Here is a 114,969-nt window from a genome sequence, read left to right on the forward strand (position 1 = left end):
ACGAGGCCACCGTTCGCCGTATCGTCGCCGACCTCGACTCTCGCGTCCGCGCCCTGCTTGTGGAGCTCGTCCCCGACATCGAACTGCCGCCGTCGGTACTCAAGACCAGCTGACAGGTCGGCGGAATGGGCCGGCCGATCGCCGGGCCCAGGCCCCCACCGCCAAACCCGATGGTGTGGGTGTGCCGGTTCGCGATGGATCTGTTCTGGTCAGAGGCTGCCGGCGGCAGCAGCGCCCTGGACGTGCGCAGCCAGTGGGGCCATCACGTAGTCGGCGTCTCGGCTCGCCCCTCGCAGCGTGTTGGACGAGAAGGACCTCTGGAACTCCAACCCCACATAGACCAGCCCGGGGTGCGTGAGGGAGATTCCGCCGCTGTGCACAGGCATACCGTTCGGGTCGAACGCGCCGAGCCCTCTCAGGTACTCAAGGCTCGGCCGGTACCCGGTCGCGAACAGCACCACGTCGACCCGTTCCCGTGTTCCGTCGGCCCACACGATGCGGTCGCCGTCGAGGGTGGCGAACATGGGGCGCCGATCGAGCCGGCCGGAGTCGAAGGCGGCTTGGTAGCGGCCGGTGTCCAGCACCAGAGGTCCGGTGACGATGCGGGCCAACCATGCCGGTGGAAGGTCGTCGAACCCCAGGGTCCGCAGCCAGTAGTGCAGGTCCTTGCCCCGTGTGCGTTGCGGGAGGAACGTCAACGGAGCACGCGTGGCGAGGGTGACGGTCGCGACCTCGGACAGCTCGTAACCGACCTGGACGCCGGAGTTGCCGCCGCCCACGACAACCACCCGCCGGCCGGCGTACGGCTTGGGATTGCGGTAGTCGGCCACGTGCAGAACTTCTCCGCCGAAGCCCTCCAGCCCCGGGAGTTCGGGGACGTACGGGCGGGAGAAGGAACCACTCGCCGCGACCACGCCGGCCGCGTCGATGCGCCGGCCGTCCGCGGTCTGGACGGTGAAGCCATGCTCGCCGGCTTCCACGCTCTGAACGGTTGTGTTGGTTCGGATCTCCACGTCGAGGCCGGCCGCGTAGCGCTCCAGGTAGGCCACGGTCTCGTCGCGGGTCGGATACCTGTCCGGATCGCCCCCGAAGGGCATACCGGGCATCGAGCTGTAACCGGCCGGAGAGAAGACCGTGAGGCTGTCGTAGTAGTGAGGCCAGGACCCCGCCGGCCGGTCGCCGGCCTCCAGGACCAGAGGACGCAGGCCGCAGTCGCGGGCCGCACGGGCCGCGGCGAGGCCGGACTGGCCGCCGCCGACGATGACAACAGGTTCTGTGGTGTTCGACATGAAGGCAACGTATCATCAGTTCGAGATATGACAATACGTCGATAGGTGCTAGGTTGAGGCCGGAACGGGAGGAGGAGCATGGCCAAGCAGGCGACCGTCCCCGACGACGACCTCCCCGGTGCCCGGACGACATGTGCGGCGAGCGAGGTCGAGATCGCGGCGGCCACACATGAGTTCCTGAAGGCACTCGCCAGCCCGACGCGTCAGCGAATCATGCTGCTCTTCGCCCGGGGGGCGGAACTGTCGGTGAACGAGATCGCCGAACGTGCCGGCGTCGGCCAATCGACCGCTTCCCAACAGCTCACTCTCCTACGGCGCGGAGGGATCGTGACCTCCCGACGTGAAGGGAAGGTTGTGCTCTACCGCGCCGACCGCGAAGGGACCCTCGCGGCCCTGGCCGACCTGCAGGCATACCTCGAGAACTGCTGTTGACCGGCGACGCCGTAGCGCGACCAGCTGCAGGCACCTTCCCGGAACCGGGTCGGCGCCACCAGAGTTCGCGACGACGGCTCAGACCGCAGCGGCGCGATGTACCGCTAGAGGCCAGCCAGGAAGAGGGCACCGGCTGCGAGTAGGCCGAATTCGACAAGGACGATGAAAGCACGGTCACTGATCCGGCCAACAATCTTCTTGCCCACCCATGCGCCCGCCAGAGTGGCTGGGGTCAGCGCGGCTCCATAGAGCAGTACGCGGGGCGTGAGAAGGTCGCCGGCACCGTAGGCGGCGATCTTGGTCAGATGCATGGTGAGGGCGCTGGCAGCCTCGGTGCCGATGTAGGCGGAGCGCGTCAGGCCGTAGGCGAGGAAGAACGGTGCGGTCAACGGGCCGACTGACCCGAGCAGCGCCGACCCCAGGCCGGAGGCCGCGCCGACGCCGGCGAACGCGGGGTCGCTGGGTTTGAACGGGTGCGGGTTGGCTCGCCGCCACACCACCACGCCGATGAGGAAGACACCGAGCAGGCGCTGGAGTGGCCCGAGAGGAGCCCGCGCCAACATCAGCCCCCCGGCGAACGCCAACGGCACCGCTCCGGCGGCGAACCAGCCGATCAGTGGCCATCGCAGATCCACGCGGTTCAACCACACGCGTGCGGCGTTGCTCGACAGTTGGGTCAGCGTAAGCATCGGAATGGCCACGCGTAGCCCGAACAGGAGCGTGAACACCGGCAACAACAAGACCCCACCGCCGAACCCCGCCACAGCCGACAGCAGAGCCAGAGCAAACGCCGCAGCCGAGGCCACCGCCAGCGTGCCCAACAAACCAGAAGTCACCCGTCCAGCCTGACGTAGACAATCCATCACCCCCGCTCAGGGGCTTACTGCGAGACCAAACCCAAGATCCCCGGGAGGAGAGCGACCACTAGATGGGCGCCCGTCCTCGGGCTTGCCGGGCGGGTTGGCTGTTGCCCGCGCGAGGCGGAATCTGCCCCTGTGCGGCAGGGCCCGAGGACCCTGCTCCCGCTGATACGGGCTGCCTAGCGTCGACAGCGGAAAGGTGTGACAGAAACACCCGAAGCAACGTCCGAAGGACCTGTTATGTGCGGATGGGGTGGCTGCGGATGGGGCGGCATGGGCGGGAGCGGCTGGCTCGTAATGTCGCTCTTCTGGCTGGTACTCATCGTTGTGATCGTGTGGGCTGTGACCCGGCTCGTCCATCCCGCAGGGGGACGGGGTGAGGTCGGGCCCGCGCGCCGGGAGGAATCTCCGCAGGAGATCCTCGACCGCCGGCTCGCCAGCGGGGAGATCGACACCGCCACCTACGACGAGTTGAAAGCACGTCTACCCGGACGGCGGCAGGAACCCCAATGAGCAGCTGGGTTCGGGATCGGCGGCTTCCCCTGGTCGTGCTCGTGGCCGCGGTGGTCGCGCTCCTGGCATCGATCCTGTGGGTAGGCGTTGGCGCTTACGGTCACGCCGGCGCGTCGGGTCCCGGCGCCCCTGGCTACGGCCGGATGCATGACCACGGCTGGATGCACGGCGACGACCACGGCTGGATGCACGGCGACGACCACGGCTGGATGCACCGGATGCACGGACCGGGCTACGGGATGATGTATCTGACGCCCGGGACCGGCCCGGTGGCTGACATGGCCGCCGCCCGACGAGCCGCGCAACGGGCCGCCGGTCCGTTGGGGCTTCGGGTCGGGGAGATCATGCAGTTCAGCAACGGCTACTACGCCGAGTTCCTCACCTCGACTGGCCGGCGGGCGACCGAGGTACTCATCGACCCCAGCGGCGCGGTCCACATCGAGTACGGCCCGGCCATGATGTGGAACACCACGTACGGCATGAACATGATGATGCGCCCCGGCGGCATGCCCGGGGATATGCCGCCAGGCCCGCCGGGCACCGGGTCGACCACGGCCTCGGTCAGTCCGAGCCAAGCGCGGCGTCTGGCTGACCTGTGGCTCCAGCAACACCAGACGGGCCTGCGGGCCGGTGATCCCGAAGCGTTCCCCGGCTACTACACCCTCCACACCCAGCGCGGCGACCGCATCGTGGGGATGCTGTCGGTCAACGCGCAGTCAGGCGCGGTCTGGTACCACACCTGGCACGGCCAGTTTCTGCGCACGCAAGAACCAGCCAGAACCTCCGCCAAGGGACGTTGAGGAGTCTGCGCCAGCTACGCCAACCAGCCAGCCAGCCAACCACGGCACCGAAGCAGTGCATCGATCAAGCAGGGCTCTGGGTCAAAAGCGCCGGCTTGGGCCGACGAGAGGATCTCCGCTCGCTTAAGTCCGAAGGTCCACACTTCGTCCGCGGGCCGGGTGGCCAGCCGGACCTCCCACAGGCTCGTCCGGGGTGCGGGATGGGGTGCGAAATGCCGTCTGCCGCTGTTCGCCATGGGGCTGGAGGGGGTGATCTTGGTGGTAAAGCTGCTGGTGAGGGCGTTGTAGACGCTGCGTGTGATTCTTCTAATCCGGGTTGTCGGAGGTTCGAATCCTCCCGGGCGCACCCGCTCTGACCTGCGGAAGCGCCGTCTGCCGACCCGTGAGGGATCTGCGAGCGGAGCCGCGAACCTGTGGGCGTGCCCGGCTAGCCGCCGACCGAAGGCCTTCGCCGCCAGCAATTCGTTCACTGCACGCCATGCCATCGCCCAATCCGTCCACCGAACGCGGCGAGGGCCGCCGACGTGCCGCGCATGTCTTCGACGAACGCGTCGATGACATCGCGAGGTCGGTGTTGCGGCCGGACTGGCTGGCCGCGAACCAACAGACCTCGTGGGCAGGCCACCGGTACTGGCCGTCGCCGATGGACAGCCGCGACTGCTCATTCGTCGCCGCTCAGCCGACGTGGACGTGCGGGCGGCGGGAGGGGTCGGGTTCGGCGCCGCGGAGGACTTCGCGGGTGACGGGGGCCACCTCGCCGACGCCGAAGAGGAAGAAGCGCAGGAAGTGCGTGACCGGATTGCCTTCGGTCCACTCGAAGTGGATGTGGGCCCTGACGGCAGGATCAGGGGTACAGGAAGCTGCTGACCACCGCGGCGCTGATCATGAGCGCCTTCCTCGTCACCAGCAGTGTCGTCACCACACTGCTGATTCCCGCCAAGGACTTCCAGCCCGGCGGGCCGGCCAACGGCCGGGCGCTTGCCTACCTCGCCCACGAACACCACGGCAGCGCGTTCGGCTCCGCCTACGACTGTCGACGGTCGCGATCTTGTGGTTCGCGGGTGCGTCGGCGATGGCCGGGCTGCTGAACCTGCTGCCGCGCTACCTGCCGCGGTACGGCATGGCGCCGCACTGGGCACGTGCCACGCGTCCGATGGTGCTGGTCCTCACGGCGGTGGCGTTCCTGGCGGTGATGATCGCCGCGCGCCGGGCACGGGAGCATCGCTGGACGATCGCAATCGGGGTCATCGCTGCCGTGTTCGTCTACACCACCTTGGCTAACGTCGTCGAACGCCCCGACGGGGTGAAGATCGGGGCGTGTTTCATCGCGGCGATCATCGTCGTGTCGTTCCTGTCCCGGTTCGCGCGGGCCTTCGAGCTGCGGGTGACCGACGTCGTTTTGGACGAGACGGCGCAGCGGTTCGTCCGTGACCGCGCTCGCCGCCGGGTGCGCCTGATCGCCAACGAGCCCGATGCGCGTGACCCGGCGGAGTACCGCGACAAGATCCGCCAGATGCGCGAGGACCACGATCTCCCCGACACCGACGACCTCATCTTCGCCGAGGTCGTCGTCGGTGACCCGTCACAGTTCGAGTCCGAACTGCGCGTACACGGCGAGGTGCTGCACAACCGTTACCGCGTCCTGAGGATGGAAAGCTCCACCGTCCCCAACGCGCTGGCCGCCCTCGTTCTCCACATCCGCGACCAGACCGGAACCCGACCGGTTGAGCACAGTCATAGTTCCTCACCGACCGGCTTGGTGAAACGTTACTTGCCGTAATGGTCGTGCCAGGACTGCGAGTACAAGAAGACCAGCCTGCGGACACCGGCCGAACGCGCCGCCTGTCCTGCCGGTCTTCGATGGCGAATCGTCGAGGACATCCAAAACAGGCTGTACCGGGTCCGGCGCACGTCACCGCCCGCACGGTCACCCGGACGTGGATCGCGGACGTGCTCTACGCGGCTATCGGCACGGGCCGGTATGAGATCGTGCAACGGGGCGTATGGAGTACACCGTTGACCTGGTGCTCGCGCGGATCGAGGACGGCACGTTGAGTCGTGGGCGGCTGGTGAACCAGTGTGAGGGGTTACGGAGTTCTTCGGCCTCTCCTGATATGCATCCCGCGCATACGCGGGTGTCTCCGGGGACCTAGATGTTTCTGGATCACATCTAGCTCTGAAGGCCCGCGGTGCGCACCGGTGTGCGAGTGGGGCACCGAACCTGTCGGCACCGCAGTCAACGTGGCGGCGCCAAGCGAAGGGATCGGGACGACGTCCGCACGAGATTCGCGCCGATGGTGATGGTGTGGCTCGGTGAGCGTGAGGTCGCGGTCGACCCTGACATCGAGACGGGCACCGGGGGTCTTGGCAGCGGCCGCAGAAGCAGGCACCGACGCGGCGTTGATGCGGTCGCTGATGACGCATGGTGACACCCCCGCCGAGATCAGCGGCGCATTGTGCGAGTTGTACCAGGAATACTGACCGGCAGCGGGGGGTAGGTATGCGCGCATGGTCATTTTCGTCGTGGTGGTCGTGGTCGCTTTGGTGGCTGGGGTGGCCGCCTACATCTGACCGTAGATCTTTCGTTTCCGCCCGTGTACGCGGCGCCTCGGTCTGCTAGGCGCCCAGACCTTCGGACACGGCGGCTTGGGAGGGGCTCCATCGGATTCGCCGACGCTTGACCGCCACGATCGCTTTGGTCGAGCACGTCCCAGTAGAAGTCAGCCACGGTGGTTGTCACATAGGACAAGACAATGTTCTCCTCCACTCGCTGTGAAGGTCGTCGTTGCCGGCGTCACTGTTCGCCCGGGCTCCCGCAGGCGCGAGCTGAGACCGGTCGTTCCTGCGTGAACGGCGGGCGCGAAACGGACGAATGAGACGGATGCCTGCCAGCCGACTCGTTGTCCCTCGACTGCATCACGGTGCGAGTATGGAAGAAGCGAGGCTGGCTCATGCAAGTCTCGCCCTCGCGTACCCCGGTGGCGGGACCTCACAAAGCGACCAGTTCGGCGGCGTGGCCGCAGGGAAGGCAATGTCAGGATGGCGCTCTTGTACAAGTTCGAACTGTCCATCCAGAGTGCCGAGACCTACGACCACCTCCTCCTAATGCTGGAGGAGGCCGGCGCGGGCTCTCCCCCGGGCCGCCTCTACCACGTCGCCTACGGGCCTAAGGACCGGCTGAAGGTTGTCGACATCTGGGATACACCGCCCGCCATCGACCGGGGGCAATTCCAGGAATTCGCCGAAACACTCGTTCCCGCTCTCAAGGAACTCGGAATCGTGCTGTACGAACCCGACGTCCACCAAGTACACACCATCATCAAATCTAAACGGACAGCCACTGAGCCGCGGCGACGTCTCTTGGTCAAGTTCGATCCGCCCGGGATGACCGCTGCACAGTGCTACCAGATCGCCGAGTCCCTCGATGAAGCAGGCCTGGGGGCACCGGCCGAGCGGCTCTACCACGTCTGCTACCGCGAGGGCGACGAACTCCGCATCATCTCCGTCTGGGAAGCCGAAGAAGCGCTCCGAGCCTACTTCGACCAACTTGTCCGTACCGCGGTCGATCTCGGGCTCACTGAGGTTGCGCAAACGGAGCCCGTGATCGAAGAGGTCTACCACATCATCGACGGGTCACACTGACCGCTCCTGTTTACATCCGCCTCCCAACCAGCCGGATTGAAAGCCCGAGCGGAGCGGTCATGGGTCACGCGGAGCGACGCCGCCGGCGCCACGTCACTGCTCGTCGGCCTCTCGCCTCGAGGTTCCGCGCAGCCGGGCAGGCAGCTGGGACCCATTGCGACCACTCCACTCTGGTGGCGGGTCGCCATCCCCACCACGACGCAGCCTGTCTCACGGAGTCCGAGTGTCGCCTTCCGGGTGAAGGTGGTGCATGTAGGCGTTGGTCAGCCCGTCGGAGGCGAGCAGGGTGACAACCAAAGCTGGCGTGAGGCTTGGGGTCCGTGCTCAGTCTCCGGCCGGCGAAGTGTCGTCGAGTGGGTTGCCCGCCATCCTCCCGTCGAGGTCGGCCCGGATCGAGGCTGCGGGCGGGCCGTCAGGTTTGCGCTCAGCCTGGTCGTGATAGAGCGTCAGGAACTCCTCGACGAAGCCGAGCCGGGGGTGACGCTGGAGCACGTCGGCCCTGAAACCGGACGGGATCTCCTCCGCGTGCCGGCCGGTGATCTCCACCCCGGCCGCCCGCGCTAGGAGGAAGCCCTGGGGATCCCCGGACTCCTCCACCCGGTCCCCACAGATGTGCCGGAAGATCAGCTGCGACAGGTGTTCCCGGCGGTCCACGGGCCAGCCCGCGCCGGCCGCGAACACACCGGCCACATGGCCGCCCGCCTTCTCGAACGAGATGGTGTGGCTGTCGAACTCCGGCACCAGGCCGAAGTCGTGGAACATCGACGCCACGTACAGCAGTTCGGGGTCGAAACGGATGTCCCGCGCCGCGCCGAGGGCCGATGCCCACAGGTAGACCCGTACCGAATGGTTGAGCAGTGCGGGCGAGAAGTAGGCGGACGCCATCTCCAGTGCGGCGTCCGACGTCTCGGTGTTCGACGGCACCGCGAGGCCGTCGAAGGTCACATCAGCCATACTCGTCTACCCCCTGTGTCCTGATCGGCGTTCGTCCTGCACGGCATCAGTGCTGCGTCGTGGTCCACACAGCCGATGTGTCAGCAACCTGCATCGATGGAACCGGCCGAGCAGCACCGCGGCCACGACCGCGCCGACCATCGGCGCGATCAGGTAGGTGGCAAGGAAGTCCGACTGGCCCGCGAGGACGGCGGGCCCGAACTGACGGGCTGGGTTGACGCACGGCCCGGTGACAGTCCCGAGGCCGACAATGCCTACGCCTATGAGGCCGCCGACCAGCCACGGCACGCGCGGAGCCAACCGAGGTGCGGAAAGGAAGGCTCCCACCAGCACGACGATCACGGCCATGCTCGCGGTCTCCGCCGCGAACAGCGACGCGTTGGACCAGCCAGGTGCGGGCCTGAGGGCGGAGTATGCGACAGGCGGTCTCGCGACCGGAGCGCCCCACACCAGACGGGCCAGCACTACACCCAGAACGGAACCCGCCAGCTGAGCCGCCCAGTAGGGCAGAACGCCCCGGCCCGGGAAGACTCCGAAGGGCCACATGGCCAGCGATATCGCAGGGTTCATGTGCCCGCCGGAGGCCCTCCCCAGCGGGCTGAGAATCAGCCCGGACAGCAGGAGACCCACCGCGACGCCGACCACGACCAGTTTGAGGTGAATATCGGGAACCGCCCGGGACACCGGTGACTCGCCGATGACCCAGCGCACGACGGTCGCCACACCGAACATCAGGACCATGGTCAGCCCCGCTTCGTAGGTGCTGTACTGCCACAGGTGACCCACCGGCGAGTCCTGAGGATCCGGCCGCGTCCGGTCAGCCGCGGAGGTCATCGGCGGGGCTATCGCTGCTTCGAGAGCCACTCATCGAAGGTGGTCGGCGTGATGCGGGCGTCCTCACCGGGCAGGAGTACGTCTCCGGCCATCTCCGGGCCGAGCAGCGACGACCAGGTGGGCTCGAGCCTGACCGGGTGGCCGCGCGCTTCGTTGGTACGCCTGGCCATGTCCACCAGGTCCTGTGGCTCCGGCCCGGCGATCTCGCGGTAGCGTCCCTGCGGCGCGCCCGTGGCTATCTCGGCGAGGACCTCGGCCACTTCCTCGGGGGCGATCGGCTGTACGAGCAGCGGTGGGATCGCGGCGACGCCGTCCTGCTCGGTCCAGCTCCTCATCGTCGCGGCGAAGTCGTAGAACTGGGTGGCCGGCACGATGGTCCACGGCACCGGCCCCTCGGTCACGATGCACTCCTGCTCACGCTTGCCGGCGTAGTGCGCGTTGCCGTCCACCCGATCCACCCCAGCGATCGAGAGCAGTACGTGGTGGCGGACACCGGCGCGTTCCTCAGCGGCGAGCAGGTTCCGGGTGGCCGTGCCGAAGAACGCCACTGTCTCCTCCCGGCCCGGCGCCATGTAGTTCGTCACGTCCACAACGGCATCCACCCCGGTCAGGGCGGCGTCGAGGCCCCCAGCCGTCGCCAGGTCCACCCCGAGCGAACGGCTGATACGGACGACGTCATGTCCACGTCGTGCCAGGGCCGCAACGGTCAGCGCGCCGATGTTCCCGGTCGCTCCCGCGACAGCGATTCGCATGGTGCCCACGGTGATCCTTCCTCCTCAGTCGTACTGGCCGTCCGCTGGCTCGCCCAACTCAGGCACCCCCTGCTGGGCACCTACGACCCCGGGTCGTCGACCTTGAGTTTGTCCCCGGTGTTCGAGACGAAGACGACCAGGAGCTTGGCCGGTTCAGTCCGGCTGGTGTTCTCGGTGAGGACGTGGTGGCTGCCCGGCGGCTCGACCCAGTTCTCGCCCTCGCGGTAGGTCTTCGCGGGCTTGCCGGCGAGTTCGCTGCGAACGACGCCTTCGAGCACGTACGCGTACACGAACGCCTCGCCGTGCCGGTGCGGCTTCGCACGCGCATCTGGCGGGAAGGAAACGATCACCGAGGTGAACGCCTTACCTTTGACATTCGGGAGGCGCTGCTCGAGCAGTGGCTTGAGACTTTCCGTCGGCCGCTTCGATGCCACGACGGCAGTCGACATCTTCGCGTTGGCGGGCTCGTCCGTGGGGCAGGCCGCGACTCCGGTCAGCGTGACAACGGCCAGCACGCCGGCGGCGACCCTCGTCCCAATCATGACTGGTCTCCTGTTCGCTCTGCCGTCGCGCGGAGGTTCTTTTGCTGGTGACGCTGCGGGGCCGGCCGTAGCCGTACGACTCCCCTACCCGCGCTCCTAGCTCGGCCCGCAGACGACATCAGCGGCCATACGAGCGCCTGCCCGACACCGACATGGCTCACTACCCACCACGCTGGCTGCGAAGCGACGAAGGCAGGAGGGGATCATGGCAGCCGGTACTGGGGCCCAAACGTCCATCCAGGGACCGGGCACGTCACCTGGCGGTTGGCGCGGTTCGGGTGGCTGGCGGGGTGCGTCGGTGAGGGAGGTGGCGGCCCAGGTCGGGGTCTCTGGCCAGTCGGTGCATACGCGGGTGGGCCGGTATCTGAGTGAGGGCGTCGCCGGGTTGGCTGGTCGGTCGTCTCGGCCGGCTTCGTGTCCGCATCGGGCGCCGGAGCGGGTGGAGCGAGATAGTTCGCGCAACGGAACGCCGTCGGCGTCAGGGGGCTCCGGTGGCCTGTACCCAGGGGTTCGACGCGTCTCGACGAGTTCTATCGCCACATCTCGCAGCTTGACGTTGGCCTGGGACGACACACGGACGAGCACGTTGAAGGCCTGATCCGCCGTGAACCGATATCTCTCCATCAATATGCCCTGCGCCTGCGCGATCACCGTTCTGGTATCCAAGGCGACGCTCAGTTGATCGATCCTCTGCGCACCGACGACCGCCACCGCAGCATGCGCTGCCAGCGCCTGACCCTGCTCTACGTCATCCCTGCCGAACGCATTGCGGGAGCGGGCGTAGAGGTTCAAAGCTCCGACGGTATGGGCGTAGGTGAACAGGCGAAGACACATCATGCTGCGGATTCCGGTTTCCTAGGCGACACGGCTGCCCCACTGAGACCAGCGGGTGTCCGTCGCGAGATCTGGTGCGAGCACGAGCTCTTCCTTGCGGATCGCGTCAAGACACGGCCCCTGGTCCAGCTCCTACTGCAGTTTGTCGACCCTGCGCTCCACGTCGCTGGTGGCGGCCGGGGTATATATTCGGCCGCCACGGTGCACCAGCGAGATCGCTGCCTCTTCGGCGGCGCCTACCAGGCGCACCGCCAGTCCGACAGCTTTGTCCAAGGTGGCCTGCGCGTCGGTCTCATCCTGCAGCTCTCGGGCTGCGTCCGCGATGTGGCGGGAGAGCGGACCGGTTTCCATCGTTGCCCCACAAAGGCTTAACCGGCGCCCCCCGCCATGCCGGTCCTCCCCCTGGCGCACCCGGATCGGAGGACCCCCATCTTGGAAGTCGTCGGGTGCGCACTTCACATCCCGCCCTCGTTGGGCAGGAGGTGGGCGGTGTGTGGGAGTGGGTCGCCGATCCGCATCCCTTGTCCGGCTTCCATGGTGACCTGGCGTACGGCGGAGTCGTGGCCGGATCCACGGGTTTGCAGGATGGCGATGGCGCGCTGGATGTTGCCGGCGTGTTCGACGTAGCGGATGTTGATTCCTACGTCGGCCAGGCTTGTGCTTTCCAGCGCGATGGCGGGGGTGATGGTGGAGGTGAAGCGGCCAGATGGTGCGGATGTCAGCAACGTGGTGATCTCGCGCTCCCGTAGCACCGCGCCCAGTGCTATCACGAAGTCCAGGAGTCCTCGGGGAGTGACGATGCGCTCCAGCGCCGACAGGGTGTCGATGACCAGCCGGTTCGGCGAGAATTCTTCGACGTTCCTACGCAGGCTGAGGAAGTGGTCCTCCAGCGAGGCTGCCTCAGGGTAGACCGAGACCACTCGCAGCAGGCCGGACTCCTCCATAGTCGTCAGGTCGAGGCCCCACCCTGCCGCACTTCGTACCAGCCGGTCACGTGGCTCGTCGTAGGTGTAGAACAAGCACCGCTCTCCGCTTGCGTAGGCGGCCCGGGCGAACATGAGTCCGGTGAGTGTCTTGCCGGCGCCGGTGGGACCGGTGAGCAAGATCACGGCATCTTTGAAGACGCCTCCCTCGCACATCTGGTCCAAGTCGGGTGTCCCTGTCGAAACCCGGACTGCGGACGCCTCCTCGCGGGGCGCCAGGAAAGCGAGCGGGATGATCACCAGACCTTCGCCCGGGTCGATGGTGAACAGCCACTCCCCCGTCCGGTGCCGGGCACCGCGGAACTTCACGATCTCGATCGTGCGGCGACGCCGCTCGGCATGCAGCAGGTTTCGCAGAACGATCACGTTGTCCACGACGTACTCCTCGGTGCCGAGAAGAGAAACCCCGTCGTGTTCCTCCCGCCGCTCGGCTGTAAGGACCGACGTGACATCGAGTTCCTTCAAGCTGGACACGAACCGCAGAAGTTCTCCCCGTACGGTCGCCACATCCGGATACCTGGCCAGGATCGCCCCGATGGAGTCCAGCGAAACGCGGGCGGCGCTGATCCGTCGAATGGCGCTGGACACGCGGCTGACCAGGGCGGCGTAGTTGTAGGTGCCGGACGTGACTGTTTCGGTCGCGAGATGATCGGAGCCGTCGACGAAGGCCCACAAGCCCTCCCGCTCCCACTCATCGATCGGGAAGCCGAACCTCCTGGCGTTCCGGCGGATGTCCTCGGCCTTCTCCTCGAACGTCACGTACACACCTGGCTGGGAGTAGTCGGCCACGCCGCGGGCCAGGAACTCGATCGCGAACAACGTCTTCCCGGTACCTGTCGTGCCGGTGACCAGGGTGGAACTGCCGCGCGGCAGACCTCCAAGGGCGATCGGATCCAGACCGCTGATCCCCGTAGGGACTTTCTCGGCGGGTTCACTGTCAATTGTCACCGGACCGCCTCCTTTCCAGCGGGTCAAGCGGTGCGGGGAACCCGAGCGCCGCGGCCGTCCGCGCGTCGTCCGACAGGTCGCCGATCACCCGGAACTGAGGCAGTGGCTGGGTGCGCACAACGGTCGGCGTCACGAAGATCCCGAACTCCTCAGCAAGCTCAGGGTCTTCTCCCACGTCCACGACCTCAAGGCGGTACTGGCCGCCGACAAGTTCATCGCACAGCCTGCGCAGATGGGTCGCAGCCCGCCTGGAGGACTCGTCCGGACCAAAGACGAACAACGTCAGTACGTACGGTGTCCAGGGAGGGAGCGCGTCCTTGGTGTCCTCATTCACAGGCTTTGTCCCATCGGTGCCTGCCCGCGGATTCTGGCCTCCTCCGACGAGTGAGGGGACTCCCACAAATCTATTCCGAGGGCTGGCAGATGGGGACAGCTTCCGCTCACGCTGAAGGCTCCGACGGCGCGGTTGAGCCAGCCGCGTATTGGGAACGGGGCAGACAGGTTGGCCAGCTCCCCAACGTCCCTGTCCGGCGGAGGGTCCTCCGACGCGAAGGCCCTCCGCCACGCTAAGCCGGGCGCAAATTGCCCGGAGAGATCTGAGCAAAAGTCCTGCGGCCAGGCCGGTTTGGCCGTACGGTTGCCCCCTTTGGCACCTCGAACCACCGGGATGCAGTCCGAGAGCAGAGCCGGAACCTTCGCTCAGGGCCTGGACCTCGACCCGTCATGGACTTCTGATGTCCGTCCACATTGCCTTCCCCCGTGTGCATCTCCAGCCGCCGGGCGACTACCTCAGTAGCTGTACCGGTGAGGAGAAATGGGCGTGCGCCCCGTCCGCCATGGCGTCGCCCAGCTGTTGCAGGGCGACGCCATACCCGTCGACGTCCGCCAGGAGCCCGCCGATTACAGCAGGGCTGCCGAGTTGTCGCGACAGGCCGACGAGGCCATCAAAGGTCTTGACTACGTCGGAGCACTGCGGCCTGCCGGTTGCGCGCGGCCGCACTGCTCGGCATGTGCAGGATCGTCGGCCGAACCATCGGAATCGACACCCCCCGGTGGCAGCAGGCCGGTGATCTGCCACGTCTGTGACTGGACGCCGTAGTAGCGTGGGACGGCCGCCGCGGACTGCAGGGTGTGTGATGCCGGTCAGGATCGAGTCCGTGGCCGGCATCGCAAGGTGTGCGTCATGCCATCTCGGGTCGGCAGGGGCAGACGACAGTTGCTGGCGTTTTTGTACTTCGCTGCTGTCGGACCTATTCATCGGTGAGTGGTGAGCTGTGCCACTTCCAGGTGGGCCCTACAGGTGTTAGCCCTGGCAGCGGGGTGCGACCGGTGGCCCATCTCAGAGCTGACCAGGGATCGACGTTCGTAACGTCGGCTGCCTCGAGTTCAGCATGGCGGTCGGGGAACATCCTGGCGAGGACCCAAGCACAGGTGTCTGCGGGGGGTTGGAACGGCAGATTGAGCCCTGTCGCGATGTCTCCGGTGTGGACGAGCAACTCGATGCATCCCATACCCGCCGTCCCCTCAGCGTCTGCCGCGCCGAAGGGATGAAAGCCGCGATCGGTTGGCTCCGCGCCTCGAACCACAGCGGATAGAAGATGACCGCTCACCTCGAGCAGTTCGAGCACGTCCGACGGCGTTGCGTCCTCCAGGGCTCGGGAGAAGAAGCTCACGTAGTGCGTCTGCGTCATACTCGCGAGCTGGAGCGCGTACAGCTGCATGCAGTGTGCGGTGTGATCGGCGGTGAACCGGCAGGTCCAATCCAGGGGCCCGGCCGTTCTCTGCCAGTCTTCGATCGTTCCCTGTTGTAGGGCGGCGACGGCGCTGCCGATTGCCCGGTCGAGATGATCGGTTGCCTCCACAGTGACTCTCCGAATCGATACGCTCGGCCCATCCCTCTGACCTTTGCCCCTCTTCATGACACTTACGCGGCGTCAACAGGCTGGTCAGATGGTGGGAAGCAAGCCGCCAAGTCTCTATCTGTGGGGATGGCCACCGTGACCACGAGCTGCTTGGCTGGCGGCCGGTCGGCGACGAGCGGCCCGCCGGCCCGCCGGCCCGCCGGCCCGCCGGCCCGCCGGCCCGCCGGCCCGCCGGCCAACAGCATGGTCAGTGTCCGGCTCTCCAAGGAGATGGCCGCTCTGTTCGTGTGTCCTGTGCGCGTTCTGCCCAATGCCCGAGGATGTTTGTTCTGTCGGCCGCATCGCTTGATCAAGGTGGTTGATGACCTCTCCGAGTCGGCTGCACGTCCGTTCGAGTTCTGCGCGCGATCGCTGGCGCTCGACGAGAGCTACGGAGAGGAGCAGTGCGACCAGCGCAACCGAGCCGTTGAACATTTGGAGGATCACCATTCTCTCGGCCAGGCTGTGCCCGGCGAAGACCCCTGTCCCGCGCAGGGCAGCGGTGATGGCCACGGTCGAGGCGAGTAGTCCGACGGGTGCGGCCCCGGGAAGGTGGAACCGCCACGCCACCCAGACGATCAGCGGGAAAGTGAGGAACAGGATCCCGAACACCGCTTCGGTGATGATGACGAGCACGAAGGTGACCGCGAGCAAGGCAATAATCTCGGTCGATTTCAACGTATCGACGTCGCGTGTCCATGGGAGCTTCACGAGGGTAAGCAGCAGGGGCGTAACCAGCAGGACACCCATCGCGTCACCGGTCCACCAGGTCAACCACGTCGCGAGGAAGTCGCTAGCCCGTATGTCACCCCCGAGCATGAGCAGCGTGGTTCCGATGGTGGAACTGATGAGCATCGCACCGAAAGCGGCGAGGAACACCAGCGCAAGCGCGTCTTTCAGCCGGTCGAGTTCGGTCCGGAAGTGGATCTTGCGCAGTGCCCAGTACGCGCACGGGCAGGCGAGGGTGGTTCCGATCGCGGTGGGAATGTTCGCAGCTGGAGGGCTTGTGAACCCGTTGGCCGCCATCGAGCCCAGCATGATCCCGGGCCACATCCAAAACCCGAGGAGCAGGAGGGCAGCCAACCCGAGGCCGGTGGGCGGCCAGATGGGGCTGGCCTCCCCTGGCTCCACCCCCACCAGGAGCCCGAGTCGTGCCGTCAGCAACGAGGTGACGGCGAGCCCAAGGTTCAGCGCACCGACCACCAGGGAGCGTCGGAGCCTGCGGGAATCCCCAATACGACTTGACGCTAGCTCGGACACCCAGTCACGCTGCCGATGCCAGGCAGGGTGACAATAAGGTTCAGACCGGAACGGTGCGACAAGGAGCAGATGGGCGGCGTCTAGTTGTTGTGGCTCATGAGGTTGTTGACGGTAGCCAGGGTGTGAACGAGGGGTAGATCGCCCGACGGCAGGATGGAAGTGCGACCAACCGTCCTGCTCACCGAAAGGGATCTACCCCTCGTGTCCCACGCTAGCGCCCCGTTGACTCCTGCCGGCCGGCTGCGTCTTGTTACCCGGTGCCAGACCCGTCCGATCGCACACGTGGCTGCGGAGGCCGGTGTGTCACGTCAGTGCCTGTCGAGATGGGTGAACCGCTACCGGTCCAGCGGCGACGCCGGCCTGCTCGACCGCTCCTCGGCCCCGCATTCCTCCCCGTCACAGACACCGGATGAGGTGGTGGAGCTGATCGAGAGCTGGCGGCGAGAGCACAAGTGGTCCGCCCGCACGATCGCCGCCGAGCTCACCCACCGCGGCCACCGGGTCTCGGTCGCCACCGTAGGCCGGTGGCTGGTCCGCCTGGGCATCAACCGGCGCCGTGACCTGGACCCGTCCGGTGCGTCGAACCGGCGGCCGGAGCGGATCACTGCCCGCTATCCGGGGCACATGGTGCACCTGGATGTGAAGAAGGTCGGCCGGATCCCCGATGGTGGCGGCTGGCGGGCCCACGGGCGCGGCAGTGACGCCGACCGGGCCGCCCAACGCGCCAAAGCCAAGAAGAAGGGTGGTGCCAAGGCGGGCTACGTCTACCTGCACTCAGCCGTCGACGGGTTCTCCCGGCTGGCCTACACCGAGCACCTAACCGATGAGACCGCCAAGACGACCATCGGCTTCTTCCACCGGGCACGAGCGTTCTTCGCAGCCCACGGCATCGTCCGGATCACTCGCCTGGTCACCGACAATGGTGCGAACTACCGGGCCGGGGCGTTCGTGCGCACAGCGACAGCCTTCGCCTCGCGCCACCAGCGCACCCGTCCCTACACACCCCGCCACAACGGCAAGGCCGAGCGCTACCAGCGCACCCTGGCTGAGGAACTCCTCTACGCCCGCGTGTGGACCAGCGAAGGCCAACGCGCACGAGCGATCCAGGTGTGGAACATCCACTACAACTACCATCGAGCCCACACCGCCGCCGGCGACCAACCACCCGCCTCACGCCTCCACCAGACCGTCACCAACGTCACGACCCGCAACATCTAGTGCCTTCCGAACCTTTCCGGTAGGGCTCTGTGTATCGCCACAGCTGGGTCACGACGAGCCCGGTGCCGATCGCCTTGAGTTGTCGATGGCCTGCCCCGTTACCCGTGTTCTTTGCGAGCATCATGTCCGTGTCTGGTAGGCGCTCGAAGGTCACGGGCATCTGGACAATCGCAAAGTCCGTCGGGAGCGGGTCAGTCGGCGGTCTGGTCACGCAGGTCGGCGATCCGTTCGCGTTCGTCGGCGATCCGTTCGCGTTCGTCGGCGATCCGTTCACGTTCGTCGGCTCGGTCCGCCCGCTGGTCGGCGGCGCGTTCTCGTTGGTCGATAAGCCGTTCTCGCTTGTCTGGGCCTAGCCGCCACTGATACGACGCTTCGTCGCGCATCCTTGCGCTCTTCGCGCGAAGTTCCGCCTCGGCCATCCGAACTTCTTTGGCATCGCGGCGGGCCTCGGCGGCTCGCTCCCGCTGAATGGCGGCAAGTTCGCGTAGATCTTGAGCCTCTTCAAGCCGTCGAGCCGAGCCTCTGCATGCCGGCTCATCGGTTGCGTCGTCCGAGCCCATATCGTCCATGGTAGGCATCATGCCGCCTACCAGGGGGAACGCATTGGCCAACCGCACCTTATTGACGCACTTTGGCTACAGGGTCCGGAACCTGCGCCAATCACCTGCTTTGTCACAGTCGAGTTCCCTTCAGGCCAGGAGTCGGTGACATGCTTGCCCGTCTCCCCTGGCAGCATCAGTGGCTGTGGCCTCACGGCGCCGAGTGCCATCGCCCAGTTTCCGGGGGCCAATCGGGCCGACGAGACACTCGGTAGAAATGTCCAGTCGTGCAAGAGGGCAATGCCGTCACGCGTTCGCGTCCAGGCCGGCCCGCATTCGTCGGGACTCCTGCCCCGGAGGAACGTCGGTAGGCGGAGACGCTGGCGGATTATGGCTAACCCTGGCGAGGATCTCCTGGGCAGGTACGGCGCATGCCTGGCCCGCTGCCATGACCATCGCTGCCTCGGCCCGTACGGGATCGGTGTCAAAGGGGATGATCAGGAGATGGACGTTGGGAAGCTCGGGGAAGGTCGCCGTGAGCATGGCGCCCGGCTGAGTGGTGTACCAGCCGACCCTGACCACCCGACCGCGCACCCGGATGCGCACTGACCGGTCCTCCCAGCCGTGCGGGGCGAGCATGAGGCAGATGGCTGCGTCACCGCACCATTCGTCCACATTGACGATCAGCCCCGGCAGTTCGATGAGAGGGTCGTTCGACCGCGGCCACCAAGCGCCATGAACCAGCGCGCGGCGCGAGAGGGACGGCCCCCATCTCAGGCGTGGACTGACGATCGACGGCTCCGCTTCGAAGGAGCGGGAACTACTGGTCATCCAAGCCACGAGGGCTCCTTTCGCTGCCGGCGGGTGACATCGCCATCAGGTCGAGCCACTTCCGGCAGCGACCATGCCCGGAGGCATCCAGCAGATCGCTGGCCAACGCCGAGATCCGACGTCTGGATCGATGAGGAGGAGCTAGGGCGGCAGACATGTGGACTCCAAGTCGACTTTCGCCGCCCGGAATACAGCGACCCTACGCTGACCCGTCCCCCGATGGCCAGGCTCGTCTGGGCAGACTCCGCCAAGGACGCTCGCAGGCCGGACGGACCGGCTGATTGCGCAGCACTCCGTCAGTTTCAGACCTAGCTCTACCTTGCGCTTACACTCAGGCCATGGACTCAGGCCAGTACGGCGACGATTTCATCGACATCGACATGGCCGTCCTCAGTCGACAGCAGGACGCCGAACGGCGTCGCCAGGCCACCACGGAGCGAGAGACCGCGGCACAGGAGCGCGCCGAATACGAACGCACCCGCAAGCTCGCGGCGATCGTACGAAGGCACTCGGCCGAGCGACGTCTCCGCCTCGCCGACCCGCAGCGTTCCCGCCTCGGTGGTCAAGTTCACGCCGTGAGTTGTCCGGCGCCGGACGCAGCCCGCGACGCCTACGAGCGGCGTCAGATGGCCGATGCCCGCGACGCGGCAGCCGACGAACGTGAACGTCGCGCAGACAAACGCGAGGCCGCCGCAGACGAGCGGGACCGCCTCGGGGACCTTCGCGAGGCCTGGCTGGATGAGCGTGAACGCGGCCTTGACATGGCCGCAGGGACGTAGCACGTCCGGGGCCCGGCCGCGGTCATGCTGCCCTGCGCCAGTGCGCTGCGCGAGCGTACTGACCCCGGAGCGCGGGCGCGCGTGTTTGGTGGACCCCAGGTCGAGGTTGATAGGCGTACACGACGGGCCCGGGCGGCCCCGCGAGAGCAAGCGACCATCAGAACCAAAGGCGATGATCACCTTCAGCCCCTAGCTGACCTGCGGCGATGCTGGCCGAAACGCTGTCTGAAGTGTCATCCGGGGCCGCGTACACCTGTTGTTCATTGACAGAGCCATTGACAGCCGGCGGGCGCGTCCAGCGGGCCTCGCGGAGTGTTGTCCCCTCGCTGAGCGACGCGCTACGAGTGGGTTCTCGTGTGCAGGTCGTCGTCCGACCGGGGATCCGCTGAGCGTGGTTCGGTGATGGTAGGTGCTGGGCATTGACGGCTGGCGAAGGCCCTTCGGAGGCATATGAGGGGCATCGCCCGCCCAGCTAGGGTCGTCGCATGAGCGTGCCCGAGATTGGCGAGCCGGTGAGTTTTCGGATGCGCAAGTGGGACGGGTCACCGCACCGGCAGATGATGATGGTGTATCTGGGGTTGGATGCGTACGGGCGCTGGGCCTCTATCCCGACCGGTGTCAGGGTGTTCGGGTCCCCGGGCCGGGAAGCGCGGAGAGGAAACAAGTGGGATGGAGAGCGGAGGTCAACGGGGTCTGCTGAGCATCCTGGCAGGCCTATTGGGTGCCGCAGTCCTCACCTTGCTTGCCATCGGACTCGCCTATGACAGTCATGTCCTGGCTACGCGGGGACAGGTCGCGGATGCAGTCGTCCTCGACAAAACCCTGCCCAAGACCTCGAAGGAGGCCGCGAGGATCACGGTGCGCTTCACCACCAAGGACGGCCACCAGGTCGAGGACTGGACCGAATCGTTCGTCGACCACGACCCGTCAGTGCACAAGGGCGACACGATCCAGGTGATTTACGACCCCGACGACCTGAAGCGCCCCGGGTCTCGTGGAGGCTCTGCCCTGAGACCCAGGGCGATTCAGGGTCACGGGGTTGCCACGTCCCCGATCTGGTTGTGGACCGGCCCCGTCCTCGCCGTCCTCATCCCAGAGCTGACGGACCAGCGCCAGCTCCCGGCAGTCTCCTACCGCCGCTTGGCCCGCACCCGTGCCCGCACATCCGGCGATGACCCTCCCGACCACCAAAGGGTTCGCCGAATCCGAAGGACACCGCCGCCGACTCAGCCGCGGAAAGTCCGGACGTCCGGAGTCCGGCGTCCGAGTGGTGAATCGCCTTATTTTTCAGGGGATTACCCTGCCTTCGCCGCAGCGTGCGGGCCGCGGCGATGGACCGTTCGATGACCGCGGACCGCTTGGACGTTGAGATTTCCAACCGCCGACACCCCGGCGAACGCGTCGACGACGAAGGCCGTGTAGACGAAGCCGCTGATCAGGAGGACGTAGGTGAAATCCGCCACGAACAACGTGTTCGGAGCCTGGGCGCCGAACTGCCGGTTGACCAGGTTCCGGTGCCTGGGGGCCGCCACATAAGCCGCGAGCCGCTGCGCGAAACCGGGTGGACATGGCCGGGACTGCGCAGATTTCGCAACAAATCGGGGTTACAAGTTGTCGCCATACGGTTCCGCTCGGCCCCGGTGAAGGTATACGTTCCCGATCATCAAACGTTCCCGGTGCGAATCCGTACGGGGAGCACGTCGGCGAACCCGCATCTCTGTATGGATAAGTGACGGCTCTGCTGCGCAGTGTGCGCGTGTGTCGTCGGGTCCTCGTTCTAGTACCTCTGAAGAATCGCTAGGCAGAACCCTCCTAGCGCGGCATTGATCACTTGATTGATGGGAGGAACTGATGAACGCAACACCAGGCCCGTTCGGCCCCGAGCTCTCCCGGCGACGGGTGCTCGAGATCTTCGGCCTCGGCGCCGCGGGGGCCGCCGTGCTGGCAGCCTGTGGCGAGCACAGCGGCAACGGCGGTGGCGGCGGAGGGGGCGGTGGCGGCGGAGAGGCCGTCTTCAACGGCGCCTGGCCCTACCAGGTGCCGCCGAAGGGCCACTTCAACCTGATGGCGGGCGTCACCGACTCGATCAACCCCGGCGCCTACTTCGACCTCATCTTCCTGCCCGGTGGCATGTACTACTGGGACGCGAAGAAGTGGGAGCCGATGCTCGCCGAGAAGTGGGGCTTCGACGAGGTGGCCAAGACCTTCACCTACACCCTGCGCAAGGGCGTCAAGTGGAGCGACGGCAAGGATGTCACCAGCCAGGACGTGATCAGTACGTTCTTGTGCCGGCGGGTGATGCGCCAGACCGAGTGGCAGTTCCTCTCCAAGGTCGAGGCGAAGGACGACCAGACGGTCGTCTTCACGATGAACAACCCCTCGAGCGTAGTCGAGCGTTACATCGTCCGCGCGAACATCCTGAGCTCCGCGACCTACGGCGACTTCGGCAAGCGGGCCGAGCAACTGTTCACCTCCGGCAAGGACCTCGACAGCGCCGAAGGCAAGAAGCTCAACGAGGAACTCCAGGCCTGGCGGCCCAAGAACGCGCAGAACGAGGTCGTCACCAACGGTCCGTTCACCTACGACTACAACAGCATCACCAACGCGCAGCTCACCCTGGTCAAGAACAAGAAGGGCTGGGCCGCGGACAAGGTCAAGTTCGACAAGATCACCCTCTACAACGGCGAGACTCCGACCATCACACCTCTGGTCCTGGCCAAGAAAGTCGAGTACGCCACGCACGGCTTCCCGGTGGCCACCGAGAAGCAGTTCATCGCGAAGGGCATCCGGATCCTGCGGCCCCCGGTCTATTCCGGTCCGGCGATCTTCTTCAACATGGGCAAGCAGCCCGAGTTCAAGGACGTCCGGGTCCGCCGGGCGTTCGCCCACGCGATCAAGCGGGACGAGGTGGGCAAGGTTTCCCTCTCCGACTCCGGCGTCGCGGTGAAGTTCATGGCGGGCTTCTCCGACATCCAGGTACCGGACTGGCTGAGCTCGGAGGACCAGGGCAAGCTCAACCACTACGAATACGACGAGAAGAAGGCCACCGACCTGCTCACCCAGGCCGGCTGGAAGAAGCAGGGCAAGTCGTGGATGAAGCCCGACGGGACTCCGGCCAAGTACGAACTCACCTTCCCCTCGGAGTACGCCGACTGGTCCGCCACAGGCGCCAACGTGGCCCAGCAGTTGTCGGACTTCGGGCTCGGCGTCACCGGCAGAGGGGTGACGTTCACCCAGCAGCCGATCGACGTCGACAAGGGGAACTTCCAGCTGGCGATCCAGGGCTGGGGATCCTCGAGCAGTCCGCACCCCCACTTCGCCTTCGTCGCGGACCTGTTCACCCACAACATCCCGGTCGCGGCGAACCAGGGCGGCAAGGGGATGGACTTCCCGCTCAAGCAGGACACCGACACGCTCGGGAAGGTCGACCTGGAGAAGGCTGTCACGAACGCCGGTGAAGGTCTCGACCAGGAAGCTCAGAAAAAGAACGTGGCGACTGCCGCCGTGGCGTTCAACGAGCTGTTGCCGATCGTGCCTTTGTACGAGCGGTACGGCAACAACGCGGCGCTCGAGGACCACATCGAAGGCTTCCCGGCCGACGATGACCCGATCCTCAAGAACTCACCGTACGCGGACAACTTCGTGATCATGCTGATGTTCCAGGGGAAGATCCGCCCGAAGAACTCATGAGGGCCGAGTTGCCCGGTCCGAAGAGCCGGACAGTACGTGAATGGGGGCCCCGCGACAGTCGCGGGGCCCCAGCGTTTCACGCCCTGCCCCGCCACCTCCGCGCGTCTCTCCTCCGAGCGCAGGTCGAGCACCGCCGGGGTGCGGTCCCCGCCGGCAGCGCTGCCCTGTGCGAGGCGCACATCTCACTACCCCGCCCGCTAACGGTGCAGGAGCTCGCGCCTCATCACTGGTCGGGTCGGGTAGGTACGTCCGATCTCGGCAAACCCGGCCCGTCGGAACATGGCGAGAGTACCCGTGAAGACTGCGGAAGGGGACGGGATGCGGGCGAGCCCGTCGGTGTCAACTGGGTGGCCGTCGAGTACCGACGCACCGTGCTGCGCCGCCCAGTCCACGGCAGCCTCGAGCAGAGCGACTCCGATGCCGCTGCCCCGATGCTCGCGGCGAACCACGAAGCAGGAGACCCACCACGCGTCAAGGTCTTCATCAAGGATGCGGGCAAGTGCCCGGTGCTCGGTTATCCCAGGCAGCGTCGACCGCGGCACCGCTCGCGTCCAGCCGACCACGTCGCCATTGAGGTAGGCCAACAGACCGACCGGAGGATCTGCTTGGTGGATCTCACGCTGCAGCGCGTCCCGGTTTGTGGGCTCGTCGTGCCGACGAAAGCGTTGACACCAGCACGATGTGGGGTTCTTCTCCCGGGGGCCGAAGACCCGTCCGAGTTGTGGCCATCTCGCAGCAGTCGCCGGCACCACACGCACTGTGGTCATCGGTTCGGATCCCTCCTGCTGCACCAGCATCTCTGTCCGTCGTTCTGCATCGACTGACCAAGACGCTAGACCTCGACGATGACAGGCGCCTCGAATCAGGTGCCCTCGCTGAGCTGGGTGACTCCCGGCGAGGGGGATCGCGCTGTAGACACTCTCATGCCGCTGTCAGTACGTCATCCGCGGTGACCGCTCGTGCCACGATGCCCCGGTCGTGCCTGACGAGCGGTTCCCGCCGATCCGGTTGTGGGATCATTCCGGGCGCAGATCGTCCGGAATGGCTCGTAGCCTCCGAGGCGGGAGCCACGAAGCGAAGGAATGGACGACCTATGGCTGGCTACGCAATCAATCATCTGGACGAGATTGAAGAGCTCGAGGACGCGGGTAGCCATTACCGGCCGATCCGACACCACTTGGGCATCACGGCCTTCGGGGCGACGGCGTGGACCGCCCATGCGGCGGGTGACGTGGTCATCATCGAACACGACGAGGACGATCCGACCGCGGACCAGGAGCTGTTCGTCGTCCTCAATGGCCGGGCGGTGTTCGAAGTCGACGGTGACCGGCTCGACGCGCCTCCCGGCACTCTCGTCTTCGTCTCTCCCCGGACATCGCGGAGGGCCACAGCCACGGAGGCCGGGACGACCATCCTCGCGCTGGAAGGCACACCCGGGAACGCGTATGTGGCTCGGGGCTGGGAGCTGTGGGCTCCACTCGCCCGTCTGTACGGAGCGGGCGAGTACGCCGAGGTCGCTGATCGCCTAGGTGCGCTGGTTGCGACCAATCCGCAGTACCCCATGTTGGTCTTCAATCTCGCCTGCTGCGAGAGCCAGTGCGGTCGGACGAGCGAGGCCCTCGCCCACCTTCGGCACGCCATCGGGATGTCGGACGAGTTCCGGGACGCGGCAAGGGTGGATTCAGACCTGGATCCTCTCCGTGACGAGCCGGCCTTCAAGCGCCTGATTGGGCGCTAGAAGTCCCCCAGGCTTGCCTGGTGGCGTCCGACTGCGACACCAGCAGTTCAACAACGGAACCGCACTCAACTGCCGCGATCAGTACGTGCCCCGCCGGCTGGGACCGATACGAAGCTGCACGATGGTGGGCACTGTCCCGGTGGCTGCGCGACCATCCTGGCGATGACCGCGCGCCCCGGGTCCGAGCAGCCCGTGACAGCGGACAACGCCACCACCTCACCTGGGGACGACGCTGCACGGGCTGGGGCGTTTCCGTCCTCCAACCCGGCGGGCGTTGATCTCCCGGCACGCTGAAGCACCGCCCGCCGCTCCCCGCCGCACCAGGCCGTTCTCGCGCCACACCCGCACCTCGGCCAACGACATCGCCGCGGGGTGCGGGACTGGGTGCGAAACGCCGTCTGCCAGTGCTCGCCAAGGGGCTGGTGAGGGTGATCTTGGTGGTAAAGCTGCTGGTGAGGGCGGTGTAGAAGATGCGTGTGATTCTTCTAATCCGATGGTCGGAGGTTCGAATCCTCCCGGGCGCACTCTGACCTGCGAATATGCAGTGCCTGGCCGGGCTTGTGCGGGCCACAGGTGCGAAATGCTCAAGGTCCCGACGTAGGCGAGGATGATTCGGCAGCGCCAAGATGCCGATCGGTCGAGTAGCGCGGGCCCGTGGTAGCAGGGTTTCCTTCAGGTCGGTGCAGGTAGCGCAGCCATAGGTCGGCAGGCTTGCCACGACCGTGGCTGCTGCGACGACGAGCCGTACTTGGTCAACTCTGAGGGGGTAGGTGCCCGTTGCGCTTGGTGATACAGAGCACGACGCCGTCGGCGCTAGCGCCGACGGCAGGTGCGTTGCCTCCCAGGTCCGCCATAGCGCAAGCGCCCACCACAGCACGTCCTTGTCGGCAAGTGCGCTACCTGGCTGGACAAGCCGGCTGGCGTCGGGCGGCCGGGGTGGCCGCCGGGATCACCGGTGCGAACCCGGCCTTGGTGTCCGCACCGGTGGGGAGGTGACCTGCGCTACTTGCCGCTGAAGACGGGGAATGCGCTGTGGTCGCCGTAGTCCTGGAACCGCAGGCTGCGCAGCACGTCCATGTCCTCGCCCGAGATGACGAAGTCGACCTTGGCGTTGTCGCGCATGTGGTCAGGGTTGGCCGTCTTCGGCAGCGACACGGTGCCGAGTTGGAGGGTGTAGCGGATGCACAGCTGCGGGACGGTCACCGAGTAGCGCTCCGCGATGGCGGCGACGTCGGCGTTCTTGAGGATCTCGCCATGGGCGATCGGTGAGTAGGCCTCGACGAGAATGCCCTTGCTTTCGCAGTAGGCGATGAGCTCGGCTGGAGTGTTCCCCACGTGCACGAGCAGCTGGTTCACCTGAGGCGCCACCGTGCAGGTCCGGAGGATGTTCTCGAGGTCTCGCCGCTCGAAGTTGGAGACGCCGATGGATCGCAGCTTTCCTGCCTTGTAGGCGTCCTCGAGCGCGCGCCACGCCTCCCGGTTGCCCTCGGCGTAGTCCCCGCCGCGGAAGTCGGCCCAGGGCTGCGGGCTGTGGATCAGCATCAGATCGACGTAGTTGAGTCCGAGCGTGGCGAGCGACCCGTCGATCGCGGCGGCGGCATCGTCGTAGTTCTTGACCTCGGCCGCCAGCTTGGTGGACACGAACAGCTCTCCGCGCGGGACGCCGCTGGTACGGACGCCCTCCCCCACGCCGCGCTCGTTGCCGTAGGCCTGGGCGGTGTCGATGTTGCGGTACCCGGCCGCAACGGCCTCTCTGGCAGCTTGGGCGGCCTTGTCATCGTCGATGAACCACGTCCCCAGCCCCAGCTTCGGGATGGTCACCTCGTTGGACAGCGTGTACGTCTCGTTCAAGATCATGGATCTGTTCTTCCTTCGGTTATGAGCTGTGCGGGAATTGCCTAGCGCCACCTCGCCGGCCGGGATGAGGTTGTTCAGGCGCCGTACTCGGCGTCGGTGACGTGGTCGAGCCACGTCACCACCTCGCCGGACTCGTCGGCTTCCTGGATGGCGACGTGGGCCATGAACCGGTCGGGGGTGGCGCCGTGCCAGTGCTCCTCGCCCGGCTCGATGTAGACGACGTCGCCGGGACGGATCTCCTGGACCTCGGTGGCGCCGTCGGTGCCGCGGCGGGCGACGTAGCCGATGCCGTCGGTGACGTAGAGGGTCTGGCCCTTGGGGTGGTGGTGCCAGGCGGTGCGCGCACCCGGGGTGAACCTGACGTGCGCGCAGCCGACAGCCGACTGGTCGTCGGGGTTGCGGACGCCGTCGATGTAGACGGTGCCGGTGAACCAGTCGGCGGGGCCGGTGGCAGTCCGGCCGTTGCTCTGGGTGAACTTCACGGTGCCTCCTGATGCGTGTTGTTGAAGGTGCAGGCGGTCAGGCGGTCGGCGGCAGCAAGCGGCCGTAGTGGAAGGTCATGTCCTCTGTCGGGCAGCCAGCAGGAAGCGGCGCTACGCGCGCCGGTCTGGTCATGCTGGGATCAGCCGAACGGTGGTGGCGATCGCGGCCGGGCTGGTCATCCGGGTGACGTAGCTGCCGCCGTAGCGGCCGTACTTGCCTTGGTAGCCGCTATCGACCTGTTCATGCACCGATGCTTCAACCGGCTCCGCGAGGATGACGTCGCGTTCGAGGCCGCCGGCTCGGATGCGGGCGGTGCCGCTGGCGGTGGCGTGCCGGAACCAAGCGCCGTCAATACCGCGGTAGGAGCGGACGTAGAGGTCGTCACCGACGCGGACGACCCAGATCGGCACCCAGGGGCGGAGGGAGCCGTCCCCGCGGCGGGTGGTGATCTCGAGTTCGTCGGATGCGCCGATGCGGTCGAGCTGTTCGTTGGGCCAGTTGCTCATGCGGCTGCTCCTTCCCTTGACATCCCGGCCTATGCGGCGGCCGGTGCGGCGGTCGGGGCGTCGTTGTCAGTGTGGTGGCGGACGGGTCGCAGGACGGTCGCGGCGGCGGCGGCGAGCAGCGCAACGACTGCGGCGATCAGGAGGCTGGCGCGTAGCCCCCGGCATCAACGCCCCGTGAGCCAGGAATGCGCCGAAGACGGCGACCGCGAGGGCGCCGCCAACCTGGCGACTGGTGTTGAAAATCACACGCAGTGTCTACAGGGGGCGGGGTCGGTCACGGCTTGTTTCCTTCCGTGTGGATCATTCGCGGATCTGGTGGTGGCGTCCGAGGCTGCGCGCCGCGGTCAAGGCAGCGACCACTGCCACGGCCGTGGCCACCAGAAGGCTGGTCCGAACGCCCGCGCCGAAGCCGGCTTGGCCGCTGAGCAGCGCGCCGAAGACGGCGATGGCCAGGGCACCGCCCAACTGGCGGCTGGTGTTGAGCAGGCCGCTGGCCGTCCCGGCGCGGTGAACGGCAACGGAGTTCAGCAGCACCGCGGTGATCGGCGGTGCCACGGTGGGGCCGGCCAGGCCGACAAGCACCATCAGCAACCCGTAACCGGACAGCGGCAGGTTGCTGGGCGCCAGCGCTACGGCCGCGAGGCCGGCGACCATGCACATCAGGCCGGCGATGATGACCGGCCGGGCACCAACGCGGTGGGTGAGGTGCGGCACGAGCGGGGTCAGGCACAGTCCGACCAGCATCATCGGCAAGAAGACCACGCCGGTCTGCAGGGGTGACAGGCCCCGCTCCTGCTGGAGGAACAGGCTCATCACGAACGGCAGCCCGTAGTAGCCGACCATGAAGGCGAACCCGACGACCAGAGCGCCGACCACCGAACCGCTCCGGAACAACGTCAACGGCACCATCGGGTGTGGCACCCGCCGCTCCACCAGCACGAAGGCGATGCCTGCGCAGAGCGCGATCACGAACGCGGTGAGCACCCGCACGTCTGTGAGCCCAGCGGCTCCGGCCTCGACGGCCCCGAACGTCAGCGCGGCCATGGTGACCACGCCTGCGACCTGACCGGCCGGGTCGAACAGCGCCGTACGAACCGGCGAAGTGGCCGCACCCCGCAGCAGCAGAAGCCCGATGGGGCCGACCGGCAGGTTCACCAGGAAGATCCAGCGCCAGCTGGCCAAGGTGAGCAGGCCGCCGAACACCGGTCCAGAGGTCGACGCGACGGCACCACCCATCGCCCAGGCGGCGACCGCGTGGGCTCGTCTGCGGGGGTCGGGGTAGGCCTGGCCGACGAGTGCCAGTGACGCCGGCATCATCAGTGCGGCTGCGGCGCCCTGAAGCACCCGAGCGGCGACCAGCGCGGTCAGGTTCGGCGCTACGCCGCAGACCAGACTGGCTGCGACAAAGAGCGCCAGACCAGCCCCGAAGGCGCGTTTGGCGCCGATCCGGTCGGCCAACGATCCTGAGGTCAGCAACAACGCTGCGAATGCCAGCGTGTACGCGTCGACCACCCACTGCAACCCGGCGATCCCGCCGCCCAGGTCCCGGCGAATGGACGGCAGTGCGACGTTCACGATCACCGCGTCGAGTGTGACCACGAAGAAGCCCAGCAACGCCGCGAACAGCGTGGCCCTCGGGCGGCCAGTGGGCGCAGTCGACAACGCCGGCTCGCCAGTGGTCGGCGTCGGGCGATCGGTGAAGGCGGTCGGGTTGCTCACGAGGTACACCCAACCCCGGATCACCGACCGGTAACAGGGCGGGTCTTTCAGGGTCACGACAGAACCCCCCTCGCACTCAGCGACCGTCGTACCGTGGATCGGGTGAGCGGCAAGAACGAAGAGGTCCGAGATTTCCTGGCCACCCGGCGCGCCAAGATCACCCCCGAGCAGGCCGGGCTGCAGCACTACGGCGGCAATCGACGCGTCAAGGGGCTGCGGCGCGAAGAGGTGGCCATGCTGGCCGGCGTCTCCGCCGACTACTACACCCGGTTGGAGAAGGGCAACCTCACCGGCGTGTCCGACAGCGTGCTCGACTCGGTCGCGTCGGCGCTCCAGCTCAACGAAGCCGAACGTATCTACCTGTTCGACCTGGCCCGCGCCGCGAACGCAGGCGCCGTACGCGACCGCAGAGCGCCCGCCACCAAGATCCGCCCCTCACTGCAACTCGTCCTGGACTCCATGACCAGCACCGCCGCGTTCGTACGCAACGGCCGCCTGGACATCCTCGGCACCAACCTGCTCGGGCGCGCCCTCTACTCCCCCGTCTTCGACAGCCCCACCCGCCCCACACCCACAGCTCCACCCAACATCGCGCGGTTCCACTTCCTGGACCCCAACGGCCCTGAGTTCTTCCCTGACCTCGACGCCTCGGAGAACACCTCCGTCCAGCTCCTGCGAGCAGAAGCCGGCCGCGCACCTCACGACAAGCAGCTCACCGACCTCATCGGCGAACTGTGCACCCGCAGCGCGAACTTCGCACGACGATGGGCCGCCCACGACGTGCGCCACCACCGATCAGGCCTGAAGCGATTCCGGCACCCCGTCGTCGGCGAGATCGCCGTCTCGTTCGAAGCCATGGAACTCACAGCCGACGCCGGACTCACCATGACCACCTACACCGCCGAACCAGGCTCACCCGACGAAGAGCGTCTCCGGCTGCTGGCGACCTGGGCGGCGACCGAGATAGTGCCGACGCAGCCGAGGGAGAGTTCTGCACCCACGGACACACAACGCTAAGAGCCCACTTGCTCTGACCACTTTCAGCTACTCCCGCGCGGCGCTTGCTTGCGTCCGGCGGATCGCTGCGCCCTGCACGACGATCTGAGTGATCGGCGACGCGCATGGCTCCCCACCCCCATCGAGAGGACACCAACCATGCACACCAGAACCCTGGGTTCCAGCCGTCTCGAGGTATCGGCGATCGGTCTCGGTTGCATGGGCTTCAGCCAAAGCTACGGCCCGTCGCCCAGCCGCGAGGACTCGATCGCACTCATCCGCACCGCTGTCGAGCGCGGCATCACCCACTTCGACACCGCCGAAAGCTACGGCCCTTGGACCAACGAGGAGCTCGTCGGGGAGGCCCTTGCCCCGTATCGCGATCAAGTCGTCATCGCAACCAAGTTCAACGCTCTATTTGGCGCGGACGGGACGAGCCAGGGGCAGATCAGCCGGCCCGAGCAGGTCAAGGCCGCCGCGGAGGGCTCATTGCGCCGACTCGGCCTCGACAGCCTTCAGCTGTACTACCTGCACCGGGTCAACCCGCAGGTGCCGATCGAGGACATAGCCGGCGCGATCGCCGACTTGGTCACCGAAGGCAAGGTACTTCACTTCGGCATGTCCGAGGCCGCCGCCGGCACCATCCCCGCGCTCACGTCGTGCAGCCGGTGACCGCCATCCAGTCGGAATACTCGCTGTGGTGGCGCCGTCCCGAGGACGAGGTGCTCGCCACCTGCGAGGAACTCGGGATCGGGGTCGTCCCCTACAGCCCACTCGGCAAGGGATTCCTCACCGGGACGATCGATGCCAACACCGTCTTCACCGAAGGCGACATCCGCGCCACCATCCCTCGATTCGCCGACGACATGCGTCGCGCCAACCACGCTCTGGTTGAGAAGATCTCCGCCATCGCCACTCAGCTCGAAGCCACTCCAGGGCAGATCGCCCTCGCCTGGCTGCTAGCTCAGAAACCGTGGATCGCACCAATCCCCGGCACCCGCAAGCTGCACCGACTGGAAGAGAACATTGCCGCCGCCGACCTCCAACTCCCAGCCGACAGCCTCGCCGAAATCCAGGACGCGGCCGACACCGTCGCCATCGAAGGCGGCCGCTACCCCGAGCACCTCGAGCGAATGACCAACCTGTAGGCCGACCACCCCAGAGCAGAGACCGCCGCTCAGGATCGTTGAGCTGACCCAACGGCTCCTCACTCCGTCCATGCCGAGGTGGCCCACCCGTCCACTGAAGGGTCTGTGCGCGTGGATCTGAGGCCAGCCCGAGTACGGAGGCGACGGCGAGTGCGTTCCCGCCGATGGAGCCGCACACGCGGGTCAGCCCGTCGGCCTGGGCCGGCTTGTCGCAGTAGGGTCGTTGGCGGACGATCCACGCGAGCTCGTGCTCGGCGGCGACGACTACGCGGGGGTCCGCGGCCGGGACGGCGAGAGCGACCAGCGACACCAGACGCCAGTGTGCGCTCGGTCCACTCCGCGTACGGACTGCGACGGCCGTACCCGTCGACGACACGTTGCCCCGCCTCGCCCTCGGAGTCATCGCCGTATACGCCGTTGAACCCGCCGTTGGATCGTTGACCGGCCAGCAACGCGGTCACCGTCGGGCCGTCGAAGATCTTGTCCGCATCGTCTTCGGCCGGCTCACCGAGGAGGTCGCGTCGCACCGCCAAACGGATCGCCGGCTCCTGCGAGCCGAGTCGCCGTTCCACAGCTACGTCCATGCTGCAACCCTCCGGACTCTCGCCGCATGACAGTAGCCCTGCCGGGTCCCCAACCGCCAGCGACGTCGTGCCTGTGCCGAACTCGTGGGTGATGGTGACAATCTCCGGAACGGAGCGGGTCAAGGATGATCGGAGATCATCACGATGTGACGGCCGACAGGCCGCCCTTGACGCGCGGAGTGGAGCTCGAAGACTGGCGCAGGACGAGGCCGCTGCCTGGTCAGCGGGCTGTCGGTGGTGGCTGCGACGGTTTGTGGCATGAAAGAGGAACTGTGGTCAAACCTACGCGCCACCCGTGATGCGTTCGTGTGGAAGTTGGAAGGCCTGGGCGAGTACGACCTGCGTAGGCCGATGACACCGACAGGTACGAACCTGCTTGGGGTGATGAAGCACGTCGCGGCCGAGGAGTACGGCTACCTGGGTGAGGTCTTCGGCCGCCCGGCTCCGGAGAAGCTTGCGTGCTTCATCGACGGGTCGGTCTGGGAGGGCGCCGACATGTGGGCGGCACCGGATGAGAGCGCGGAATACATCATGGGCTTCTACCGCCGCGCCTGTGCACACGCGGACGAGACGATCGGGACGCTGGAGTTGGACGCGGTGGGGTCGGTGCCGTGGTGGAACGAAGGTGAGCGGGAGACAACACTGGGCGCGATTCTGGTCATGATGGTGTCGGAGACCGCACGGCACGTCGGGCATGTCGACATCGTGCGCGAGTTGATCGACGGCATGGCTGGAGGCCAGCGGAACGCCACCGCACTCCCCGACACAGACGATTGGGACTGGGGGGAATGGGTGGGCCGGCTGGAAACTGCTGCCCGCACGGCTGCTGGACGCTAGATCACAGCCGGCCGATGGTGTGCCCACGCCTTGAACCCCTAACCCCTGCCTTGCAAAGGCCATTCACCCACTCACGCTCCGTCCAGCGCGGATTGTTCCCCCGTCGAGGGTACGGCGACGAGCGGTGGGTCGTGGGCAAGGTCGAGCGGTTCAGAGCAGTTGGACGCGGTCCGGTACGAGCCGCGGTCGCCACTCCTTCGTTCGCATGCGGGCGAACGCGGGCTCTCCCACTCCTGGCTCGAGCCATGCCGTGACAATCTCGCTCATGCACGCGTCCAGGTCATCGCGGGCGGTGTCGACCTCGACGTCATAGAGCGCGTTCTCATGGGTCAGGGCGAACTGCTTCCTGGCCAGGCCCGCCGAGCGATCCCCTCGCTGGCGTTCGCGTTCTTCGAGGACGTCCAGTGGGCAGTGCACACCGACCGCGACCACGTCCGTTTCCTTGAACGCATCGACGAAGCTCAGGAGGCTGCCGGGGCTCCACGCGGCGGTGTCCACGATGACGCGGTTACCGGCGGCTGCCATGGTCGCGGCACATCGCGCGAAGCCGTCATAGAGGCGCGCACCGTGCGTCAGGAAGTCTGGGCGGTCGTAAACGTGACCAGGCAACAAGTCAAAGAACATGTCTTCCGCGAAGTGCAGGAACACGTGATCGGCCAGCCGCGTCTGGAGCGCCCGCGCAAGGGTGGTCTTGCCACTGCTGGACGTGCCGTTGAGGAACATCACCCGAGCCCGCTCCACGACCGACCAGCTTAGCCCGGATTCACCGATGGGCGTGGTGGTGTGAGCGTGGCGTGAGGAGCGGATGCCCTTGTGTGTTGGAGGATCGGACTTGTCGAAGGTCGAAACTCTGGCACTACGAAGGGCATCCGCAAGATGCAACTGTCTCACACGTTCGCGGCGACTTCGGCGGTGTTCGACGAGCCGAATCTGGTGTCGTCGGCAGGCCTGGTCCCGGTGATGGGGCTGGCGGAGTCGGCTGGGTTGGCCGACCTTGTCGATGCATGTCTGAGCGTGCCGACCGATAATGGTGCCAACGCCGGCTCGAAGGTGGCGTCGCTGGTGGGTGGGATGGTCGCCGGGGCGGACAGCATCGACGACATGGCGCTGCTCCGCCATGGTGGGATGGGCCGGGTCTTCACCGGCACCTATGCGCCGTCGACGCTGGGGTCGTTCCTGCGCTCGTTCACCTTCGGCCACGTCCGCCAGCTCGATGCGGTCGCCTCGCGGCTGCTGACCGGGCTGGCGACCAGGACGCCGCTGGTGGCCGGGATCAACGGCATCAATGACTACGCGGTCGTCGACATCGACGACACGATCGTCGAAGTCCACGGGTATGCCAAGCAGGGGGCGGGGTTCGGCTACTCCGGAGTGCGCGGCCTGAACGCCCTGCTGGCCACGCTCACCACCGGGCAGACCGCACCGGTGATCGTGGCGCAGCGGCTCCGCAAAGGCTCCTGCGGCTCCGCACGCGGCGCGAAACGCCTGGTTCGTGACGCGTTGAAGACCGTGAAGACCCTCCGAGGCGCCGGCACCGAAGAGTCGTCTGCGGCCCCTGTGCTCGTGCGGGCGGACTCGGCGTTCTATGGCCGGCCCACCATCGCCGCCGCTGTCGGCGCGGGCGCGCAGGTGTCGGTCACCGTCCGCCTGGACACGCCCGTGAAGAAGGCCATCGCCACCATCGCTGACGACGCGTGGCACACGATCGAGTACCCGCACGCGGTCTATGACGAGACCACCGACTGCTGGATCTCCCGGGCTCAGGTCGCAGAGCTACCGTTCACCGCCTTCAGCGGGAAGAAGAAGGCCGACCAGGTGCCCGGCCGGCTGGTGGTCCGCCGCATCCCCGACCTCAACACCACACCCGGGCAGGACGGCCTGTTCGACGTGTGGCGGTTCCACGCCTTCTTCACCACCGTGCCCACCCAGGCGATGGACACCGTGACCGTGGACAAGACCCACCGAGCCCACGCGATCATCGAACAAGTCCATGCCGACCTGAAGAACTCAGCCCTGGCGCACCTGCCCTCGGGCCGGTTCGCCGCGAACGCCGCCTGGCTCGTCCTGGCCGTGATGGCGTTCAACCTGACCCGCGCCGCGGCCACTCTCACCGGGCCGGCGCTGGCCCGCGCGACCACGGCCACGATCCGCCGCAAGCTGATCGCCGTCCCCGCACGCATCGCGCACTCCGCCCGACGGATCACGCTGCACCTGCCGACCGCCTGGCCGTGGGAAACCGCGTGGACACGCCTGTTCACCCACGCCTGCGGGCCACCCACCCCGGCAACAACCTGACCACCCAGCCTCCTACGGCGCGAACCGGAACCCCGAACGTGGACACCTGGCAACCAGGCCAGGCGAAAGCGCCTGCCCCCAACCACAGCCCAGCAGCAACGCGCCCCCGGAAACGATCACCTACAGCCCATCGGTGGATTCGGGCTTAGTGCATGTCCCTTGGGCGGCTGGATCCGCTGGCAGCGTTGGGCGAGCGCGGAGCGGCCGGGCGATACCACCGAGTCACCGGCTCGCTGCCGAGCCCTATGCGGATGAGCCGGGGTGAAGTGTCGGTCACCGCGGAGGACATGCCAGTCGACGATACCGGTGATCCGTCCGTTGTTGTCGCAGAGGACGTTTTCAGGTCTGTAGTCGTTGTGCAGTTTCGGCACCAGAGGTTCAAGCAGACGGGGGAACGACCCGTGCGGTCGACCCTCACCCGTTGAAGCTTGTCCAAATGAAGCCTACGGTTTCGAGGACGTCCTGCTCTCCGGCCGCACGATCGTATCGAGCATCGTCTTCATCCGTTCCGTCGGCAGGGCCACGGCGCGTGCCCAGTAGTAGATGATCAAGCTGAATGCGGCGACCGCGGCCAGATCCCGCCACAGTGGGAGGATCGGATGCTTGAGTGGTCCGAAATCGCTGAGGTAGACGATCACCCCGAGGCCGATTAGATAGACCGGCAGCCATTGGGCGGCACGCCAGTTCAGCTCGGGTGCAATCGGGTTCAATCGGAGGACCCGATTCCCAGCCAGGATGACATAGCCGATCAAGATCGCAATTCCGAGCTTCCAGTCGGTGTCCCATCCGGACCACAAGATCAAGAAGTTGGCGACGATGAACGCGATCGGAGAAATCACCGCACCACCACGCAGTCGATACGGGCGTTCGGCATCGGGCAACCGCTTGCGGAACACGGCGAAGGAGAGTGGCGCGCCGGCATACATCAACACACTGGCGCCGGTGATCAAACCGACCAGTGATCGCCAACTGGGGAACGGTAGGAAGCAGACGCAGCCGATCACGAACGCGGTGATCAACCCCAGCCATGGCACCCCACGCCGATCGGTCGACTGATACCACCTTGGGAGATATCCATTACGGGCAAGACCATACGAGATCCGAGAGCTCGATGCGCCGTACACCAGCGCGGTGCCGCCTGGGGAGATCACCGCGTCGATGTAGAGGATGGCCGCGAGCCAGCCGAGGCCGACCAGCGAGGCCAGCTGTGCGAACGGCCCGGTCATCGCGGTGTACGCACTCGTTGACCAGTGAGTACCGATCTGGCTGGCCGGCAGGCCACCGAGGAACACCAACTGTAGACCGATATAGATGATCGCCCCGATCACAATCGATCCGATCACCGCCAGCGGAATGTCCCGCTTCGGATTCCTGCTTTCACCAGCCAGCTGATCGGCTTGTTCGAAGCCTAGGAAGGCGAACACGATGCCACTGGTCGACACCGCGCCCAGCATCCCGCGCACTCCGTACGGATTGAGCCCGTCGGCAGCGGTGAAGTTCGCGGCGTGGAAATTGACGATGCCGATCACCATGATCGTGAGCAACGGAGTGCCGACCTTCCACCAGGTCGCAGCACTGTTGGTGTTGGCAAGCTTGCGGATGCTGAGGAAGTTGATCGACGTGACGATCGCCATCAGGACGACCGCGACCACGATGCCGGACGGAGTGAGCACGCTCTGCCCAGCGCGTCGCGTCATGAAGCCTTTGGCGAACGCGTAGTGCTGGCCATAGCTGATCATGGCCAAGACCTCGATCGGCGCCACGGTCAACGCTTGCAACCAGGAGAACCAACCGAACGATGCTCCGACCGCACCACCGAAGGCGTAGTGAGGGAACCGAGCCGTGCCGCCGGCCACCGGATACATCGCCCCTAGCTCGGCGTGCACCAGCGCAAGAATGATGATGGCTACGGCACCGATGCCCCACGAGATGAGCGCCGCCGGCCCAGCGGCCTTCAGAGCCAACTGCGACCCGAATAGCCAGCCCGACCCGATGATCGAGCCGACCGACATCCAGGTCAGACCCACCAGCCTGATGTCCCGACGAAGGCCGACGCCGCCCGATGAGGGCGCCAGCGGTACCTGTCCCGCCATAGCGATCACCTCTATGCGCGACCCGCAACACGCTCAACGCCAAGATACGACCGTACGGACACCCACCGAACGTGCCCTAAGGTTCACGCCCGGCCTCGAAGGCCACGCCGCTGTCGGGATGCCGGACATGCCGGCCATGAGCACTGCGCTGGGTCAGACCGACTGCCGCCGGCCGAATAGTCGCAGTTGGCCGAACGCCCGGCGCCCGCTCCACCGCACCTGGCAGCCCTACGGGCCCTCCGCCGCATGAAGGTGACTGGCTGATCCCGATTTCTGCTTCGTCCTTGCTCGTCGCTCGGTGCCCCGTCGCCGGAGGGCCCGCTAGGTGTTGCGGGTCGTGACGTTGGTGACGGTCTGGTGGAGGCGTGAGGCGGGTGGTTGGTCGCCGGCGGCGGTGTGGGCTCGATGGTAGTTGTAGTGGATGTTCCACACCTGGATCGCTCGTGCGCGTTGGCCTTCGCTGGTCCACACGCGGGCGTAGAGGAGTTCCTCAGCCAGGGTGCGCTGGTAGCGCTCGGCCTTGCCGTTGTGGCGGGGTGTGTAGGGACGGGTGCGCTGGTGGCGCGAGGCGAAGGCTGTCGCTGTGCGCACGAACGCCCCGGCCCGGTAGTTCGCACCATTGTCGGTGACCAGGCGAGTGATCCGGACGATGCCGTGGGCTGCGAAGAACGCTCGTGCCCGGTGGAAGAAGCCGATGGTCGTCTTGGCGGTCTCATCGGTTAGGTGCTCGGTGTAGGCCAGCCGGGAGAACCCGTCGACGGCTGAGTGCAGGTAGACGTAGCCCGCCTTGGCACCACCCTTCTTCTTGGCTTTGGCGCGTTGGGCGGCCCGGTCGGCGTCACTGCCGCGCCCGTGGGCCCGCCAGCCGCCACCATCGGGGATCCGGCCGACCTTCTTCACATCCAGGTGCACCATGTGCCCCGGATAGCGGGCAGTGATCCGCTCCGGCCGCCGGTTCGACGCACCGGACGGGTCCAGGTCACGGCGCCGGTTGATGCCCAGGCGGACCAGCCACCGGCCTACGGTGGCGACCGAGACCCGGTGGCCGCGGTGGGTGAGCTCGGCGGCGATCGTGCGGGCGGACCACTTGTGCTCTCGCCGCCAGCTCTCGATCAGCTCCACCACCTCATCCGGTGTCTGTGACGGGGAGGAATGCGGGGCCGAGGAGCGGTCGAGCAGGCCGGCGTCGCCGCTGGACCGGTAGCGGTTCACCCATCTCGACAGGCACTGACGTGACACACCGGCCTCCGCAGCCACGTGTGCGATCGGACGGGTCTGGCACCGGGTAACAAGACGCAGCCGGCCGGCAGGAGTCAACGGGGCGCTAGCGTGGGACACGAGGGGTAGATCCCTTTCGGTGAGCAGGACGGTTGGTCGCACTTCCATCCTGCCGTCGGGCGATCTACCCCTCGTTCACACCCTGGCTACCGTCAACAACCTCATGAGCCACAACAGCTAGGTCTGCTTGCCGAATGTCACCGCCAGCTTCAACAAGGCACTGGGCCCGAGGCTGGCGGAGCGGCCACAGCAGTCTCACAGCCGTGGAAACAAGCTCGTCACCTTCGACCGTGGTGGCGGTGTGGTGGCTTGGCGCGCAAAACGTGGCGCCGCGACGAAACCCGCCAGCCAGGCGCTGACGAACCGCGAGCCAGTCTGTTGACGGTTGCCAGGCTCACGATTGTGGTGGGCGCAGGACGTAGCCGACACCGCGAACCGTGTGGATCAGCGGCTCGGCGTCGACGTCGATCTTGCGGCGGAGGTAGGAGATGTAGAGCTCGACCACGTTGGCGTTGCCGCCGAAGTCGTAGTTCCACACCCGGTCCAGGATCTGCGCCTTGGACAACACCGTGCGGGCGTTGCGCATCAGGAACCGCAACAGTTCGAACTCCGTCGGGGTCAGCTCGATCAGCCGGTCACCGCGGCGTACTTCGCGGGAGTCCTCGTCGAGCATCAGGTCGGCGACCCGCAGGCCGGTGCCGCGGGGCATCGTGACGGTCGCGCGGCGCATGACCGTGCGCAGCCGGGCGATCAGCTCCTCCAGGCTGAACGGCTTGGTGACGTAGTCGTCGCCACCGATGGTGAGCCCGCGAACACGGTCCTCGGTGGCGTCGCGGGCGGTGAGGAAGATGACCGGCGCGTCCACCCCTTTGGCGCGAAGTGCCGCGAACAACGCGAAACCGTCGGTGTCGGGCAGCATCACGTCCAGCACGATCGCGGACGGCTCGAAGTCGCGGGCCTGGGTCAGCGCCTGGTCGGCGGTGCCGGCGACCATGGTGTGCCAGCCTTCGTACCGCAGCGCGGAGGCGATCATCTCCGCGAGATATCGCTCATCGTCAACAATCAACACCCGCGCTGATGAGTCAGCCATGGCCGCCATTGCAGCCGCCTTCGTGGTGAAGGACGCGTTCCCTGCGCGCGCTACGCCCGGCTCTAACGGAAATCACTGCTGACGTCGCCTTCGCCCCTGTCCGGTTGCACAATTTTCTCCTCGCGGCACCGCCGCGACCCCGGCCTGTGCGCCAGATGCCAACGATCGCTTTGACTGCGGTGGACTGGAGTCTCCGAGCAGGGCTCCGGCGACGGCGCCCGAAGCTGTACGGATCAAGAATCGACGGCGCGGGATCGTCATGCAACCAACGCTAGGGAGGACAACGTTAACGGACGGCAAGATGGTTCGCGTTCTGAGAGCTAGTGGCGGTCCTCTAGCCGGTAGCCGTGCCCGCGCAGGGTCGTGATTTCTGGCGCGCTGACGCCGCTGGACGCTGCCGCCTGGTCGAGCCGGCGTCGAAGTGCCGCAACGTGAACATCGAGGGTCTTGGTGGACCCGAACCAGTTCTCATCCCACACGTCACTCATCAGCGACTCGCGGCTGACCGCGTGGCCACGATCTTGGGCCAGCCGGGCAAGCAGGTCGAACTCCCTCGCCCGTAGGTCCACCTCCACGTCGCCGAGCAGGCAGCGCCGGGCAGCGGTGTCGACCACGAGCGCGCCGACCCGTAGATCCTCCGTCGTCGCATTGGCGGGTGCGGAGCGGCGCAGGTGGGCGCGTATGCGGGCCGCCAACTCGGTGAACCGGAATGGTTTAGTCAGGTAATCGTCAGCGCCAGCCTCCAGACCGAGGATGACGTCGAGTTCTTCTTGGCGCGCGGTGAGCATGACGATCACGGTGTCGGGTTGAATGCGACGCAGCCGACGGCAGACCTCGACACCATCAAGGTCCGGCAGTGACAAATCTAAGAGGATCAGGTCCCATGGTCGGTCGTTCTCCAGCGCAGCCTGTCCCCCTTTGACCCAGGTCACCTCGTGACCCTGGCTGCTCAGGCCGTCCTTGAGAACCTTGCCAATGATCTCGTCGTCCTCGACGACAAGTATCCCGGTCATGCAGTCACCATAACGTCGTGTCACAGGCTGCCAGGGTGGAGGAGATCTCTTTCAAGATCACTGTTGCTCCTCGCGCAGGACAGGCAGGGGGTCACGCTGGATTGCCGTGGCCGCGGCCAAAGCCGCCACTCCGGTCGCCACCACCGCGGCCGTGAGAAGCAGGGCGAGGTAGCCGCCGGGAACGAATGCGTGCTCCGGCGGCGGGTCGAAGACCCCGTTGAGCACAGTCACCAGAACGGGCGCGATTACGAACGACAAACCGGTCGCGGTGATCACGCCGATGCCGAGTACCGCGGCCGCCTCCACCGCCACCAGGCCACGAAGTTGGCGGCGACGCGCACCAAGGACCGCCGCCACAGCGGCGGTGCGGCGACGCTCGACCAAGCCCAGTGCGAGCACCGCGCCGGCCGCGCTGACAACCAGGGCGACTGCCGCGGCCAGCTCGATCCGAGCCAAGCCGCTGATGTCAACGCTCGTCAGTGTGGAACCGATCGTCGTGTGGACGTGTTGCACGTCGACGACGTGTGCGGTAGGTCCGAGCGTGTGGCGTAGCCTGGAAGCGACCGCCGGTGCGGCCGATCTGCCCGCGCGGACGAGGAACGTCCCAACCGCGTTGCTGCCCGTCTTGGCTGCCACGTAGTCGGCGTTTGCGACCAGAAAGCTGTCCCGCGGTGCGGTGGGGAACTCGGCGACGATCCCGACGTAATGAAAGGGAACGGTACGGTACCGACCCGTTCGCGCATCCTGCAGTCGCAGCCGGATCGCATCACCGACATGAAGCTGGTAGTCGTTGACCGTCTCCGCGCTGACAAGCACGCCGTCCCGGTGTGTGGTGAGCGCCGCTAGCACCGAACGCGCGGTACCCCCTTGGAAGTAGCTGTCCTGCAGGGTCGTCGCGCGTCGCAACGTGGCGGGGCGGACACCGTAGAAATCCTGCAGGTCGGAGCCCACGTAGGCAAACCGATGCTGCAGCGGCTCGACCGCCTGAACACCAGGCACCGAGGCGATCCGGTGCGCAAACGACGGTCCCGTCCGTGACGAGCTCGGCTTCGTCACCGCCACGTCCGCTCCGTTCGTGAGCTGGGCGTCGACCAGTGCCTGCCTCGCATACGTCGTGGTGAGCACGGCGGTGGTGGCGGCGAAGCTGAGGGCAAGCGCCACCGCGAGGGTGCCGCGGGCGATTACTCCGGCCTGTCGAGCCAGAACGGCGGCGGCCGTCCCTGCCAGCGGCCCGGTGACCGGTCGTGCAGCGGCGCCGACGAGCCGCCGGCCTTTGGTCAGCACGGTCACCGTCAACGCCCATACCCCCAACCCTCCTCCTACCCAGAGCAGGGCCGGTCCGATGAATGCCCAGTAGTTTACCGAGATGGCGGGCGCGCCTTCGGGGGCGAGGACGAGCTGGTAATTGTTGCCGCTGCTCAGGCGAACGACCAGGGCGCCGACAGCCACGCACAACCCGGCGGCGAGCGGGAGCACCCAGCCGGCGCCTGGCCTGCGGCGGCCGACGGCAGCTTCCATACTGGCCACTGTTTCGGTCCGGGCGGCGCGCAGGCATGGGAGCACGCTCGCGGACACTGCTGTTGCCAGGCCGACCACCGTTGCCGCGCCTGCCCAGGCGATCGCCTGGGCAGGCGTAGCACCGTATCCCACCGAACCGAAGGAGAACCGCCCGAGCAGGGCAGCTGCACCCAGCCCAGCGATCACGCCTAGGCCCCCGCTGACAAGCCCCTCGGCCGCCGCCAAGCTGAGCAGACCGAGCGAGCTCGCCCCGCGGGTTCGGAGCAACGCCTGTTCGCGCCGGCGCCGTTCACCCCCCGCCGCAGCGACCGACACTGTGAGAAGCAGTGCGACGGCGACCCCGGGAACGCCGAGGAACAAGAACAACACCTGCGCGTACGCCGCGTCCTCTCTCGCGGCGGCGAGTGCGTCGCCGAGGTCATCACCCACGATGCCCGCACCTGCGAGCTTCGCCTCGAAGTGGTGTGCGGCCTGGGTGCTCTGGGTGTACGCGGTGGCGGGATCGTTCGCAAGCGGACGGATGCGGGACGCGTGGACCTGCCAGGACACGAGATCGGGGCGGCGCTTGGCCAGCGGGGCGAACAGCCGGTGGAACAGGTCGGCCGGCAACAGCATCACGTTGTCCGGCGGTGCAGTCGGCTGGGCGCTCGGTGGTGCGCCGATCGTGTGGAACAAGACGTCGGCTGCGGGCAGCTCGACCACACCGCCGACCCGAACACGTGCCGAGGGCAACCCCGAGCGGCCTATCCTGACCAGGGAACCGGGCTGCGCGTGTAGGTTCGCCGCGGTCTGCTGGGCAAGTAGGACCGAGCCGGGCCGCATCGAGCCAGCGAGGAGTCGGACTTCGCCGGGAAAGGTGCGCACGTAGCTGCCCGGCAGCCCGAGCACCACGCCTGCACCGGTGGTCGAGGTGTTTCCGGACGATGTTGCCGTGAACCCTTTCGAGGTTCCAAAGCCGACCAGCAGTGCCTGCTTCGTCCCCGGCTCGGCGGCAGTGGCTCGATGTGCGCTAGCGGGGTTGGCGCCCGACCGGACCTTGACCTGCCAGTCGACCGGCACGTCGCGGCTTACCCGCGAGGTCATGCTGGCCTGCGCGGACGCGACAAAGCTTCCGAGGGCCGCGAGCAAGGCGACCGCGACCGCGATGCCCGTCGAAGCCAGAACTATCCGCCCACGCCGCCTTCGCAGCGTTCCTGCAAGCCAGGCGCAGATCATGGCCGCCCCCTCCCCAAGGCTTTGTGAGCGGTGTCTTCGTAAGCGGTGTCGAGGCGGCCGTCCCGCATCATCCAGCGCGTGCCCAACCGTTCGGCTATGCCGAGATCATGAGTGGCGATGAGGAGTGCCGCCCCGGTATGCCGGGCAGCGGCCTCCAGCGCGGTTACCACAGCACGGCCGGTGGTGACGTCCAGGCGGCCGGTGGGTTCGTCTGCCAGGAGCAGACGTGGCCCGGTCACGATGGCGCGCGCCACCGCGACCCGCTGCGCCTGTCCTCCTGACAATTCCTCCGGAAGCCGGTCCGCGAGCTCGGCGACGCCTACGACGTCGAGGGCCCGCATCGCACGATGACTGCTGTCCGTCTCCCCTTTGAGCAGCAGGGCGAGCAGGACGTTCTCGCGAACATTCAGCGCTGGCACGAGGCTGGGCGCCTGGAACACCACCGAGACCCCGACGGGCCGACGGACGGCTTCGGGATCGGAGTCCTCTGCGTGGACGGATGCCAGGCCCGGCCACTCGATCGTCCCGGTAGTGGGTGCCTCAAGACCCGCCATCAGATGCAGCAAGGTGGACTTGCCCGAGCCCGAACGACCTACCAGCGCGATCCGGGTGCCGAGCCTCACCTCACAGTCGACGCCGTGGACGGCGACGACGGCGCGACCGTAGGTCCGTGAGACATTCACCAACGAGACCGCGACACCGGCTTGACCAGGCACGGCGGCTGCCTCCGGCCCGTTACCAGCTGCCCCCACGTGATGCTCCCGTCAGTGATGACAACTACGCGGTCGGCGCTGTCCGCCACAGCCGGGCTGTGGCTCGCCACGACAACAGCGGCGCCACCGTGGGCATGATCAAGCAGCAGACGGACGATGCGGCGCTCCCCCTCCTCGTCCAATTCGCTCGTGGGTTCGTCGGCCACGAGGAGGGGAGGACGATTGACCAGCGCCACCGCCAGTGACGCCCGGGCAGCCTCGCCGCCCGACAGCTGTGAAGGAGACGCATCCGCACGGACATCAAGCCCGACGGAATCGACCACCTCGCGGATGCGTGCCGGTTCGCCGTGACGATGGCGGCCCGCAAGGCGGTGCGCTAGCCGAACATTGCCAGTGACAGTGAGATGGTCGAGAAGGTTGCCGTTCTGACCCATCACTCCGACCAGGCGGGCCCGCAGCCGCGAACGCACGCGCTCTGGAACATGACTCATCTGTTGGCCAGCCACCAGAATCCGACCACCGTCCGGGTCATCGAGACCCGCCACGCATGACAGCAGAGTCGACTTGCCCGAACCCGACGGGCCGGTCACCGCCACCAGTTCGCCCGCCTCGACCTGGAGGGACACGTCCCGCAGAGCCACAACCTCCTCCTCGGCGGAGCGGTAGAAACGGTAAAGACCTTGGGCCGTGAGAATGGGCACCATCTCAGCCACGCCACCGCAGCGAGTCCGTCACGGCCCGCCATGGATCGACGTTATCCGCGCCCTTGGGCCCCGAAAGCGTGAGAACGGCGAGCTTGCCACGGTGCCAGAACTCGTACTTCTGCACGTCGTCGACAACCACCTTCCCGGTCACAGGATTCACCTCGGAGTCCGCGACGAAGCGAACCAGAACCCCCTTACCAGCTCGTCGGCGGACGTTCGTCACCGACGTGAGATGGAAGCTTCGGTACTTCGAGGAGACCTTCTTTACCTCTTTCGAACGGGAGTTCGCTGCAGTCGGGGCGCTCGCCGCGCCCTGCTCCTCGACCCGGACGGAGTTGTACTTGTCGGTGAAGGTCACGGCCGTCCCCTGCCTCGTACGGGACCAGCCTTCGGGGACGGAGACGCTGAAGGAGGCGTTGGGCGGGCGGTAGCGCACGAAAACCTGGTTGTCCGGGATGTCGCCGGGAGGATTGCTCTCAGTCGCAAGCGGGCTCGGCTTCGTATCGGGCGCTTTCCGCATTTTTGCGGGGCTCTGCCGACCTGGGGCGGCAGCCACCGGCGACGAATGCGCGGGGTGGCTGGCAGCTGAGCCACTGCCACACCCGGCGACCCCCGCCAGAACAATCGCGGCAGCGACGGCCACTCCCCATGCGACACCGCCTCGCTCGCCATGGGTTACCTTCATGTCCGATCGCCCTCCTCACCTGCATGCGGAACAGCCCATCGGAAAGCCACCTTAGGAAGCTCCGGGAAAGGCCGGACCCAGCCGAAGGTGAGCCGACGGTAAAACCCCCTTCACCCGGTTTTCGACAGAACGCTCACCCTGGACGGGCCTGATCTCGTTGCCACAAACAGGAAGGAGCCACCATGCGCAAAAGGATCACCATCCTGGCGATCAGCGCAGCGGTGGTAGCCGTCACGTTGTTCGGTGGCGTGCTGGCCGTCGCAGTGTGGCGGTACGCATTCACCGAGGAGCGCGCTGAGCTCGAACTGGCGGCCGACCGTGCCGCCGTGGTCACCGCTCTTGACCAGATGAGCCGGGACGATCCCGTGGAGCCACCACACCATCTGGACGGCATCAATCTGACCGTCTATGCCCAGATGGGCACCGACTCGCCGGCAGGGGACCGGTGCATGCCGACGCCGCCACCCGTACCGCCCTTCACGGCCAAGTTCTCGATGATCACGCAGGCAACGAATTGGCCGTGGTCGTCCCAGTCGCCGCGGGGGAAAAGGTGGTGGCCGCGGTTCGGGCCTCTTCTTCCCGAACCGCCACGCTGCACCGGGTCGAGCTCGGCTGGCTCGCGCTGTTGGGGCTCGCAATTCTCGCCCTCGCCCCACCCGTGCTTGCGGCTTTGCATCACGCACGCCGTCTGGCCTCTCCGCTGGAGACACTGGCCAGCCAGGCTCGCCGACTGGGCGAAGGTGACTTCACTGTCGCCGCCCAACGATGTGGGCTGACCGAGATCGATACGCCGGCCGAAGCGCTCGCAGACACCGCGCGCCGACTCGGCGCGATGTTGGCCCGGGAGAGAAAGTTCACCAGGGAGGCCTCACACCAGCTGCGTACGCCGCTCACCGGACTGCGGCTTCTGCTCGAAACCGGGCTCGACACCGACGATCGCGGCCTTCGTCGTGCGGCCGGACAGGCCGTCGAGGCCGTGGATCGACTCGAGGATCGCATCGACGACCTGCTCAAGATCCGAGTCGAGCCCACCGGCGCCGGTCCCGTGGACACAGCCGCCCTGCTCGACGACGTCGAGGGCACCTACCGGGGCGTGCTGGCCGCCATGGGTCGCCCCCTCAATACCAGAAGGAGCGACGACCTGCCGGCTGTGGACGCGCCGACCGCCGCTGTCCGTCAGGCGGTGGGCGTTCTTGTCGACAACGCTGTACGCCACGGGCGGGGCAGGGTGACTGTCGGCATACGAAACGCCAGCGGCGCGCTGGCGATCGACGTGCACGACGAGGGGGACGGCATACCCGACGTGCCGGCAGAGGACGTGACCACCTGGGCACTCGGCCGTCCCTTGGCCAATGGTGGGCATGGACTTGGGCTACGGCTCGCAAGCGAACAGATCGCCGCCCACGGAGGCCGACTGCTGCATCGTCCCGCGCGAATGTCCGCGGGTGCGATGTCCAGTCCACGCAACCAGTGCGGTTCCCTGTTCACCGTACTGCTACCTGGCCGCGAGCAGGACTGCGCGCGCCGGGAGTGATGCCGTCCGACGAGACAGCTGGTCCGAGCGCGCCAACCGGTCTACCCACGTAGTTACGGCGTGGCGTTGCAGTACACGTTCGCGCGTCTGGCGCCTGTGGGACCGGACGCGAACCCGGTGCAGAGGTTCCCGGGCCCGACGCGGGTCATGCCTTCAGGTTCGCCGGCGACGGTGGAGTTGACGCGGCCGGTGAGAGACCCCGCGCTGGAGATGGTGGCGAACGTGGCATTACCTGGTTTGCCGGAGTTGGTGCCCTGCCAGTTCCCGACCTGGGTCCGGGAGGCGAGCGCCCAGCCCTGCTCGACAGTCCCGGCCAGGGTCGGGGGGACAGTGAACCGGGCTAGCGCCGTGTACTGGTGGCGTTTGAATGCGGCTAGGTCATAAACCGCCCACCGAAACACGTGCAGTCCCGTCGACCAGTACTGGATGGCGATGAGGCCGTCTGCTGCGTCGACGGAGGGCGTTTGCTCAGGTGCGCCGGCGTTGACTCCGAATTGTTTCGTGCTGGACGGGGTGAGTGTTACGCCTGACCGCCAGGCGAACCGGGCGATCTGGTTTCCATAAGCTCCGGCGAGCGCCCATCCCCGCACGGGGTTTGCTACCGCGTGCGTCTCTGTCCACACATATGTGACCGCCCCGGCGTTCTCGATGCTGATGGTCAGGCCGTGGCCGAATCCCCGCAGGTGCATCCACCCCAACCGGGCGCCCGTAGCGGACACCTTGGTCAGGGTAAGGTCACCGGACGTGGCGGGCCGCCCGGCGGTGAGCTGGGCGAAAATCCACACCCTGTGCGCAGGATCCCAGGCGAATGCCTGCATGACCGTCGGATCCTGCAGCCGCATGCCGGCCAGCGTCGGCACAGACGGCACAGATGCGGCCGATGGGCTCGCCCACGCCCCGGAAGGACCTAGTAGAACCAGCAGAAAAGAGACCACAACCAGGGACAGGAACCAGGCGACACCACGCGACACATGGCTGCCGTGGCGGCCGTGGACAGGGGGCGGGGAAGAACAGTGCCGAATCCGCACCAGGTGGCCCCTGTCAGCTACGGGGCGGTCGCAGGAAGCACATTGCCGACCGCACGAGCACATCCGGGAGCACGCCAGCTTCAATGAATTCGTCAAAGACTCGATACCGCCTTCGTTATTCATATCGGCATTAGTCGGAATGTTATGGCGGCCTTCTCGCCGCGACTGCCCGACCACACCGCTGATGGTTCTCGACGTCGAGCAGGGCGCCGCGAGCCCATAGGTCGTTACGGTCGCATGGGACACACCGTCAGAGACCTTGGGGCACATAGTTGTAGTGATGGTGGGCCAGTCGCCGGCGGTGGTATGGCCGATGTCTTCCAACGTCGCATCGACGCTGAGGACCAGTCGGAGCCCTCCACCAACATCGTCCGCGCCGGCTTGCGCCGGTTCCCGGAGCCGTCCCGCGGATCTCACCCTTGTCGTGCGACGAGAAGCCGTGCGGCGGTCATGTGAAGTCCTCATCTTCTTCCTCGATGAGGAGGACGTCGTCCTGGCCCATCGCCCACACGAACCTGTAGACCTGTTCCTTGGCCAACTCACGAACGCCGCCACCGGAGTCATCCGCGCAGTCGCGGGGCCGGGAGCCGACGAGGGTGAGCCACTCATCCGTGCTGAGCCTAGACAGGATGACCTCGGCCAAGTCGTCGGCGCCTGCATCAGGGAACGTCGCGCGCGCCAACCTGTAATGGATCACAAGATCCTCTAGCGTCGACACACTGACACTCCGTACTGGGCAAAGGGGGGGCGACACCACGGGTCGCCAAGCTGGGATCAGCCACGGCCCCGGCGACGCCAGGTCCCGCATCTCGGCGTCGAGGTGGGAGAGACCATCGGCTGGGCACCTCGGGCGCGGTCGATGATCGCCAGCCGCTGGTGGGGCGAGGCCGAACCGGGGCCCGGTGAGGGTCCCGTCGCCGTCCGGACCTCGATGCCGCTGTACCTTCGCCATCACTGTGAGTACAGGCGCACCGGTCGCCTCGTCCAAAACGACATAACCACCGATGCCACACACCTGAGTCCCTCCGGTCGAACCGGTCCAAACAGCGACCGTATGGGCCTCAACCTGCACACAGCCTGTACGCCAGACGTGAACGTGGATCCGACGCTGAGGCGGGGACAGTGGCGTCCAGCAGAGTGGTGTACCGCAGGCGCCTTGTTGATGGGCGTGTCGTAGACGCGTAAGGGCGGTCATCGCGTGATCCTTCGAACTGAGTTCCCGCTCAAGCTCAAGGAGACCTACGCGATGACCGCCAAGCCCAGTATGACCCCTGACCGGTTCCTGCACGAACAGCTGGCTGCTGCGTCGCCGGACCTGCTGCGCGACCTGCTGTCGACGTTCATCGACGCCCTGATGGGTGCCGAAGTCGACGCGGTCTGCGGCGCCCCCTACGGTCAGCCCAGCCCGGACCGCACCAACTCCCGTAACGGCTACCGTCACCGCGACTTCGACACCCGTACCGGCACGATCGATGTCGCGATCCCCAAGCTCCGCTCCGGTTCGTACTTCCCGGACTGGCTGCTGGAACGGCGACGCCGGGCCGAACGGGCCCTGACGTCGGTGGTGGCCACCTGCTACCTGCTCGGGGTATCGACGCGGCGGATGGAGAAACTCGTCGAACAACTCGGCATCACCCGCCTGTCCAAGTCACAAGTGAGCGTGATGGCGGCGGAGCTGGACGAGCAGGTCGAGGCGTTCCGCACCCGCCCCCTCGATCAAGGTCCGTACACGTTCGTCGCGATGGACGCCCTGGTGCTGAAGGTCAGAGAGGGCGGCCGGGTCGTCGGGGTGCACGCACTCGTCGCGACCGGTGTCAACGCCGACGGACACCGAGAGATCCTCGGCATCGACGTCACCTCCGCCGAAGACGGCGCCGGCTGGCTGGGATTCCTGCGCGGCCTGGTCGCCCGCGGCCTGTCCGGCGTGGGCCTGGTGACCTCTGACGCCCACGCAGGTCTGGTCGCAGCGATCGGCGCCACACTCCCGGGCGCGGGCTGGCAACGGTGCCGCACCCACTACGCCGCCAACCTCATGGCCGTGACCCCGAAGGCGTCCTGGCCGTGGGTGCGGACGCTGCTGCACTCGGTCTATGACCAGCCCGACACCGCCGCGGTCCACGACCAGTTCAACCGCGTCCTGGACGCCCTGGCCGACAAGCTACCCAAGGTCGCCGACCACCTCGAGGCCGCCCGGACCGACGTGCTGGCGTTCACCGGCTTCCCCAAGCAGCTATGGCGACAGATCTGGTCCAACAACCCCCAAGAACGCCTCAACCGCGAGATCCGCCGCCGCACCGACGTCGTCGGGATCTTCCCCGACCGCAACTCCCTCATCCGCCTCGTCGGAGCCGTCCTCGCCGAACAACACGACGAATGGATCGAAGGCCGCCGCTACCTCGGCCTGGACCTCCTCGCCAAAGCCCGCGCCACCGAGACCGAGGAGGTGACCGACACCGACCTCAAGGCGCTCAGCGCCTAACCACCAAGAGGATCACGCGACACGACCGCTACACCACGCCAATGGACTTGACCGCGGGGACTGAAGGAGGACCACACTGAGATCCGGTTCTGGCGTAAGCGATAACTAGTGTGCTCTGGGCTTATGGCCACGGATAGACGGCGCCTCCAACCGCGTTCGAGCACTGCGGGCCCGAGTCGTGCCAGCATGCAAGCAGTGGTTGACGCCCCTCCCCGCGATGGATCACGTGAGCAGTCAACCCGTAGCAGACTTTTGTTCGCCTTCCAGGCCTGACCGGCCCTAACGAGGAATCAGAGGGTTACCTTCCAGGTCCGGCAGGGGCGCTCGGGCGTCGTGCTACAGCACCCGCTCCGGACGGACGACCTCGTGCACCTCCGGGCTCCGCCTTCGCGAGGGAAGCTTATCAACTACATGCGTTGTAGTAGGTCGGTCTAACTAGGTCAGTCGTAGTAGCAAGCACACCACCGACGAGCAGCAGCGGCCAGCGCGCCGGCCCCAACAGGTGCCGAGGTCGACGCCGACGACGTACCTGGCGACCAGGACGACACTCGTCTGCTACGTCATCGACCCTCTGAACTGAATCGATAAATTGCAGCAGGTCTTCGGAGCCGGCCTCACCTTCTGCGCCGAACGAATGCGTCAGTCGGCTGTAGCCGGGGAGCACAAGCGTTCTATGCAGGGATCCACAAGAAGGCGAACGCGACCACCAGCGCGGCAGAGAGCACGGCCAGTCTGCGGATCGTTGGTCTGCGGCTGAGGAACAAATACACAAGCCACAGCAGGGGGGAGAGGGTGAGCTGTGTCGGAAGGGGCTGGCGTGGCAGTACCTGTCCGAGCGTGGTCAGATGCACGGTGAGCAGCACGGCCACCGTCCAGCTGAGGATCCCGAGAATCCACACACCGGTCGGGCCGAATCTCACTGCAGTTGTCCGAATACCGGCTGCGCGGTCGGCGTCGACATCGATGGCCAGGGTCGGCAGATACAAAGCAGCGCCGGTCAAGAGGCCCGTGACCGCAAGCGATACCGGGTACTCCCACACCGACCGCGTCAGGCACCATCCGCCCATCGGACCGAGTACGCCCACCGCGAGCGCGTTGCATCCCACGTCCCAGACCGGGCGGCCCTTCAGCCGAACCGGCGGTGCGCTGTAGAGCCAGCCGAGGACCAGAACCCCGGCCATTCCGACGGTGAAGATCAACCCCCCGCCCCACGCCGAGAGCAGACATGCTGCGCCTCCGGCGAAGGCCGCGCACCCAAGGAGTTGTCGTCTCCGGAGCTGGCCTCGTACATGTGGTGAGTGCTGACGCCGTTCGTTGAGGCGATCGGTCTCGAAGTCGAAGGCGTCATTCACAGCCAGAACTGACGACCACAGCAGCGGACCAGCAGCAATCAGCGCCGCCACACATCGCCCGGGCTGGAGGTCGGACGCGGGTTCACCTGGGGCCTGGTGTGCGAAGAGCATGCCCATGACCACCGGCACCATCGACACCGGCCAGAACCATGGACGGGTCAGCTCGAACAGTGTCCGAAAACCGTCCGGCCGCGCGCCGGTGACCACGAGTTCACCGGCGCGTCGTTGCCGGGTCTGGACCACCTGGCGAGATGAGCGCATGCGTCGACTCTTCAGCGTGTCGCGCCTGCTTGCGTCCCCGAGGAGAGGGAGTGAGTCATCCGTTGGAGGGACTCGTACTACGGGGTGTCCGTGACAGCCTGAGTTGGCCCCCGGAGGCCCGTCGGAGGAGCCAGGCCCCGCAACAAGCCCGGCAACCCGGCATCGCTGCGCTACGTCCTTGCACGCCGCACCGGTGAGAACCTGGCCAGCACCTTCACCAGCGTGATCGAGCCGTACGTGGGATCACGAGCGGTACGGTCGAGCCGACTCGCCTCGATCGCAGGCAATCCGGACCCCTCGCTGGTCACCGCCGTACGGGTGGAGCTCGCGGACGGCCGGACCGACTACGTGGTCTCGTCGCTCGACGACAACCGGACCTACCTGATCGACGATGTGCTGCGTTTCCGGGGCAGGTTCGGATGGTTGCGGATCCAGGGTAGGTCGGTGACCTGCCGGTACAAGCTCGGCACCAAGCTGCTCGAACTGGTGAACGAGTCGCGGCCTGCGGCGGCGCCCGCACTCACTGGACGGGTCACGTCGTTCACCGGGGAGTTGTCGCTCACCAACGAGATTGTGATCACCCACGATCCGGTGCCAGGCCGGCTCGCCGATACCGTGTCACGCCTGGTCGGGTCCTGGATCCACGTCGCGAATGACGGGGAGCGCAACGCCTGCTACCGGATCGAGACGGTCGAGGTGGTCGGCCGCGACCAGCTCCGGCTCGGGCTCGGGGCGCAGACCCTGGTCCGCTCGCTGGCGGACCCGACGAACGCCGACGGGGGCTACACCCATGACGTCGCCAACGAAGCCGCAATCACGGTGCCGCTGGGGTACGAGGGGTAAAGGCGCTCAGGCCCTGGCGGCCACGACGTCCCGCTGACATCGACCTTGTCACCGATAAGCAGGGCGGGTCTTGGCACAAGGACGCGCGTACCTGCAGCACTCTGCGCTCAAAGCCTTCGCCATCACCTGACACCCATCGAGTACGAACACGCCAACCAGGTCATCGAACAGATGGATTGAACACCCTGTCCCTCAAAGTGGGGAAACTCCAGGATGGAGTCTTGAACGTGTAGTTCGGCGGCAGCACAGGAGACCAGTACTTCGTTTCGTCGCTGACACTACTGGACGTGGTCGGACACGCGATCTGCAGCAACGGATCACCTGGATCCCAGCGTGCCGTGTGACCTTCGAGCGATGCCTCTGGCAACCGTCGTCACCACGACTTCACGCCGCCTCGGCGTCACAGAGGCGCCGTCGACCTCGTTCGCGGAGCGCCAATGTCAGAGTCAGAGGGGTCCGCCTGCTACCGGCAGCGGGTAGGGGGTCGAGGAGGACCGCGACGGCCTCAGAGCGGCTCCGGCCGCGCCGGTTCAGTGGGGTGAGGTGCATGGTGGTCGATACGGTCAGTCGACAGGACCTTCCGCATGTTGATTGAGGTCGGGTGATCGAAGCCCGGGTGAGCTTCGCGTGACGCTTCGACATAGCCCAACGACCTGAACAGTCGCTGGTTCTCGGTCAGCGCGATGCGGACGCCCAACCTGACACCCGCCAGCCCTCGCCGGATCCCTTCGTCCTCAACGGCCTTGACCAAGCGCCGGGCGATACCGCGACCACGTGCCGATGGTGTCACTGCCAGGCGCCCGAAGTAGAGATCACCGTCGACCGGCTTGAGCATCACGCACCCAAGTGCATCTTCGCCCTGCTCGGCGATGATGGCGCCGGTCCCGGCCGCGAGCTCACGGCCGATCGTGCCGGTCGTCTCACGGAAGGCGCCCGACTCGGGGATCAGCTGGCCACGGTACTGCTCGAAGGCGGCAGCAATAACGGCTACGAGAACCGATTCATCGCCAGCCCCCGCCGTGCGCAAGACAACGGTGTCGCTCATGAACGCCTTTCGGATCGGTCGACACAGTCGGATCTTCAATACGTCCTATCAGGCCCCAGCAGTGTGCCGCAGGCGTGTCGTCTCAGCCCAAGCGCTGGTGGCCTTCCGCGTCAACGGAACAGCGCCGCCCCCCGAGTTCGCCACCGCAACCACCGCTGCGTCCCACTGGCTCAGCTGCGCCCGCATCGACCTCGCTACCAAGACCGGGACGATGATCGACCGCCACACTCTGCACTGAGGGCGCCGGGGTCATGGTCCGCAACCACAACCACGTCCACGCGCTCGAACAGGCTGCGATAGCCGCCACCACGGCACCGCCGCACCGCCGCAAGCAGTGCATCCCACCCGGTCCAGCCGCACGAGCGGCCGCGACCATCCTGTGCGGGCAACACGCCACCGCAAGCACCCACGGCAGCGACGTCGTGGTCGATCTGGCCGCCTACTCCGCCCCAGTCGCCGCACGCACCAGCGTCCCCCGGCCCCCGTCGCGGGGTCCCAACACCCCACACAGAAGGGGAAAACCACTGATACAACCACAACCGCGAGCGGATCAGCACCCGCAACAGCCGGCCCAGCCAGCCTCTACCAACAGCTCTATGCGCCCACCTGGCAATGCTGAATCTGCACACCGCCGCCGAAGCCCTTGCCCACCGTGCTTGAGACCGCCACCAGCGAAGGCTCACCGTCACCGCCTCGCTGGAACGGCGCCTACTGGCCATCGAGGTCTGCGACACCCTAGCCCGTGGGCTGGCCGGTCGGCCACGGTTCGCTTGCCTGCCCACCCCAGCTACCTCCGAAGCCGGGCAGGGCAGAGCCTCCAAGCAAACCAAGGCGATTCACAGCCGGTTCCCTCCAGCGCCTGCGCGATCAGCGTGGAGACCGACCACGAGCCATTGGGCTGGTCTTCTCGACGGAAAGTGGTCGGTGCGGAAGAGGTCCGTCCCGCCGGAGAGCCGAGGACGGTGTCCAGGCGGGTCTACCTCACCCCGGGCCGGCGTGACCACGGCGTCGGTCGCTCGTCACCGGGTGGTCCGCCGCTAGCGTCCTACTGGTGTGAACGTCCTCGCTGCTACGGTCCTCGCCGGCACCTCCGCCGCGAGATACCCCTTCGACCTGGGCGCGAAAATCGGAATCCAGTTGATTTTCCGTATACAGACACCACCCCCATCCCAGGGACGGGCCCTCCAGGGGGAAGGAGCCCTCTCTGCCAACCTCTTTGAGACACCCCATCCGGTAGGAACCAGCTCGTCCGGGAACAGCCGGTCCCGCTCCCGGTTGCAACACCACGTACACCGAGCTCGCCAGGCAGCGCCGCCTCGCAGAACCGATTCACATCATCGAGCAGATCACCTTGACGCTCGGCCAGCCCCAACGACATCGACCACCCCAAGAGGAGAATCCCTTACAACTAGAGCAATTCTCCCGAACCGATCAAGAAAGCCGGTGCATCGCCACGCGGCAAAAGACACCAGCCACCTAGGACAGACCCTGGGAACTCGCCCTCGCTCGTAGAGTGAAGCGGTGGTCGTGGCCGTCGGCCTCGCGGGCGCGGGGCGCCGAGCCGCCGGGATTCATGCCCCGGCCATCGTGGCCTGTCCGAAGGTGCGGTTGGCTGGAGTTTGGGGGCGTTCGCCCGCGCTGATCCAGAACCTCGCAGAGCGCACCGGGACGCCGGCATACACCCACTACGCCGACTTACTCGGCGCCTGCGAGGCGGTCGCGTTCGCCGTGCCCCCGGCGGTGCAGGCCGACCTCGCCGCGAGCACGGCGCGCGCCGGCAAGGCTCTTCTGCTGGAGAAGCCCCTGGGCGGCGACCTCGCCGGAGCCGAGCAGGTGGCGGACGCGGTGGCCACCACCCGCGTCGTCGCCCAACTGGCGTTGACCTGGCGCTACGCCGTCGCTGTGCGGGAGTTCCTAACCTTCGCCGCTCCACGTGCCAGGCCGCAGGGCGGCAGCGGACGGGTGATCTCCGGCATGCTCGCCGATCCGCGGTGGGCAAGCCTCTGGCAGATAGAGCGCGGTGTGCTTAGGGCGTACGGCACCGATCTGGTGGATCTCCTCGACGCGGCACTCGGCCGGGTGCTCGCGGTACGTGCGCACGGTGATCCTGGCGGCTGGGTCGGGATCATGCTCGAGCACGAGGGCGGGCACTTCAGCGAGGCGTCGCTGTACGCGCACATCGAACACCACGCAGACGGCCACGCCCAGGTGTCGAACCGTGCCGAGGTCGAGGTGTTCGGCCCGGGTGGGGCGGCCGACGTCGACTGCCTGGCGGGTGTGGACCAGGACGCGTTCAAGACGATGTACGACGAGTTCGCGACGGCGGTCGAGAACCACACCTCACCCGAGCTCGACGTACGCCGGGGTCTTCACCTGCAACAGGTTCTCGACAACGCGGAGACGGATCTCCTCCGGCAGGTGTGACGCGAGGGAAGGGCCCTCGCGACCAGTTGCTGCTCGAAATGCTTGGTCTGTGTCAATCAGATGCGGCCGTCCGCACGTCCGGCCATCGCGGTTTCCGTGTAAGCCACGGTGTCGAACCCAACTTGCAAGGCACGCCGACACCTGACCAGTTACGTGACGACGTTGTGCCTCTCCTCCACGGCCTGGCCAAAGCGGCCGCCGGTCCCTGCTCGGCCATCTCGACAGAACGGAAAAGGCTCACGTGGCATCCTCGAGCTCGACCGATAGCGCTTCGGCGCTTTGAGGCGGAGGCTGATACCGAACATGTGTTGGAGCACGTGGTCGTGCAGATCGCGGCTGATCCGCTGACGGTCTTGCAGGAGGAGGAGTTCCTCATGGTCGTTCTGTGTTCGGACCCGTTGCAGAGCCAGCGAGGCCAGGTCGGCGAAGGTCTGCACCTGCTCGACCTCGCCAGCTGCCAGAGCCGTCGAGATTTCTCGACTTCGCCAGCAACAGCGCCGGCGAGAACGATGGCTGACCGGTCACGGGGTACGAACGAGAAGCCGACAACCCCGAGAGCCACGCGGCCGACAAGCACCGTCACGCTGTCTCCTCCCCCCACACCGCCGATCTGGGTCAGAAAGGAGCTTAACCTGACTCCTCACGATGCCTGACGCCTTGCGCGCGCCGAGGTTCGTAGCGGCGCTCTCTCGTTCGTCCGTGGCGCGTGCTCGTTCGCCGATGGCGCGATAGCGATAGTCGGAGGCTAACGAGAGCGACGAGAGCGACGATCACTCGTCCACGCCGAGGTGGGGCACTAGCCGGCTGATTGCCCAGAAGGACCTCGCGTCGAAGTGGGCGGCGTGGAAGGAAAATCGCCGGAACTTCAGCGGGCCATCCGCAGGTCAACGCCCTGTCCGCCTTGGAAAGGAGAGGGTTCACGTCCCCGACGTCATGCGCCGGAACGACGTGGCGCCGTCACGCTGTGGACGTCTGCGAAACCACAGTGGGGCGTTCCTACTGGGTGCGCCAGCTGTAGCTGGGGGTCCAACCGAACAGCGCCTTCATCTTGGCGCAGTCGAAGGCCGACCTCGGATCCTCGTAATCGCTGGCGAAGCGGTCGTAGCCGTCGTAGTACTCAGCCATCAGCTCGCGCAATCCTCGCTTCGCCCGGGTGTCGGCCGCAGCGATCAGACACACTTCGTGGCCGCTGCTCGTCCCTTCCAGCGCCGCGCGATAGGCGGTGCCGACGTCCCGGGCGTCGATGTAGCTCCAGAAGTTTCCCTTGCTACGGCCCGGGTCTTCCCACTCATCGGCGAACCGATCGTAGCTGTCCGGCGGAATGACGTTGTTGATCCGGAGCCCCACCCAGGCCGTCTGCGGATAGCGGACCGCGAGCGAGTCCGCAATCACCTCGCTGATGTACTTGCTCAGCGCGTAAGCATTCGGGGACGGGTGCCGCTCGGTCTCGTCGAACGGGATCTGCGTCGGCACTGTGCCCTCGGTCAGCAGGCCGGTCGCCATCTCACTCGAGGCGTAAACGACTCGCGAGACCCCGAGATCGCCCGCCGCCTGCATGAGGTTGTGGGCACTCAGCACGTTGTTGTCGAAGACGTCGATCTGCGCCTGGCCGCTCGGAGCCGGGTTCGCCGCGAGATGACAGATGCCGTCCGGACGAAACTGACACAACGCGTCGTACACCTTGCCCGCATCGGCGAGATCGACCCTGCAGAACTCTCCAGGCAGCTCCAGCTCTGGTCGGTCGACGACGTCGACGTTCACGACCTTGTGGCCGGCCTCCGCCAGGAGGCGAACAACCCACCGTCCGGCCCGTCCCGTTCCGCCCGTCACGACGACTCGCACCCGAAGAACTCCCATCCATCGCTTCGCCGTTCGAGCTGGAGCGCTCGTCCGCTGGGACGAAACGCCCGAATCGAAAGCCAGTCAAACGGCTGAGCATGCGCCGCAAGGCTAGCAGGATGATCGATGCGTCATCGTGGCCTGCCGGCGGTCACCGAGGACACTCACAACCCCGATCGACCGCAGCTCAGCACTGGTGCTGACACCACCGCGGAGGTACTCGCGCAAGCCCGTGACACGGGTCCTGTCTCTCGTACGTCCTAGAATCCTCGAGTGATGCTCGTCGATGCCGCCGCCGTCCTACCCCACCTCACTCTGCTGCGTCTCGGACCTGGCACCAACCTGAGCACCGAACCGGCCACTCAGGTCGGCGTTCCGGTAACGCTGACGGCCCCTGCAGGGACCGAGCTGAGCGTGCGGATCGAGGCCGAGCTCGGTGACGCCGTCGGGTACTGGCACCCGGGCCAGGGGTCGATGCGGACGTTGCCCGCCGACTGGGCCGGTCAAGTGGTCACCAGTCTGGTCAACTCAGCACCGATGGGTGCGCTCTACAACGCCGACGCTCAGGTCCTGTTCGGCTGGGCTGCCGATCGGCCAGTCGACGAGCTGACGATCCGATACGGGGTGTCGGAGGAGCACAAGACCTTCGCCGTCGAGTTCCACGCAGCCGCCTCCGGTGAGCAACGACTTCAGATGGTGTTGACTGCGGCCGGTGGATCCGTGGCGGAGGTTGTCCAACGGCTGGCCGACTGGATGTCGACCCAGATCGAGGCGCCGGCTCTCTCGGCACCAAAGTTGGCGCTCGAGCCCGTCTACTCGACCTGGTACACCTTCACCCAGGACATCAGCGCCGAGGTGATCGAGTCCGAGGCGGCTCTCGCAGTGCCCATGGGGTGCCGCACGGTGTTCATCGACGACGGCTGGCAGCGCTTGGCCGTCGGACGCGGCTATCAAGGCTGCGGGGACTGGGTGCCGGACCCCGACAAGTTCCCCGACCTACTGGCCCATGTTCGACGCATCCGAGCACTCGGTGCCGGTGTCGTGCTCTGGGTGGCACCGTTACTGCTGGGCACGAACAGCGACGCGTACGCCGCACTAGCCAAGTACGCCACCCAGAGGCGGACGCCGGACGACTGCTTCGTTCTCGACCCGCGCCACCGCGAGGTCCGCGAGCACCTCGCTGACGTCTGCCTGCGCCTGGTCAGCGACTACGAGATCGACGGGCTCAAGATCGACTTCCTGGATACCGCTATGCGCTATCAAGGTACGCCACCGGTCGGCGACATCCACGACGTCGGTGAGGCGATGGCGGCCCTGCTCGGTCTGCTCCGGACCAGGCTGGACCAAGCAGGCCATGGCGACGTTGTGTTCGAGTTCCGTCAGCCGTACGTGAGCCCGGCCATCGCTCGCTTCGGACAGATCCTGCGGGCCGGTGACTGCCCAGCAGATGCCGTGGTCAACCTGCGCTCCACCATCGACTGTCGGCTGCTGTCCGTCGGGCAGGTCGTCCACGCCGACCCGATGATGTGGAGCCCGAACGGTGGACCGGAGGCGGTGGCGCAGCAGATCTACGCCGGCTTGTTCTCCGTACCGCAGATCTCGATGCGGCTCGCCGACCTGCCAGCCGACCAGGCCGAGGCGCTCACCGGCCTGGTCAGCTGGTGGCGTGACCTGGCCCCGGTGGTGCTGGAAGGCAGCATCGAGGTCACCGGAACTGAACGCGGTTACACCACCGTCCGCGCCGTTCACGACGCACTCGGTCGCGCAGTGGTCGGGGTCTACGCCCCGGTCGTGGTCGACCTCGGAGCCGACCTTCCCAGCGAGGTCACGTTAGTAAACGCCACCGCTGCCTCGTCGGTCGTGGTCCGCACCCATAATCGCTCGATCACTGCTGGGGTGCTCCGATCGCCGAGCGCGACCGACGTCGGCGCTGTCAGCCCATCCGCTGCCGACCTGGTGGAGTTACCAATCGCACCGTACGGCAGTGCAGTCCTGACCCTCAGTTGAGTCGTCACCGAATCCGAGCGAACCGACCAACATGCCGGGCGTGCGACTGGAAGCGGTCACTTTCGACGTGGCTGACGCGGCCCCGGTGGCGGCCTTCTGGGCCGGGCTGCTCAACCGAGAGGTCCTGCGGGAGCCTGAGGGCGTGTTGGGACTGGGTGACATGCTGCAGGTCGGGCTTCGCTTCGTCACCTCCGACACCAAGCAGGTCGGCCCGCGCCGGTTGCAATTGCACCTGACCAGCAGCAGCCGAGGACCAGCAGCGAACCGTTGAAAGGGCGCTGCGCCTTGGCGGCCGCCACATTGACGTGGGCCAAAGCGTCGATGCGACGCCGCTAACTCACCGAGGCGATCCCGGCCGGTCCACGCGATCTGTTACGGCAACGGTCAAGTTCAGCCCGGGAGATCCTCCGCGCGCTTTGCGGCGAGCTCGCCGTGCAGCAGTCCAGTCGACTGGCCGACCTCGATAAGGTATCCGTCCGGGTCCCGTATGTAGCAGCGGACCTCTGCACCGCGGTCGATCGGTGGCGTAACAAACTCTGCGCCCTTGGCTTTCCACTCCTCGTAGCAGGCCTGGATATCAGCGACCCGTAGGTTGAGGAATATCGAGGTCGTGTCGCCGGGCTCGTAATTCACCACCGAGATACCTGGCTTGTCGGGGGTAGGCGGCCCGCCGGGGTTCATGATGATCCACGAATTGGCCAGCTTGACCATGCACGGGTTCTCATCTAGGACGACGGTGCCGCCGAGGACCCGCGAGTAGAAATCCCGGGACCGCGCGATCTTACGGACGGTGATGAACAACGTCACCACAAAGCCGTCGTCTGGCAAGGGGAGATTGGTGAAGTCGATCCGGTCTGTTGGGTCCGTCATAATTCCTCCGTTCCGGCCGCATCGGAAGCCTTCCGCTCACGAGGTTCGACCCCTGCCGAGTTGGCGGGTTCCAAGCGCCTGATGGATATCACGTTGTCACACCAAGTCGGGTCACTTATGGACAGCTCCGGTGCCTCCTCCTGAGCGCCGGACGGTCGATCGAGCGTGACCCGCACCTGATCCCCAAGCTAACGGTGGAAGCTCACTTTCAACCGAGGCACCGGAGCCGATGAGAAGGACGTCGATCCGGAAGCTGACTGTGCCCGACCATCCGGTCAGCTTCGGCACGTCGTAGAACAAGGCTCCCGGCTCTGTTCCGGCCGGTCGCAACACATCGGCGACCCGGAGTCGTCGGTGGCCCGCAGCGCCCAATGCCCGACGACGTTCGGCACGCTGACTTGCAGCAGCGGATACGTGCCCAGGTCGACCGGGACGCGCCGACTCGCGTATGCGCCATCACCCGTCGCCGTGATCACAAGCTGTCCACGCGAGTTGGACAGTGTCACGCCGGTAGCCGACACCACTCCCCCGCCGATTCGCATCTGTCGACGAAACCGGCCTGTGCCTCGGAATACTCGGGCGCGGCGCCGCCCGGTCGCACGTTGAGCATCAGCAGATCGTCCAGGCGCGTCGCCGTGTCGTGCGCGTAGTACGCGGCGTTCAACGGCACGTCCGGGCGGTTGCTCTGCTCCACCGGCGATGCCGAGGACCTCCCGGCGACTCAGACTGCCCTGACGCATCGGCTGCACATCTCACACATCGGGAGGCAACGCGTCCGACCGGAACCGGCATGCGGTTCCTGCGGCTGCATCGAACGCCGGCGAGCCGGACCCCACGCCGGAGCCCGCGCCAGAAGAGATCTTTACGCGGAAGTTCACCGACGTGTCGGCTGCCGGTCGGCTGTGTCCCAGGCAGAGGGCAGAACCTTCGGAGCACCATCCCGTTCTCGGAGGTCTGTACCCATGCCCGAACTTTCCCGCAGACATCTTCTCGGCGCCGCCGCCGCGGTCACCGGAGGGGCTGCTGTGAACGCCGCCCTGCCTGCCGGCACAGCGGCCGCGGCTCCGGCGTCGGCGACCAAGCCGCCACCTGCGGTTCGCGGCGACATACGGGACGTCAAGCACGTCGTGGTCATCATGCAGGAGAACCGCAGCTTCGACCACTACTTCGGCTGCCTGAAAGGCGTCCGGGGCTTCGGCGACCGCTCCACGATCGAGCTCCCTGGCGGCAAGGCGGTCTGGGAGCAACCGAAGACACCTACTGCCGATGCCACCACGCAGTTCCCGTGGCGCCTCAGCGGCGCCAAGACGTGGAGCGGATCGACGCCACCGAGCCCCGAGATCGGCGCCGCCAACTACGGCGGCACCAGTCACGGCTGGGACGACCAGCACGCCGCGTGGTACGGCGGGCTGATGAACGGCTGGTACTCCGCCAAGGGCGGACCGACCACCCTCGGCTATCTCGACCGCCACGACCTGCCCTTCCACTACGCACTGGCCGACGCCTACACGGTCGGCGACGCCTACCACTGCTCAGTGATCAGCGCGACCGGCCCGAACCGCACCTACCTGTGGAGCGGAACAATCAACGCCAACAAGGAACACGGCAGCTTCATCGCCTACTCCGGAGGCGACGAGCTCGGCCGGTTCCTGCCCTGGAAGTCCTACGCCGAGACGCTGCAGGCGGCCGGAGTCAGCTGGCGGGTCTACCAGTGCGCCGACGACTACGGCGACAACGGCCTGGAATACTTCGACACCTTCGCCAAGCTCGACCCAGCACAGGGCGGCAAGGCCGAGCCCGGCAACGTCTACTACGACAACGGCGTGAAGAACGTCCCCGAGCCCGCCACCGGGCTGTCGGGCAACGCAGACAACCTGATCGCCGCGATCCGCTCCGACGTGCAGCGTGGCACCCTGCCACAGGTCAGCTGGGTGGTGAACAACCAGTTCTTCTCCGAGCACCCGGTCACTGCCCCGAGCAACGGCGCATACTTCCTGCGCGGTGTCCTCGAAGCACTCAACGCCGACCCGGACGTGTTCAACTCGACCGTGGTGATCCTCAACTACGACGAGAACGACGGCCAGTTCGACCACGTCCCACCGCCGATCCCGGCCCCGGGCGAGGACGACGAGTTCGTGACCGGGACGCTCGGCTCGTACGGTGTCACCGCACCCGTCCCGGTCGGGCTCGGCTTCCGCGTGCCGCTGGTGCTCGTCTCACCGTGGACCCGCGGCGGCTGGGTGACCTCGGAAGTGTCCGACCACACCTCGGTCATCCAGTTTCTCGAGAAGTGGACCAGCGCGATCGGCAAGCCGGCCATCTCCCCGAACATCAGCGAGTGGCGCCGGAAGATCTGCGGCGACCTGACCTCGGCCTTCGACTTCAAAGCTCCGGTCTACGGCCTGCCGGACCTGCCGCACACGGGACCGCTCGTCCCGGAGGTTCAGTACACCCCGCTACCGGGCGACAACTCCATGCCGGTCCAGGAGACAGGCACGAAGCGTGCACGCGCGCTGCCGTACCAGCCGAACGTCAACCTCGTCGGCTTCGCCGAAGGGCCGTCCGGCAGCACAGCCAAGCTGGAGTTCAGCAACGCAGCTCCGTTCGTGACGAAGGCGAGTCACTTCGCGGTGTACAACAACCGTGCCGACGCCCCGAAACTCAGCGAGTACCCGGCCGCCTTTCCCCACCAGTACACCGTCGCGGCGCACGCGACGGTCTCCGGGACCGGCGCCGTGGGCACCTCCGCCGACGACACCGCGTACGACATCACCGTGACCGGCCCCAACCGGTTCCTGCGAAGGTTCACCGGTGACACCGCGACGGCCGGCAAGGACCTCCTCGTGGAGGCGACCTACTACGACGGCGCGGCCAGCGAGCCCCCGAAACTGAAGCTGAGGCTGACCAACCACAACGGCTCGGCCGCGACCTTCACGATCAGCCCCAACCACTATCTGCCCGGTGGGCCGCAGACGGTGAAGGTGGCCGCGCAAGGCAAGGAGGCCTGGGCGGTGAACCCGACGCACGTCAGCGACGGCTGGTACGACGTGACGGTCACCGCCGACTGCGACGAGAAGTGGTCGCAACGGCTGGTCGGTCATCTGGAACACGGAACACCCAGCATCACCGGGTGACCTGCCAGTGGCTGACCTCACAGGTGGAAGTGCACGCCGCACTCCTTCCTGGCCACCAGGCACTCTGGCGGTCAAGATCACCTTCTGATCCGAAAGCGTTCACTCTTGATCCACCGGACAGTCGGCTGTAGGGCTACTGCTCGGTGCAACATTGCGGCCGCCGGCCGTCCGTCGGCCGGCGCCAGCATCGTGGCGAGGAGGAACCACGTGTCATCAGCGGGACGAAGCATCCGCACGGTCGCGACAGCGGCGGCAGGCGCGGCATTGGTAGCGGCAATCTCGGCGCTCGGAACAGGTGCCGGGACAGGGCTGACAGCAAGCAGCGGGTCCGACCTCGAGCCGGTCGCGGCCCAGGTCGCGACGACCAGGACCCCGGTCGAGCACCTGGTCGTGATCTTCCAGGAGAACGTCTCCTTCGATCACTACTTCGCGACGTACCCTCATGCGGCCAACCCGGCGGCCGAGCCCGCCTTCCACGCCGCACCGGACACCCCCGCGGTGAACGGCCTGAACGCCTCTCTGCTCGCGCCGAACAACCCCAACTCGGCCCAGCCGTTCCGGCTGGACCGCACCCAGGCGCAGACGTGCGACCAGGACCACAGCTACACCGACGAGCAGCAGGCCACCGACTCGGGGCTGATGGACAAGTTCGTCGAGACTATCGGCCGGGGCAGCGCCTCCTGCGCCGACTACGGGCACGGCAAGGGCCTGACCATGGGCTACTACGACGGCAACACCGTCACCGCGATGTGGAACTACGCCCAGCACTTCGCGATGAGCGACAACTCCTACAACACGACGTACGGCCCGTCCTCGCCCGGTGCGATCAACCTCGTGTCCGGCCAGACACACTGGTTCACCAACGACAAGTCCACGGCCGTCACCGAGAACCACACCGTGATCGGCGACCCGCAACCCGGCCTTGACAAGTGCTCCAACCGGGACACCAGCGTCGCGACGCCGGAGAACAAGGGCAACGTCGGTGACCTGCTGAACGCCCACGGCGTCACCTGGGGCTGGTTCCAGGGCGGATTCGCCGACTGCAATGCCTCACACACCGACGTAGGCGGGGTCGCCTCGAAGGACTACATTCCCCACCACGAACCGTTCCAGTACTACCCGTCGACGGCGAACCCGCAGCACCTGCCGCCGAGCAGCGTCGCGATGATCGGCAAGAAGGACCAGGCCAACCACCAGTACGACCTGGCCGACTTCTGGAACTCCGTCGACGCCGGCGACATGCCGGCGGTCAGCTTCCTCAAGGCCGCCGCCTACCAGGACGGCCACGCCGGCTACTCCACTCCCTTGGACGAGCAGACTTTCCTCGTCAACACGATCAACCGTCTGCAGCGCTCCAAGGACTGGGCCAACACCGCGGTGGTCATCGCCTACGACGACTCCGACGGATGGTACGACCACCAACTGGGCCCGATCGTCAACCAGTCACTCGACCCAGCCCACGACGGACTCACCAAGGACAAGCTGTGCGGCAGCGACGCACGTAACGTGTCCGGCGGTTACCAGGACCGCTGTGGCTACGGGCCGCGCCTCCCGCTGCTGGTGATCTCGCCGTACGCCAGGTCCAACTACGTCGACCACACCACGACCGACCAGACGTCGATCCTCGCCTTCATCGAGAACAACTGGAAGCTCGGCCGGATCGGCGACCACTCCTTCGACGAGAAGGCCGGAAGCCTTGACGGGCTGTTCGACTTCTCCACCCAGCGAGGAAGGACGAAGCCGCTCTTCCTCGACCCGGCAACGGGCTCATCCCACGGGGCTTGAGCACGAGTTACCGTCCGCATCTCGAGTTTCATCCGTGGCTGCCGCCTCTCCTGTACGAGAGGCGGCAGCCATGTATCTCCGGCGGGCGCACTGGCAACGTCCGAGCTCGCGCATCTTCGGCCTTGCGCGATCCGGCATCATGGCGCCATCGGAGCGTCACCCTCTGATCTGAATCAGGACATCTGGCCTCGCCACCTTCCGACGACGGAGTGCGCACCCCGCACGGTGGTCGTGCCCGTGGCCGGCGTCAAGCGCTCGACCAGCGAGGCCATCTCGGCTGCCCGGGCACTCGGGCGGAACGTCGTCGCGACCTACGTCTGCGACCCGGAGGACAGGTCCGCCGCGGACCGGCTGACGCGGGAGTGGCAGTACCGGGATCCCGGCGTACCGCTGGTCCTCCTCGATGCGGATCCGCACCAACGGCTGGCCCGTCCGGTCGTGGAGTACCTCCGCCGCTACGACCACGCCGCTCCGGTGGTGCTGATCGCCGAGGTCGAGCCCGCGCACCCCTGGCTGCGGATCCTGCAGAACCAGCGGGGTGCCGTCCTCGCCCGCGCGGTGCGCCGCGGGACGAACGCCCTGGTGTGCCGGCTCAGGTTTCCCGTCCTCCCCCAAGATCGCCGGCACCACCGGCCGTCACTCCGGCCAGAACGATCGCAACGTTCCCGCGGTGATGCTCGTGGTGCACCCACTCTCCGAGCTCCCCACTGTCGAGGAGATCTCCGAAAGAGGTAGGTAGAGTGCTGCGTTCATGGACTTCCCGCTTGCTGACAAGCCGACCTTGACGGGCAACGCCGTCGTGCTTCGACCGTTCACGGCGCCCGACATCAAGGCGATGGGTCGGATACTCGCCGACCCCGAAGTGCTCCGGATGACCGGCCGAGTCCACAGTTCGGTGAAGATGTCCGACTTCCCTCCCGACCTCGACGAGTCCACCCGACGCTGGTACGGGTCCTGCGGCGAGCAGCCGGACCGACTCGACCTGGCGCTGGTTGACCGAGGCTCCGGGTGCTGCGTGGGCGAGATCGTGCTCAACCACTGGGAACCGGCCAACCAGGCGTGCCATTTTCGGATCGTGATCGCGCCGGAAGGACGCGGCCATGGGCTTGGATCGGAAGCGACCCGGTTGATCCTGCGGCACGCGTTCACAGCCACGAACCTGTTCCGGATCGAGCTTGGCGTGTTTGCGTTCAACCCCGCGGCCGTCCACGTCTACGAGGCTGCGGGTTTCCGGATCGAGGGCCGGCGGCGCGCAGCGCATGTCTTCGACGGCGAACGAGTCGACGACATCGTGATGGCGGTATTGCGCCCGGACTGGCTGGCGGCAAACCAGCAACCCTGCTGAATCGCCTCCCCGCGGCTCGTTCCGGTCGCTTAGCCGACGTGGACGTGTGGGCGACGAGAGGGGTCGCGTTCTGCCTTGCGGAGGACCTCGCGGGTGACGGGGGCGACTTCGCCGACGCCGAACAGGAAGAAGCGAAGGAAATGCGTGACCGGGTTGCCTTCGGTCCACTCGAAGTGGATGTGGGGACGAGTTCCGGTCTGGTCGCGGATGTGGAGGACGAGGGCGGCCAGAGCGTTGGGGACAGTGGAACTTTCCATCCGCAGCACGCGGTAGCGGTCGTGGAGCACCTCGCCGCGAACGCGTAGCTCGGACTCGAAGTCCGAGGGGTCGCCGACGACGACCTCGGCGAAGATGAGGTCGTCCTCGTCGGGGAGATCGTGGTCCTCGCGCATCTGGCGGATCTTGTCGCGGTACTCCGCCGGGTCACGCGCGTCGGGTTCGTTGGCGATCAGCCGCATCCGTCGGCGGGCACAGTCACGGACGAACCGCTCCGCGGTCTCGTCCAAAACGACGTCGGTGACCCGCAACTCGAACGCGCGCGCGAACCGGGACAGGAACGACACCGCGATGATCGCGGCGATGAAGCACGCGCCGATCTTCACCCCGTCGGGGCGTTCGACGACGTTGGCCAGTGTGGTGTAGACGAACACCGCGGCGATGATCCCGAACGCGACCGTCCAACCGTGTTCCCGCGCTCGACGGGCGGCGATCATGACCGCCACAGCGGCGGAGGTGATCAGGACGAGCACGCCCGTCGCGTAGGCGCCGCCCTGGGCGGTCACGTCCGCGTCGAAGATCCAGGTGATCAGGAACGCCACAGCGATGAGGACGAGCACCATCGGACGCGTGGCACGTGCCCAGTGCGGGGCCATGCCGTACCGCGGTAGGTAGCGCGGCAGCAGGTTCAACAGCCCGGCCATCGCCGACGCGCCCGCGAACCACAAGATCGCCACCGTCGACAGGTCGTAGACCGAGCCGAACACGCCGCCGAGGTGCTCGTGGGCGAGGTAGGCCAGCGCCCGTCCGTTGGCAGGCTCGCCGGGCCGGAAGTCCTTGGCGGGAATCAGCAGGGTGGTGACGATACTGCTGGTGACGAGGAAGGCGCTCATGATCAACGCCGCAGTGGTCAGCAGCTTCCTCGTACCCCTGATCCGGCCGAGGGGACGTTCCTCGGTGTCGTTCGGATCCCCCTTGACGTGCGGCATGACGGCTACTCCGGTCTCGAAACCGGACAGGCCGAGCGCGAGTTTAGGGAAGACCACCAGCGCCACGGCCACCATCATCAGCGGATCGGCGTGCTGGGTGGTCAGCGCTCGGCCCCAGTCGAGGATCAGGTGTGGGCTGGTGGCCACCTCCCACAACCCGGACACCACCACGACGACGCTCAGCAACAGGTAGGTGGCCACCAGCACCACCGCGACCCCGATCGCCTCCCGGAAACCCTTGAGGAACACCGCGCCCAGGATGGCCAGGAACACCAGCGTGATGGCCACCTCGTGCCCGTGCAGGGCAGCTGGCACGTGCGGGTTCTCCACCACGTGCGCCGTCGCGTCGGCAGCCGACAGCGTCATCGTGATCACGAAGTCCGTGGCCGCGAACCCGAGCAGGCCCAGGACGAACAGCTTGCCCCGCCAGAACGGCAGGAGCTGCTCGAGCATCGCGATCGACCCCATGCCGTGCGGGCTCTCCTTCGCCACCCGGCGATACACCGGCAGCGCACCGGCGAGAGTGACCACGACCAGGACCAACGTGGCCAGCGGTGACAGCAACCCCGCGGCGAGAGCGGCAATCGCGGGTTGGTAACCGAGGGTGGAGAAGTAGTCCAGCCCGGTCAGGCACATCACCTGCCACCACGAGTTCGTGGCATGCGCGTCGGCTGGTTCCGGGTGCGGAGCCAGCCGCTTGCTCTTGTGCGGAAGCCCCTCCAACAACCAGCCACGAAAACGCTGCGAAGCCGGACGGTCACTCAACTCGCTTGCACTGCCCACCACGAACTCCAGCCGCACCTCTCCCGAGGCGGAAGCACCGGGAACCGGTCGGCCAGCCTACGAGAATCGCCCCGAGCCCGCCCACGAGGTCCTCGCGTCGGCACGACAATGCTTAGGGCACGGGGTGAACTGCCGGGTGAGGACATCCGACGCCGTAGCCGTAGCGGGCGCCGTACGACGGGGTGCGGGACGGGGTGCGAAACGGCGTTCACCAGTGCTCACCAAGGGGCTCGTGAGGGTGATCTTGGTGGTAAAGCTGCTGTGAGGGCGTTGTAGACGCGTGTGATTCTCATCCGGGTTGTCGGAGGTTCGAACCCTCCCGGGCGCACCCGCTCTGACCTGCAGAGACAGAGGCGCCGAGGCAGGTCGACTCAAAGCTGCCCAACGTCCTCCGACAGGACGCCTCTTTACACTGTCGTCTAAGCATGTCACCCGTGGGAGGACGGCGGCCGCCGCGAACTGCCGCGCACGATCAGGGTGGTGCTCATAGTCACTGTCCGCGGCCCGGTCTCGTCGAAGCTGCCGCAGATCCGTTCCGACAGCAGGCGCGCAGCCGCCACTCCGATCTCGTAGGCGGGTTGGGCCACCACGGACAGGGGAGGCTCGACCGCCTGCGCCCAGGCGGCGTCATCGAAGCTGATCAGACCGACATCGCGACCGGTCCGTAGTCGCCGGTGGCGTAGAGCGTGGAGTACGACCAGCGCCAACATGGAGTCGACGGTCAGGAACGAGTCAGGGGGTTCCTGCCCGTCCAGCAGTTCGTCGACCATCGCAACGCCTTCCTCCGCGTGGAAGGGGATCTGACACACGACTGACGGCAGGCCGTGGCGATCGACGACGGCCTGGTATCCCTGTCGCCGCTGCTCGGCGGTGGGCGTGTCGGCAGGCCTGCTGATGCACGCCGGCCGACGCCACTGCTCGTGCAGCAAGTGCTCTGTGGCCGTCACCGCGCCTTCGAAGGACGCCGCGGTCACGAAGTCCCCTCCCCGGTCGAGTCGGCGATCGACCACCACCACCGGAATACCGGCGGCGAGCAGGCTGGAGACCTCCGAGTTGTTCGCGCGTGGGACGACCACCGCGCCGGCAACACGTTCCTGCGCGGCCACGTCGAGGTAGCGACGTTCGCGTGCTTCGTCTTCCTCGGTGTTGTAGAGCAGGACTGAGAAGCCGAGTTCGGAGGCTGCTTCCTCCACGCCACGGGCGAGAGCTGTGTAGAAGGGATTGTTGATGTTGGTGATGACCAGTGCCCACACCCGCGTCCCGCGACGCCTGAGGTTTCGAGCGATCGCGTTCGGCTGGTAACGGAGTTTCGCGGCCGCTGCGCGCACTCGATCGGCGAGCACCGGATCTACCGAACGACTGTTGTTGAGGGCCCTGGAAACCGTGGCGACGGACACCTGGGCCGCCTCGGCGACGTCAACCAGACGAGGCATACGTGGTGGGGTGATCGGCCGCCGACCTCTCGCGCTGCCAGAGCCCTCATCAAGGTCCATACTGGCCCCCGACCGCCGGCTCAGGTGACCTTCCAGACCTCGCCGGCGCAGAGCACCGCCTTGTGTGGTCGGTACGTACGACCGGCGACCTCCAGCGCCCTCAGTGGCAGTTCGCCTCCCATCACCTGTAGCCGGCCCGGTCCGTCGCTGGAGCTCGGCTCCCAGGTGCCGAACGCCGAACCTGTCGACCAAAACGCTGACCCAGACCCGCGCCGCACCCCCACGGTCATGACCTGGTCGACGCCGGAGTAGCTGATCGCGTTCCAGGTCGCGAACGCCGACCAGCTTGCCATCGCCCGCGCGTAGTGGTGCCCGCACTCGGCCTCGTCGAACGGGTTACGCCTGCGTCCGTCGTACCGCGACCGGATCGCGTCGATGATTTCCATGGCTCGCTCGGTTTCACCAACCTGCAGGAGGCCAGTGGCCGCGGTGTACTCGAATCCCGTCATCACCTCACCGAAGTACGGGAACGGCCGCACCGGACGCTTGTCGTCGTCGTAGGTGCACATCAAGGCAGCCGCCTCGTCTCCGAGGACGAAGCTGCGCATGGGGTTGAAGTGGTGTGCGAACCCGCGGCGGAAGTTCCTCTTGTGGACGGCGAGCAGCGCCGAGCGAACGTGCTGGTCGTCCAGGAGTGCTCCGAGACCGGCCAGTGTCGCGGCGTATTGCCCCACCAGTTGGTCGATCAGGCATCCGTCAGCCAACTGCAGGTCGGGGTCGATGGTGTTGGCAGACCCCATACTGTGGTGCCGCAGCCCTTCGGCGATCTTGTCGGCGTCTGCGACCGGGCGCACCTCGTGCCTGTAGTAGTCGCCGTTGAAGAGGTTCCCGTCCAGCCACGCCGAGCCGTTCTCAAACAACGCGTGGCAGCGCTCGGCGAAGTCGGACTCCCCTACGGCACGGGCCATCTCCTCAGCCGCCCGCAGCGCCGCGAGGTACCACGACCCCATTTGAGGATTGGGCCCGTAGTACTCCACGTCCATGGTGTTGTGCTGGACGCCTTCCATGACGCCGTCTTGGTCGGCGTCCCAGCCGCCGGGTATCCAGCAGAACTCAAGACTGCGGCGCGCTGCCGGCCACAACGAACGCAATAGGTCGTGGTCCCCGCTGAGTTTCCAGTCGAGGTACAGGTGCACCAGGCACGCCATCTGGCCGTCCGCTGCCGCCAGACGCCAAACCCGCGAGTCCTCCACCGGCAGGCCCGCACGGAAGCTCATCAGGCCCGACTCGTCGGTGCAACGCGCGTACTGTGTGGTCCGGAACGACCGCGCGACGGGCGCAAACAGCAGCGACGTCGCGAATTCATATCCCCACACGTGAGTGCACGTGCCGTGGCAGCTGCCGGTGCGGTCGCCGACACCCTCCCAGCCGTAGTAGTCCCCGGCCGCGGACTGGAAGACCGTCGGACTGCGCAACGTGCTGAGGTTGAACAGAGCCGCCTCCCGCAATGACACAGGCGCGTCGGTGTCGACCACAGCGCGAATCGCGTCAATCGTCACGCGTTCGAGCTCGGGGAGCCGCTCGGCCACCAAGGCTGCGGTCGCCCACGAATCCGGATGAGCGACGGAGTAGGCGTTGCCGATCACGGCGTCGCCGTACTCGCCCAGGTGCGTTCCGGAACCGCTCCAGGCGCGGCGGTTCGGGAAGTTCCAGGTGAGCAGGTACGTGACGTCGGCCGTCCCCCCGGCGGGCATGTCCAGCATCGCGGCCAACGACGCCACCGGACGCTCGATCTGCGACTCCCGCTCCCCCAGCACGCCGTCGTCGGCGAGGTCGTCCCAGAAGTCCAGTAGGGAGCCGCCCCAGCTCAGGTCTGCCCACCTTGTGCGGTGGCTGACATTGGCGTCGGAGGGCGCGATCATCGCCATCGTCAGCTCGCCTGCGGCCTCCGCGTCGTCACTCAGGCTTTCAGCCGTCATCGTGATGCCGTGTAGTGACCCGGATTCTCGCTTGGTGTTCTGGTTGTGGCCGGTCTCGTCCGCGGTCCCGTTAGCTCCGACGAGGTTGCTCATCGACATGGCGATGGTGGTGTGCACCGGTTCGTCACCTCGGTTGTGCAGCCGGTAGCGCAGCACTGCCACGGGAAGGCTGCTGGTCGCGATGTCGCCGAACACCAGCGGGTTGAAGCCCTGCACTGTGACCTCGAGCGGGAACGCGTCGTCGCGCAACCGGACCTGACCGAACGGGTAGGCCGCATCGAACCCGCACTCGGCGAAGCGGGGTAGACCGTGGTTGGGTGCCGGTGAGCCGAACGCGCCCTCGTAGTTCTCGACCGGTAACGGTCCCTCGGCCACCAGCGTCTCGGCGGGGTCGTTCCCAGTGGCGGCCCGGACGGCGACGAACATCACGTCGGGTCGGAACCCTTTGGCGGGACGGTTGCCGAGTTCGAAGTCGCGCAAGTCGCCCCGGCCGCCGAGACAGATCGTGCCAGTGCCGATGCCACCGAGCGGCAGCGCTATCCGGTCCAAGTGAGCGGCGTCGTAGGAGCGGAGCACCGGCCAGTCAGCAGCAATCATGGTCGTCCTGTCTCAAGGGCATGGCGATGAATTCGTGAGGCGGTCGATGAGGGCTCGGCCGTGGTCGAGGGTGGCGGTGGCAGCCGCTGCCCAAAGCAGCGCGAGCGGGCAGAGTCCGAGGAAGCCGAGCGCCAGGCTGACCGACGGTAGGACCGAGCCGAACAGGCCCACCGCGCAGAGCGTGCCCAGCACCGGAACCGGACGCCGGGTGGCCGCGTACAGGCCGACCAGCCAGGCCTCCCGGGCAGGGCAGCCCCCAGGTAGCCGATCAGCATGCAGCCGGTACGGTAGCGCGACGATCATGATCGCCGTCGCGATCGCGGTCACCGCAGTGCAGGCGGCCGCCGACCCGACCGCCCAGAGTTGCCCGTAGACCGTCCAGGTCTCGACAGCCACAGCGGTCAGCACAGCTGCCCCGGCTGGCGGCGCGACCATCGGTAGCGCCGCTCTGAGGTCCCGATTGAGCCCACGAGCCAGGTCGCCGATGCCTCGGTGATCACCGGCCAGCAGCACCATCGCGGTCTGCAGCAGTGGCGCCACGGCGAGCAGGAAGGCGACGCTAAGCATCGTCGTACCGACAATCCCGAGCACCGGCGCCAGCACACGGGCCAGGCCGAGCGGCAGCACCGCCAGGCCGGAGCCCGCGAGCAGCACCGGCAGGTTAGGCCACAGCAGCATGGCGGCCCGGCGGAGGGGATCCGGATGCCGTCTGGGTGCGTCGTCCAGCACTGGCCATCCCCGCGATTCCATGGTCATCCGCGGATCCCGACCGAGGCGACGCTTTCGATGAACGCGCGCTGGAACGCGATGAAGACAATCAGCGTCGGCACTACGACGATCGTGATCCCGGCGAAGACCACGCCGGCCGGCCCGCCGCCCTGCCCAGCCGAGAGGGTGACCAGACCGATGGGCAACGTCATCTTCTCCGGCGTGGAGAGGAAGATCAGCGGGCCGAAGTAGTTGTTCCAGGAGGACTCGAATCCCAGGATGGCCAGCGCCGAAAGCGCCGGGCCTGCCAGCGGAATCATGATCTGGAACAGGATCCGCAGGTGCCCGGCGCCGTCGATCCGGGCGGCCTCGTCCAGCTCCCGCGGGATCGTGTTGAAGTACTGGCGCAGGAAGAAGATCGCGAACACGTTGATCAACGCTGGCAGCCACAGCGCCGCCAGGGTGTCGACCAGCTCCAGCCGGCGCATCAGGATGAAGATCGGAATGATCGTCAGCTGACCCGGCACCATCAGCGCGCTGAGCAACAGCAGGAACACCTGGTTGCGGCCGCGGAACTCGATCCGGGAGAACGAGTACGCGGCCAGCGAGGCGGTGAGCAGCGAACCGGCCACGCTGATCACGGCAACGATCAGGCTGTTCAGCGCCATTCGGCCAATCGGCATCAGGCCAGCCATGTCTGTGAAGCTCTGGAGGCTGAACGGGACCGGCAGCCACCGCGGCGGCAGCTGGAAAGCCTCGGCCGGCTCGGTCAGGCTCGTGGAGATCATCCAGACCAGTGGCGCCACCATCAGCACACCGATCACCCCCAGGACCACACTGATCAGCAGCCGGCCGGCCCGGACCGGACGCCGCCGGTGGTAGCGGGCCCGTGAGAGGTGCGGTTCGGTCGTGCTCATGCGTTGTGCACCCACTTCCGCGAGCCCCAGAACTGGAGCAGCGTGACCCCCATGATCACCACGAACACGGCCAGCGCGATGGTCGACCCATAACCGACCTGGAATGCCTGGAAGGTCGTCTGGTAGAGGTACATGACCACGGAGATAGTGGAGTCATTGGGCCCGCCGCGGGTGATGATCTGGATCGGGTCGAAGATCTGGAACGCGCCAATGAAGGTGATCACCGAGGCGAAGAACATGGTCGGCGACATCATCGGCAAGGTGATGTGGAAGAACGTCTGGAATCGGTTCGCCCCATCGCAGCGGGCCGCCTCCACCATCTCCGACGGCACCGTCTGCAGCCCGGCCAGCATGATCAGGAACGTGTAGCCGATGGTGTGCCAGAAGTCGATACCGATGATCGACGGCAGCGCCCAGGCCGGATCGGTGAACCAGCCCGGCGGATCGATACTCAGCTCCTTGAGGTAGTAGCTGAAGATGCCGAACGTCGGGTCGAGCACGTACTTCCACAGCAGCGCGACTGCCGCCCAGGAAATCAGGAAGGGGAAGAACACCGCCGTTCGGACGAAGTAGGAAAGCACCTTGTTGATGCCGCGGTTGACCGCGATCGCGAGGAGCAGTCCGCCGGCGAGGTGGGTGACCATGGAGGCGAACGCGAAGACGAAGGTGTTGCGCAGCGAGTGCAGCAGAAGGCCGTCCTCTACAACCCGGCGGAAATTGTCCAGGCCAACGAACTTCGGCGGGGTCAGCAGGTCGTAGGAGAACAGCGACATGCCGAGCCCGACCATGAAGGGGCCGAGGATGAACACGGCGAACAGCAGCAGGGACGGGGACAGGAAGAGCCAGCCCGCCAATGGGTTCGCCCGGCCGGTCCCGGCCGGGCGGCCTGCTCGCCCGGTATCGCGGCGATCGCGCACCGCGACGTCGGTCGCCACGGTCATTTCAGCAGGTCCTGCAGCTTCTTGTTGGCTTCGGTCAGCGCAGCCTGCGGTTCCTTGGTGCCGCTGATCCCCTGCAGCCAGGCCTCCTCGATCACCTTCTGACACTCCGCGCCGCGGTCCGGCCCCGGGATCGGCGTCGCGTCCTTAAGCAGCTCGACCAGCAGCTCGGTGTTCTGCGGCGCGTCCTTGAGGAAGTCCGCACCGGTCGCGTCGGAGATGCGGGCCGGAACGGCGCCGCCGCCACCAGTGGTGATTGCGTCGCCGAACTGCTCCGAGATCAGGTACTTGATCAGGGTCCAGGCCGCGTCCTTGTTCTTCGACTGCTTCAGGATCGGCCAGGCGTCCCAGCCGACCGGGGAACCAACGCCGGCGTTCTTCGGCCAGCGGACCAGCCTCACCTTGCCGACGAACTTGACCCGACGCAGGTCATTGGTCGGCCACCGCCCACCGCCGAACGTGGCCAGCTTGCCCTGAGCCATTAGGGTCGCCGCCTCTAGGTTGCCACCGGGCTTGGGAGCCAAGCCGTCGACGACCAGCTGCCGGGCGAACGTCAGCGCCTCGACCGCGGCGGGCGAGTCGTACTGCGGAGTCTTCCAGTCCGCGCTGAGCGCCGAGGTGTCATTGTTGGTCAGCCAGGTCATCACGTCGGTGAAGTAGCCCGAGCCTGCTACGGTGAGGAATGCGCCGGTCTTCTCCTTGATCGTCTTGCCGGCGGCCCGGAATTCCTCCCAGGTCCAGGCCTGCGGGATGTTCAGGCCGGCCTTGCCGAAGAGTTCAGTGTTCAGATACATCGCCATTGTGTTGTACCCGCCGGGCATGAAGTAGGTCTTGCCGTCGGGCGAGGCGTATTCCTTCAGCCACTTCCGCAAGTTGGGCGGCGTGTCGGCATAGTAGGCGTCTACCGCCGCCTTGTCCTTCTGGATGTAAGGATCCAGCGGCTCAAGTAGCTGCTTCGAGGCGAAGATCCGTTGACCCTCGGTCGCGATCTGTACCACGTCGAGCGACTGGCCACCGGCTAGCCGAGTGGCCACTGTGTTGGCGAAGGCGGCCCACGAGTCTGCGGCGATGCCCTGAGCCTTCAGGGTGATGTCTGGATACTTCGCGCGGAACTTTGTAAAGAGCTTGTCGTAGGCCTTCTGCGACTCCGCATCGCCGTAGTAGACGAAGGTGACCGTGCCGGAGGTGGCACCTCCCGGTCCGGTATCGCCCTCCCCACCGCAGCCGGCCAGGACCGATCCGAACGCCGGCACGAGGGCCGCACCACCAACACGGCCGAGGAACTTGCGCCGCGAATAGCTCGGTCGGCCGGGAGGGGCAGGAAGTGGATTCATGACCAGTCTCCTCGCACCGAGTAATCGATTTCCCGAGAAGCTAGGTGCGCCGGACTGAGCTGTCAATGACGCGGCCGGGGTCGGCCATCAGTGACCGGACCCCGAAATCAAACGCCAAGAAAACAGCGTAGAAGGGGCCCCCGAAACCGTCCTGTCAGGACGATTGTCAACGACGACGGGAAGACGGCAACGTTGGGATCAGCAGCTGTTTAGCGGTGTACCCGGAATGCGTTCCGCGGTGAAGCCTGGTGCGGCGCCAGCAGGCAATGATTCGGGTGAGCAGGGTCGTGGCCGCGCCGGACAGCCCTACCAACTGCGTGACGCCGACGGCAGTGCAGTCACCTTCGAGCAGCCCGAACGATCATCGCCGAGCGTTACGCGGCCCCCAAGGACCTGTGGGCCCGGCGCAGGACCACCAGACACACGGGAACGGACCGGCGAAGCAAGGAGTCGTCACCCGCTCCGTCAACCGGCCCGTCCACCACCCACGCTACGACACGCGGAGCAGCCTGAACGAGCTTGACACTTCTTAGGAACTCAACGCCAGCACAACAAGTACCCGCGTTCATCGACGCCAACCGCTATCGACAAATCACGTCGGGAGGAAAGTCCCTAACGCCAGTCAACGCCCTCGGTCCAGCGCGGCCGGCAATACTGCCGCTGGCCGTCCAGCGGCACGCGCTGCGGGGCCGTACCACGCCAGAACCACAAAGACCCGGACCTTCGGCCCGCCTCCATATGGTCCATCAACGAGTGCCGTCCGCAGCGCGGCTCGGGCGGGGGCACCAGACCGTGACGTCCAATGGTTCGGCGACCTGGGACGCCGACAGTCGAACCCGCCGCGCGCCGGTTAGGACGATTCACCCGCCGGACGTGCTGGTCGAGGACTGCGCGAAGCTGCTCAGCGTCAGCGGGAGCGTCGAAACCGCGCTTAGGCAATCTGGTGACGATGCAGGACTTCGGGTCGGGGCCAACGACTTCGGGTCGGGGCCAACGACTTCGGGTCGGGGCCAACGACTTCGGGTCGGGGCCAACGACTTCGGTGCGAGGTGCGGGGCTCGGCGGCCACTCTGCTGCCAACCGCTCATTCCGACACGCTGAGCGACCAGTCGTAGGACACTTAGCCCGGATTCACCGATGGGCGTGGTGGTGTGAGCGTGGCGTGAGGAGCGGATGCCCTTGTGTGTTGGAGGATCGGACTTGTCGAAGGTCGAAACTCTGGCACTACGAAGGGCATCCGCAAGATGCAACTGTCTCACACGTTCGCGGCGACTTCGGCGGTGTTCGACGAGCCGAATCTGGTGTCGTCGGCAGGCCTGGTCCCGGTGATGGGGCTGGCGGAGTCGGCTGGGTTGGCCGACCTTGTCGATGCATGTCTGAGCGTGCCGACCGATAAAGGTGCCAACGCCGGCTCGAAGGTGGCGTCGCTGGTGGGTGGGATGGTCGCCGGGGCGGACAGCATCGACGACATGGCGCTGCTCCGCCATGGTGGGATGGGCCGGGTCTTCACCGGCACCTATGCGCCGTCGACGCTGGGGTCGTTCCTGCGCTCGTTCACCTTCGGCCACGTCCGCCAGCTCGATGCGGTCGCCTCGCGGCTGCTGACCGGGCTGGCGACCAGGACGCCGCTGGTGGCCGGGATCAACGGCATCAATGACTACGCGGTCGTCGACATCGACGACACGATCGTCGAAGTCCACGGGTATGCCAAGCAGGGGGCGGGGTTCGGCTACTCCGGAGTGCGCGGCCTGAACGCCCTGCTGGCCACGCTCACCACCGGGCAGACCGCACCGGTGATCGTGGCGCAGCGGCTCCGCAAAGGCTCCTGCGGCTCCGCACGCGGCGCGAAACGCCTGGTTCGTGACGCGTTGAAGACCGTGAAGACCCTCCGAGGCGCCGGCACCGAAGAGTCGTCTGCGGCCCCTGTGCTCGTGCGGGCGGACTCGGCGTTCTATGGCCGGCCCACCATCGCCGCCGCTGTCGGCGCGGGCGCGCAGGTGTCGGTCACCGTCCGCCTGGACACGCCCGTGAAGAAGGCCATCGCCACCATCGCTGACGACGCGTGGCACACGATCGAGTACCCGCACGCGGTCTATGACGAGACCACCGACTGCTGGATCTCCCGGGCTCAGGTCGCAGAGCTACCGTTCACCGCCTTCAGCGGGAAGAAGAAGGCCGACCAGGTGCCCGGCCGGCTGGTGGTCCGCCGCATCCCCGACCTCAACACCACACCCGGGCAGGACGGCCTGTTCGACGTGTGGCGGTTCCACGCCTTCTTCACCACCGTGCCCACCCAGGCGATGGACACCGTGACCGTGGACAAGACCCACCGAGCCCACGCGATCATCGAACAAGTCCATGCCGACCTGAAGAACTCAGCCCTGGCGCACCTGCCCTCGGGCCGGTTCGCCGCGAACGCCGCCTGGCTCGTCCTGGCCGTGATGGCGTTCAACCTGACCCGCGCCGCGGCCACTCTCACCGGGCCGGCGCTGGCCCGCGCGACCACGGCCACGATCCGCCGCAAGCTGATCGCCGTCCCCGCACGCATCGCGCACTCCGCCCGACGGATCACGCTGCACCTGCCGACCGCCTGGCCGTGGGAAACCGCGTGGACACGCCTGTTCACCCACGCCTGCGGGCCACCCACCCCGGCAACAACCTGACCACCCAGCCTCCTACGGCGCGAACCGGAACCCCGAACGTGGACACCTGGCAACCAGGCCAGGCGAAAGCGCCTGCCCCCAACCACAGCCCAGCAGCAACGCGCCCCCGGAAACGATCACCTACAGCCCATCGGTGGATTCGGGCTTAGGGGTCAACCGGACAAGGCCTGAGGATGCGCAAGGAGCCAGTCACTGAAGCGCAGGAACGGCTGCATTCGGCGAAGCCATCCGGCTGGATCTTTGTCGAGCCACGCCCCTGCAGGAAAGAAGACCATCACTGCAACCGTGTAAGGAGTAAGGGCTTGCCGTTCTTGGGCGGTAAGTTTCCATCCAGCAGCAGTCTCGTACTCCTCGATGAAGTTCGGCACTCGATCCCACGGGACTGCGCTCGGTTCCACGGGCAACTCTTCGGCATGCGTGAACACCGTCTACCCGAAGGAGAATGCCAGATCATGGATGCGTGGCCTATTAGCCGCGTAGGCGAAGTCGAGGTAGACAGTCTCGCCACCGTGGGCCCTACCGACGTCCTCCAGGTTGATGTCACCGTGGACGATCTGGCTCGGAAGCCGAACAGGCGGAACCCAGCGGCGACGTACGGCTTTGATGAGGTCATCAAGCGTATTGGCGAGCCGTATCGCCTGGGAATCGTCTCTTACAGCAGTCCGAGTGAGCGACAGCCATAACGTGCTCGGCGAAGCGAAGAAGGGCAGAACGGGACGCGGCATCACTGCATCGATGTTCACGAGAGCACCTTGCAGTTGCCCCATGGCCCGGAACACCCAGGGGTAGGCATCCCACGGTCAAGTCCATTGGCGTGGTGTAGCGGTCGTGTCGCGTGATCCTCTTGGTGGTTAGGCGCTGAGCGCCTTGAGGTCGGTGTCGGTCACCTCCTCGGTCTCGGTGGCGCGGGCTTTGGCGAGGAGGTCCAGGCCGAGGTAGCGGCGGCCTTCGATCCATTCGTCGTGTTGTTCGGCGAGGACGGCTCCGACGAGGCGGATGAGGGAGTTGCGGTCGGGGAAGATCCCGACGACGTCGGTGCGGCGGCGGATCTCGCGGTTGAGGCGTTCTTGGGGGTTGTTGGACCAGATCTGTCGCCATAGCTGCTTGGGGAAGCCGGTGAACGCCAGCACGTCGGTCCGGGCGGCCTCGAGGTGGTCGGCGACCTTGGGTAGCTTGTCGGCCAGGGCGTCCAGGACGCGGTTGAACTGGTCGTGGACCGCGGCGGTGTCGGGCTGGTCATAGACCGAGTGCAGCAGCGTCCGCACCCACGGCCAGGACGCCTTCGGGGTCACGGCCATGAGGTTGGCGGCGTAGTGGGTGCGGCACCGTTGCCAGCCCGCGCCCGGGAGTGTGGCGCCGATCGCTGCGACCAGACCTGCGTGGGCGTCAGAGGTCACCAGGCCCACGCCGGACAGGCCGCGGGCGACCAGGCCGCGCAGGAATCCCAGCCAGCCGGCGCCGTCTTCGGCGGAGGTGACGTCGATGCCGAGGATCTCTCGGTGTCCGTCGGCGTTGACACCGGTCGCGACGAGTGCGTGCACCCCGACGACCCGGCCGCCCTCTCTGACCTTCAGCACCAGGGCGTCCATCGCGACGAACGTGTACGGACCTTGATCGAGGGGGCGGGTGCGGAACGCCTCGACCTGCTCGTCCAGCTCCGCCGCCATCACGCTCACTTGTGACTTGGACAGGCGGGTGATGCCGAGTTGTTCGACGAGTTTCTCCATCCGCCGCGTCGATACCCCGAGCAGGTAGCAGGTGGCCACCACCGACGTCAGGGCCCGTTCGGCCCGGCGTCGCCGTTCCAGCAGCCAGTCCGGGAAGTACGAACCGGAGCGGAGCTTGGGGATCGCGACATCGATCGTGCCGGTACGGGTGTCGAAGTCGCGGTGACGGTAGCCGTTACGGGAGTTGGTGCGGTCCGGGCTGGGCTGACCGTAGGGGGCGCCGCAGACCGCGTCGACTTCGGCACCCATCAGGGCGTCGATGAACGTCGACAGCAGGTCGCGCAGCAGGTCCGGCGACGCAGCAGCCAGCTGTTCGTGCAGGAACCGGTCAGGGGTCATACTGGGCTTGGCGGTCATCGCGTAGGTCTCCTTGAGCTTGAGCGGGAACTCAGTTCGAAGGATCACGCGATGACCGCCCTTACGCGTCTACGACACGCCCATCAACAAGGCGCCTGCGGTACACCACTCTGCTGGACGCCACTCATCCCACCTCGGCTTCAGCTCCTCGTACGGCATGTATGGTTCAAGCTCCGCCCACGTCCTGAACGGCTATGAGCCGGCGGCGGGAAACATACTTCGGGTGGATCCGCAGCACCAGATCCTCGGTCCCGTCGGTGGCCCCATCCACCGGCCCCAGAGGAAGGTTTCGGCTCGTGAACTGCCGAGCTCGACCACAGGAGCACCAGGTGCGATTCTGGCCGCCAAGCGCTGCACGTCCGAATCGTCAGGCGCGCCTTGCCTCCAAGGTCGTCGTACTCTCTCGAGGCCGCCAGGTTGGCGGCGGGGTCCGTCACCTCTGAGATGTGGCGTCTGGCCACTTCCGACCTCCAAGGCACGTTGGCGGGTCCACTTCCCATGGTCGACCGACCCGTCTGACAGACCGTCGTCAAGCCTGGTGGCACTAGCGGACCCAGCGCGTCCTCGCTGGCCCCAAGGCCGCCGAACCGATAGCCCGCGCTTCATCACCGGTACAGCGGAACGCGCTCGCCTTCCGGCACACCCTTGTACGCGTCGATGACCTTGTTGATCTCCGACTGGTAGTAAACGACGTGCGTCCCCAGCAGGAAGAACAGGAGCAGTCCAAGTCCACCTGATGCGCTGGCCTGTCGGCCTGTGGACCGCTGCGCCCGAGCGATCCGGCCGCCATGTGCAGCGGTCGACCAGGGTCGAGATCCCGAAGAATTGGGCGGCCAGTGATGTGATGGGCTTGATCTGCTGGCGTGGGTCGAACTGATTCATCTCGTTGTGGATCTTGTACCACCACACCAGGTGATACACGCCAAGCGTCAGCCACATCAGCCCGTACGCACCCCACGGACGGCGCCGCTTCATCTGCAGCCCGTACGCGATCGGCTGGGCGACCGCAGCTCCTTGGGCCACTGCTAGCTCACCCTGGCTCCGTGTGAGCCCATCTCCCTGCTCTACTACCAGCTGCTCGCTCTGGCTGGACGTGAACGCCACCCTGTCACCTATCCCCTGCTCGCAAGTGCTCCGACATCTCTGGTCTCGTTCCTCCGGAGGAGGAAGCCACCGGACGGCGTGCCGAGGCACGCTGCTTCGCCTGGTGGCTGCTCGGACTCCCATGCCCGAGCCCGTGGGAGGGGCGGGAGCCGATGAGGAGCATGCGGGACCAGCGTGAACGGAGCATCAACCCATCAGGGGGCGGCTGTTGCCGCAGCATCCCTACCTGCCCCGAGCGCCAGCACCTACCCGATCGGCCGGGCAGTGACTGACGACGTCTACCTCCGGGGCCAGCCTCCGAGCCCCTGGTTAGGATCGCCGGACGGTTGCGGGGGTGCGGGACCGGGGTGCGAAATGCCGTATGTCAGTGCTCGCCAAGGGGCTGGTGAGGCTGATCTTGGTGGCAAAGGTGCTGGTGAGGGCGTTCTAGACGCCGCGTGTGATTCTTCTAATCCAGGTTGTCGGACTTCGAATCCTCCCGGGCGCACTTTGGGACACCCCGTAAGCCCGCGCCACCGCGCTTTGGCTGCGGCCCTCGACAACCACAGCGGTGATCACAAGACGCGCCTTCGACATCGACCGACACTCAGCCGCCACCTATTCGCATGTCCTGAGACACACCATTCCGATGTCCTGAAACACAACACTGCCCCGCTACCACAGAAGGCCCGGACCAGCTGGTCCGGGCCTTCACTTTGCTATATGAGGTTTGACCTGCGGTTTTGCGCTGTAGCCGACCCTGTTAGCGCAACGGTCGAGCCGGCGCCCAGCAGTGGTGCGTCAGGCGGATCTTGACTCGAATCGACGCGATCAGTGCCCAGATCCGTACCCACGGCACGCACCGCTGCTCCTCAAACAGCGTGCTGGGCTTCGACGCCCCGAGCCGCTACTTCACGACGTCGCCTCCAGCTCTGCTGGGCCCACGAAAGATCGAGGTTAGTCCGTGATCGGCTCGAGGACGAAGACCGGGATCTGACGGTCGGTCTTCTTCTGGTAGTCCGCGTAGTCCGGGTACGCCGCGACCGCGCGGTCCCACCAGATCGCCTTCTCCTCGCCGGTGACTTCGCGCGCCACGTAGTCCTTGGTGATGGCGCCGTCCTGCAGTTCTACGCGCGGGTCGGCGGTCACGTTGTAGTACCAGACCGGGTGCTTAGGAGCGCCGCCGAGCGAGGCGACGATCGCGTACACACCCTCGTGCACGACTCGCATCAACGGCACCTTGCGGAGCTTCCCGGTCCTCGCGCCGCGCGTGGTCAGCAGGATGACCGGCCGGCCCTTGATGTCCACGCTGTCGGTGGTACCCGTCTCGAAGATCTTCTCGGTCTGCTCTCGCACCCATCCGCTGGGGCTCAGCTCGACTTCACCTGTCATCGCCATACCGACTGCAACAGAACCCGGTCGAGCTTATCTTCCCGTACGCTGCCCCGTCGGCTTGGATCAACCAGGTCTACGACCCGGTCAAGTCCATCGGCACGGCGGACGGTCAACGCCGGCAGCCAAGCTGCCTCCCGCGCCGGACGAGGCTACGGGCCGCCTCTCTGCCGTCCCGGAAACCAAGCCACCTGCCGTCCCGGAAACCAAGTCACCTGCCGTCCCAACGCCACATCGGCCCAAGCCTTCGCCGCACTCGCTTCCAGCCGGCCGCAGCTGACGATGACCGTCCCGTCGACGAACAGCTGCCAGCCTTCGAACAACTCCGTAATCAGGATCAGTTCGATCCGGTACCACCCCGGCGCCTCCGCACCGACCCGAGAGTTTTGGGCCATGGCCCACCACGCGCCGGAGGTGCTGGATAAGCACTGGTCGACGGGCGCGGCAGGTTCCGGCCGCGCACCGAGCACGATGGCCGGCCGCCGTCGCGGGTGCGGATCGAGGCCGCCCGCGCCAGTCGACAATTTCCATAGACTGCGAATATAAAAATGCTATGCTTCGAGCATGGGTCGTCAAGACACCGCTCCTGGCGCGTCCGCCGCCATCGGGGCAGCCCTCTACGGCCTGGCCACCAGGGCCGCGAGACGCCTGCCCCGGGACATGAGCCTGACGTCCGCCGCCACCCTGGCCACCCTGGACCGGACGGGCCCGCGGCGCATCACCGATTTGGCCGCGGTCGAGGGCGTCACCCAGCCCGCGATGACCAACCTGGTCCGGGTGATGGAGGAGTCCGGCCTGGTCGAGCGGCGGGGCGACGCGTCCGACAAGCGGGTCACGCTGGTGTGCCTGACCGAGGCCGGCGCCTCCTATGTCCGGACGCGGCGCCAGTCGGGCGTCCACGGGTTCGAGCGGTTGATCGGCGAGCTCACCGGCGACGAGGTCGAGGCGCTGGTGGCGGCCCTTCCGGCACTGAAGCATCTGGCACAGCTCGAAAGCCAGGACCGCGAAGGGCCGAAGCAGTGACCGGCAGCCGGCCGGCGGGGTCGCGGTGAAGGCGTTCCCGGTGGCGCGTTCCGAGGCGCGGCTGCTGGTCCCGGCCCTGATGTTCATCGCTCTGGTCGTGGCGGCGGTCGCCAGCCTCGGGACGCCGCTCATCACCAGCGTGGCGACCTCGTTCCACGTCTCGCTCGGCAGCGCGCAGTGGACGCTGACCGTCGCGCTGCTCAGCGGCGCCGTTGCCACGCCGGTCCTGGGCCGGCTCGGAGCCGGCCCGCACCGGCGGGCCACGATCCTCGCCACGCTGGCGGTCGTCGTCGCCGGCAGCGCGCTCACCGTGCTGCCGCTGCCGTTCGCGTGGCTGCTGGCCGGCAGGGCGGCCCAGGGCGTCGGGCTCGGGCTGACGGCGCTGATGATGGGCGTGGCCCGGGACCACCTCCCCGAAAAGCGCAGCGCGGCCGTGATCGCCCTGATCTCGGTGGTCTCGATCATCGGGGCCGGTGTCGGCTACCCGCTGGCCGCACTGCTCGCCGAGCTCGGCGGGGTACGGGCCGCCTACGGCCTCGGCCTGATCGTCACCGCCGCCGCCCTCCTGACCGCGTGGCGCTCCATGCCCGAAGCCCCCGAAGGCCGCTCCGCCCACGTGGACGTGGCAGGCGCGGTCGTCCTGGCCGCTGCGCTGTTCCTGGTGCTGTTCCTCGCCGGCGAACGGAATCTGTGGAGCCGGCACCTCGCCGTGGCGGCGGGCCTCGCCGTCGTCGCGGTGGTGCTGCTCTGCGTCTGGGCCGTCATCGAGCTGCGCAGCACGACGCCCCTGGTCGACGTGCGGGCGGTGCGGCGCCCGGCGGTTGCCGGGGCGAACCTCGCCATGTTCGTCGGCGGGATCGGGATGTACCTCCTGCTCACGCTCATCACCCGGTACGCGCAGACGCCGCACGGCGCCGGCTACGGCTTCGGGCTGACGACCTTCGTCGCCGGGCTGGTCCTGATCCCGTTCTCGGTGCTGGGGTTCGTCGCCGGCAAGCTCACGCCGCGGGTCCGGACGCGGATCGCCGACCCCCTGCTCCTGGCCGGCAGCGCCGCCATCGTCGGCGGCGGGTTCGCCCTGTTCGCGGCGGCCCGGTCGGACCTGGCCGAACTGTTCGCGGCGATGGGCGTGCTCGGCTTCGGCGTCGGCGGCTTCTCAGCCGCGATGCCCGGCGTCATCCTGGCCGTCACCCCCAAGAGCGAGACATCGAGCGCCATGAGCTTCAACTACGTCGTCCGCAGCGTCGGTTACTCCCTGGGCAGCGCCATCGGCGGCCTGATCCTCACCGCGGGCACCGGCCCCGGCCACCTCTTCCCCGACGACAGCGCCTACACCACCGCGGCGCTGGTCGGCATCGGCGCCATGGCGATCACGACGCTGACAAGCCTCGCTCTCGCCCGCCAACGCTCGTCCGAGACCAACCCGTAAGTCAGAATGCACTCATCCCAACACTGGAGGTTCCATGCCCAAGGGCTACTGGGTCAGCGTGTACCGCACCATTTCAGACCCCGAGAAGCTGGCTGCTTACAACAAGCTGGCCGGTCCGGCCGTCAAGGCCGGGGGCGGTCGGACCTTCGTCCGTGGCGGTCGGGTCGTGGCGCATGACGCCGGCATCGCCGAGCGCACCGTCCTGATCGAGTTCGACAGCTTCGAGCAGGCCGTCGCGGCGCACGAGAGTGCGGCCTACCAGGAGGCGCTGGTCGCCCTCTCCGACGGCGTCGAGCGCGACTTCCGCATCGTCGAAGGCATCGACTGACCGAGGTCCAGTCGGATCTTCACTGAAGCCGGAGAACGTACGGCGCCGATCGGCCTGCGCTCCGTACGCTCCGACGGATCGAACGAACCCCACTGCATAGCCATCGAACCCGGATACATGGACATCACCCGGATGCCGTGTGGTGCGCTGCCCTCGGCGGCCAGCGCCTGGGTGAGGGCGGTCAACCCGAACTTCGTTGCGCAGTAGGCGTTCGGCCAACCCCGTCGCCCGGCGACCGAGGCCACGTTGACGATCGTGCCGCCGCCGGCCTGCCGCATGTACGGGAAGGCAAGCTTGGCGAGCAGGAACGGCGCGGTCAGGTTGACACGGACAACTCGCGGCCTCCAGGACCCGGCCGGTGAGCTGGTTCAACAACCCGCCCGGACTGACTGACCAGCTCGATCCCCTGCTCCTTCGCCTGCGCCAACAGGTGGCGGGCGAGCTCTTGCTGATCAACAGCGCCGTTGTCCTCCACGGCGCCAATCGTCTCGGTCATGTCTGCCCTCCCTCGCCAAGCCACAGGCTCGGCGTGTCCGGCCAGACCCGATCCACCGTGAATCAGACAGCCCCCGCGCTGCGGAACCAGGAGCGAGGACCTGGCGCGCGACTAGGCTGGAATCTCGCTGAAGCCGTGATCGTGGGTGTGTCATGTGATGGTTACGGCCGGTCTAGGGGTGATTGGCGGTGTCTCGTCGCGTAGGTGGGTCCGACGACAACGGCTGCCAGGCGTCACACGAGCGGAGACGACGCTGGCTTGCCGGCGCGCACGAACTGGCGCAGATCCTGCTTGACGAAGTCGGCCTACATCAGGCCATGGGCCTGGTCAGCGAGCGTCTGGCGGCGATCTCCGGTGCAGAAGCGGCGATCGTCGCCCTGGTCGACCACGGCGACACGAAGACCCTTGTCTGCGAGGCAGTCGGCGGGATCGACATGGCTCACTGGGTGGGTGTACGCAGTCCCCGGCGCGGACTCCTGGCCGTGGCTATCGACACACAGACGCCGCTCGTCGTGGCAGACCTACCCGCAGACGAACGCTACGACCCGCCGCCCGAGTGGCGCAAGGCCATGGCTGACATCGGTATGGGAATGGCCATCCCCCTGGTCGCGTCGGGCGAGTCCCTCGGTGCGTTGGCGGTGGTTTGGCGCCGCGGATCCGACGCGGAGCGAGCGGCGAGGAGCGAGTTCGACTACGTGCAGATGTTCGCCACCCACGCAGCTGCAGTCCTCCAGCGCGTACGCGTCCAGCAGCAACACGCACGAAGCGACCTCTGGCTCGAAGCCGCAGGACAGTTGGCGCAACTACTGCTCACTGACGTGGACCGCGACCACGCGATGCACACGGTGGGTAAGAGACTGCAGCAAACCTCCGGCGCGGACATCGTCGGCGTGATCATCGCAGACGCCCACGACACCACTGATGTTGCTTCCGTGATCTTCGAGGGTCTGGAAACGCCCGCGCCGCCAGACATGCGACTGCCCCGGCAGGGGCTGGTAGCAGCCGTCCTTGACTCGGGCGAACCCATTGTGAGCAAGGACTACACCCGTCAGCAGGGGTACGATCCTCCCGCCCAGTGGTCGTCGGAGTTCGCAACTGTTGGACTTGGCATGTTGATGCCGATGGCTGTCGACGGAGAGGTTCTCGGCGTCCTGTTCGCCGGATGGCGAAGGAACTCACCACACGAGAAGGACGCCTTCACCGAGGCCGAGCAGGTCCAAACGTTCGCCGACCTGGCAGCACTGGCGCTGTACCGCATCCGCAGCCAGGACTACCACGACCAGTTGATCGCCCTACAGGAACGTGACCGCCTCGCCAGAGAGCTCGGCGACACCGTGCTCCAGAGACTGTACGCCGCCGGCCTCCAACTGATGACCAGTCACGACCTCGCAGCCGAACCCCAACTGAAACGCCGCCTCATGACGACCGTTCACACGCTGGACCAGACCACCGAGGAGATTCGTAAGGCCTTCTTCCGCGGGGAGCCGACGGAACCCGGCAACGAGCCAGAATCTTGACGGCACCGATCCCAGCCGCGTGTGCTACTTGATTCCTATGCTCGCCACGCCAAGCAACACGAAGCGCTCCCCTGACATGTGCCCGCTCCCTCTGGGTGCCGGCCATGCGGCGTCTGACTCTTCTCGGACTGCTCGTCGAACCCGCGTTCTACCCGATCGGCTTCGGCAGTTGGGGCGCGGCCGCCGAGCCATCTGGTGTCGTCGTCGAGGAAGTCAACGATTGTGGTCCACGTTCACGCACCGTTCGGCGGTTTGGAGTCCGTCGTTCTGACTGTCGTTGACCGCGCCGAACCGTCATCGGCCTTGGCGTGGGTCCTCCCGGCTCGCCACGTGGCCGGCTCTGTGCGGGGCCGCAGCCTTCGGTCGATCGTTTTCACGGCCTCGTAGAGTTCTCCGGCGGCGTACCGGATCTGTTCGTGCGCAGCGTCGCGTTGCATAGTGGTCGCGGCGAGGATGAAAGCGGTCAGCGCCGTAGTCCCGATGAGGGTCTCGACGGTTACCACGTTTGCGGCCAGGGGCTCGTGCGCGAACGGGCCAAGTCTTCGCAGCGCGGCGTAAATCGTCATGGCTGAGACGACCATGACGGACAGGGCCGCGCCCGCCACTCGGAAGCGCACCGCGGCCCAGACAACGCAGGGGATGGCGAGGAATAACAAGTCTGTCGAGCTGTGGGTCACCACGAGCATGACCACAATAATGACGACCGTGAGGGCGGCGCCCTCAACTATTCGGCGTCGGTCAACGCTGCGTGGCCGCCGGGCCCGAACAATGACGAGCAAGGACGGGGTGACGACGAGCACGCCCATCATGTAACTCAACCACCACAGGAACCACGTCGTACCGAAGTTGTGCGCCGTCTCCAGACCGGACAAGACGAAGGCGGCAACGCTCGTGGAGGCAGTGATCGTGGCGCCGACAAACGCCCCCAGAAACACCAACGCCAGGACATCTCTCGGCTGGTCCATTTCCACCCGGAATCCGACCCTGCGGAGCAGCATGTAAGCACACAGCAGTCCGAGGGCTGTCGCAACCGCAAGAGTCACGGACGCGACTGGCGGACGCCCGAGGAACGTGTTGACGACGAAGGAGCCGATCACGATCCCAGGCCAGACCCGCGGACCCAAGGCAAGCAGAGCGGCCAGCCCCACACCGGTCGGAGCCCACAACATACTGACCCGCCAGCCACCCACCACCTGGGAAGGCACGGCGAGCGTGGCGCCAGAGTAGATTGCTGCGATTGCCAGGATCTGAAGTCCGACGACCACACGGTTTCTCGTTATTGAGCCGTGAAGCACGCTTCCAAAGCATACTCATCACGCGAGTCGACCCCACCCCGAGATCCAAGGTCATCCAGGTCAGCCCAGAAGACGCATTGGCGGAGGATTTACCTGCCGCATTACTAGGCATTATCGCATTATCCCCTTTTGGGGGCGGGTGGCGCCCAATCAGGTTTGTAGTCAGGGCAGAGCCTCCACCAGACCCGGATCCTCGGGTCCATCGCCCAGGTGGTCGTGGACGACAGCGGCGCCTGCGGTTTCCAGTGCGAGTTCGGAGCGGCTCGGGCGAGTCACCCCATGTCATGCATGGGCCGGGCACCTCGCCAGGTGCAATCTCCACCTCCTGCAGCAAGGCGGCCGCGTTGTAGCGTCACCTCTCGGGCCCTGAGGTGTGCGTTACAGAAGGAGCAATTGTGGTCGTTACTGGAATCCTCACTGCGGTTGTCATTGGCGCGATCATCGGCGGCTTGGGACGTCTGGTGGTGCCCGGGAAACAGAAGGTCGGCTGTCTGCTCACGGTTGGCATCGGTGTGCTGGCGGCACTCCTCGGCACCCTGGTCGCTGGGGCCCTCGGTGTCGCGCACACCCCTGGCATCGATTGGATTCAGCTCGCGATCCAGGTAGGGTTCGCCGCCGTCGGGGTGGCCGTGGTCGCAGGGAAAACCCGCGGCTGACGCAGGGTCGCAGACTGGGGAGCCCGAGGAGACACAACCCACGAGTGTCTGGTCGCAGTGTTCGCCGGTCGTCGGCACCGTCGTCTCGTGACCGCGACCGGAACACTGACTGCGCTTTGAGGTTGAGGAGGTACAGTGCCGGTCCCGGCGCCGCCTCAGGGCACTCTCTGAGGTGCCGCCAACTTGTGTTCGAGAAGGTGGGTATCCATGTTGGGAAGCCTTGGGGCCCCCGAGCTGTTGATCATCGGGATCGTCCTGGTCGTCTTGTTCGGCGCGTCCCGTCTGCCCCAGACGGCCAAGGGACTGGCCCAGTCCCTGCGGGTGTTTCGCACCGAGCTTCGAGACGAACCCACGGCTCCTCCGGCAGCGGTGGCGCCCGAGCAACCCGCGCAGCGTCCAGCTCTCCCAGAGCCGAACCACGCCGGCGGTACGGCCGTGGCCGAGCGTCACGATGCCAACCAGGTCTCCGAAGAGAGCCGCGTTCAGGGCTGAACCTCCACAGCTGTCATGTAGTGGCCTCCTGCCCACAGGCAGGGGCAACGTGCCCTCCCGACTTCGGGATGGGCACCTTGTCGTTTAGGGGTCTGTGGCCCCGGGTGAGCGCGAGTCTGGTGACGTGCGGCCGGTTCCGATATGCGCGGGGGTACCGCGAGGGCGGCGCCGCTCAAGGGTCTGGATCCGGTAGGCCGCTCGCTCACCCCCTGGGGGATGTCAAGGCGAAGCCATCTGATCTGAGTCACCGCCGGGGATCGCTGCCGTGAGCCGCGGTCAGGTGGTGTTGGTGTGAGCAGATTCGGTGTCTGTGTCGATGTCGTCGAGGAGGAGACCTTGGTCGGCGAGTCGGGCTCTGCGGCGACGTTCTATCGTGCGGGCGACGATTTCGGCGGCGAGGCAGAGCACGGTCATCGGGCCCGCCAGTAGCAGCATCGTGACTGGGTCGGTGGAGGGTGTACGCCGACCAGGTTGAGCAGCACCACGAAGACCGGGACCTCGAAGGCGACGCCGAACGCGAGTAGGAGGCGAAGTGTGACGAGAGGTGGGTGTCCAGCTGCAGGAAGTTGGCTACCCCGTCTGGTGTGAAGCCCAGGAGGGTGACGGATAGCTGTCAGGAATGCGGGAACGCCGACTGGAGTGTTCCGCCGTGCCCATTGGCATGCACAGATTGACAAGGTGTTCGTGGTACAGGTCTGGCCCGCGACCACCGGATCGGGCTGCATCGCAGTAGCGGTTGTCATGGGTCATGGAGTGTGAGGCACGTGACCTTCCGGCTGGACGTCCGATCTTTCGTCGGCAGCCGCTCGGGCAGACGTCGTGGCGGCCGGCGGCGCAGCTGACGGTGCCGGAGTCGGTTCTGCGTGCTCGGGGGCAGCGGTGTCAGCGTTACTGGTTGATCTGATCTCGGACTTGAAGATACGCAACGACTGAGCGATGCCCTTCGCGGCACCCGGAAGGCGTTTGGGTCCGAACAACGCGATAAAGGCCACGAGCACGATCAGTAGGTGCCAAGGCTCCAACCCGTTCCGCAACAGCATGGTTACCACCTGTTTCTCTCGACAGGCGTCACCAAGGCTGTCGAGGTCTCGGGAGCTTTCACTCACGCCCAGTATGAGCGCCCTACCTCACAAGCCCGGCCCGGCCGATGATGCGGCCGGTGCCGGACGCCGGAATTTTGAGGTGGGAGGCAGGAATTTGGATCCTCCTGGAGGACGACTTTACTGCTCCATCACCGAATCCTTACTGAGCTTCGTCGCTGGTTCGAGGCGTTGATGGTTGGAGTGCTACCCGGCGGCACGCCACTTGGTGGCCGCTCACTCTTGGGACAGGGCCGCGCCTACCAACGAAAAGTGTGAGTGTGATTGAACGATGATGAAAAGGTTGTACACTTTCCGCCCTTCCGTGAAAGGAGCCTCATGCGAAGTCCGGGGCGGCGTTGGACTGCCGAATGACTCGGACGGAGAGTCGGCGTCAGCGAGAGGATCTGGGTGTGGCCGAGCGCGGTGTGCGGGTGGGCACTTCGACCCATGCTCGCAGGATGCGCCCGATACGTCTGATTGCGTTGCTCTTGGTAGTAGTGGTCACAATCTCAGCGGTCGTGGCCGGTGTGGCGATGGTGCGGTTGGACCGAAACGTCTCGACCTTCGATGGGCGCGGGATCCAGACGTACCGCCCGCCACGCGCCAAGGCGAACGCAGCCGGCGAGACTCCTGTGAATGTGTTGGTGATCGGTTCGGACACCCGGGCCAACGGGAACAGCGGGCTCGGTGGAGCGGGCGGCGCGGTCGGCCGCTCGGACACGGCGATCGTGGTGCACGTGTATGCCGACCACCGTGACGCCGTAGCGGTGTCGATCCCGCGAGACACCCTCGTCGACATCCCACAGTGCAGGCTGCCCGACGGCAGCTGGTCGCAGCCGCGCCGGCAGACGATGTTCAACGCAGCGTTCACCGAGGGGCTCAGCGTCGCCGGCAATCCGGCGTGCACCCAGAACACGGTGGAGAAACTGACCGGACTACGAATCGACCACACGATCGTGGTGGACTTCAAAGGCTTCGCCTCGATGACCAAGGCGGTCGGCGGAGTTCGGGTGTGTGTGCCCAACAACGTGTATGCGGGCGACCTGAACCCCAACCTGGGCCACCGCGGCAAGCTGGTCTTGGCCAAGGGTCTGCAGACGGTGTCCGGTCGCAGTGCACTGGACTATGTACGTGTTCGACACGGCATCGGCGATGGCTCTGACATCGGCCGAATCCAACGTCAACAAGCCTTCCTGGCCAGCCTGACGGCGAAGATCCATGCATCCGGCATGAATCCAGCCACTCTGGCGCCACTCGCCGATGCCGCTACCAAGGCCCTGACGGTTGACCCCGCGTTGGGGTCGGCCCCCAAACTGGTGGTCTTCGCGATGTCCCTGCGCCACCTCAACCTGCACAACATCCAGTTTGTGACCGTGCCGTGGCGCTACGCCGGCGATCGCGTTGCGCTGGTCCAGCCTGATGCTGACCGGTTGTGGTCCGCGTTGAAGGACGACCATCCGCTGGCAGGCCATGTCAACGACAACCATCGCGCAGCCTCCACAGCCGCGGTATCCGGGCACGGCATCGACATCGGCGTCTACAACGGCACCCGGACGCCAGGCCTCGCGGCAGCCGCCACCAGACAGCTTCGCAACATGGGCTTCACCATCGACCACACCGGGAACGCCAGGTCACACCAACACGCCACAACGGTGATCGAGTACGGCGCCAGCCACCAAGTGGCCGCCCACAAGCTCGCGACACTCATTCCCCACGCCCAACTCCAGCCCATCACCGGCGCAGGCATCGACCTCGTACTCGGTGACGACTACCGGCCCATCGACACCAACACAAGGAACCCGGCGGCAGCCCCGAAGCCAAGCCCAACAGCCAGGCCACGCACCGCGGCCGACAACCCCTGCACCGACCTGTCCATGAAACGGTGACATCACCGCACCGACCATGTGTCCAGCCTTGGTTCGGCACATGTCGGATCGACGCCGCCCAGTCTCCGCTCGCGGATACGACCTCCTCGGCGACGCCATCGACTTCGGTCGGTACGTCATTCCAATCGTCTGCGAGGAGGTCGCCAAGCGCGACGCCGAGTCAGGACGTGCCGCGAAGTAGGGCGCCGACCCGCGGGTCACCGGGTGATCCCCGGGTACCGCTGCTCCCGCGCACTTCGTCCCCCTTCACCCGTCTTGTTCAGGTCAAGCGTGGGCGGCCGAGGAGAGACCATTCCGGGTTTTGGGTCCGAGCATCCGACTGTCACAGTTTCCCTATCGTCATGGTAGGGAATTCCGACCGCTGAGGTCGTCAGACAGCACAGTCCACAAGCACCCGCAATGGAACCGATGATGATCACCAAGACGTCGACCGGAATGATCTCCGGCACCGCACAGCAGGACCTGTCCATGCTCGCGAAGCTCGTACAGGAGGTTGCCGACGACACAGCCCGGTGGCGGCCGCTCGTCCGCTTCCGGCCCGGGAAGCGCTGGTGGGCCCGCCTGTTCGCGAACGACCATGTCGACGTGTGGCTGCTCACCTGGCTGAGCACGCAGGCAACCGAACTGCATGACCACGGGGACTCCGCGGGGGCTTTCACGGTGGTCGCTGGTGCCCTCGACGAAATCCGACCCGACGAGCGCGGAGCGCTCACGTCCCAAGTCCTCACGGTGGGGAAGACCGGCCGGGTCGCTGTCGGCAACGTGCACGACGTTCGCAACAACCACGCTGCACCCGCCATCAGCATCCACGCCTACTCGCCACGCATCACCCGCATGACCTACTACCGACACGGCCCGAACGGACTGAGCGTCGCACGGACCGACGTGACCGACGAGCCCGAACAGGATCCGCTCCCAGAACGTCCATGACCGTACGGGCGGCCAGCTGGCGGTCAAGCCTGAACAGATGACAGTCCTTGGTTGTCTACCGCGGGACAAGGTCAGGAATGCGCCCTCGTTCGGACGGTCCGCAGGCCAGCGCAGTCACGAGATCACGGGCCTGCGCGCGGATCTCGGGGACCGCCGTGGTCTCCCAGAACCGGCCGCGCCGCAGTGGACCTACCAACCACAACCGCGGGATCGGTTGGCCGTCGCGCCTGACGACGTTGCCGTCCGGACTCACATCGAGGCCGAGCCCGTGCGGGCCCAGCCGCGCCCGGCCCTCGTCGAGCAGCGTGCGCACCAGCCCGTCCGCGGCGGCAGGAAGGCGACCCGGACCCGTGCAGCTGACGGTGGCACCGAAGCCGTCCCCCCATGACACCGTCGCTGCCTGCCCCGAGCATTGCCCCAAGCGCGGATCGCGACCGTCTGGGCCCACCGCACGTACCCGCAGCGCGCCGGAAGCCTGGAGCTCGGCAAGCTCCTCGGCCACCGCCGGCGCCATCCGGTGACGATGGATCTCCCAGTGACGACCCAGATGGCGAAGGAAGCGCTCCTGGTCCGCGACGGACAGGCTGGCCCACACCTCATTCAGCCGCGGGCGGAGGACGTTCATGACCGCCCGCCAGTCCCCGCAGTGGTCCGCAGCCCGGCGCACCACACGGACCAGGGCGGGCAGCGAAGAGGGCAGCCGGGGTGGAAGGAGAACAGGCGGAGCCGCCGTCTCGCCTTTGGGATGCGTCCGCGGCAGAAGCCCATGCCGCGACACCGCGGTCACCTGGGCGCTCTGTCCCGTCCTGAACAAGGTCAACGCCACGTCGACCGCCGTGAGCCCGGTTCCCATCAGCAGGACCGGTCGGGTCCGAGGCACAGCCGCCAGCGCCTGCGGCGACCACGGGTCCCCCACGTGAACAACCCCGCCCGGCGCCTTCGACCAAACATCGGCGCGTGGACACAACGTCCGGGGACTGCCAAGAGCGAGGACAATGTGATCAGCACGAACGGCAGGTCCGCGATCAAGCTCCACGAGCTGCCCCGACGCACACGACCGTGTCGCGGTGGCCCGCGCTGAGCGCACCGTCAGCCGTCCAGGCGCGGCCGCAGACGCCGCCTCGAGCACGGACACCAGGTAGTCCCCATACACCAAGCGAGGCAGGAAGTCGCCCGGCTGGACCGGCATCCCCCGCGACCGGCACCACATGAGGAACCCGTCCATGTCGTCCGGGTCGGCACTCATCGACCCAGCCGGCGCGTTCAGTAGGTGCCATGGTGACGCAGCCTCGTACGCGAGACCCCGCGCCAGCCGGGGAGTCGGTTCGACCACGACCACACGATCGTCCGTACGGCGCAGCGCCTCCACGGCGACCAGGACACCGCTGCACCCGCCTCCCACCACTACGACAACTCGCGACCTCACCCCTCCACCCCCGTGTCCATATAGCTCCGCGTAATCCTACTAACTCACTAGGTTAGATGGGTTATCTACGAACAACGGCGGGATCCCACATAACTCAGGGGTGACCGTCGACGGCCTGGGTCGGTTCTACGCATCGACTGGTCGCGGGCAGTGACGAACCTGTCCATTGGACGTTTCTTCGTTGAGCGACGGCTGCGTCTGAGCTAACTTTTCCTATCGGCGAAGTAGGTTACGTAGGGGCGAACATGTCACGATCGAAATCCGGAACTCAGGTGGCCGCAGCTGCGGTGGCTGCCGTCGTCGCCTTGGTGATGACAGCCTGCGGTGGCGGCAACGCCTCCTCGGCAAGCGGTGACTCAGGAAGCAAGAAGGTGTCGCTGTCCCTGGTCGCGTACTCCACTCCGCAGGCTGCCTACGAGAAGATCATCAAGGCCTTCCAGGCCACGCCCGAGGGTAAGAACGTCACGTTCACCCAGTCCTACGGGGCATCCGGCGACCAGAGCCGCGCAGTGGCGGCGGGCCTGAACGCCGACGTCGTGGCCTTCTCGTTGGAGCCGGACATGACGCGACTCGTCGACGCCGGCCTGGTCGCGAAGGACTGGAACACCGATGCGAACAAGGGCATGGTGACCGACTCCGTGGTCGTGATCGCCACCCGGAAGGGCAACCCCAAGCACCTGCGGACCTGGGGGGATCTCACCAGGCGCGGCGTCGAGGTGATCACGCCCAACCCGTTCACCTCTGGCGGTGCCCGGTGGAACGTGATGGCAGGGTACGGCGCCGTCTCGGACAAGGGCGCGAACAAGGCGGCCGGGATCACCTATCTCAACGGGTTGTTCAAGAACGTGCCGGTCCAGGACGACTCCGCCAGGAAGGCTTTGCAGACGTTCACCTCCGGCAAAGGTGACGCCATGCTGGCCTACGAGAACGAGGCGATCTTCGCCCAGCAGAACGGCCAGGCCATCGACTACACCCTGCCCGACTCGACGATCCTCATCGAGAACCCGGTCGCCGTGACGAGCAAGAGCAAGCACCCGAAGGAAGCCAAGGCGTTCGTCGCCTTCCTTCACTCCAAGCAGGCCCAGCAGATCTTCGTCGAGAACGGTTACCGGCCGGTCGAGCACGGCGTCCCCGGTGCCGACAAGTTCCCAACGCCGTCGGGCCTCTTCACGATCAAGGATCTGGGTGGCTGGCCAACGGTGATGAAGGAGTTCTTCGACACCCAGAACGGCGCGGTCGCGGCTATCGAACGCGACAAGGGCGTGTCGGTGAAGAAGTAGAACCGTGCCGGAGTCGATCCAGGAACTCACGAAGAAGCCCCGAGACCCGACCTCGGGTGAGCCGGTGCCGTCGTCCCAGGCCGATGGCACCGGCCGGAACATCGCGCTCGCGTTTCGCGGCCGGGCTGGTACCGCGCTCGGCCTGGGCACGGCACTGACCTATCTCAGCCTGATCGTTCTCATTCCGCTCGCTGCTGTCGTGTGGCGTTCGGCCGGGCACGGACCCGACTACTTCTGGCGGTCGGTCACCACTCCTGACTCCTGGGCCGCGCTACAACTGACGGTCGGCGCCTCGGTGATCGTCGCTGTGGTGAACCTGGTGATGGGGACCGTCATCGCCTGGGTACTCGTTCGCGACCAGTTTGCGGGCAAGAGCGTCGTCGACACGTTGATCGATTTGCCGTTCGCGCTGCCCACGATCGTGGCCGGGCTGGTGCTGCTGGCGCTCTACGGCCCGAAAAGCCCCTTGGGCGTCAACCTCGCCTACAAGCGAGCCGGCGTTGTGGCCGCCCTGCTGTTCGTGACGCTGCCGTTCGTCGTACGCACCGTGCAGCCGGTCCTGCTCGAACTCGACCAGGAGATGGAACAGGCCGCGGCGTCGTTGGGCGCCGGACGCTGGCTGACCTTCCGTCGGATCATCCTGCCCAACCTGCTACCGGCGATGACTGCAGGTACGGCGCTCGCGTTCACGCGTTCGATGGCGGAGTTCGGCTCGACGGTGCTCATCTCGGGCAACCTGCCGTTCAAGACCCAGGTCGCGGCAGTGAACATCTTCGGCAAGATCGAGAGTGACGATCCCATCGGCGCCGCGGCCGTGTCGACCGTACTGCTGGTCGTCGCCCTGCTCGTACTATTCCTCCTCGACCTCGTTCAACGCTGGCGAGCTCGCCGTGGCTAGCGGTGGAGTGACGGGAGTCGGCACATCCGAGCCGACCGCCGCGAAGTACTGGCTGCGGACGCTCGCGTTGGTCTACCTGCTCTTCCTCCTGGTCTTGCCGGTCGGCCTGATCGCCTGGCGTACCTTCGGTGGTGGGATCGGCCCGTTCGTCACAGCCCTGACCTCCCCTGAGGCCGTGCACGCATCTCGGGTGACCGTCGTCGTCGCAGCCTGGGCGGTCGGGGCCAACACCGTCTTCGGGGTCGGGGCCTCGCTCCTACTCGTACGTCACCAGTTCCCCGGCAAGAGACTGCTCGCAGCCCTCATCGACCTGCCAATGGCCGTGTCACCCGTGGTGGTCGGCCTCGCCCTCACCCTGGTGTACGGCAGATTCACACCGATAGGTGGCTGGCTGGAGTCCCGCGGCATCCAGGTGATCTTCTCGACCCCCGGCATGGTGCTCGCGACCGTGTTCGTCTCCCTGCCTCTCGTGGTGAGCGCGGTCGTCCCCGTGCTCGAGGAGCTCGGGGACGAGCAGGAGCAGGCCGCACGGACCCTCGGCGCCGGCCCCTGGCAGACCTTCGGCCGCATCACGCTACCCGGCATCAGATGGGCGCTCGCCTACGGTGTCGTACTCTGCCTCGCCCGGGCCCTGGGTGAGTACGGCGCGGTCGCGGTCGTGTCGGGCCGCCTCGTCGGTCAGACCCAGACGCTCACGCTCTTCGTCGAGGAGCGGTTCCAGAACTTCGACCAGCCGGCCGCGTTCGCTGCGGCCACTGCACTCGCGCTGCTCGCGATCGTGACCCTCCTGGTGACCAAACTGCTCAGGCCGAAGGGCGGCAGCCGATGACCATCGAAGTCCGCAACATCAACAAGTCCTTCGGTGACACGCCGGTTCTGCGCGATGTCTCCACCACGGTGGAATCCGGTTCACTCACCGCGCTCCTCGGACCCAGCGGCGGCGGGAAGTCGACCCTGCTCCGCGTGATCGCCGGGCTGGAGCAGCCTGATTCGGGCACAGTGCGGATCTCCGGCGTGGACGCGACCCGCATGGCGCCGCAGCGGCGCAACGTGGGGTTCGTATTCCAGCACTACGCCGCGTTCAAGCACATGACGGTCTTCAACAATGTCGCCTTCGGCCTGCAGGTACGCAAGCGCGGCAAGCAGGAGGTCCGCCGGCGCGTCACCGAACTCCTCGAACTCGTCCACCTCGAGCAGATGGCCAACCGATACCCCGCGCAGCTGTCCGGAGGGCAGCGGCAGCGGATGGCGCTCGCCCGGGCACTCGCAGTCGAGCCCGAGGTGCTGCTTCTCGACGAACCCTTCGGCGCGCTGGATGCCCAGGTACGCAAGGAACTCCGAGCGTGGCTCCGACGGCTGCACGACGAGGTGCACGTGACGACAGTGTTCGTCACCCACGACCAGGAGGAAGCGATCGAGATCGCCGACTCCATCGTCGTACTCGCCAACGGAGTGGTCGAACAGGCCGGAAGCCCGCACGACATCTACGACAACCCGGCAAACCCTTTCGTGATGCGGTTCCTCGGCCCCGTCACAGAGATCGGCGGGCACCTGTACCGACCACACGACATCGACCTGTCGATTGAGCCACGGGCCGGCTCCACTGTGGCGAGGGTCACCCGCGTGGTGAGGTTGGGCTTCGAGGTCCGGGTGGAGATGCAGATCGGCGAGCAGGAGGCGTGGGCGCAGGTGACCCGCGGCCTTGCCGGACGGCTCGGCCTCAAACCAGGCAGCACGATCCACATCATGCCAAGCCCAGACTCCCGGCTCCGGGTGGAGCCCGAGACGTCGCCGTCCGCGACCGCCTGACCGTCCGCCCGGCTCGACCCCTCAAACACAGCCCGGCAGGAAGATGGCCGCGGCCGACAGCCAGCGAAGCCTGGTGTAGGTCAACGTTCTGACGAACATGACGCACCGCCGACCACACAGTGAGCGTTCGTCTATCCCTCGTAGGTGTCTGGGTTGGGTCCGACTCGGCCGGTGGGGCCGCGGTTGAGCGCGTCGATCGAGGCCATCTGGTCTGGAGTGAGTTCGAAGTCGAAGACGGCGATGTTCTCGTGCATGCGCTGGGGGCGGGTCGATTTGGGGATGGCGATGTGGCCGTGCTGCATGTGCCAGCGCAGGATGACCTGTGCTGTGGACTTGCCGTGGGCCGCGGCGACCTGGCCGATGGTGTCGTCGGTCAGAGGTGCACGGTTGTGACCGAGCGGGCTGTGCGCCTCGACGGCGATCCCATGCCGGCGAGACGCCTCGCAGGCTTCGTCGTTAGCGAAGTAGGGGTGCAGCTCGAACTGGTTCACCACCGGCGTGATGCCGGTCTCGGCGACGATCCGGTCCAGGTGCGCGGGCTGGAAGTTGGAGACGCCTGCGCTCCGGAGCCGGCCCTCTGCGACGAGTTCGGTCAACGTCGCCCAGGTCGAGGCATAGTCGCCACCGTAGAGTGTGGGAAGCGGCCAGTGGATCAAGAACAGGTCGAGCTGATCCAGGCCGAGGTTGTTCAACGTCTGGTTCACCGAGCGCCGCACATCGTCGGGGGCATGGTTGTCATTGGCGAGCTTGCTGGTGATGAACAGCTCGTCGCGGGCGATCCCCGACGCGGCGATCGCCCGGCCAACGCCGCGCTCGGTCCCGTAGGACTGGGCGGTGTCGATGTGGCGGTATCCGGCTTCCAGCGCCTGGGAGACGATGTTGGCAGTCGTCTCGGCGTTGGCGTCGCTGGACTTCCGGTCCGGCTGCACGGCAAGCGTGCCGAACCCGATCTGCGGGATCGTGCTGCCGTCGCTGAGGGTGATCCGGGGTACAAAGTCGCGGTCGATCTCCATGAGTCCTTCTGTCTTGTGAACTGCTACCCGAACGTGGACGGTGCCCAGCGGGACGAGCAGGGGGCCGCCACCGGGTTCGAGGCTACGGAGAGGCGCGCGGGTAAGACAGGACCTGGCAGACCCCCTCACCGCAGACCCCCCCAGATCTGTTACCCAGCGTCACAGGCGGCGTCAGGCTCGGTGCCGCGTAGGGTTCAGGGCATGGTCGATGCGTCTGAGGTGCGAGAGTTCTTGACGTCACGTCGGGCCAAGATCACCCCCGAGATGGCGGGGCTGGTCTCCTACGACGGCAGCCGTCGCCGCGTCCCCGGGCTCCGACGGGAGGAGGCGGCCACCCTCGCCGGGGTGAGCGCCGATTACTACAAGCGTCTTGAACGCGGCAACCTCGCCGGGGTCTCCGACAGCGTGCTCGAAGCGATCGCCCGGGCGTTGCAGCTCGACGACGCCGAACGAGACCACCTCTACAACCTCGCCCGAGCGGCGAACCCGACGCCGAGGAACCGCACGGCGCCTGCGCCGGAGCGGGTTCGCAGCAGCGTTCGGTACATGCTCGACGCGATCACCGAGGCGCCCGCGTTCGTGCGGAACGAGCGCCGCGACATTCTCGCGGCGAACCTCCTGGGTCGTGCCCTGTACGCGCCTTTGTATGACGACCCGATCCAGCCGCCGAACACCGCACGGTTCATCTTCCTCGACGCGCGGGCTCGCGACTTCTACCACGACTGGGACCAAGCCGCGAACAATGTGGTTGCCGTCCTGCGCACTGCCTCGGGCAAGCACTCACACGACCGCCGACTGGCCGAACTCATCAACCACCTGGACGAGCACAGCGATGAGTTCCGCGCTCGTTGGGCCGCCCACGATGTGCGTCACCACTACTCCGGCCGTAAGCACTACCACCATCCCCTGATCGGTGAGGTCGAGCTGATGTTCGAGGCCATGCCGCTCGGCCACGACCAAGGGCTCACCCTGGCCGTCTACCCAGCTCGCCCCGGATCAGCTGCAGCAAACGCACTCCGGCTCCTCGCCAGCTGGACCCTGCCAAGCCAGGACCACACGACCCCCAAGGGGTAGCCAATCGCTTTCGCCGGCGCTGACGCACTCACCAGCTCCACAAGCTGTGGCTGGTGCCGCCAACACACTGAGCTCGACTGCGACGACCACCACATGATTGCGATCGCTGCGCCAGCCGTAGGCAGGGGTGTCGGTCTCGGCTCCGTTCCGGCAAGGTGTTCCAGATGACCACCCGGACTCATTGGCAAGAGTGGCATGAGCCCTACGCCGATGAGAACTCCCCGCTCTCGCGTCGGCTACGGCTGGTGCAGCAGCACATTGCCTCGTGGCTTGACCAGCGTTCCGACGAGCGGCTGACTGTGGTGAGCGCGTGCGCGGGGCAGGCCCATGACCTCATAGGTGTTCTCGCCGCAAGAGCTGACGCTCATCGCGTACAGGCAACCCTGCTTGAGTACGACACGGGCAACGTGGCCGCGGCCAAGGTCGCCGCCGATCGGGCCGGTCTCTCAGATCTCGTGATCAGGCAGGCCGATGCGGGTCAGCTCTCTTCGTACGCCGGGACGCACCCGGCCGATCTGGTGCTCATGGTCGGGGTCTTCGGCAACATCACCGACGCCGATGTGAAGCGAACGATTGCCGCCCTGCCGCAGCTGTGCGCCGAGGGCGCCACCGTGATCTGGACCAGGACACGACGAGCACCGGACCTGACGCCAGCGGTACGGGAATGGCTCCGCGATGCGGGCTTCGTGGAGGAGGCATTCCACGCGCCGGACGGTGTGCGATTCTCTGTCGGCGTTCACCGGTTCGAAGGCACCCCGCGCCCCCTGGACGTCACTGGAGCGATCTTCACCTTCGTCAACTGACGGGATGGTTCACGGGGCGTTGCGGTCTCCGATGCGTTCACCGGGGCGACCAGAGCCGTCGCGGGCGGTGCAGCGTGCGTTTCGGCGGTTGATCGCCGACGCCGTCTCGATCAGCCTGGGAACTCCCACCAAGCAGGCCGTCGGAACGCAGCGGATTCGTTCACAAGGGGTAGCGCGGCCTTCATGGATGCACCCTGAGGGGCTACCACTCAGTGCAGCGAGTCGGCATAGGAGTGCGGCGGCAGCAGGTCGAGGCCGTCGGGGTTGTTCAGGTGACCGGGGCCGCTTCCGGGCGCTCCATTGTGTCCGTACTGCCAGACGATCCGGTTCTTCTTCGGGTCGACGACGATGACACGGTCGTTCGCGTCGTCGTTGAGGATGATGTCGCCGTTCGGCAGTGGGAGCGCGAGGGACGGCTTGGACAGCCCGCGTGCACCTGCATGGCGGAAGCGCCAGAGCACCTTGCCCGACTTGTCGAACAGCAGCACCTGGCCCGGGTCGGAGTAGTCGACAGTGAGGTAGGCGTTCGGCCCGTAGCGGTTGGTGTCGGAAGGGTAGGTCACGCCGCGTGGGTGGGTCGACCAGAAGACGTGCCCGTGCTGGTCGACCTCGTCCACCCAGTCACCGTTGATCTCGGTGACGAGGAAGTGGCCGTTACCCAGCGGGAACATCCCGTTCGGACTGCCGTACTGCCGGGGCGGGTTGTGCACACAACTCCCCGGCAGGCCTGCATGCCAGAGCACTCCGCTGCTGCGCGGGGGCATCTCGAGGATCCGGCAGTTCATGATGTCGGCCACGACGACGTTCCCCGAGCGCAGCATCATCGCGTCGTCGGGGTGGTGCAGGCGTGACGTTCCGCCGCCGGGTGTGTTCAGCCTGCCGTGGCGCCACACGATCCTGTGCCGCGCCACGTCGACGACGGTGACCACCTCGGAGTCCTCCTCGGTGGCGATGATCTGACGGCCGTCCGGAGTGAAGAAGGCGTCGTCGGGCACCGGGAACTTCTGGCCGGGTGCGAGGTCGCCTTTCCGCGGGAACTGCCAGCGCACTCTGCCCTGCGGGTCGACCACGAGGAGGCGGTTGTTGTCCCGGTCCGCGATCAGCACCGGCCCGGGAAGCACGCTCGGGTCCGACCCGTGCGCGAGGTGGCCGGCACCGGCGCGCGACACACGAAGCAGCGGGAGGGCCGTGGTGGGCGAGGCCTTCGCCCGTGTTGGCGAGGGTGAGGGCGTTGCCCGCGCTCCCCGGGCTGCCCGCGCTGCCTCGCCGACGTTCCTGGACGGGGTGGCCCGTCGCCCTGGCGGTGAGTGCGTGGTGGCGGACTCGGCGGCCGAACAGGCTCCCAGTGCCGCAAGGAGAGCGACCGTACATCCGAGTGCCGCCACACGGCGTGGGACCGCGCCCCCAGCCGCCGCACCACGGCGCAATGACCCCATCATGGCCACATCGTTCACCTGTTTCCTGGGTGGCTTCGCGTGGGGTCGTCGTCACCTCTGCCGAGGACCCCCGACGCTTCGATCGTCCGGGTTGGCGACGACACGTGTGAGATGTCGGATTCCGTGGTGGGTGGTCCCCGCGCCGCCCCGCCCGGGGGTCGCGGGGCTTATGGCCATACCGTTGGCGCGTGCGTAAGGCGACGAGCCTGGTGCTGACCGCGGCAGTTCTGGTGGCCGGCGCTGGGTGCGCTTCATCGACGAGGGCGGCCAACGTCCCCTCGCCGACGTCAGCATCGCCGTCGTCAATCAGGGCGACGTCGACCCGATCGCCGAGCAACGTCCCGCACCCGCCGGCGCCGTCCTCGCCCGCGCGGCTGGTTGCCCGCAGGGTTGGCTGGCGGTTGCCGCATGCCGTTTCCCGCCCGGTGGCGGTGGCCCTGGGAAACCGCTGCCTGCTGTTGGGTGGGCTGGCCCCAGGTGATGTCTCCACCGCGGCCGTGACCTCCCTCGACCCGCCCACCAGGGCCATCCGGCCGGCGGGACAGCTGGCGGCGGCGGTGCACGACGCGGCGGGTGCCGTGATCCACGGGAAGGGGTTCGTGTTCGGCGGAGGCGCCGGCTCCAGCGTGTCGACCGTCCAGGTCTGGAGCGGCGGCTCGACCCACATAGCCGGACACCTGCCCAGCCCCCGCTCGGATGCGGCCGCGGCGACGTCCGGCGGTACGGCGTACGTGCTCGGCGGTTATGACGGCCGGCAGCTGACAGCGAGCGTGCTGGCCACCGCAGACGGCGCCAGGTTCGGCACCGCGGGTCGGCTCGCCCAGCCCGTCCGCTACCCCGCGGTCACCGCCCTGCGGGGGCAGCTGTGGGTGGCGGGAGGACTGCTCGGCGCCACCGAGAGCAACGCCGGGGCGCAGACCAGCGACGTGCAACGCTTCGACCCGGCCACCGGACACTCCAGCGTGGTGGCTCACCTTCCGGTCCGCTTGGCGCACGCCGCCGCGTTTGTCGAAGGTGGGCAGCTCTACGTGGCCGGCGGCAAGGTGAACGGGACTCCGCAGACGTCGATCTACCGGATCGACCCGAGCAACGGCAAGGTCACCGTGGCCGGGAAGCTGCCCGGACCGCGCGCCGACGCCGGGGTGTGCACTGCCAATGGCACCACGTGGCTGCTCGGTGGAGAACTGGGCGGTGCAAGCGCCTTGCTTGACACCGTGGTGAAAGTGTCAATCCGGCGTTGATAGCCGAACCGGACCTCGGGAACGGCTTCCGAGTCCCAACCCGCTCCACCCCGCCGGACTGGTCCCCGGACTGGAATGCCGCCGTACGGCCGTAGCTGAGGTGCATCGACGGGCACGTGCTGTTGGCCCCTCCGAGACGCTTGGTGTGGTCGACGACTGGCCGGGAGGTGGCGAGCACGTCCTGGTGCCCTGAGCCATCAAAGCGGGGGCCGCAGGACGTAGCCGACACCGCGGACGGTGTGGATCAGCGGCTCAGCACCGCCATCGATCTTGCGGCGGAGGTAGGAGATGTAGAGCTCGACGACGTTGGCCGTGCCGCCGAAGTCGTAGTTCCAGACGCGGTCCAGGATCTGCGCTTTGGACAGCACCGTGCGCGCGTTGAGCATCAGGAACCGCAGCAGCTCGAACTCCGTCGGGGTCAGCTCGATCAGCCGGTCACCGCGGCGGACCTCGCGGGAGTCCTCCTCGAGCATCAGGTCGGCGACCCGCAGGCAGGCGCCGCGCGGGACTGTGATGGCCGCGCGGCGCATCACCGCACGCAGCCGGGCAATCAGTTCCTCCAGGCTGAACGGCTTGGTGACGTAGTCGTCACCACCGATGGTGAGCCCGCGAATGCGATCTTCGGTAGCGTCGCGTGCAGTGAGGAAGACGACCGGCGCGTCCACCCCTTTGGCGCGAAGTGCCGCGAACAACGCGAAACCGTCGGTGCCGGGCAGCATCACGTCCAGCACGATCGCGGACGGCTCGAAGTCGAGCGCCTTGGCCACCGCATCCTCGGCGGAGCAGGCAACCACGGCGTGCCATCCCTCAAGGCGCAGCGCGGAGGCAATCATCTCCGCGAGGTAGCGCTCGTCGTCGACGATCAACACCCGGACCGGCAGCTCCGCCACGACTCGTCCATCTTTGCCGCCGCGTTCGCACAATGGACGCGTAGTCGTCATCCAGCCAGCCTGTAGGAAGAAACCTGCACACAACCTGACAGGTCACGTCCCCGGCAGGTCGATCACGAAGCGGCCGTTGCCGCACGGTTCCGCGCGGACCACTCCGCCGACGGAATGGGCCAGCCGGCGAGCCAGGGCCAGCCCGAGGCCGGCGCCTTCCCCGGCCGAGGTGTACCCAGGAGAGAAGACGAGTTCGGCGTCCTCGGCTCGTACGCCGTCACCATCATCTTCGACGACGAGGTGCACCCGCGGATGCACAGTACGGGCCTCGACCGTTACGGCAGTGCGCGCGTGGCGAACGGCATTGTCGACGAGGGGTGCCAGGGCCGCCACGACGACAGCCTGCGGCGCGGCGAGAGGCACCGGCGAGGTGCCCGGCACCATGGTGATCGTGACACCCTCCCTTCCTGTTACGCGGTGGCGCACCTCGTCCAGGACGGCCGCGGCGGTGGTGGAGGTCCGGTCCTCCGCGTGTGCCGATCTCGCGACGGTCAGGATCGTCGAGATCGACTGGTTCATCTGCTCGGTGGCCCTCACCACGGCGAGCAGGGCTGCTCGTGTCGGGTCGGGAACGTTTGGGTCGAGCAGGGCGAGTTCGGCTTCGGAACGGATCGCGGTGAGCGGGGTGCGCAACTCGTGGGCCACCTCATCGGTCAGCCGGCGTTCGGTGACGATCGCCCGGGAGATCCGGTCCAGCATCCGGTCGAGCGTCTGGGCGAGCTCTGTCAGCTCCTCCCGGGGTGGCCCAAGCGCGAAGCGGCCGGACAGGTCGTGTTCACGCCAGTCGTCGGCTCGTCGCGCCATCTGGCGTACCTGGCGAAGGGAGTACCGCGCCGCCGCCCAGGACGCGGTACCGGCCGCCACGACGATGAGCCCGCCCAAGGTGAGCGACAACCACAGGCCGCGCCGCTCTGACGACTCGTAGGGAGCGAGGTCGACGCCGGCGACCACCACGGCCGCGACGGGACCGCGGCCCCGGCTGCGCGCGGGAAGCGCCAGCAGGCGGTACCGGCCGGAGACAACCTGGGAGGCTTCGCGGGAGGTCCGGCTCAGCGATGCCACTGCACGCGCGAGACCAGGAGAAGGTGCATGGCCGTCTATCCGGTTGCCACGCAGGTCGTAGATCCAGAGGTTCTGATCAAGGGAGTCGGCCGGAACGTCGAGCACCCGTGGGTGCTCGGGCGTGCCGCGCACCGTTGTCACTGCTGCGTCCGCCCGGTCGCGCAGGGCGTTGATCGACTCGGTACGTGTGACGTGAGCGAGCAGGACCTGGACACCGACCACAAGCACGCCCACCACGACCAAGGCGGCGACCGTGGTCGTAGCGACCAGGCGCGCCCTGAGTGTGAGATGACCTATCGCCACGTGTAGCCGACACCCCGCCGTGTCTCCAGCGAATGCGGGGCGCCGAGTTCCTCGACCTTGCGCCGAAGCCGGCGGATGTAGGAGTCCAGGGTGTTGTCGTTGACGACAGCGCCCATCGGCCAGCCCGCCGCGACCAGGGCGTGACGCCGGACGACCTGACCGGCACTGCCGACGAGTTTGGCGAGGATGCGAAACTCCGTCGGCGTGAGTGGAAGGGTCCGGTCGCCGAACGTCACAGCGTGCCGCGAGGAGTCCAGCCGAAGCACCTGCTGAGGCTCCATGGTCTGGACGTGCCTGCGGCCGAGTGCCGAGATCCGCGCCAGCAACTCGGGAAGCTCGAACGGTTTCGTCAGATAGTCATCGGCGCCCGCCTCGAAGCCGGCGACCTTGTCATGGATGGCGTCCAGAGCGGTCAGCATCAACGCCGGCGCGGACACGCCGTTGGCCCGCAACGCCAGGCACACGTCGCGGCCGTCGGAGTCCGGAAGCCCGATGTCGATGATCATCACATCCGGCGACGCGCCGGGAAACACCCGCAAAGCCTCGCCTCCGTCGTGGGCGATCACGACGTTATGCCCGGCAGACCGGATCGCGCGAGCCAGCACGGAGCGTAACGCGGCGTCGTCCTCACAGACCGCTACTGTCGACACGGCGGTCACCATAGCCGTGCTTCCTACGTCGGGTGCCTCGCACCGGCCGCCCCGGGTTCCCCTGCCAGGCGTGGTCATGTCGTCACCCACACCAGACTTAGGGGCGCCCAAACATCTACTACCATCATCGTAGTATTAGACAGCCGGAGGCATGCCGCCACATACGCGCTTGGTCGACGAGAGGTCGCCGACCGGGATGAGGTGCGCGGCCGCCTCAGAAGCGAGGTGGGATGAACCTCCTGGATCCGCACAGCCTGTTGGCGACCCTGGGCGCCCTGACGCGTGTCAACGTGAGGTTGGCGGGGACCACCGCGCGACGCGCCGGACCGCCTTCTTCACCAGTTCCGCCTGCTCCTCCGGCAGTTTTCCCAGCAGCCAGTAGGCGCGGCGGCGCAGCCGCCGGCCTTCGGTGAGCCGTACGAGTAGCCGGCGCGGGAGGGCGCGGTAGCCGATGCCGTGTACGGCCACGATCCGCCCCTCGCGAACGACCGCCACGCCGATCTGGGCGGCAGGCCGCCGGCCGGAGGAGTCGGTGCGCAGGGCGAGCGGGTGCCGGCCCGTTGGCAGCTCGGGTACGTCATCCAGCGCCAGCACCGCCGACTGCGCCGGCACGATCCGGCCCGGCAGTGTGTGCGCGGAGCCGGCGCGCCCGACGACCACCTCGACGTCGTGCTGCCCTGCTCCCGGGCCGGTGCGTACCGGCAGTGACAGTTTCAGGTGGGACCCGCTGACGTGCAGTGGGCCGACCCCCAGCGAGGCGACCGCGCCGGCGAGTGCCTGGTCCCGGTCGTCCACCCGGAGGGTCAGCTGCCCGACCGGAAGTGTGCGCTGGGGGACGACGATCCGGGCTGGGTTACCGACAAGGGCGGGGACCACGGACTCGTCCCGCCGCTGGCGGCCGTCCAGTGTGATCCGCAGCGGACGGCCGAGGCCGAGGATCTGCGCTGACACCCACAGCTCGTAACGGCCGCCGGCCAACGGCGCGCCACCGGCCAGCCGGTCCGGATCGAGGGTGAACTCTCCCGTGCCGACCACCTGGTAGCGCGGCTGCGGGCCGTCGTGGGAGAGAGGCTCCAGCGAGCCCCGCAGGGGCTCGCTGGCGTACCACCAGGTGTCGGTCTCGCGATGGTGGGCACGTACCTCACCGGTCACGTGCTCGCACGGGTCGCCGACGTCCCACCCGTCAGGGAGGGTGGGCAGACCGGCGGTGAGCTCGTCGTCGAGGTGATACCTTCCGGCGCGTTCGGTTACCACGACCGGGCGCCCGTCGGTGTGCACCAGACCGACACGCAGGCCAACTCGGAACGCACCATCGTGCCAGCCCGCCGACTCCACCGACACCTCGGCGCGCACGTTCTCACACCGCTGGGCGAGCTCCCTCAGACCGTCGAGCCGGTCCCGCTGGAGCAACGTGACCCGCAACCGCATGATCGGCGCCAAACCGTCGACCACGCCACCGGGGCCGGACCCGAAGCGTTCCAGGGCGAGCTTGCGTACCTCCTTGTAGCCCGCGTTGCGGTAGGCCTCGGAGTAGCGGTTGAGCCTCGGCTCCCGCAGCCGGCCCATCATCTCCACCCGCAAGAAACGCCGGAGCAACCGGTCGCGCACCTCGCCGGGCTCGGTGCCCTCCACGACGGCGTCCATCACCTCGCGCAGGTTGCCGTAGTAGGCCCGCAGGTTGAGGGCGTTGCCGCTGTTGTTGCCGCCGTCGTCACGCCGGATCCAGAGGTAGCAGACGTAGTCGCCGACGATGGAGACCGACTTCGCGCGGGTGTACCCGCGGGCCATGAACAGCTGGTCCTCCAGGCGGACCCTGCCCTCTGGAAACCGGATGTCGTTGCCCAGCAGGAACGAGCGCCGGAACATCTTGTGCGGAGTGAGGCTCTCGATCAGCGGCGCGTCCGCGACGGTGCACGACGCAATCGTGTGCGCGAAAACGTTGCTGGGACCGGTCATCGTCCCGCCGACCTTGCCGAGCACGATGTCGGCGCTGTTGCGGGAGCCCAGTGTGTACATGCGTTCCAGGGCTTCCGGCGCGAGTTCGTCGTCCTGGTCCACGAACTGCACGTACTCACCACGCGCGAGCTCGACCCCGACGTTGCGCGGCTTGCCGGGCCAGCCGGAGTTCTCCTGGTGGTGCACCCGTACCCGCGGGTGGGCGGCGGCGAGCGCGTCCAGCCACGCGGGAGAGTCGTCGGTGGAACCGTCGTCCACAAAGACGATCTCGTACTCGTCGGGAGGAAGGCTTTGACCCAGCAACGACTCCGCGCACTGCTGGAGGTACGGACCGGGGTTGTAGACGGGTACGACGACACTGGCCTTGATCATTGAATCCCCCAGGCTGGTCAGCTCCTCGTGCCGCCGTGGTGCACACGCGTCGATGAGGTTCCCCGGCTTCTCATCAGGACAAACCGTCTGACTCGGCGAGGTGGCGCCCGTAGCGCTGATCTGACTCATCGCCCGAGCCGGGATCGGGTGCGTGGTTCTCGGTGCGGTCCACTTTTGTGAGGGACAAGAAGACGACGAGGGCGAGGATGACGGCGAGGAAGATGAAGCTGGTGCCGGTCGTGCCCAGGCCGAAGCCACCGTTCTTGGCCGGCTGGGACATGCCGTCACCGATCGAGGCGCCGAGTGGGCGGGTGAGGATGTAGGCGGCCCAGAACGCCAGTACCGCGTTCAGCCGAAGTCCCAGGTGTGCCACCGCGATCAGGGCGATCAGTGCCGCCACGATGCCCACCGTCGGCCAGTACCCCACGCCGAGCTTCTCGTCGAACAGGTCACCGGCGGAGGTGCCCAGGGCGAAGGTGAACAGGATCGCCAGCCAGTAGAAGGTCTCCCGCCGGCGGGTCACGATCGAGTGGATGGAGAGTGTGCGCTCGCTGGCGTACCAGACGGCGAACGTGATCGCGAGCAGCACCGCGAACAGGATGGTCGTGACGACGAGGGGTACTCCCAGGTCGTCGGCCAGTTTGTCGCTGATGAGGGTGCCGACGACGCTGATCAGGACCACCGAGAGCCAGTAGATCCCGGGGACGTAGCGGCGGGCGCGGAACTGGAAGACCAGGGCGATGATCAGGGCCGCGCTCATGACGTAGGAGGTCTTGTCCAGGCCGAAGCCCAGCGTGTCGTTCATGTAGTCCGCGGCGGTCTCACCGACCGTCGTACACAGAATCTTGATGATCCAGAAGTACAGCGTCACCTCGGGGACCTTGTTCAACATGGTCCGCAATGGGCTTTCGGTTGGTTCCAGGCGCACCGCACTCGTCATACCGGCCAGCCTGTAAGAAGAAGCCTGCACACAACCTGACAGGTCGGGGCACGCGTGGGATGTTCGGCGCAGTGAGCGGCGAGCTCACGGGCGGTCGGTCCCGCGCGCGGCCGATTCCCACCGATCCTGTACGGCGTACAGCAGCCCTGCGTGTGGAACGCCCGACGCTGGGAACGTCCGAGCGTAGGCAGCTTCGGCGATCTCAACCTGGTGCTCGGTGTCTCGTGCGGTTTCCGCGGATGCGGCAAGAGCAACGACCGTGACGGCGGTGACGGCGAGCGCCAGTCCTCGACGGCGTCGTGGTGGCTCGTCTTCCGAGCAACTTACCCAGGTCGTGCTACTACTTTTTTTGTAGTACCATCCTCGCGGCCAGAGGTCTGCTGCCCGAGACGTGTTCGCCGCACCAGGCAGATATCCGAACCGACTCACCTCAGGTGAGTCCGGACGAGGAGGCCTGCTTGTTGCGAGCGAAGGAGGCTGTGCTTCGGTGAATCCCCACGTCCGCATTGGCGAGGCGGCGGGACACGTCGAACATCTGGGCAAGGCGCGCCGGACGAGCCGTGACCGTGTGCTCATAATCTCCGGGTCCGTTGGTGCGGGTCACGACGGTGCGGCCGAGGAGCTTCGCCGACGGCTGATGCAACTGGGCCTGGACGTGGAGTGCCGGGACTTCCTCGACGCCCTTCCACGCTGGATGCGCTTCGTGTTGCGGTCGGGCTACGCGGCGAGCGTGACGCACGCGCCCCGCTTCTACGACTGGCTGTTCACCAGCATCGAACGTACCGGCCCGGTGCGGTGGCTCTGCCTGCTGCTGCCCAGGCTCGCCACCCGCACTGTCGCCCGGTGGTGTACAGATGCCGCCTCGGTGGTCTCCACCTACCCCCTGGCAAGTCAGTGCGTGGGACTGCTGGTCAAGCGCGGGGCGCTCGATGTGCCAACGGTCACCTACCTCACCGACCCCGCCGTGCACCGGCTGTGGGTCTGCGAGTACATCGACCGGCACCTCACGGTGCTTCCGGCCACCGCCGAACAGGGAGAGCTCGCCTACGGAATCCCGATGACAGCCGCCGGACCGCTCGTGCCCGATCGCTTCGGCACACCACTGCCCGAACACCGCCGCGCCGAACTGCGAGCGGAGCTCGGAATCGATCCGGAACGTCCCCTGGCGATCGTGGTCGCCGGCTCCCTCGGCATGGGCCGGGTGCCTGAGACCGTAGACGCCCTCGTTGCGACGGGCCGAGTGGTTCCGCTGGTGCTGTGCGGGCGTAACCACCACCTCCGACGAACGCTCCAGCGACGCCCGGGCGTCCTCGCCCTTGGCTGGCGCGACGACGTCCACGAACTGATGGGCCTGGGCAACGTCCTGGTTCACAACGCCGGCGGGTTGTCGTTCACCGAGTCACTCGTAGCCGGGCTGCCCGCGGTGACCTTCGCGTGCATCACCGGACATGGGCAGGCCAACGGCGACGTGCTGGCGCGGTACGGCATCGCGCCCC

107 protein-coding genes and 2 pseudogenes (2 of these 109 only partly in view) are annotated in these 114,969 nt (G+C 66.8%); 44 read left to right on the top strand and 65 right to left on the bottom strand.

What is annotated here, in order from left to right; all coding sequences use genetic code 11:
* Window positions 1-113, top strand: partial view of an arsenate-mycothiol transferase ArsC gene (locus F4554_RS18415; protein ID WP_179788716.1) — the end only. Its footprint begins 325 nt before the window's first position; 113 of the gene's 438 nt are visible here — the last part of the coding sequence; its start codon lies beyond the left edge, outside the window; it ends in the stop codon at window positions 111-113.
* Between the two features lie 96 nt (window positions 114-209).
* On the opposite strand, the gene F4554_RS18420 is transcribed toward F4554_RS18415, so the two are convergent.
* The gene (locus tag F4554_RS18420; RefSeq protein WP_179788717.1) at window positions 210-1,289 is read right to left on the bottom strand and encodes a flavin-containing monooxygenase; all 1,080 of its coding nucleotides are present in this window, start codon (window positions 1,287-1,289) and stop codon (window positions 210-212) included.
* Window positions 1,290-1,367: 78 nt separating this feature from the next.
* On the opposite strand from F4554_RS18420, the gene F4554_RS18425 reads away from it, so the two are divergent.
* Window positions 1,368-1,721 (top strand): ArsR/SmtB family transcription factor, encoded by a 354-nt coding sequence (locus tag F4554_RS18425; protein WP_179788718.1) that lies wholly within the window; start codon window positions 1,368-1,370, stop codon window positions 1,719-1,721.
* A 104-nt stretch (window positions 1,722-1,825) separates the two neighbouring features.
* Here F4554_RS18425 and F4554_RS18430 read toward each other — a convergent pair whose 3' ends face one another.
* Entirely contained in the window at window positions 1,826-2,557 is a 732-nt protein-coding gene (locus F4554_RS18430) for a sulfite exporter TauE/SafE family protein (protein WP_337796093.1), read from the bottom strand.
* A gap of 357 nt (window positions 2,558-2,914) precedes the next feature.
* Here F4554_RS18430 and F4554_RS18435 point away from each other — a divergent pair, with 357 nt between their 5' ends.
* From F4554_RS18435 to F4554_RS18450, 5 genes are all read left to right on the top strand, one after another.
* Window positions 2,915-3,094 carry an SHOCT domain-containing protein gene (locus F4554_RS18435; RefSeq protein ID WP_202889344.1) on the top strand — a complete coding sequence of 60 codons (180 nt, stop codon included), beginning with the start codon at window positions 2,915-2,917 and terminating at the stop codon, window positions 3,092-3,094.
* Window positions 3,095-3,135: 41 nt separating this feature from the next.
* Window positions 3,136-3,894: a hypothetical protein gene (locus tag F4554_RS18440; protein WP_202889345.1), complete on the top strand. Its 759-nt coding sequence runs from the start codon at window positions 3,136-3,138 to the stop codon at window positions 3,892-3,894.
* A gap of 884 nt (window positions 3,895-4,778) precedes the next feature.
* Complete coding sequence (locus F4554_RS31530) at window positions 4,779-4,982, top strand: hypothetical protein (protein WP_202889346.1); 204 nt, start codon at window positions 4,779-4,781, stop codon at window positions 4,980-4,982.
* Window positions 4,967-5,674: a hypothetical protein gene (locus tag F4554_RS18445; protein ID WP_202889347.1), complete on the top strand. Its 708-nt coding sequence runs from the start codon at window positions 4,967-4,969 to the stop codon at window positions 5,672-5,674. Before F4554_RS31530 ends, F4554_RS18445 begins: the two co-directional genes overlap by 16 nt.
* Window positions 5,675-6,942: 1,268 nt before the next feature.
* Window positions 6,943-7,536: a hypothetical protein gene (locus tag F4554_RS18450; protein ID WP_179788720.1), complete on the top strand. Its 594-nt coding sequence runs from the start codon at window positions 6,943-6,945 to the stop codon at window positions 7,534-7,536.
* Window positions 7,537-7,860: 324 nt separating this feature from the next.
* Here F4554_RS18450 and F4554_RS18455 read toward each other — a convergent pair whose 3' ends face one another.
* The 4 genes from F4554_RS18455 to F4554_RS18470 all read right to left on the bottom strand — a co-directional run bounded on the left by F4554_RS18455 (window position 7,861) and on the right by F4554_RS18470 (window position 10,618).
* Window positions 7,861-8,490: an HD domain-containing protein gene (locus F4554_RS18455; RefSeq protein ID WP_179788721.1), complete on the bottom strand. Its 630-nt coding sequence runs from the start codon at window positions 8,488-8,490 to the stop codon at window positions 7,861-7,863.
* 6 nt (window positions 8,491-8,496) lie between these two features.
* A complete protein-coding gene (locus F4554_RS18460; protein ID WP_179788722.1) occupies window positions 8,497-9,324 on the bottom strand; it encodes an aquaporin in 828 nt (275 codons plus the stop codon).
* Window positions 9,325-9,332: 8 nt separating this feature from the next.
* A complete protein-coding gene (locus F4554_RS18465; protein ID WP_179788723.1) occupies window positions 9,333-10,076 on the bottom strand; it encodes an SDR family oxidoreductase in 744 nt (247 codons plus the stop codon).
* A gap of 80 nt (window positions 10,077-10,156) precedes the next feature.
* Window positions 10,157-10,618, bottom strand: a complete 462-nt coding sequence (locus F4554_RS18470) for a cupin domain-containing protein (protein ID WP_179788724.1) — start codon at window positions 10,616-10,618, stop codon at window positions 10,157-10,159.
* A gap of 205 nt (window positions 10,619-10,823) precedes the next feature.
* Here F4554_RS18470 and F4554_RS34045 point away from each other — a divergent pair, with 205 nt between their 5' ends.
* Window positions 10,824-11,216, top strand: a complete 393-nt coding sequence (locus F4554_RS34045; RefSeq protein WP_420360755.1) for a leucine zipper domain-containing protein — start codon at window positions 10,824-10,826, stop codon at window positions 11,214-11,216.
* Here the strand turns inward: F4554_RS34045 and F4554_RS34050 are convergent.
* From F4554_RS34050 to F4554_RS18500, 6 genes and pseudogenes are all read right to left on the bottom strand, one after another.
* Window positions 11,153-11,455 (bottom strand): annotated as a pseudogene (locus F4554_RS34050) (ANTAR domain-containing protein); the annotation flags it as partial. The gene F4554_RS34045 and the pseudogene F4554_RS34050 sit on opposite strands and share 64 nt — an antisense overlap.
* A 129-nt stretch (window positions 11,456-11,584) precedes the next feature.
* A complete protein-coding gene (locus F4554_RS18480) occupies window positions 11,585-11,803 on the bottom strand; it encodes a hypothetical protein (RefSeq protein ID WP_179788726.1) in 219 nt (72 codons plus the stop codon).
* Between the two features lie 104 nt (window positions 11,804-11,907).
* Window positions 11,908-13,383: a circadian clock protein KaiC gene (gene kaiC / locus F4554_RS18485; protein WP_337796094.1), complete on the bottom strand. Its 1,476-nt coding sequence runs from the start codon at window positions 13,381-13,383 to the stop codon at window positions 11,908-11,910.
* Window positions 13,373-13,783, bottom strand: a complete 411-nt coding sequence (locus F4554_RS18490; protein ID WP_202889349.1) for a circadian clock KaiB family protein — start codon at window positions 13,781-13,783, stop codon at window positions 13,373-13,375. The genes kaiC and F4554_RS18490 overlap by 11 nt, the downstream gene beginning before the upstream one ends.
* A gap of 850 nt (window positions 13,784-14,633) precedes the next feature.
* Window positions 14,634-15,302: a hypothetical protein gene (locus F4554_RS18495; RefSeq protein WP_179788727.1), complete on the bottom strand. Its 669-nt coding sequence runs from the start codon at window positions 15,300-15,302 to the stop codon at window positions 14,634-14,636.
* A 57-nt stretch (window positions 15,303-15,359) separates the two neighbouring features.
* A complete protein-coding gene (locus tag F4554_RS18500) occupies window positions 15,360-16,487 on the bottom strand; it encodes an MASE1 domain-containing protein (protein WP_179788728.1) in 1,128 nt (375 codons plus the stop codon).
* Between the two features lie 258 nt (window positions 16,488-16,745).
* On the opposite strand from F4554_RS18500, the gene F4554_RS18505 reads away from it, so the two are divergent.
* Entirely contained in the window at window positions 16,746-17,762 is a 1,017-nt protein-coding gene (locus tag F4554_RS18505; RefSeq protein WP_179787644.1) for an IS481 family transposase, read from the top strand.
* A gap of 191 nt (window positions 17,763-17,953) precedes the next feature.
* Here the strand turns inward: F4554_RS18505 and F4554_RS18510 are convergent, their stop codons facing one another.
* Together F4554_RS18510 and F4554_RS18515 are read right to left on the bottom strand one after the other, a co-directional pair.
* Entirely contained in the window at window positions 17,954-18,331 is a 378-nt protein-coding gene (locus F4554_RS18510) for a hypothetical protein (RefSeq protein ID WP_179788729.1), read from the bottom strand.
* A 276-nt stretch (window positions 18,332-18,607) separates the two neighbouring features.
* On the bottom strand, window positions 18,608-19,132 hold the full coding sequence (locus tag F4554_RS18515; protein ID WP_238342121.1) for a DUF5994 family protein: 525 nt from the start codon (window positions 19,130-19,132) through the stop codon (window positions 18,608-18,610).
* Window positions 19,133-19,470: 338 nt separating this feature from the next.
* Between F4554_RS18515 and F4554_RS18520 the strand changes: the two genes are divergently transcribed.
* Both F4554_RS18520 and F4554_RS18530 read left to right on the top strand, forming a co-directional pair.
* Entirely contained in the window at window positions 19,471-19,911 is a 441-nt protein-coding gene (locus F4554_RS18520; RefSeq protein WP_179788731.1) for a hypothetical protein, read from the top strand.
* Between the two features lie 1,851 nt (window positions 19,912-21,762).
* Complete coding sequence (locus F4554_RS18530; protein WP_179788733.1) at window positions 21,763-23,601, top strand: ABC transporter substrate-binding protein; 1,839 nt, start codon at window positions 21,763-21,765, stop codon at window positions 23,599-23,601.
* Window positions 23,602-23,798: 197 nt separating this feature from the next.
* Here the strand turns inward: F4554_RS18530 and F4554_RS18535 are convergent, their stop codons facing one another.
* Window positions 23,799-24,398: a GNAT family N-acetyltransferase gene (locus tag F4554_RS18535; protein ID WP_202889350.1), complete on the bottom strand. Its 600-nt coding sequence runs from the start codon at window positions 24,396-24,398 to the stop codon at window positions 23,799-23,801.
* A gap of 296 nt (window positions 24,399-24,694) precedes the next feature.
* Here F4554_RS18535 and F4554_RS18540 point away from each other — a divergent pair, with 296 nt between their 5' ends.
* Entirely contained in the window at window positions 24,695-25,339 is a 645-nt protein-coding gene (locus tag F4554_RS18540) for a TPR end-of-group domain-containing protein (RefSeq protein ID WP_179788734.1), read from the top strand.
* Between the two features lie 1,002 nt (window positions 25,340-26,341).
* Here F4554_RS18540 and F4554_RS18545 read toward each other — a convergent pair.
* The 4 genes from F4554_RS18545 to F4554_RS18560 form a co-directional block, all read right to left on the bottom strand.
* Entirely contained in the window at window positions 26,342-27,196 is an 855-nt protein-coding gene (locus F4554_RS18545) for an aldo/keto reductase (RefSeq protein ID WP_179788735.1), read from the bottom strand.
* A 74-nt stretch (window positions 27,197-27,270) separates the two neighbouring features.
* Window positions 27,271-27,678 (bottom strand): (R)-mandelonitrile lyase, encoded by a 408-nt coding sequence (locus F4554_RS18550; RefSeq protein ID WP_179788736.1) that lies wholly within the window; start codon window positions 27,676-27,678, stop codon window positions 27,271-27,273.
* Window positions 27,679-27,807: 129 nt separating this feature from the next.
* Window positions 27,808-28,185 carry a DUF2255 family protein gene (locus F4554_RS18555; RefSeq protein WP_179788737.1) on the bottom strand — a complete coding sequence of 126 codons (378 nt, stop codon included), beginning with the start codon at window positions 28,183-28,185 and terminating at the stop codon, window positions 27,808-27,810.
* Window positions 28,186-28,485: 300 nt separating this feature from the next.
* Entirely contained in the window at window positions 28,486-29,904 is a 1,419-nt protein-coding gene (locus tag F4554_RS18560; RefSeq protein ID WP_337796095.1) for an MFS transporter, read from the bottom strand.
* Window positions 29,905-30,006: 102 nt separating this feature from the next.
* Between F4554_RS18560 and F4554_RS18565 the strand changes: the two genes are divergently transcribed.
* From F4554_RS18565 to F4554_RS18575, 4 genes are all read left to right on the top strand, one after another.
* A complete protein-coding gene (locus F4554_RS18565) occupies window positions 30,007-30,921 on the top strand; it encodes an MmyB family transcriptional regulator (RefSeq protein ID WP_179788738.1) in 915 nt (304 codons plus the stop codon).
* Window positions 30,922-31,059: 138 nt separating this feature from the next.
* Entirely contained in the window at window positions 31,060-31,572 is a 513-nt protein-coding gene (locus F4554_RS33135) for an aldo/keto reductase (protein ID WP_272955888.1), read from the top strand.
* On the top strand, window positions 31,569-32,048 hold the full coding sequence (locus F4554_RS33140; protein ID WP_337796096.1) for an aldo/keto reductase: 480 nt from the start codon (window positions 31,569-31,571) through the stop codon (window positions 32,046-32,048). Before F4554_RS33135 ends, F4554_RS33140 begins: the two co-directional genes overlap by 4 nt.
* An 821-nt stretch (window positions 32,049-32,869) precedes the next feature.
* Entirely contained in the window at window positions 32,870-33,469 is a 600-nt protein-coding gene (locus tag F4554_RS18575) for a DinB family protein (protein ID WP_337796097.1), read from the top strand.
* 150 nt (window positions 33,470-33,619) lie between these two features.
* Here F4554_RS18575 and F4554_RS18580 read toward each other — a convergent pair whose 3' ends face one another.
* A complete protein-coding gene (locus tag F4554_RS18580; RefSeq protein WP_179788739.1) occupies window positions 33,620-34,210 on the bottom strand; it encodes a phosphotransferase-like protein in 591 nt (196 codons plus the stop codon).
* 135 nt (window positions 34,211-34,345) lie between these two features.
* On the opposite strand from F4554_RS18580, the gene F4554_RS18585 reads away from it, so the two are divergent.
* Window positions 34,346-35,764 carry an IS1380 family transposase gene (locus tag F4554_RS18585; RefSeq protein WP_179788740.1) on the top strand — a complete coding sequence of 473 codons (1,419 nt, stop codon included), beginning with the start codon at window positions 34,346-34,348 and terminating at the stop codon, window positions 35,762-35,764.
* A gap of 116 nt (window positions 35,765-35,880) precedes the next feature.
* On the opposite strand, the gene F4554_RS34055 is transcribed toward F4554_RS18585, so the two are convergent.
* The 9 genes from F4554_RS34055 to F4554_RS31535 form a co-directional block, all read right to left on the bottom strand.
* On the bottom strand, window positions 35,881-36,135 hold the full coding sequence (locus tag F4554_RS34055) for a phosphotransferase (RefSeq protein ID WP_179788741.1): 255 nt from the start codon (window positions 36,133-36,135) through the stop codon (window positions 35,881-35,883).
* A 72-nt stretch (window positions 36,136-36,207) separates the two neighbouring features.
* A complete protein-coding gene (locus tag F4554_RS18595) occupies window positions 36,208-37,857 on the bottom strand; it encodes an APC family permease (RefSeq protein ID WP_179788742.1) in 1,650 nt (549 codons plus the stop codon).
* Window positions 37,858-38,178: 321 nt separating this feature from the next.
* Window positions 38,179-39,195, bottom strand: a complete 1,017-nt coding sequence (locus F4554_RS18600) for an IS481 family transposase (protein WP_179788743.1) — start codon at window positions 39,193-39,195, stop codon at window positions 38,179-38,181.
* 334 nt (window positions 39,196-39,529) lie between these two features.
* Window positions 39,530-40,225 carry a response regulator transcription factor gene (locus tag F4554_RS18605; protein ID WP_238341337.1) on the bottom strand — a complete coding sequence of 232 codons (696 nt, stop codon included), beginning with the start codon at window positions 40,223-40,225 and terminating at the stop codon, window positions 39,530-39,532.
* A 320-nt stretch (window positions 40,226-40,545) separates the two neighbouring features.
* Complete coding sequence (locus F4554_RS18610; RefSeq protein WP_179788745.1) at window positions 40,546-41,238, bottom strand: response regulator transcription factor; 693 nt, start codon at window positions 41,236-41,238, stop codon at window positions 40,546-40,548.
* 57 nt (window positions 41,239-41,295) lie between these two features.
* Complete coding sequence (locus tag F4554_RS18615) at window positions 41,296-43,971, bottom strand: FtsX-like permease family protein (protein ID WP_179788746.1); 2,676 nt, start codon at window positions 43,969-43,971, stop codon at window positions 41,296-41,298.
* On the bottom strand, window positions 43,968-44,687 hold the full coding sequence (locus F4554_RS18620) for an ATP-binding cassette domain-containing protein (protein WP_179788747.1): 720 nt from the start codon (window positions 44,685-44,687) through the stop codon (window positions 43,968-43,970). Before F4554_RS18620 ends, F4554_RS18615 begins: the two co-directional genes overlap by 4 nt.
* Window positions 44,651-45,388 carry an ABC transporter ATP-binding protein gene (locus F4554_RS18625; protein ID WP_179791628.1) on the bottom strand — a complete coding sequence of 246 codons (738 nt, stop codon included), beginning with the start codon at window positions 45,386-45,388 and terminating at the stop codon, window positions 44,651-44,653. Before F4554_RS18625 ends, F4554_RS18620 begins: the two co-directional genes overlap by 37 nt.
* Window position 45,389: 1 nt before the next feature.
* Window positions 45,390-45,746: a hypothetical protein gene (locus tag F4554_RS31535; RefSeq protein ID WP_202889352.1), complete on the bottom strand. Its 357-nt coding sequence runs from the start codon at window positions 45,744-45,746 to the stop codon at window positions 45,390-45,392.
* Window positions 45,747-46,518: 772 nt separating this feature from the next.
* Between F4554_RS31535 and F4554_RS33670 the strand changes: the two genes are divergently transcribed.
* Window positions 46,519-47,607: an ATP-binding protein gene (locus F4554_RS33670; RefSeq protein ID WP_179788748.1), complete on the top strand. Its 1,089-nt coding sequence runs from the start codon at window positions 46,519-46,521 to the stop codon at window positions 47,605-47,607.
* Between the two features lie 53 nt (window positions 47,608-47,660).
* Here the strand turns inward: F4554_RS33670 and F4554_RS18640 are convergent, their stop codons facing one another.
* Window positions 47,661-48,449 (bottom strand): hypothetical protein, encoded by a 789-nt coding sequence (locus F4554_RS18640; protein WP_179788749.1) that lies wholly within the window; start codon window positions 48,447-48,449, stop codon window positions 47,661-47,663.
* Between the two features lie 634 nt (window positions 48,450-49,083).
* Window positions 49,084-49,353 carry a hypothetical protein gene (locus F4554_RS18645; protein ID WP_179788750.1) on the bottom strand — a complete coding sequence of 90 codons (270 nt, stop codon included), beginning with the start codon at window positions 49,351-49,353 and terminating at the stop codon, window positions 49,084-49,086.
* A 528-nt stretch (window positions 49,354-49,881) separates the two neighbouring features.
* Between F4554_RS18645 and F4554_RS18650 the strand changes: the two genes are divergently transcribed.
* The gene (locus F4554_RS18650) at window positions 49,882-51,114 is read left to right on the top strand and encodes an IS256 family transposase (RefSeq protein WP_179791220.1); all 1,233 of its coding nucleotides are present in this window, start codon (window positions 49,882-49,884) and stop codon (window positions 51,112-51,114) included.
* A gap of 671 nt (window positions 51,115-51,785) precedes the next feature.
* On the opposite strand, the gene F4554_RS18655 is transcribed toward F4554_RS18650, so the two are convergent.
* Window positions 51,786-52,727 carry a prenyltransferase gene (locus tag F4554_RS18655; RefSeq protein ID WP_179788751.1) on the bottom strand — a complete coding sequence of 314 codons (942 nt, stop codon included), beginning with the start codon at window positions 52,725-52,727 and terminating at the stop codon, window positions 51,786-51,788.
* A gap of 222 nt (window positions 52,728-52,949) precedes the next feature.
* Between F4554_RS18655 and F4554_RS18660 the strand changes: the two genes are divergently transcribed.
* A complete protein-coding gene (locus F4554_RS18660) occupies window positions 52,950-53,570 on the top strand; it encodes a hypothetical protein (RefSeq protein WP_179788752.1) in 621 nt (206 codons plus the stop codon).
* A 505-nt stretch (window positions 53,571-54,075) separates the two neighbouring features.
* On the opposite strand, the gene F4554_RS18665 is transcribed toward F4554_RS18660, so the two are convergent.
* The gene (locus tag F4554_RS18665; protein WP_179788753.1) at window positions 54,076-54,615 is read right to left on the bottom strand and encodes a GNAT family N-acetyltransferase; all 540 of its coding nucleotides are present in this window, start codon (window positions 54,613-54,615) and stop codon (window positions 54,076-54,078) included.
* A gap of 1,521 nt (window positions 54,616-56,136) precedes the next feature.
* Between F4554_RS18665 and F4554_RS18670 the strand changes: the two genes are divergently transcribed.
* On the top strand, window positions 56,137-57,039 hold the full coding sequence (locus F4554_RS18670) for a Gfo/Idh/MocA family oxidoreductase (RefSeq protein ID WP_179788754.1): 903 nt from the start codon (window positions 56,137-56,139) through the stop codon (window positions 57,037-57,039).
* Window positions 57,040-57,188: 149 nt separating this feature from the next.
* On the opposite strand, the gene F4554_RS34060 is transcribed toward F4554_RS18670, so the two are convergent.
* A complete protein-coding gene (locus F4554_RS34060) occupies window positions 57,189-57,476 on the bottom strand; it encodes a histidine kinase (protein ID WP_179788755.1) in 288 nt (95 codons plus the stop codon).
* 559 nt (window positions 57,477-58,035) lie between these two features.
* On the bottom strand, window positions 58,036-58,896 hold the full coding sequence (locus F4554_RS18680; protein ID WP_238341338.1) for an NAD-dependent epimerase/dehydratase family protein: 861 nt from the start codon (window positions 58,894-58,896) through the stop codon (window positions 58,036-58,038).
* Between the two features lie 258 nt (window positions 58,897-59,154).
* On the opposite strand from F4554_RS18680, the gene F4554_RS18685 reads away from it, so the two are divergent.
* Together F4554_RS18685 and F4554_RS18690 are read left to right on the top strand one after the other, a co-directional pair.
* Window positions 59,155-60,885 carry a glycoside hydrolase family 36 protein gene (locus F4554_RS18685; protein WP_238342126.1) on the top strand — a complete coding sequence of 577 codons (1,731 nt, stop codon included), beginning with the start codon at window positions 59,155-59,157 and terminating at the stop codon, window positions 60,883-60,885.
* Between the two features lie 40 nt (window positions 60,886-60,925).
* Entirely contained in the window at window positions 60,926-61,156 is a 231-nt protein-coding gene (locus F4554_RS18690; protein WP_202889353.1) for a VOC family protein, read from the top strand.
* 119 nt (window positions 61,157-61,275) lie between these two features.
* Here the strand turns inward: F4554_RS18690 and F4554_RS18695 are convergent, their stop codons facing one another.
* Window positions 61,276-61,755, bottom strand: a complete 480-nt coding sequence (locus F4554_RS18695) for a VOC family protein (RefSeq protein ID WP_179788758.1) — start codon at window positions 61,753-61,755, stop codon at window positions 61,276-61,278.
* 502 nt (window positions 61,756-62,257) lie between these two features.
* A complete protein-coding gene (locus tag F4554_RS18700) occupies window positions 62,258-62,449 on the bottom strand; it encodes a hypothetical protein (protein WP_179788759.1) in 192 nt (63 codons plus the stop codon).
* Window positions 62,450-62,717: 268 nt separating this feature from the next.
* On the opposite strand from F4554_RS18700, the gene F4554_RS18705 reads away from it, so the two are divergent.
* The 4 genes from F4554_RS18705 (at window position 62,718) to F4554_RS18720 (ending at window position 68,019) form a co-directional block, all read left to right on the top strand.
* The gene (locus F4554_RS18705) at window positions 62,718-64,889 is read left to right on the top strand and encodes a phosphocholine-specific phospholipase C (RefSeq protein WP_179788760.1); all 2,172 of its coding nucleotides are present in this window, start codon (window positions 62,718-62,720) and stop codon (window positions 64,887-64,889) included.
* Window positions 64,890-65,096: 207 nt separating this feature from the next.
* Window positions 65,097-66,674 (top strand): alkaline phosphatase family protein, encoded by a 1,578-nt coding sequence (locus F4554_RS18710; protein WP_202889354.1) that lies wholly within the window; start codon window positions 65,097-65,099, stop codon window positions 66,672-66,674.
* Window positions 66,675-66,911: 237 nt separating this feature from the next.
* On the top strand, window positions 66,912-67,409 hold the full coding sequence (locus F4554_RS18715; protein WP_179788761.1) for a hypothetical protein: 498 nt from the start codon (window positions 66,912-66,914) through the stop codon (window positions 67,407-67,409).
* Window positions 67,410-67,425: 16 nt separating this feature from the next.
* Window positions 67,426-68,019 (top strand): GNAT family N-acetyltransferase, encoded by a 594-nt coding sequence (locus tag F4554_RS18720; protein ID WP_179788762.1) that lies wholly within the window; start codon window positions 67,426-67,428, stop codon window positions 68,017-68,019.
* Between the two features lie 29 nt (window positions 68,020-68,048).
* Here the strand turns inward: F4554_RS18720 and F4554_RS18725 are convergent, their stop codons facing one another.
* The 7 genes from F4554_RS18725 to F4554_RS18755 all read right to left on the bottom strand — a co-directional run bounded on the left by F4554_RS18725 (window position 68,049) and on the right by F4554_RS18755 (window position 77,913).
* Window positions 68,049-69,950: an APC family permease gene (locus F4554_RS18725; RefSeq protein WP_337796098.1), complete on the bottom strand. Its 1,902-nt coding sequence runs from the start codon at window positions 69,948-69,950 to the stop codon at window positions 68,049-68,051.
* Window positions 69,951-70,435: 485 nt separating this feature from the next.
* Complete coding sequence (locus tag F4554_RS18730) at window positions 70,436-71,440, bottom strand: LacI family DNA-binding transcriptional regulator (protein WP_179788764.1); 1,005 nt, start codon at window positions 71,438-71,440, stop codon at window positions 70,436-70,438.
* An 80-nt stretch (window positions 71,441-71,520) separates the two neighbouring features.
* Entirely contained in the window at window positions 71,521-74,016 is a 2,496-nt protein-coding gene (locus tag F4554_RS18735) for a GH116 family glycosyl-hydrolase (protein WP_179788765.1), read from the bottom strand.
* 12 nt (window positions 74,017-74,028) lie between these two features.
* Window positions 74,029-74,745, bottom strand: a complete 717-nt coding sequence (locus F4554_RS18740) for a hypothetical protein (RefSeq protein ID WP_179788766.1) — start codon at window positions 74,743-74,745, stop codon at window positions 74,029-74,031.
* A 23-nt stretch (window positions 74,746-74,768) separates the two neighbouring features.
* Window positions 74,769-75,641, bottom strand: a complete 873-nt coding sequence (locus tag F4554_RS18745; RefSeq protein ID WP_092654673.1) for a carbohydrate ABC transporter permease — start codon at window positions 75,639-75,641, stop codon at window positions 74,769-74,771.
* A complete protein-coding gene (locus tag F4554_RS18750) occupies window positions 75,638-76,582 on the bottom strand; it encodes a carbohydrate ABC transporter permease (RefSeq protein ID WP_179788767.1) in 945 nt (314 codons plus the stop codon). The genes F4554_RS18745 and F4554_RS18750 overlap by 4 nt, the downstream gene beginning before the upstream one ends.
* On the bottom strand, window positions 76,579-77,913 hold the full coding sequence (locus F4554_RS18755) for an ABC transporter substrate-binding protein (protein WP_179788768.1): 1,335 nt from the start codon (window positions 77,911-77,913) through the stop codon (window positions 76,579-76,581). The genes F4554_RS18750 and F4554_RS18755 overlap by 4 nt, the downstream gene beginning before the upstream one ends.
* 1,244 nt (window positions 77,914-79,157) lie before the next feature.
* On the opposite strand from F4554_RS18755, the gene F4554_RS18760 reads away from it, so the two are divergent.
* The gene (locus F4554_RS18760) at window positions 79,158-80,576 is read left to right on the top strand and encodes an IS1380 family transposase (protein ID WP_179785658.1); all 1,419 of its coding nucleotides are present in this window, start codon (window positions 79,158-79,160) and stop codon (window positions 80,574-80,576) included.
* Between the two features lie 152 nt (window positions 80,577-80,728).
* Here F4554_RS18760 and F4554_RS18765 read toward each other — a convergent pair whose 3' ends face one another.
* The 6 genes from F4554_RS18765 to F4554_RS18790 form a co-directional block, all read right to left on the bottom strand.
* The gene (locus tag F4554_RS18765; RefSeq protein ID WP_179788769.1) at window positions 80,729-80,944 is read right to left on the bottom strand and encodes a hypothetical protein; all 216 of its coding nucleotides are present in this window, start codon (window positions 80,942-80,944) and stop codon (window positions 80,729-80,731) included.
* A gap of 60 nt (window positions 80,945-81,004) precedes the next feature.
* Window positions 81,005-81,343, bottom strand: coding sequence for a phosphotransferase (locus F4554_RS18770; protein ID WP_272955889.1), 339 nt, complete (start codon window positions 81,341-81,343; stop codon window positions 81,005-81,007).
* 84 nt (window positions 81,344-81,427) lie between these two features.
* The gene (locus F4554_RS18775) at window positions 81,428-82,660 is read right to left on the bottom strand and encodes an IS256 family transposase (RefSeq protein WP_179791220.1); all 1,233 of its coding nucleotides are present in this window, start codon (window positions 82,658-82,660) and stop codon (window positions 81,428-81,430) included.
* A 192-nt stretch (window positions 82,661-82,852) separates the two neighbouring features.
* Complete coding sequence (locus F4554_RS34065) at window positions 82,853-83,887, bottom strand: DUF4234 domain-containing protein (protein WP_420360727.1); 1,035 nt, start codon at window positions 83,885-83,887, stop codon at window positions 82,853-82,855.
* A gap of 813 nt (window positions 83,888-84,700) precedes the next feature.
* Window positions 84,701-85,135, bottom strand: coding sequence for a nitroreductase family deazaflavin-dependent oxidoreductase (locus F4554_RS18785; protein ID WP_272955890.1), 435 nt, complete (start codon window positions 85,133-85,135; stop codon window positions 84,701-84,703).
* Between the two features lie 152 nt (window positions 85,136-85,287).
* Entirely contained in the window at window positions 85,288-85,659 is a 372-nt protein-coding gene (locus F4554_RS18790; protein ID WP_179788773.1) for a hypothetical protein, read from the bottom strand.
* Window positions 85,660-85,699: 40 nt separating this feature from the next.
* Here F4554_RS18790 and F4554_RS18795 point away from each other — a divergent pair, with 40 nt between their 5' ends.
* Genes F4554_RS18795 through F4554_RS18805 form a run of 3 tightly spaced genes read left to right on the top strand, consistent with a single transcriptional unit; the run spans window position 85,700 to window position 87,915 of the window.
* Window positions 85,700-86,158 (top strand): MarR family winged helix-turn-helix transcriptional regulator, encoded by a 459-nt coding sequence (locus tag F4554_RS18795; protein ID WP_238341339.1) that lies wholly within the window; start codon window positions 85,700-85,702, stop codon window positions 86,156-86,158.
* Window positions 86,159-86,198: 40 nt separating this feature from the next.
* A complete protein-coding gene (locus F4554_RS18800) occupies window positions 86,199-87,587 on the top strand; it encodes an MFS transporter (protein ID WP_202889355.1) in 1,389 nt (462 codons plus the stop codon).
* A gap of 34 nt (window positions 87,588-87,621) precedes the next feature.
* Window positions 87,622-87,915: a DUF1330 domain-containing protein gene (locus F4554_RS18805; RefSeq protein ID WP_179788775.1), complete on the top strand. Its 294-nt coding sequence runs from the start codon at window positions 87,622-87,624 to the stop codon at window positions 87,913-87,915.
* On the opposite strand, the gene F4554_RS18810 is transcribed toward F4554_RS18805, so the two are convergent.
* The gene (locus F4554_RS18810) at window positions 87,843-88,193 is read right to left on the bottom strand and encodes an SDR family oxidoreductase (RefSeq protein WP_238341340.1); all 351 of its coding nucleotides are present in this window, start codon (window positions 88,191-88,193) and stop codon (window positions 87,843-87,845) included. The two genes, F4554_RS18805 and F4554_RS18810, sit on opposite strands and share 73 nt — an antisense overlap.
* A 38-nt stretch (window positions 88,194-88,231) precedes the next feature.
* Window positions 88,232-88,411, bottom strand: coding sequence for a hypothetical protein (locus F4554_RS18815; protein WP_179788776.1), 180 nt, complete (start codon window positions 88,409-88,411; stop codon window positions 88,232-88,234).
* 317 nt (window positions 88,412-88,728) lie between these two features.
* Here F4554_RS18815 and F4554_RS18820 point away from each other — a divergent pair, with 317 nt between their 5' ends.
* Window positions 88,729-89,928 carry a GAF domain-containing protein gene (locus F4554_RS18820; protein ID WP_179788777.1) on the top strand — a complete coding sequence of 400 codons (1,200 nt, stop codon included), beginning with the start codon at window positions 88,729-88,731 and terminating at the stop codon, window positions 89,926-89,928.
* A 233-nt stretch (window positions 89,929-90,161) separates the two neighbouring features.
* Here F4554_RS18820 and F4554_RS18825 read toward each other — a convergent pair whose 3' ends face one another.
* Window positions 90,162-91,223, bottom strand: a complete 1,062-nt coding sequence (locus F4554_RS18825; protein WP_179788778.1) for an MASE1 domain-containing protein — start codon at window positions 91,221-91,223, stop codon at window positions 90,162-90,164.
* 395 nt (window positions 91,224-91,618) lie between these two features.
* Here F4554_RS18825 and F4554_RS18830 point away from each other — a divergent pair, with 395 nt between their 5' ends.
* Both F4554_RS18830 and F4554_RS18835 read left to right on the top strand, forming a co-directional pair.
* On the top strand, window positions 91,619-91,879 hold the full coding sequence (locus F4554_RS18830; protein WP_179788779.1) for a GlsB/YeaQ/YmgE family stress response membrane protein: 261 nt from the start codon (window positions 91,619-91,621) through the stop codon (window positions 91,877-91,879).
* Window positions 91,880-92,086: 207 nt separating this feature from the next.
* Window positions 92,087-92,371 carry a twin-arginine translocase TatA/TatE family subunit gene (locus F4554_RS18835; RefSeq protein ID WP_202889356.1) on the top strand — a complete coding sequence of 95 codons (285 nt, stop codon included), beginning with the start codon at window positions 92,087-92,089 and terminating at the stop codon, window positions 92,369-92,371.
* Window positions 92,372-92,647: 276 nt separating this feature from the next.
* Here the strand turns inward: F4554_RS18835 and F4554_RS18840 are convergent, their stop codons facing one another.
* Genes F4554_RS18840 through F4554_RS18845 form a run of 3 tightly spaced genes read right to left on the bottom strand, consistent with a single transcriptional unit; the run spans window position 92,648 to window position 93,411 of the window.
* Complete coding sequence (locus F4554_RS18840; protein ID WP_179788780.1) at window positions 92,648-92,806, bottom strand: hypothetical protein; 159 nt, start codon at window positions 92,804-92,806, stop codon at window positions 92,648-92,650.
* The gene (locus F4554_RS34225) at window positions 92,782-93,114 is read right to left on the bottom strand and encodes a twin-arginine translocase subunit TatC (protein WP_476495315.1); all 333 of its coding nucleotides are present in this window, start codon (window positions 93,112-93,114) and stop codon (window positions 92,782-92,784) included. The genes F4554_RS18840 and F4554_RS34225 overlap by 25 nt, the downstream gene beginning before the upstream one ends.
* Window positions 93,115-93,117: 3 nt before the next feature.
* A complete protein-coding gene (locus tag F4554_RS18845) occupies window positions 93,118-93,411 on the bottom strand; it encodes a twin-arginine translocase TatA/TatE family subunit (protein ID WP_238342131.1) in 294 nt (97 codons plus the stop codon).
* A gap of 560 nt (window positions 93,412-93,971) precedes the next feature.
* Here F4554_RS18845 and F4554_RS18850 point away from each other — a divergent pair.
* Both F4554_RS18850 and F4554_RS18855 read left to right on the top strand, forming a co-directional pair.
* Entirely contained in the window at window positions 93,972-95,339 is a 1,368-nt protein-coding gene (locus F4554_RS18850) for an LCP family glycopolymer transferase (protein ID WP_202889357.1), read from the top strand.
* A 399-nt stretch (window positions 95,340-95,738) separates the two neighbouring features.
* Entirely contained in the window at window positions 95,739-96,269 is a 531-nt protein-coding gene (locus F4554_RS18855) for a cysteine dioxygenase (RefSeq protein WP_179788782.1), read from the top strand.
* A 55-nt stretch (window positions 96,270-96,324) separates the two neighbouring features.
* Here the strand turns inward: F4554_RS18855 and F4554_RS32325 are convergent, their stop codons facing one another.
* The gene (locus F4554_RS32325; protein ID WP_238341341.1) at window positions 96,325-96,894 is read right to left on the bottom strand and encodes an FAD/NAD(P)-binding protein; all 570 of its coding nucleotides are present in this window, start codon (window positions 96,892-96,894) and stop codon (window positions 96,325-96,327) included.
* A 363-nt stretch (window positions 96,895-97,257) separates the two neighbouring features.
* Window positions 97,258-97,695: pseudogene (locus F4554_RS34070) on the bottom strand (FAD/NAD(P)-binding protein); the annotation flags it as partial.
* A 245-nt stretch (window positions 97,696-97,940) separates the two neighbouring features.
* On the opposite strand from F4554_RS34070, the gene F4554_RS18865 reads away from it, so the two are divergent.
* From F4554_RS18865 to F4554_RS18880, 4 genes are read left to right on the top strand one after another with little or no spacing between them, the layout of a single operon-like run.
* Window positions 97,941-98,975, top strand: coding sequence for a sulfate ABC transporter substrate-binding protein (locus F4554_RS18865; RefSeq protein WP_179788784.1), 1,035 nt, complete (start codon window positions 97,941-97,943; stop codon window positions 98,973-98,975).
* Between the two features lie 4 nt (window positions 98,976-98,979).
* Window positions 98,980-99,873 (top strand): sulfate ABC transporter permease subunit CysT, encoded by an 894-nt coding sequence (gene cysT, locus F4554_RS18870; protein ID WP_337796099.1) that lies wholly within the window; start codon window positions 98,980-98,982, stop codon window positions 99,871-99,873.
* On the top strand, window positions 99,866-100,702 hold the full coding sequence (locus F4554_RS18875; RefSeq protein WP_337796100.1) for a sulfate ABC transporter permease subunit: 837 nt from the start codon (window positions 99,866-99,868) through the stop codon (window positions 100,700-100,702). The genes cysT and F4554_RS18875 overlap by 8 nt, the downstream gene beginning before the upstream one ends.
* Window positions 100,699-101,682 (top strand): sulfate/molybdate ABC transporter ATP-binding protein, encoded by a 984-nt coding sequence (locus F4554_RS18880; RefSeq protein WP_179788785.1) that lies wholly within the window; start codon window positions 100,699-100,701, stop codon window positions 101,680-101,682. Before F4554_RS18875 ends, F4554_RS18880 begins: the two co-directional genes overlap by 4 nt.
* Before the next feature lie 131 nt (window positions 101,683-101,813).
* On the opposite strand, the gene F4554_RS18885 is transcribed toward F4554_RS18880, so the two are convergent.
* The gene (locus tag F4554_RS18885; protein ID WP_179788786.1) at window positions 101,814-102,695 is read right to left on the bottom strand and encodes an aldo/keto reductase; all 882 of its coding nucleotides are present in this window, start codon (window positions 102,693-102,695) and stop codon (window positions 101,814-101,816) included.
* A 201-nt stretch (window positions 102,696-102,896) separates the two neighbouring features.
* On the opposite strand from F4554_RS18885, the gene F4554_RS18890 reads away from it, so the two are divergent.
* Both F4554_RS18890 and F4554_RS18895 read left to right on the top strand, forming a co-directional pair.
* Window positions 102,897-103,769 carry a helix-turn-helix transcriptional regulator gene (locus F4554_RS18890; protein ID WP_179788787.1) on the top strand — a complete coding sequence of 291 codons (873 nt, stop codon included), beginning with the start codon at window positions 102,897-102,899 and terminating at the stop codon, window positions 103,767-103,769.
* 164 nt (window positions 103,770-103,933) lie between these two features.
* A complete protein-coding gene (locus F4554_RS18895) occupies window positions 103,934-104,572 on the top strand; it encodes a class I SAM-dependent methyltransferase family protein (protein WP_179788788.1) in 639 nt (212 codons plus the stop codon).
* A 209-nt stretch (window positions 104,573-104,781) separates the two neighbouring features.
* On the opposite strand, the gene F4554_RS33675 is transcribed toward F4554_RS18895, so the two are convergent.
* Complete coding sequence (locus F4554_RS33675; RefSeq protein ID WP_179788789.1) at window positions 104,782-105,741, bottom strand: outer membrane protein assembly factor BamB family protein; 960 nt, start codon at window positions 105,739-105,741, stop codon at window positions 104,782-104,784.
* 668 nt (window positions 105,742-106,409) lie between these two features.
* On the opposite strand from F4554_RS33675, the gene F4554_RS18905 reads away from it, so the two are divergent.
* Window positions 106,410-107,249, top strand: coding sequence for a Kelch repeat-containing protein (locus F4554_RS18905; protein WP_179788790.1), 840 nt, complete (start codon window positions 106,410-106,412; stop codon window positions 107,247-107,249).
* 197 nt (window positions 107,250-107,446) lie between these two features.
* On the opposite strand, the gene F4554_RS18910 is transcribed toward F4554_RS18905, so the two are convergent.
* From F4554_RS18910 to F4554_RS18930, 5 genes are all read right to left on the bottom strand, one after another.
* Window positions 107,447-108,139 carry a response regulator transcription factor gene (locus F4554_RS18910; RefSeq protein ID WP_337796101.1) on the bottom strand — a complete coding sequence of 231 codons (693 nt, stop codon included), beginning with the start codon at window positions 108,137-108,139 and terminating at the stop codon, window positions 107,447-107,449.
* A 93-nt stretch (window positions 108,140-108,232) separates the two neighbouring features.
* Window positions 108,233-109,489, bottom strand: coding sequence for an ATP-binding protein (locus F4554_RS33680; protein WP_179788792.1), 1,257 nt, complete (start codon window positions 109,487-109,489; stop codon window positions 108,233-108,235).
* A gap of 56 nt (window positions 109,490-109,545) precedes the next feature.
* Window positions 109,546-110,205 carry a response regulator gene (locus F4554_RS18920; protein WP_179788793.1) on the bottom strand — a complete coding sequence of 220 codons (660 nt, stop codon included), beginning with the start codon at window positions 110,203-110,205 and terminating at the stop codon, window positions 109,546-109,548.
* 285 nt (window positions 110,206-110,490) lie between these two features.
* Complete coding sequence (locus F4554_RS18925; RefSeq protein WP_179788794.1) at window positions 110,491-112,533, bottom strand: glycosyltransferase family A protein; 2,043 nt, start codon at window positions 112,531-112,533, stop codon at window positions 110,491-110,493.
* 73 nt (window positions 112,534-112,606) lie between these two features.
* Window positions 112,607-113,425, bottom strand: coding sequence for a COG4705 family protein (locus tag F4554_RS18930; protein WP_179788795.1), 819 nt, complete (start codon window positions 113,423-113,425; stop codon window positions 112,607-112,609).
* Window positions 113,426-113,960: 535 nt separating this feature from the next.
* On the opposite strand from F4554_RS18930, the gene F4554_RS18935 reads away from it, so the two are divergent.
* Window positions 113,961-114,969, top strand: the 5' portion of a protein-coding gene (locus tag F4554_RS18935) for an MGDG synthase family glycosyltransferase (RefSeq protein ID WP_202889359.1). 893 nt of this gene lie beyond the right edge of the window; 1,009 of the gene's 1,902 nt are visible here — the first part of the coding sequence; its start codon is at window positions 113,961-113,963; its stop codon lies off the right edge, out of view.

The organism is Actinopolymorpha rutila, from assembly GCF_013407855.1.
In the GTDB taxonomy this organism is placed as follows: Bacteria; Actinomycetota; Actinomycetes; order Propionibacteriales; family Actinopolymorphaceae; genus Actinopolymorpha; species Actinopolymorpha rutila.

What these genes read in the sequence shown, in the direction of transcription:
- F4554_RS18890 (WP_179788787.1), top strand. Translation starts at nt 102,897, where the DNA reads ATGGTCGATGCGTCTGAGGTGCGAGAGTTCTTGACGTCACGTCGGGCC.
- F4554_RS18880 (WP_179788785.1), top strand. Translation starts at nt 100,699, where the DNA reads ATGACCATCGAAGTCCGCAACATCAACAAGTCCTTCGGTGACACGCCG.
- F4554_RS18795 (WP_238341339.1), top strand. Translation starts at nt 85,700, where the DNA reads ATGGGTCGTCAAGACACCGCTCCTGGCGCGTCCGCCGCCATCGGGGCA.
- F4554_RS18685 (WP_238342126.1), top strand. Translation starts at nt 59,155, where the DNA reads ATGCTCGTCGATGCCGCCGCCGTCCTACCCCACCTCACTCTGCTGCGT.
- F4554_RS18640 (WP_179788749.1), bottom strand. Translation starts at nt 48,449, where the DNA reads ATGCGGCTGCAGGATCCGACGGTCATGCAGGCATTCGCCTGGGATCCT.
- F4554_RS18785 (WP_272955890.1), bottom strand. Translation starts at nt 85,135, where the DNA reads ATGACAGGTGAAGTCGAGCTGAGCCCCAGCGGATGGGTGCGAGAGCAG.
- F4554_RS18555 (WP_179788737.1), bottom strand. Translation starts at nt 28,185, where the DNA reads ATGAGCAACTGGCCCAACGAACAGCTCGACCGCATCGGCGCATCCGAC.
- F4554_RS18650 (WP_179791220.1), top strand. Translation starts at nt 49,882, where the DNA reads ATGACCGCCAAGCCCAGTATGACCCCTGACCGGTTCCTGCACGAACAG.
- F4554_RS18455 (WP_179788721.1), bottom strand. Translation starts at nt 8,490, where the DNA reads ATGGCTGATGTGACCTTCGACGGCCTCGCGGTGCCGTCGAACACCGAG.
- F4554_RS18545 (WP_179788735.1), bottom strand. Translation starts at nt 27,196, where the DNA reads ATGATCTTGAACGAGACGTACACGCTGTCCAACGAGGTGACCATCCCG.
- F4554_RS18495 (WP_179788727.1), bottom strand. Translation starts at nt 15,302, where the DNA reads ATGAAGAGGGGCAAAGGTCAGAGGGATGGGCCGAGCGTATCGATTCGG.
- F4554_RS18425 (WP_179788718.1), top strand. Translation starts at nt 1,368, where the DNA reads ATGGCCAAGCAGGCGACCGTCCCCGACGACGACCTCCCCGGTGCCCGG.
- F4554_RS18470 (WP_179788724.1), bottom strand. Translation starts at nt 10,618, where the DNA reads ATGATTGGGACGAGGGTCGCCGCCGGCGTGCTGGCCGTTGTCACGCTG.
- F4554_RS18695 (WP_179788758.1), bottom strand. Translation starts at nt 61,755, where the DNA reads ATGACGGACCCAACAGACCGGATCGACTTCACCAATCTCCCCTTGCCA.
- F4554_RS18750 (WP_179788767.1), bottom strand. Translation starts at nt 76,582, where the DNA reads ATGACCGTGGCGACCGACGTCGCGGTGCGCGATCGCCGCGATACCGGG.
- F4554_RS18820 (WP_179788777.1), top strand. Translation starts at nt 88,729, where the DNA reads ATGGGCCTGGTCAGCGAGCGTCTGGCGGCGATCTCCGGTGCAGAAGCG.
- F4554_RS18585 (WP_179788740.1), top strand. Translation starts at nt 34,346, where the DNA reads ATGCAACTGTCTCACACGTTCGCGGCGACTTCGGCGGTGTTCGACGAG.
- F4554_RS18705 (WP_179788760.1), top strand. Translation starts at nt 62,718, where the DNA reads ATGCCCGAACTTTCCCGCAGACATCTTCTCGGCGCCGCCGCCGCGGTC.
- F4554_RS18530 (WP_179788733.1), top strand. Translation starts at nt 21,763, where the DNA reads ATGAACGCAACACCAGGCCCGTTCGGCCCCGAGCTCTCCCGGCGACGG.
- F4554_RS18460 (WP_179788722.1), bottom strand. Translation starts at nt 9,324, where the DNA reads ATGACCTCCGCGGCTGACCGGACGCGGCCGGATCCTCAGGACTCGCCG.
- F4554_RS18465 (WP_179788723.1), bottom strand. Translation starts at nt 10,076, where the DNA reads ATGCGAATCGCTGTCGCGGGAGCGACCGGGAACATCGGCGCGCTGACC.
- F4554_RS18805 (WP_179788775.1), top strand. Translation starts at nt 87,622, where the DNA reads ATGCCCAAGGGCTACTGGGTCAGCGTGTACCGCACCATTTCAGACCCC.
- F4554_RS18895 (WP_179788788.1), top strand. Translation starts at nt 103,934, where the DNA reads ATGACCACCCGGACTCATTGGCAAGAGTGGCATGAGCCCTACGCCGAT.
- F4554_RS18855 (WP_179788782.1), top strand. Translation starts at nt 95,739, where the DNA reads ATGGAACCGATGATGATCACCAAGACGTCGACCGGAATGATCTCCGGC.
- F4554_RS18445 (WP_202889347.1), top strand. Translation starts at nt 4,967, where the DNA reads ATGGCCGGGCTGCTGAACCTGCTGCCGCGCTACCTGCCGCGGTACGGC.
- F4554_RS18625 (WP_179791628.1), bottom strand. Translation starts at nt 45,388, where the DNA reads ATGGTGCCCATTCTCACGGCCCAAGGTCTTTACCGTTTCTACCGCTCC.
- F4554_RS18840 (WP_179788780.1), bottom strand. Translation starts at nt 92,806, where the DNA reads ATGCTGCTACTGGCGGGCCCGATGACCGTGCTCTGCCTCGCCGCCGAA.
- F4554_RS18665 (WP_179788753.1), bottom strand. Translation starts at nt 54,615, where the DNA reads ATGAGCGACACCGTTGTCTTGCGCACGGCGGGGGCTGGCGATGAATCG.
- F4554_RS18595 (WP_179788742.1), bottom strand. Translation starts at nt 37,857, where the DNA reads ATGGCGGGACAGGTACCGCTGGCGCCCTCATCGGGCGGCGTCGGCCTT.
- F4554_RS18420 (WP_179788717.1), bottom strand. Translation starts at nt 1,289, where the DNA reads ATGTCGAACACCACAGAACCTGTTGTCATCGTCGGCGGCGGCCAGTCC.
- F4554_RS18735 (WP_179788765.1), bottom strand. Translation starts at nt 74,016, where the DNA reads ATGATTGCTGCTGACTGGCCGGTGCTCCGCTCCTACGACGCCGCTCAC.
- F4554_RS34225 (WP_476495315.1), bottom strand. Translation starts at nt 93,114, where the DNA reads ATGACAACCGCTACTGCGATGCAGCCCGATCCGGTGGTCGCGGGCCAG.
- F4554_RS18520 (WP_179788731.1), top strand. Translation starts at nt 19,471, where the DNA reads ATGGACTCAGGCCAGTACGGCGACGATTTCATCGACATCGACATGGCC.
- F4554_RS18775 (WP_179791220.1), bottom strand. Translation starts at nt 82,660, where the DNA reads ATGACCGCCAAGCCCAGTATGACCCCTGACCGGTTCCTGCACGAACAG.
- F4554_RS18865 (WP_179788784.1), top strand. Translation starts at nt 97,941, where the DNA reads ATGTCACGATCGAAATCCGGAACTCAGGTGGCCGCAGCTGCGGTGGCT.
- F4554_RS18770 (WP_272955889.1), bottom strand. Translation starts at nt 81,343, where the DNA reads ATGGGGCAACTGCAAGGTGCTCTCGTGAACATCGATGCAGTGATGCCG.
- F4554_RS18720 (WP_179788762.1), top strand. Translation starts at nt 67,426, where the DNA reads ATGGACTTCCCGCTTGCTGACAAGCCGACCTTGACGGGCAACGCCGTC.
- F4554_RS18480 (WP_179788726.1), bottom strand. Translation starts at nt 11,803, where the DNA reads ATGGAAACCGGTCCGCTCTCCCGCCACATCGCGGACGCAGCCCGAGAG.
- F4554_RS18615 (WP_179788746.1), bottom strand. Translation starts at nt 43,971, where the DNA reads ATGATCTGCGCCTGGCTTGCAGGAACGCTGCGAAGGCGGCGTGGGCGG.
- F4554_RS18810 (WP_238341340.1), bottom strand. Translation starts at nt 88,193, where the DNA reads ATGCGGCAGGCCGGCGGCGGCACGATCGTCAACGTGGCCTCGGTCGCC.
- F4554_RS18605 (WP_238341337.1), bottom strand. Translation starts at nt 40,225, where the DNA reads ATGGCTGACTCATCAGCGCGGGTGTTGATTGTTGACGATGAGCGATAT.
- F4554_RS32325 (WP_238341341.1), bottom strand. Translation starts at nt 96,894, where the DNA reads ATGAACGTCCTCCGCCCGCGGCTGAATGAGGTGTGGGCCAGCCTGTCC.
- F4554_RS34045 (WP_420360755.1), top strand. Translation starts at nt 10,824, where the DNA reads ATGGCAGCCGGTACTGGGGCCCAAACGTCCATCCAGGGACCGGGCACG.
- F4554_RS18815 (WP_179788776.1), bottom strand. Translation starts at nt 88,411, where the DNA reads ATGACCGAGACGATTGGCGCCGTGGAGGACAACGGCGCTGTTGATCAG.
- F4554_RS18535 (WP_202889350.1), bottom strand. Translation starts at nt 24,398, where the DNA reads ATGCTGGTGCAGCAGGAGGGATCCGAACCGATGACCACAGTGCGTGTG.
- F4554_RS18925 (WP_179788794.1), bottom strand. Translation starts at nt 112,533, where the DNA reads ATGATCAAGGCCAGTGTCGTCGTACCCGTCTACAACCCCGGTCCGTAC.
- F4554_RS18930 (WP_179788795.1), bottom strand. Translation starts at nt 113,425, where the DNA reads ATGTTGAACAAGGTCCCCGAGGTGACGCTGTACTTCTGGATCATCAAG.
- F4554_RS18655 (WP_179788751.1), bottom strand. Translation starts at nt 52,727, where the DNA reads ATGCGCTCATCTCGCCAGGTGGTCCAGACCCGGCAACGACGCGCCGGT.
- F4554_RS18760 (WP_179785658.1), top strand. Translation starts at nt 79,158, where the DNA reads ATGCAACTGTCTCACACGTTCGCGGCGACTTCGGCGGTGTTCGACGAG.
- F4554_RS18680 (WP_238341338.1), bottom strand. Translation starts at nt 58,896, where the DNA reads ATGGGAGTTCTTCGGGTGCGAGTCGTCGTGACGGGCGGAACGGGACGG.
- F4554_RS34065 (WP_420360727.1), bottom strand. Translation starts at nt 83,887, where the DNA reads ATGGGAGTCCGAGCAGCCACCAGGCGAAGCAGCGTGCCTCGGCACGCC.
- F4554_RS18510 (WP_179788729.1), bottom strand. Translation starts at nt 18,331, where the DNA reads ATGGACGATATGGGCTCGGACGACGCAACCGATGAGCCGGCATGCAGA.
- F4554_RS31530 (WP_202889346.1), top strand. Translation starts at nt 4,779, where the DNA reads ATGAGCGCCTTCCTCGTCACCAGCAGTGTCGTCACCACACTGCTGATT.
- F4554_RS18610 (WP_179788745.1), bottom strand. Translation starts at nt 41,238, where the DNA reads ATGACCGGGATACTTGTCGTCGAGGACGACGAGATCATTGGCAAGGTT.
- F4554_RS18845 (WP_238342131.1), bottom strand. Translation starts at nt 93,411, where the DNA reads ATGCTGTTGCGGAACGGGTTGGAGCCTTGGCACCTACTGATCGTGCTC.
- F4554_RS18835 (WP_202889356.1), top strand. Translation starts at nt 92,087, where the DNA reads ATGTTGGGAAGCCTTGGGGCCCCCGAGCTGTTGATCATCGGGATCGTC.
- F4554_RS33135 (WP_272955888.1), top strand. Translation starts at nt 31,060, where the DNA reads ATGCACACCAGAACCCTGGGTTCCAGCCGTCTCGAGGTATCGGCGATC.
- F4554_RS18730 (WP_179788764.1), bottom strand. Translation starts at nt 71,440, where the DNA reads ATGCCTCGTCTGGTTGACGTCGCCGAGGCGGCCCAGGTGTCCGTCGCC.
- F4554_RS18540 (WP_179788734.1), top strand. Translation starts at nt 24,695, where the DNA reads ATGGCTGGCTACGCAATCAATCATCTGGACGAGATTGAAGAGCTCGAG.
- F4554_RS18515 (WP_238342121.1), bottom strand. Translation starts at nt 19,132, where the DNA reads ATGACCAGTAGTTCCCGCTCCTTCGAAGCGGAGCCGTCGATCGTCAGT.
- F4554_RS18755 (WP_179788768.1), bottom strand. Translation starts at nt 77,913, where the DNA reads ATGAATCCACTTCCTGCCCCTCCCGGCCGACCGAGCTATTCGCGGCGC.
- F4554_RS18745 (WP_092654673.1), bottom strand. Translation starts at nt 75,641, where the DNA reads ATGAGCACGACCGAACCGCACCTCTCACGGGCCCGCTACCACCGGCGG.
- F4554_RS18885 (WP_179788786.1), bottom strand. Translation starts at nt 102,695, where the DNA reads ATGGAGATCGACCGCGACTTTGTACCCCGGATCACCCTCAGCGACGGC.